Annotated in this window: 106 protein-coding genes (2 of these 106 only partly in view); 45 read left to right on the plus strand and 61 right to left on the minus strand. The window is 65.0% G+C overall.

Annotated features, from left to right (window positions below; all coding sequences use genetic code 11):
• The 16 genes from tilS to WJU17_RS08705 form a co-directional block, all read right to left on the minus strand.
• Positions 1-1,205 carry the 5' portion of a tRNA lysidine(34) synthetase TilS gene (tilS, locus tag WJU17_RS08630; RefSeq protein ID WP_346326915.1) on the minus strand. It extends 73 nt beyond the left edge of the window, so the window shows 1,205 of its 1,278 coding nt (coding positions 1-1,205); it begins with the start codon at positions 1,203-1,205; its stop codon lies off the left edge, out of view.
• Positions 1,206-1,275: 70 nt separating this feature from the next.
• Positions 1,276-2,043, minus strand: coding sequence for a tol-pal system protein YbgF (gene ybgF, locus WJU17_RS08635; protein ID WP_346326916.1), 768 nt, complete (start codon positions 2,041-2,043; stop codon positions 1,276-1,278).
• Positions 2,044-2,216: 173 nt separating this feature from the next.
• Positions 2,217-2,861 carry a peptidoglycan-associated lipoprotein Pal gene (gene pal / locus WJU17_RS08640; protein WP_346326917.1) on the minus strand — a complete coding sequence of 215 codons (645 nt, stop codon included), beginning with the start codon at positions 2,859-2,861 and terminating at the stop codon, positions 2,217-2,219.
• A 15-nt stretch (positions 2,862-2,876) separates the two neighbouring features.
• Positions 2,877-4,223, minus strand: a complete 1,347-nt coding sequence (gene tolB, locus WJU17_RS08645; protein WP_346327422.1) for a Tol-Pal system beta propeller repeat protein TolB — start codon at positions 4,221-4,223, stop codon at positions 2,877-2,879.
• Positions 4,224-4,269: 46 nt separating this feature from the next.
• On the minus strand, positions 4,270-5,142 hold the full coding sequence (locus WJU17_RS08650; RefSeq protein WP_346326918.1) for a hypothetical protein: 873 nt from the start codon (positions 5,140-5,142) through the stop codon (positions 4,270-4,272).
• Between the two features lie 4 nt (positions 5,143-5,146).
• On the minus strand, positions 5,147-5,590 hold the full coding sequence (tolR, locus tag WJU17_RS08655) for a protein TolR (RefSeq protein ID WP_346326919.1): 444 nt from the start codon (positions 5,588-5,590) through the stop codon (positions 5,147-5,149).
• Positions 5,590-6,321 (minus strand): protein TolQ, encoded by a 732-nt coding sequence (gene tolQ, locus WJU17_RS08660; RefSeq protein WP_346326920.1) that lies wholly within the window; start codon positions 6,319-6,321, stop codon positions 5,590-5,592. Before tolQ ends, tolR begins: the two co-directional genes overlap by 1 nt.
• 4 nt (positions 6,322-6,325) lie before the next feature.
• Positions 6,326-6,787, minus strand: coding sequence for a YbgC/FadM family acyl-CoA thioesterase (locus WJU17_RS08665; RefSeq protein WP_346326921.1), 462 nt, complete (start codon positions 6,785-6,787; stop codon positions 6,326-6,328).
• Positions 6,780-7,838, minus strand: a complete 1,059-nt coding sequence (gene ruvB / locus WJU17_RS08670) for a Holliday junction branch migration DNA helicase RuvB (protein ID WP_346326922.1) — start codon at positions 7,836-7,838, stop codon at positions 6,780-6,782. Before ruvB ends, WJU17_RS08665 begins: the two co-directional genes overlap by 8 nt.
• Positions 7,835-8,440, minus strand: a complete 606-nt coding sequence (gene ruvA, locus WJU17_RS08675; RefSeq protein ID WP_346326923.1) for a Holliday junction branch migration protein RuvA — start codon at positions 8,438-8,440, stop codon at positions 7,835-7,837. Before ruvA ends, ruvB begins: the two co-directional genes overlap by 4 nt.
• Positions 8,437-8,973, minus strand: a complete 537-nt coding sequence (gene ruvC / locus WJU17_RS08680) for a crossover junction endodeoxyribonuclease RuvC (RefSeq protein ID WP_346326924.1) — start codon at positions 8,971-8,973, stop codon at positions 8,437-8,439. Before ruvC ends, ruvA begins: the two co-directional genes overlap by 4 nt.
• Before the next feature lie 3 nt (positions 8,974-8,976).
• Positions 8,977-9,723: a YebC/PmpR family DNA-binding transcriptional regulator gene (locus WJU17_RS08685; protein WP_346326925.1), complete on the minus strand. Its 747-nt coding sequence runs from the start codon at positions 9,721-9,723 to the stop codon at positions 8,977-8,979.
• 141 nt (positions 9,724-9,864) lie between these two features.
• On the minus strand, positions 9,865-10,674 hold the full coding sequence (locus tag WJU17_RS08690; RefSeq protein ID WP_346326926.1) for a TIGR00282 family metallophosphoesterase: 810 nt from the start codon (positions 10,672-10,674) through the stop codon (positions 9,865-9,867).
• A complete protein-coding gene (locus WJU17_RS08695) occupies positions 10,671-11,255 on the minus strand; it encodes a 5-formyltetrahydrofolate cyclo-ligase (RefSeq protein WP_346326927.1) in 585 nt (194 codons plus the stop codon). Before WJU17_RS08695 ends, WJU17_RS08690 begins: the two co-directional genes overlap by 4 nt.
• 197 nt (positions 11,256-11,452) lie before the next feature.
• Positions 11,453-11,755: a cell division protein ZapA gene (locus WJU17_RS08700; RefSeq protein ID WP_346326928.1), complete on the minus strand. Its 303-nt coding sequence runs from the start codon at positions 11,753-11,755 to the stop codon at positions 11,453-11,455.
• A gap of 9 nt (positions 11,756-11,764) precedes the next feature.
• Positions 11,765-12,055: a DUF4164 family protein gene (locus WJU17_RS08705; protein ID WP_346326929.1), complete on the minus strand. Its 291-nt coding sequence runs from the start codon at positions 12,053-12,055 to the stop codon at positions 11,765-11,767.
• A 195-nt stretch (positions 12,056-12,250) separates the two neighbouring features.
• On the opposite strand from WJU17_RS08705, the gene tkt reads away from it, so the two are divergent.
• The 8 genes from tkt to WJU17_RS08745 all read left to right on the plus strand — a co-directional run bounded on the left by tkt (position 12,251) and on the right by WJU17_RS08745 (position 20,209).
• On the plus strand, positions 12,251-14,257 hold the full coding sequence (gene tkt, locus WJU17_RS08710) for a transketolase (protein WP_346326930.1): 2,007 nt from the start codon (positions 12,251-12,253) through the stop codon (positions 14,255-14,257).
• Between the two features lie 32 nt (positions 14,258-14,289).
• Positions 14,290-15,303: a type I glyceraldehyde-3-phosphate dehydrogenase gene (gene gap / locus WJU17_RS08715; RefSeq protein WP_346326931.1), complete on the plus strand. Its 1,014-nt coding sequence runs from the start codon at positions 14,290-14,292 to the stop codon at positions 15,301-15,303.
• Positions 15,304-15,307: 4 nt separating this feature from the next.
• Positions 15,308-16,516 carry a phosphoglycerate kinase gene (locus WJU17_RS08720; RefSeq protein WP_346326932.1) on the plus strand — a complete coding sequence of 403 codons (1,209 nt, stop codon included), beginning with the start codon at positions 15,308-15,310 and terminating at the stop codon, positions 16,514-16,516.
• Between the two features lie 45 nt (positions 16,517-16,561).
• Positions 16,562-17,482 (plus strand): class I fructose-bisphosphate aldolase, encoded by a 921-nt coding sequence (locus WJU17_RS08725; protein ID WP_346326933.1) that lies wholly within the window; start codon positions 16,562-16,564, stop codon positions 17,480-17,482.
• Positions 17,479-18,126: a thiamine phosphate synthase gene (thiE, locus tag WJU17_RS08730; RefSeq protein ID WP_346326934.1), complete on the plus strand. Its 648-nt coding sequence runs from the start codon at positions 17,479-17,481 to the stop codon at positions 18,124-18,126. The genes WJU17_RS08725 and thiE overlap by 4 nt, the downstream gene beginning before the upstream one ends.
• Before the next feature lie 116 nt (positions 18,127-18,242).
• Positions 18,243-18,803 carry an elongation factor P gene (gene efp, locus WJU17_RS08735; protein WP_346326935.1) on the plus strand — a complete coding sequence of 187 codons (561 nt, stop codon included), beginning with the start codon at positions 18,243-18,245 and terminating at the stop codon, positions 18,801-18,803.
• A gap of 6 nt (positions 18,804-18,809) precedes the next feature.
• A complete protein-coding gene (locus WJU17_RS08740) occupies positions 18,810-19,640 on the plus strand; it encodes an inositol monophosphatase family protein (protein WP_346326936.1) in 831 nt (276 codons plus the stop codon).
• A 26-nt stretch (positions 19,641-19,666) separates the two neighbouring features.
• On the plus strand, positions 19,667-20,209 hold the full coding sequence (locus WJU17_RS08745) for an OmpA family protein (protein WP_346326937.1): 543 nt from the start codon (positions 19,667-19,669) through the stop codon (positions 20,207-20,209).
• 3 nt (positions 20,210-20,212) lie between these two features.
• On the opposite strand, the gene WJU17_RS08750 is transcribed toward WJU17_RS08745, so the two are convergent.
• On the minus strand, positions 20,213-22,042 hold the full coding sequence (locus WJU17_RS08750; protein WP_346326938.1) for an ABC transporter transmembrane domain-containing protein: 1,830 nt from the start codon (positions 22,040-22,042) through the stop codon (positions 20,213-20,215).
• Between the two features lie 193 nt (positions 22,043-22,235).
• Here WJU17_RS08750 and WJU17_RS08755 point away from each other — a divergent pair, with 193 nt between their 5' ends.
• Both WJU17_RS08755 and WJU17_RS08760 read left to right on the plus strand, forming a co-directional pair.
• The gene (locus WJU17_RS08755) at positions 22,236-22,760 is read left to right on the plus strand and encodes a hypothetical protein (RefSeq protein WP_346326939.1); all 525 of its coding nucleotides are present in this window, start codon (positions 22,236-22,238) and stop codon (positions 22,758-22,760) included.
• Positions 22,761-22,783: 23 nt separating this feature from the next.
• A complete protein-coding gene (locus WJU17_RS08760; RefSeq protein WP_346326940.1) occupies positions 22,784-23,227 on the plus strand; it encodes a nuclear transport factor 2 family protein in 444 nt (147 codons plus the stop codon).
• On the opposite strand, the gene cofD is transcribed toward WJU17_RS08760, so the two are convergent.
• The 3 genes from cofD to npdG are packed head-to-tail and all read right to left on the minus strand — an operon-like array spanning position 23,224 to position 25,610.
• The gene (cofD, locus tag WJU17_RS08765; RefSeq protein ID WP_346326941.1) at positions 23,224-24,168 is read right to left on the minus strand and encodes a 2-phospho-L-lactate transferase; all 945 of its coding nucleotides are present in this window, start codon (positions 24,166-24,168) and stop codon (positions 23,224-23,226) included. The two genes, WJU17_RS08760 and cofD, sit on opposite strands and share 4 nt — an antisense overlap.
• On the minus strand, positions 24,165-24,929 hold the full coding sequence (gene cofE / locus WJU17_RS08770) for a coenzyme F420-0:L-glutamate ligase (RefSeq protein ID WP_346326942.1): 765 nt from the start codon (positions 24,927-24,929) through the stop codon (positions 24,165-24,167). Before cofE ends, cofD begins: the two co-directional genes overlap by 4 nt.
• A gap of 9 nt (positions 24,930-24,938) precedes the next feature.
• On the minus strand, positions 24,939-25,610 hold the full coding sequence (gene npdG / locus WJU17_RS08775) for an NADPH-dependent F420 reductase (protein ID WP_346326943.1): 672 nt from the start codon (positions 25,608-25,610) through the stop codon (positions 24,939-24,941).
• Between the two features lie 149 nt (positions 25,611-25,759).
• Between npdG and WJU17_RS08780 the strand changes: the two genes are divergently transcribed.
• From WJU17_RS08780 to cofH, 3 genes are all read left to right on the plus strand, one after another.
• Positions 25,760-26,740: a TIGR03619 family F420-dependent LLM class oxidoreductase gene (locus WJU17_RS08780; RefSeq protein WP_346326944.1), complete on the plus strand. Its 981-nt coding sequence runs from the start codon at positions 25,760-25,762 to the stop codon at positions 26,738-26,740.
• 100 nt (positions 26,741-26,840) lie between these two features.
• Positions 26,841-27,548 carry a 2-phospho-L-lactate guanylyltransferase gene (gene cofC / locus WJU17_RS08785; RefSeq protein WP_346326945.1) on the plus strand — a complete coding sequence of 236 codons (708 nt, stop codon included), beginning with the start codon at positions 26,841-26,843 and terminating at the stop codon, positions 27,546-27,548.
• Between the two features lie 68 nt (positions 27,549-27,616).
• The gene (gene cofH, locus WJU17_RS08790; RefSeq protein WP_346327423.1) at positions 27,617-29,971 is read left to right on the plus strand and encodes a 5-amino-6-(D-ribitylamino)uracil--L-tyrosine 4-hydroxyphenyl transferase CofH; all 2,355 of its coding nucleotides are present in this window, start codon (positions 27,617-27,619) and stop codon (positions 29,969-29,971) included.
• Between the two features lie 6 nt (positions 29,972-29,977).
• Here the strand turns inward: cofH and WJU17_RS08795 are convergent, their stop codons facing one another.
• Positions 29,978-30,673: a class I SAM-dependent methyltransferase gene (locus WJU17_RS08795; RefSeq protein ID WP_346326946.1), complete on the minus strand. Its 696-nt coding sequence runs from the start codon at positions 30,671-30,673 to the stop codon at positions 29,978-29,980.
• Positions 30,674-30,823: 150 nt separating this feature from the next.
• Positions 30,824-31,225, minus strand: a complete 402-nt coding sequence (locus WJU17_RS08800) for a DUF2177 family protein (RefSeq protein WP_346326947.1) — start codon at positions 31,223-31,225, stop codon at positions 30,824-30,826.
• Positions 31,226-31,429: 204 nt separating this feature from the next.
• Here WJU17_RS08800 and WJU17_RS08805 point away from each other — a divergent pair, with 204 nt between their 5' ends.
• From WJU17_RS08805 to WJU17_RS08825, 5 genes are read left to right on the plus strand one after another with little or no spacing between them, the layout of a single operon-like run.
• Complete coding sequence (locus tag WJU17_RS08805; protein ID WP_346326948.1) at positions 31,430-32,047, plus strand: PepSY-associated TM helix domain-containing protein; 618 nt, start codon at positions 31,430-31,432, stop codon at positions 32,045-32,047.
• A gap of 13 nt (positions 32,048-32,060) precedes the next feature.
• Complete coding sequence (locus WJU17_RS08810; RefSeq protein WP_346326949.1) at positions 32,061-32,570, plus strand: DUF2271 domain-containing protein; 510 nt, start codon at positions 32,061-32,063, stop codon at positions 32,568-32,570.
• A gap of 17 nt (positions 32,571-32,587) precedes the next feature.
• Positions 32,588-33,400, plus strand: a complete 813-nt coding sequence (locus WJU17_RS08815; protein WP_346326950.1) for a DUF4198 domain-containing protein — start codon at positions 32,588-32,590, stop codon at positions 33,398-33,400.
• Between the two features lie 17 nt (positions 33,401-33,417).
• Positions 33,418-34,410 carry an FAD:protein FMN transferase gene (locus WJU17_RS08820; RefSeq protein WP_346326951.1) on the plus strand — a complete coding sequence of 331 codons (993 nt, stop codon included), beginning with the start codon at positions 33,418-33,420 and terminating at the stop codon, positions 34,408-34,410.
• Positions 34,410-35,855: a sulfite reductase subunit alpha gene (locus WJU17_RS08825; protein WP_346326952.1), complete on the plus strand. Its 1,446-nt coding sequence runs from the start codon at positions 34,410-34,412 to the stop codon at positions 35,853-35,855. The genes WJU17_RS08820 and WJU17_RS08825 overlap by 1 nt, the downstream gene beginning before the upstream one ends.
• A gap of 53 nt (positions 35,856-35,908) precedes the next feature.
• Here the strand turns inward: WJU17_RS08825 and WJU17_RS08830 are convergent, their stop codons facing one another.
• Complete coding sequence (locus tag WJU17_RS08830) at positions 35,909-36,424, minus strand: VOC family protein (RefSeq protein WP_346326953.1); 516 nt, start codon at positions 36,422-36,424, stop codon at positions 35,909-35,911.
• A 238-nt stretch (positions 36,425-36,662) separates the two neighbouring features.
• Here WJU17_RS08830 and WJU17_RS08835 point away from each other — a divergent pair, with 238 nt between their 5' ends.
• From WJU17_RS08835 to WJU17_RS08860, 6 genes are read left to right on the plus strand one after another with little or no spacing between them, the layout of a single operon-like run.
• Positions 36,663-38,159: an amidohydrolase family protein gene (locus WJU17_RS08835; RefSeq protein ID WP_346326954.1), complete on the plus strand. Its 1,497-nt coding sequence runs from the start codon at positions 36,663-36,665 to the stop codon at positions 38,157-38,159.
• 41 nt (positions 38,160-38,200) lie between these two features.
• Positions 38,201-39,370: an efflux RND transporter periplasmic adaptor subunit gene (locus tag WJU17_RS08840; RefSeq protein WP_346326955.1), complete on the plus strand. Its 1,170-nt coding sequence runs from the start codon at positions 38,201-38,203 to the stop codon at positions 39,368-39,370.
• Entirely contained in the window at positions 39,367-42,480 is a 3,114-nt protein-coding gene (locus WJU17_RS08845; protein WP_346326956.1) for a multidrug efflux RND transporter permease subunit, read from the plus strand. The genes WJU17_RS08840 and WJU17_RS08845 overlap by 4 nt, the downstream gene beginning before the upstream one ends.
• Positions 42,477-43,913, plus strand: a complete 1,437-nt coding sequence (locus WJU17_RS08850; RefSeq protein WP_346326957.1) for an efflux transporter outer membrane subunit — start codon at positions 42,477-42,479, stop codon at positions 43,911-43,913. Before WJU17_RS08845 ends, WJU17_RS08850 begins: the two co-directional genes overlap by 4 nt.
• A gap of 5 nt (positions 43,914-43,918) precedes the next feature.
• Positions 43,919-44,599 carry a heavy metal response regulator transcription factor gene (locus WJU17_RS08855; protein WP_346326958.1) on the plus strand — a complete coding sequence of 227 codons (681 nt, stop codon included), beginning with the start codon at positions 43,919-43,921 and terminating at the stop codon, positions 44,597-44,599.
• The gene (locus WJU17_RS08860) at positions 44,596-45,966 is read left to right on the plus strand and encodes a heavy metal sensor histidine kinase (RefSeq protein ID WP_346326959.1); all 1,371 of its coding nucleotides are present in this window, start codon (positions 44,596-44,598) and stop codon (positions 45,964-45,966) included. The genes WJU17_RS08855 and WJU17_RS08860 overlap by 4 nt, the downstream gene beginning before the upstream one ends.
• A gap of 127 nt (positions 45,967-46,093) precedes the next feature.
• On the opposite strand, the gene WJU17_RS08865 is transcribed toward WJU17_RS08860, so the two are convergent.
• Positions 46,094-46,681 (minus strand): VOC family protein, encoded by a 588-nt coding sequence (locus WJU17_RS08865; RefSeq protein ID WP_346326960.1) that lies wholly within the window; start codon positions 46,679-46,681, stop codon positions 46,094-46,096.
• Positions 46,682-46,780: 99 nt separating this feature from the next.
• The gene (locus WJU17_RS08870) at positions 46,781-47,701 is read right to left on the minus strand and encodes a thioesterase family protein (protein WP_346326961.1); all 921 of its coding nucleotides are present in this window, start codon (positions 47,699-47,701) and stop codon (positions 46,781-46,783) included.
• 742 nt (positions 47,702-48,443) lie between these two features.
• Between WJU17_RS08870 and WJU17_RS08875 the strand changes: the two genes are divergently transcribed.
• The 4 genes from WJU17_RS08875 (at position 48,444) to WJU17_RS08890 (ending at position 52,796) form a co-directional block, all read left to right on the plus strand.
• Positions 48,444-49,547, plus strand: coding sequence for an MraY family glycosyltransferase (locus tag WJU17_RS08875; protein WP_346326962.1), 1,104 nt, complete (start codon positions 48,444-48,446; stop codon positions 49,545-49,547).
• A gap of 257 nt (positions 49,548-49,804) precedes the next feature.
• On the plus strand, positions 49,805-50,980 hold the full coding sequence (locus WJU17_RS08880) for an acyltransferase (RefSeq protein WP_346326963.1): 1,176 nt from the start codon (positions 49,805-49,807) through the stop codon (positions 50,978-50,980).
• Positions 50,981-51,000: 20 nt separating this feature from the next.
• The gene (locus WJU17_RS08885) at positions 51,001-51,165 is read left to right on the plus strand and encodes a hypothetical protein (protein WP_346326964.1); all 165 of its coding nucleotides are present in this window, start codon (positions 51,001-51,003) and stop codon (positions 51,163-51,165) included.
• A gap of 734 nt (positions 51,166-51,899) precedes the next feature.
• Entirely contained in the window at positions 51,900-52,796 is an 897-nt protein-coding gene (locus WJU17_RS08890) for a hypothetical protein (RefSeq protein WP_346326965.1), read from the plus strand.
• A 232-nt stretch (positions 52,797-53,028) separates the two neighbouring features.
• On the opposite strand, the gene WJU17_RS08895 is transcribed toward WJU17_RS08890, so the two are convergent.
• The 21 genes from WJU17_RS08895 to WJU17_RS08995 form a co-directional block, all read right to left on the minus strand.
• A complete protein-coding gene (locus WJU17_RS08895; protein WP_346326966.1) occupies positions 53,029-54,255 on the minus strand; it encodes a glycosyltransferase family 4 protein in 1,227 nt (408 codons plus the stop codon).
• Positions 54,252-54,803 carry a putative colanic acid biosynthesis acetyltransferase gene (locus WJU17_RS08900; protein ID WP_346326967.1) on the minus strand — a complete coding sequence of 184 codons (552 nt, stop codon included), beginning with the start codon at positions 54,801-54,803 and terminating at the stop codon, positions 54,252-54,254. Before WJU17_RS08900 ends, WJU17_RS08895 begins: the two co-directional genes overlap by 4 nt.
• A complete protein-coding gene (locus tag WJU17_RS08905; protein WP_346326968.1) occupies positions 54,803-55,492 on the minus strand; it encodes an acyltransferase in 690 nt (229 codons plus the stop codon). Before WJU17_RS08905 ends, WJU17_RS08900 begins: the two co-directional genes overlap by 1 nt.
• A 1-nt stretch (position 55,493) precedes the next feature.
• Positions 55,494-56,075 carry an acyltransferase gene (locus WJU17_RS08910; RefSeq protein WP_346326969.1) on the minus strand — a complete coding sequence of 194 codons (582 nt, stop codon included), beginning with the start codon at positions 56,073-56,075 and terminating at the stop codon, positions 55,494-55,496.
• Positions 56,072-57,286, minus strand: a complete 1,215-nt coding sequence (locus WJU17_RS08915; protein WP_346326970.1) for a glycosyltransferase — start codon at positions 57,284-57,286, stop codon at positions 56,072-56,074. The genes WJU17_RS08910 and WJU17_RS08915 overlap by 4 nt, the downstream gene beginning before the upstream one ends.
• Before the next feature lie 7 nt (positions 57,287-57,293).
• A complete protein-coding gene (locus WJU17_RS08920) occupies positions 57,294-58,649 on the minus strand; it encodes an O-antigen polymerase (protein WP_346326971.1) in 1,356 nt (451 codons plus the stop codon).
• 3 nt (positions 58,650-58,652) lie between these two features.
• Positions 58,653-59,708, minus strand: a complete 1,056-nt coding sequence (locus WJU17_RS08925) for a glycosyltransferase family 4 protein (RefSeq protein WP_346326972.1) — start codon at positions 59,706-59,708, stop codon at positions 58,653-58,655.
• Positions 59,709-59,773: 65 nt separating this feature from the next.
• Positions 59,774-61,003, minus strand: coding sequence for a glycosyltransferase (locus WJU17_RS08930; RefSeq protein ID WP_346326973.1), 1,230 nt, complete (start codon positions 61,001-61,003; stop codon positions 59,774-59,776).
• A complete protein-coding gene (locus WJU17_RS08935) occupies positions 60,990-61,955 on the minus strand; it encodes a phosphoribosyltransferase (RefSeq protein ID WP_346326974.1) in 966 nt (321 codons plus the stop codon). Before WJU17_RS08935 ends, WJU17_RS08930 begins: the two co-directional genes overlap by 14 nt.
• Positions 61,942-62,619 (minus strand): methyltransferase domain-containing protein, encoded by a 678-nt coding sequence (locus WJU17_RS08940; protein ID WP_346327424.1) that lies wholly within the window; start codon positions 62,617-62,619, stop codon positions 61,942-61,944. The genes WJU17_RS08935 and WJU17_RS08940 overlap by 14 nt, the downstream gene beginning before the upstream one ends.
• A gap of 5 nt (positions 62,620-62,624) precedes the next feature.
• Positions 62,625-64,175 carry a lipopolysaccharide biosynthesis protein gene (locus tag WJU17_RS08945; protein ID WP_346326975.1) on the minus strand — a complete coding sequence of 517 codons (1,551 nt, stop codon included), beginning with the start codon at positions 64,173-64,175 and terminating at the stop codon, positions 62,625-62,627.
• Positions 64,172-65,386, minus strand: coding sequence for a glycosyltransferase (locus tag WJU17_RS08950; RefSeq protein ID WP_346326976.1), 1,215 nt, complete (start codon positions 65,384-65,386; stop codon positions 64,172-64,174). Before WJU17_RS08950 ends, WJU17_RS08945 begins: the two co-directional genes overlap by 4 nt.
• An 8-nt stretch (positions 65,387-65,394) precedes the next feature.
• Positions 65,395-66,414 (minus strand): GDP-L-fucose synthase, encoded by a 1,020-nt coding sequence (locus WJU17_RS08955; protein WP_346326977.1) that lies wholly within the window; start codon positions 66,412-66,414, stop codon positions 65,395-65,397.
• Positions 66,411-67,514 (minus strand): GDP-mannose 4,6-dehydratase, encoded by a 1,104-nt coding sequence (gmd, locus tag WJU17_RS08960; protein ID WP_346326978.1) that lies wholly within the window; start codon positions 67,512-67,514, stop codon positions 66,411-66,413. The genes WJU17_RS08955 and gmd overlap by 4 nt, the downstream gene beginning before the upstream one ends.
• A gap of 259 nt (positions 67,515-67,773) precedes the next feature.
• Entirely contained in the window at positions 67,774-68,298 is a 525-nt protein-coding gene (locus WJU17_RS08965; RefSeq protein WP_346326979.1) for a transcriptional activator RfaH, read from the minus strand.
• Positions 68,295-68,993, minus strand: coding sequence for a hypothetical protein (locus WJU17_RS08970; RefSeq protein ID WP_346326980.1), 699 nt, complete (start codon positions 68,991-68,993; stop codon positions 68,295-68,297). The genes WJU17_RS08965 and WJU17_RS08970 overlap by 4 nt, the downstream gene beginning before the upstream one ends.
• The gene (locus WJU17_RS08975) at positions 68,974-71,229 is read right to left on the minus strand and encodes a polysaccharide biosynthesis tyrosine autokinase (RefSeq protein ID WP_346326981.1); all 2,256 of its coding nucleotides are present in this window, start codon (positions 71,227-71,229) and stop codon (positions 68,974-68,976) included. Before WJU17_RS08975 ends, WJU17_RS08970 begins: the two co-directional genes overlap by 20 nt.
• A gap of 88 nt (positions 71,230-71,317) precedes the next feature.
• Positions 71,318-71,800 (minus strand): polysaccharide biosynthesis/export family protein, encoded by a 483-nt coding sequence (locus WJU17_RS08980; protein ID WP_346326982.1) that lies wholly within the window; start codon positions 71,798-71,800, stop codon positions 71,318-71,320.
• 118 nt (positions 71,801-71,918) lie between these two features.
• A complete protein-coding gene (locus tag WJU17_RS08985; RefSeq protein WP_346326983.1) occupies positions 71,919-73,070 on the minus strand; it encodes an outer membrane beta-barrel protein in 1,152 nt (383 codons plus the stop codon).
• Between the two features lie 174 nt (positions 73,071-73,244).
• A complete protein-coding gene (locus tag WJU17_RS08990; protein WP_346326984.1) occupies positions 73,245-73,634 on the minus strand; it encodes a hypothetical protein in 390 nt (129 codons plus the stop codon).
• 178 nt (positions 73,635-73,812) lie between these two features.
• Entirely contained in the window at positions 73,813-75,180 is a 1,368-nt protein-coding gene (locus tag WJU17_RS08995; RefSeq protein WP_346326985.1) for an O-antigen ligase family protein, read from the minus strand.
• Positions 75,181-75,378: 198 nt separating this feature from the next.
• Here WJU17_RS08995 and WJU17_RS09000 point away from each other — a divergent pair, with 198 nt between their 5' ends.
• The gene (locus WJU17_RS09000) at positions 75,379-76,134 is read left to right on the plus strand and encodes a metallophosphoesterase (protein WP_346326986.1); all 756 of its coding nucleotides are present in this window, start codon (positions 75,379-75,381) and stop codon (positions 76,132-76,134) included.
• 3 nt (positions 76,135-76,137) lie between these two features.
• Here WJU17_RS09000 and WJU17_RS09005 read toward each other — a convergent pair whose 3' ends face one another.
• Positions 76,138-77,274 (minus strand): glycosyltransferase family 4 protein, encoded by a 1,137-nt coding sequence (locus WJU17_RS09005; RefSeq protein ID WP_346326987.1) that lies wholly within the window; start codon positions 77,272-77,274, stop codon positions 76,138-76,140.
• An 82-nt stretch (positions 77,275-77,356) separates the two neighbouring features.
• Complete coding sequence (locus WJU17_RS09010; protein ID WP_346326988.1) at positions 77,357-79,729, minus strand: TonB-dependent receptor; 2,373 nt, start codon at positions 79,727-79,729, stop codon at positions 77,357-77,359.
• Between the two features lie 204 nt (positions 79,730-79,933).
• Here WJU17_RS09010 and WJU17_RS09015 point away from each other — a divergent pair, with 204 nt between their 5' ends.
• Complete coding sequence (locus WJU17_RS09015) at positions 79,934-80,680, plus strand: TetR/AcrR family transcriptional regulator (RefSeq protein WP_346326989.1); 747 nt, start codon at positions 79,934-79,936, stop codon at positions 80,678-80,680.
• Between the two features lie 8 nt (positions 80,681-80,688).
• Here the strand turns inward: WJU17_RS09015 and WJU17_RS09020 are convergent, their stop codons facing one another.
• On the minus strand, positions 80,689-82,065 hold the full coding sequence (locus tag WJU17_RS09020) for an aromatic ring-hydroxylating dioxygenase subunit alpha (RefSeq protein WP_346326990.1): 1,377 nt from the start codon (positions 82,063-82,065) through the stop codon (positions 80,689-80,691).
• Between the two features lie 313 nt (positions 82,066-82,378).
• On the opposite strand from WJU17_RS09020, the gene WJU17_RS09025 reads away from it, so the two are divergent.
• Positions 82,379-83,164 carry a TetR/AcrR family transcriptional regulator gene (locus WJU17_RS09025; protein WP_346326991.1) on the plus strand — a complete coding sequence of 262 codons (786 nt, stop codon included), beginning with the start codon at positions 82,379-82,381 and terminating at the stop codon, positions 83,162-83,164.
• An 86-nt stretch (positions 83,165-83,250) separates the two neighbouring features.
• On the opposite strand, the gene WJU17_RS09030 is transcribed toward WJU17_RS09025, so the two are convergent.
• From WJU17_RS09030 to WJU17_RS09040, 3 genes are all read right to left on the minus strand, one after another.
• Positions 83,251-83,952, minus strand: a complete 702-nt coding sequence (locus tag WJU17_RS09030) for a hypothetical protein (protein WP_346326992.1) — start codon at positions 83,950-83,952, stop codon at positions 83,251-83,253.
• Between the two features lie 175 nt (positions 83,953-84,127).
• Positions 84,128-85,345, minus strand: coding sequence for an acyl-CoA dehydrogenase family protein (locus tag WJU17_RS09035; RefSeq protein ID WP_346326993.1), 1,218 nt, complete (start codon positions 85,343-85,345; stop codon positions 84,128-84,130).
• A gap of 147 nt (positions 85,346-85,492) precedes the next feature.
• Positions 85,493-86,287: a LuxR C-terminal-related transcriptional regulator gene (locus WJU17_RS09040; protein WP_346326994.1), complete on the minus strand. Its 795-nt coding sequence runs from the start codon at positions 86,285-86,287 to the stop codon at positions 85,493-85,495.
• Between the two features lie 209 nt (positions 86,288-86,496).
• Here WJU17_RS09040 and WJU17_RS09045 point away from each other — a divergent pair, with 209 nt between their 5' ends.
• The 3 genes from WJU17_RS09045 to WJU17_RS09055 all read left to right on the plus strand — a co-directional run bounded on the left by WJU17_RS09045 (position 86,497) and on the right by WJU17_RS09055 (position 90,931).
• Positions 86,497-87,870, plus strand: a complete 1,374-nt coding sequence (locus tag WJU17_RS09045) for an aromatic ring-hydroxylating dioxygenase subunit alpha (protein ID WP_346326995.1) — start codon at positions 86,497-86,499, stop codon at positions 87,868-87,870.
• A 158-nt stretch (positions 87,871-88,028) separates the two neighbouring features.
• The gene (locus WJU17_RS09050; protein ID WP_346326996.1) at positions 88,029-89,414 is read left to right on the plus strand and encodes an aromatic ring-hydroxylating dioxygenase subunit alpha; all 1,386 of its coding nucleotides are present in this window, start codon (positions 88,029-88,031) and stop codon (positions 89,412-89,414) included.
• Positions 89,415-89,560: 146 nt separating this feature from the next.
• Entirely contained in the window at positions 89,561-90,931 is a 1,371-nt protein-coding gene (locus WJU17_RS09055) for an aromatic ring-hydroxylating dioxygenase subunit alpha (RefSeq protein WP_346326997.1), read from the plus strand.
• 50 nt (positions 90,932-90,981) lie between these two features.
• Here the strand turns inward: WJU17_RS09055 and WJU17_RS09060 are convergent, their stop codons facing one another.
• The gene (locus WJU17_RS09060) at positions 90,982-91,500 is read right to left on the minus strand and encodes a VOC family protein (RefSeq protein WP_346326998.1); all 519 of its coding nucleotides are present in this window, start codon (positions 91,498-91,500) and stop codon (positions 90,982-90,984) included.
• Positions 91,501-91,642: 142 nt separating this feature from the next.
• Here WJU17_RS09060 and WJU17_RS09065 point away from each other — a divergent pair, with 142 nt between their 5' ends.
• The gene (locus WJU17_RS09065) at positions 91,643-92,893 is read left to right on the plus strand and encodes a cytochrome P450 (RefSeq protein WP_346326999.1); all 1,251 of its coding nucleotides are present in this window, start codon (positions 91,643-91,645) and stop codon (positions 92,891-92,893) included.
• 18 nt (positions 92,894-92,911) lie between these two features.
• Here the strand turns inward: WJU17_RS09065 and WJU17_RS09070 are convergent, their stop codons facing one another.
• Entirely contained in the window at positions 92,912-93,586 is a 675-nt protein-coding gene (locus WJU17_RS09070) for a TetR/AcrR family transcriptional regulator (protein WP_346327000.1), read from the minus strand.
• Positions 93,587-93,914: 328 nt separating this feature from the next.
• Here WJU17_RS09070 and WJU17_RS09075 point away from each other — a divergent pair, with 328 nt between their 5' ends.
• From WJU17_RS09075 to WJU17_RS09095, 5 genes are read left to right on the plus strand one after another with little or no spacing between them, the layout of a single operon-like run.
• On the plus strand, positions 93,915-95,108 hold the full coding sequence (locus WJU17_RS09075) for a cytochrome P450 (RefSeq protein WP_346327001.1): 1,194 nt from the start codon (positions 93,915-93,917) through the stop codon (positions 95,106-95,108).
• 5 nt (positions 95,109-95,113) lie between these two features.
• Entirely contained in the window at positions 95,114-96,001 is an 888-nt protein-coding gene (locus WJU17_RS09080; protein WP_346327002.1) for an LLM class flavin-dependent oxidoreductase, read from the plus strand.
• Positions 96,002-96,038: 37 nt separating this feature from the next.
• Complete coding sequence (locus tag WJU17_RS09085; protein ID WP_346327003.1) at positions 96,039-98,000, plus strand: FAD-dependent oxidoreductase; 1,962 nt, start codon at positions 96,039-96,041, stop codon at positions 97,998-98,000.
• 32 nt (positions 98,001-98,032) lie between these two features.
• The gene (locus WJU17_RS09090; protein WP_346327004.1) at positions 98,033-98,521 is read left to right on the plus strand and encodes a nuclear transport factor 2 family protein; all 489 of its coding nucleotides are present in this window, start codon (positions 98,033-98,035) and stop codon (positions 98,519-98,521) included.
• Positions 98,518-98,643, plus strand: a complete 126-nt coding sequence (locus tag WJU17_RS09095) for a hypothetical protein (protein ID WP_346327005.1) — start codon at positions 98,518-98,520, stop codon at positions 98,641-98,643. The genes WJU17_RS09090 and WJU17_RS09095 overlap by 4 nt, the downstream gene beginning before the upstream one ends.
• Positions 98,644-98,838: 195 nt before the next feature.
• Here the strand turns inward: WJU17_RS09095 and WJU17_RS09100 are convergent, their stop codons facing one another.
• The 3 genes from WJU17_RS09100 to WJU17_RS09110 all read right to left on the minus strand — a co-directional run bounded on the left by WJU17_RS09100 (position 98,839) and on the right by WJU17_RS09110 (position 102,785).
• The gene (locus tag WJU17_RS09100; protein ID WP_346327006.1) at positions 98,839-101,277 is read right to left on the minus strand and encodes a TonB-dependent receptor; all 2,439 of its coding nucleotides are present in this window, start codon (positions 101,275-101,277) and stop codon (positions 98,839-98,841) included.
• Between the two features lie 256 nt (positions 101,278-101,533).
• On the minus strand, positions 101,534-102,007 hold the full coding sequence (locus tag WJU17_RS09105) for a nuclear transport factor 2 family protein (RefSeq protein ID WP_346327007.1): 474 nt from the start codon (positions 102,005-102,007) through the stop codon (positions 101,534-101,536).
• A 76-nt stretch (positions 102,008-102,083) separates the two neighbouring features.
• Positions 102,084-102,785, minus strand: coding sequence for a TetR/AcrR family transcriptional regulator (locus WJU17_RS09110; protein ID WP_346327008.1), 702 nt, complete (start codon positions 102,783-102,785; stop codon positions 102,084-102,086).
• Positions 102,786-103,281: 496 nt separating this feature from the next.
• Between WJU17_RS09110 and WJU17_RS09115 the strand changes: the two genes are divergently transcribed.
• The gene (locus tag WJU17_RS09115) at positions 103,282-103,641 is read left to right on the plus strand and encodes a LysR family transcriptional regulator (RefSeq protein ID WP_346327009.1); all 360 of its coding nucleotides are present in this window, start codon (positions 103,282-103,284) and stop codon (positions 103,639-103,641) included.
• 3 nt (positions 103,642-103,644) lie between these two features.
• Here WJU17_RS09115 and WJU17_RS09120 read toward each other — a convergent pair whose 3' ends face one another.
• Entirely contained in the window at positions 103,645-107,094 is a 3,450-nt protein-coding gene (locus WJU17_RS09120) for a PAS domain S-box protein (protein WP_346327010.1), read from the minus strand.
• Between the two features lie 265 nt (positions 107,095-107,359).
• On the opposite strand from WJU17_RS09120, the gene ileS reads away from it, so the two are divergent.
• From ileS to WJU17_RS09140, 4 genes are all read left to right on the plus strand, one after another.
• The gene (ileS, locus tag WJU17_RS09125) at positions 107,360-110,521 is read left to right on the plus strand and encodes an isoleucine--tRNA ligase (RefSeq protein ID WP_346327011.1); all 3,162 of its coding nucleotides are present in this window, start codon (positions 107,360-107,362) and stop codon (positions 110,519-110,521) included.
• Positions 110,522-110,584: 63 nt separating this feature from the next.
• Positions 110,585-111,004, plus strand: a complete 420-nt coding sequence (locus WJU17_RS09130) for an MAPEG family protein (protein ID WP_346327012.1) — start codon at positions 110,585-110,587, stop codon at positions 111,002-111,004.
• Between the two features lie 93 nt (positions 111,005-111,097).
• The gene (locus WJU17_RS09135; RefSeq protein ID WP_346327013.1) at positions 111,098-112,366 is read left to right on the plus strand and encodes a cytochrome P450; all 1,269 of its coding nucleotides are present in this window, start codon (positions 111,098-111,100) and stop codon (positions 112,364-112,366) included.
• Between the two features lie 164 nt (positions 112,367-112,530).
• Positions 112,531-112,863, plus strand: coding sequence for an STAS domain-containing protein (locus WJU17_RS09140; protein WP_346327425.1), 333 nt, complete (start codon positions 112,531-112,533; stop codon positions 112,861-112,863).
• Between the two features lie 21 nt (positions 112,864-112,884).
• Here WJU17_RS09140 and WJU17_RS09145 read toward each other — a convergent pair whose 3' ends face one another.
• The 3 genes from WJU17_RS09145 to tagH form a co-directional block, all read right to left on the minus strand.
• A complete protein-coding gene (locus WJU17_RS09145) occupies positions 112,885-113,559 on the minus strand; it encodes a protein phosphatase 2C domain-containing protein (protein ID WP_346327014.1) in 675 nt (224 codons plus the stop codon).
• Between the two features lie 71 nt (positions 113,560-113,630).
• Entirely contained in the window at positions 113,631-114,959 is a 1,329-nt protein-coding gene (gene icmH, locus WJU17_RS09150) for a type IVB secretion system protein IcmH/DotU (RefSeq protein WP_346327015.1), read from the minus strand.
• A 73-nt stretch (positions 114,960-115,032) separates the two neighbouring features.
• Positions 115,033-115,343, minus strand: partial view of a type VI secretion system-associated FHA domain protein TagH gene (tagH, locus tag WJU17_RS09155; protein WP_346327426.1) — the 3' end only. The gene runs 781 nt beyond the window's last position; the window shows 311 of its 1,092 coding nt (coding positions 782-1,092); its start codon lies beyond the right edge, outside the window; the stop codon is at positions 115,033-115,035.

A 115,343-nucleotide genomic window follows, 5' to 3' on the forward strand; every position in this document is an offset into this window, starting at 1 on the left:
GGGGCGACCGAGACGCTGCCGGGGCGGCGGTATCCCAGAGACGGAACGGCGACAAGGCCTTGGTCATCGTAAAAGGCGGGTAAAACGCCTCGCGCCGCCGCCGGAACGGATCGGACGACCCTCTCCGGTAAGGCCGCGCGCAGGACAGCGAGACCACCCGGCCGCAGCCGGTCGATGGACAGTCCCTCGCCCGACGCGGCGAATCGGCCGTCCCACAGGACGGGGTTCGGCCCGATGCGGAGCGCGCCCTGCATGCCGCGCGTCTCGCGCACCACGAGCAGACCGTCACCGGAGGAGATCAACCGGCACCCGCCGAGGGTCGCGGCCCCGATGTCACCCCTCTTGATGCGCCCCCACAGACGCTCGAGCGCATCAAGGCGCGGTGCATAATCCGCGCCGCCCACGGCCATCAGAATGAAGGCAAGTGCCCGCAGCCCGGTCTCGTCCCGGGTCTCCTTCGGCACCGGATACGCCAGCACGGCATAGCCGCCGCTGTCGAACCGGCAGGTCCGCGCCAGCCAGTCATGAACCTGATCGTCCAGTACGGCACGGGCCCGGGCCATGGCGCGGGCGGTCGCGGCAAGCCGGGCGGGCGTGATCCCCAGCGCGGCCAGATGCGGCCACGCGCCCCGTGCTCGCACCCGGGCATAGCGCCGGTCCGCGTTGCTGGGGTCCTCGATCCAGGCCTGGCCACGCGCCCGCAACGTCGCCACCAGCCTTGCCCTCGGCACATCGAGAAGCGGTCGCAGCCGCGATGGCGCGCCGGGCCAGGGCGGAGCGGTTTCGGGCGCCATGCCCGCCAGGCCATGGACGCCGCTGCCGCGCCCCAGCCGCAGCAGCACCGTCTCGGCCTGATCCTCCAGATGATGGGCGATCAGCAGGATCGGCACGCCGCGCGCCGCGCACCACTCGTCGAGCAGGGCGTACCGGGCGCGTCGCGCGGCCGCCTGAACGTTGCCGCGCGGCGTCTCGCGCCAGGCGAGAGTTTCGTGGCCGATACAAGCAGCCGCCATCCAGTCGCCGACCTGGATCGCCTCGGCCGCCGCTTCGGGGCGCAGTCCGTGATCGACGGTCAGCGCCGTCAGGCTGATGCCGCGCGAAGCAGCCCAGTCGCGCGCCAGCAGCGCCAGCGCCATGCTGTCCGCGCCGCCCGAGACGGCAACGCAAAGGCTCGCCACACCGTCAAGGCGAGGCAAGCCGTTCATGCATCGTTCGAAATCCGCTGGGGACAGCGGCGCGGTCCCCTCGGATGCGCCGCTCATCGGTCGCGCTGCCTCAGGAGCAGCCGGCGGCCTGCTGGCCAGCCTTGGTCTTCTGCTTGATCGCCGGCGGTGCGTTGGGATAGCGGCGGGTCAACTCGTCGAACGCGGCGCAGGCCTGATCGTTCTGCCCCAGTTCCTTGAGGCTGAGCCCCAGGGTCACCATCATGTCCGGGCCCTTGTCGCTATCGGCGAACTTCTCGTAACCCTCGAGCAGGACGCGGGCCGCGTCCGTGTAGTTCCGCTGGGCGAAATAAGTCTTGCCCAGCCAGTACTTGGCATTCGGCGCCGCGCGATGATCCGGGTTCGCCGCCAGGAAGGCGCGGAACGCCAGCTCGGCGCCCTCGAAATCGTCACGGCGCAGCAAGGAAAAGGCATAATTGAACTGAGCGTCCGGCGTGTCGCCCTGCAGATACTGCTCCGGCGTTTCTTCCGGTTCGCCGCGCGGCGGCGCCGGGGTGCCGCCGGGAGAAACCAGCTGGTCGTTGAGCGTATCGGCGACTCGGCCCTGCGAGGGCGGCGGCTCGGAACCACCCATGCCAGGCAGCCGGGTCGGCCCGTCGGACGGCACTGGCGTATAACCATCGATGGCACCGGGATCCTGGCCATCGGATGCCGGAGCGGCGCCTTGGGCGCCCTCGGCAAGCTGACGCTCCAGGGTCTGGATGCGGTACTGCATGTCCTCCAGCTGCTTTTCAAGCTGCTGGTTCATCTGCGTGAGCCGATGCATGGCTTCTTCATACTGGCCGGTCAGCCGGCGCATGTCGTTCTCGATCCGCGTCATGCGCACCTCTGTCTGTGCCCTGTACGGGTCCACAGGCTGCTGTGCCGATGCAATGTGCGAGAAACCGAGAAGCGCGAATAGAGTTACAATGCCGAGAGACTGCCAGCGCACGCTTCAAATCCTGTTCTGTGGGCGCGCCGCGTTCTCACGCGGCGCGCGGCACAAAGTCCTGTTTACTGAACGACCGTCATACCACGGCGGTTCTGGGCCCAGGCGGCCTCGTTCGAACCAGTGGCTTCCGGACGCTCCTTACCATAGGAGATGGTATTGACGCGGCCGTCCTCAATGCCCAGGCCGGTCAGATAACGCTTGGCGGCGTCTGCACGGCGGGCACCCAGGGCCAGGTTGTACTCACGGGTACCGCGCTCGTCGGCGTGACCTTCGATGGTCACCGACTTGTTCGGATACTTGCGCAGCCACTCGGCCTGCTTGCTCAGAGTCGCCTGGGCACGGTCGTCGAGGCTGTATTCGTCGTAGCCGAAATAGATGCGGCTGCCGGCGTTGGCTTCCAGGTCTTCCTGGCTGCCCAGCTCGTACGGCAGGTTGCTGGTGGTCTCGGTCGTGCGCGACTGAGTCTGCGCGGCCGGAGCGGACGAAACCGGCGCCGGCTCTTCCTTCTTCGAGCAGGCGACCATCGTCAGCGAAGCGGCGGCCAGAATGATGAACTTGAATCGCAGCGCGTTGGCTAGCATGGGTGGCGTTTCCTTTTTTTCGACGAGGCTATCGTATTTTGATAACGGAGGCTGTTCTGCAACGCAAAAGTGTAACGCGCACAAATCGTCCGCGCCCCCCGATACCGAGTTTTCGGCATTCTTCATTGTAATCCTTTCGGATCACTGGATCAAGGGGGACCACGCGGGATCCGACGCATCTCCCGGCGTGGTCACGCGGCGCTCGTTACGGCCCGTCAGGTCGATGGAGCGCAGCTCCGCCTTGCCCGCATTACCACCCCGCGACGGGCTGCCGCGGAAGTACATCAGCACGCGGCCATTCGGCGCCCAGGTCGGCCCTTCGTCGAGGAAACTCTCGGTCAGCATGCGCTCGCCCGAGCCATCGGGACGCATGACGCCGATCTTGAACACGCCGCCCGATGTATGGGTGAAGGCGATCATGTCGCCGCGCGGCGACCAGACCGGCGTCTTGTAGCGGCCCTTGCCGAAGCTGATGCGCTTGGCGCCCGACCCATCGGCCCGCATCACGTAAATCTGCTGCCCGCCGCCGCGATCGGACTCGAAGGCGATGAACTGGCCGTCCGGCGAGAAGCTCGGCGCGGTGTCGATGTCCGGATTATCCGTCAGCTGGCGCAGCTTGCGGGTGCGCAGGTCCATCAGGTAGATGTCGGAATTGCCGTTCTTCTCCATGCTCATCACGACCTGGTTGCCGTCCGGCGAGAAGCGCGGCGCGAAGGTCATGCCGGAGAAATCGCCCAGCAGCTCCTGCTTGCCCGTCTCCAGATTGTAGATGTACACGCGCGGCTTGTTGTTGAAGTACGACAGATAGGTGATTTCCTGCGACGTCGGCGAGAAGCGCGGCGTCAGCGCCATGAAATCGCCCTTGGTCAGGAAGGAATGGTTGTAGCCGTCCTGGTCCATGATCGCGAGGCGCTTGACCCGCTTGGTCGCCGGGCCGGATTCCGCCACATAGACGATGCGTGTGTCGAAATACCCTTCTTCGCCGGTCAGCCGCTGATAGACCGCGTCGGCGATCCGGTGGGCAATCTGGCGCCAGTTGTCCGGCGTGGTCTGGTACTGCACGCCGGTCAGTTGCTGCTGACCGTACACGTCCCACAGTCGGAACGTCACCTCGACCCGGCCATCGGCCAGGAAGTTGACGCCGCCGACCACGAGGCCTTGCGTGCCGATGGACTTCCAGTCGGGAAAGCGCGGGCGGCGATCAGGCACCAGTCCCTGCTCGATATAGGCCTGTCGCGGGATCGGCCGGAACAGGCCGGAGCGCTCCAGATCGGCGGCGATCACGCCGGCCATGTCCTCGCCCATCTTGGTCATCTCGGTAAGGCGCGACGGCACCTGGCTCTGCGCCGAGAACGCGGGCAGCGCCATCGGAATCGGCTCGACCGTGGGATTGTTGATGTCCACCCGAAGCTGGGCGGAAGCCGGTTGCGGCTGTACCAGCGCCACGAACGCCAGCATGGTGCCGGCCACCAGGCCGGAAAGTCCCATTCTGCTCACAATCATCCCTTTCGCCATCAACACATTCCTCTGTCTGTCACATCAAACTGCTGGGATCGAAGTTCAACTCCACGTCCCGCCAGATGTCGTAGTACTCGGCCGGCAGCTTCAGCGGCGCCGCCCGCTTGACCGCGCGCACGGCCGCCTCGGCCGCCACGCGGTAGAGATTGTCGCTCATCATCCGGCCCCGATCCAACACGACCGGATCGCTGGCCAGTTCGCCATCCGCCCGCAACCGTATACGAAGCTTGATCACCAAAGTTTCGGCGCCGGTCGCCCCGACGGGCGCCGTCCAGTATTTGGCGACCTGCGACGCGATGGCCGACTGCAGATTGGCGACGGCCTGCGCCTGCTCGCGCGGGTTGCGTTCGGTCGGCTCCGACTGCGCCGGATTGGGGTTGGGATCGGTCTGCTTGGTCTTCTTCGGGTCCTTCGCCTGCGGCTTTGTCGAATCCCTCTTGTCGAGCAGCAGCGCGATCTTCTTGGGATCGAACTTGTTCTCGGGCTTCGGCTTGTCCTTCAGCGTGACGTTGGGCAGATCCTTGGTCACGGGTTCCGGCTTCTTCGGCGGCTCCGGCTTTTCGATCGGCTCCTCGACGGGCGCCGGCTCGGGCTCGGGCGCGGCGGCCGCTTCGTCCACGCGCGGCGGCGTCACCTCGGCCGGATCGGGCTGCTTCTCCGGCGCCTTTTCCGCCTCGGGCGTGACCTCGGGCGCGGGCGCCGGATCGGGCGCCTTTTCCGGCTTGGGCGTCGGAATGGCGTCCAGCTCGATCTTGGCGTCCTCCGGTGTCAACAGGACGACGACGCTCTCTTCGGGGATTTCCGGATCGCCCCACAGGTCGAAGCTCACGAACATCATCGCGATGATGACGGCGTGGAATATGCCGGAGAAAATAAGGGGCTTGCGCACGTCGCTATTTGCCTTTGCCGCCCTTCGCGGGCGTCGTGACCAGCGCCACCTTGTTGAAGCCGGCGGCGTTGATCGTCGACATCACCTCCATGACCTGGCCATAGGGCAGGCCCTGATCGGCGCGCACGAAGATGCGCGTCTCGGTGCTACCCTCGGCGATGGCGCGCAGCCGCTCGGTCAGCGAGTTGATCTCGACCTCGGTGTCGTTGATGAAGAGCTTGCCGTCGCCGGCCAGCGACACGGACAGCGGCTTGTCCTCCTCGGACAGCGGCTTGGACTTGGTCTGCGGCAGGTCGACCTTGACCCCGGTGGACAACAGCGGCGCGGCGACCATGAAGATGATCAGCAGCACCAGCATGACGTCGACGAAAGGCGTCACGTTGATCTGCGACATGGGTTCATAGCGGCCTTTGCGCCGCCCGCCCCGTCCCTTGAGTTCGGCGCCCATTACGCGGCCTCTTCGTCGATCTGGCGCGACAGGATCGTGTTGAACTCTTCGACGAACCCTTCCAGACGGTTGGCGAAGCGGGTCATGTCGGCGGCGAACTTGTTATAGGCGATGACCGCCGGGATGGCCGCGACAAGGCCGACCGCGGTGGCGAACAGCGCCTCGGCGATACCTGGCGCGACGACCGCGAGACTGGTGTCCGACGAGGCGGCGATGGACTGGAAGCTGTTCATGATGCCCCACACCGTGCCGAACAGGCCGATGAACGGCGCGGTCGAGCCCACGGTGGCGAGGAAGCCCAGATAGCGCTCCAGCCGCTCGACCTCGCGATTCAGCGTCAGGCGCATCACCTGCGAGATACGCTCCTGCAGGCGCGCGCCCGAGGTGACGACCTTGGCCTTGCCGATGGAGCGCTGCCATTCGCGCATGGCGACCAGGAACAGCATGGCCATGGGATGATTGGCGCGGCCCTGCAGCCGGTCGTAGAGCTCTTCCAGCGAGCGGCCAGACCAGAATTCGTCTTCGAAGGTGTCGGCCTCGGCCATCACCCGGCGATAGCGGCCGATCTTGTCGAAGATGATCGCCCAGGACCACAGCGACGCGGCCACGAGCAGCACCAGAACCGCCTGCACGATGATATCGGCATGCAGGATCAGGCCCCAGATCGACAGATCGTGCGCCGCCGCCGCGGTGCCGCCCAGATCCGTCTGTGTAATCGCGTTCTCTTCCATGTGCTCAGGCCTTTGCAGTGTCTCGTATGGGGAGCATGGTGTTGAGCCGGGTCACCAGGTCGATTGGCTGCCGGCGGGGTTTCCCCCTGCCGTCCAGACAGACGACGCGTACATGCGCCTCGGCGATAGGTGTGTCGTTACGCCAGATGTCCTGGCCGAAGTCGATATACGCCGCGCCGACTCCGTTGTTAACTGTTCTTACTTCCAGCAGGTCGTCGAGGCGCGCCGGCGTGCGAAAATTCACCCTGCAGCTCTTCACGGCGAAACCCATCGTATCCGGTCCCGGGCGCATGCTCGCCGACTGGCTGACGCCCACGAGGCGCAGCAGCTCGGTTCTCGCGCGCTCCATGAAGCGCAGATAATTGGCGTGATAGACCATGTGCGCCGTATCCGTGTCCTCGAAATAGACGCGCACCGGAAACCGGTGCACGCCATTCTCCACCCTGCCCGACAGGACCTCAGACATCCTCGTCTCCCGTCGGCAGCGACAGCTGCGCCGGAAAAGGCTGCGATGGTGCCGGCAGGCCCAGATGGATATAGGCGGCCGGCGTCAGGATACGCCCGCGCGGTGTCCGTTGAATGAACGCCTGCTGCAGCAAATAGGGCTCGATGATTTCCTCGATGGCGTCGCGCGGCTCCGACAGCGACGCCGCGATGGTCTCGATCCCGACGGGACCGCCGCCGAAATCGACGCCGATGCAGCGCATGTAGCGCCGGTCCATGGCGTCGAGGCCGCGCGCATCCACTTCCAGCCGGGTCAGCGCCCGGTCGGCGATGCCGGCATCGACGGCGGCGTGGCCCGCGACCTCCGAGAAATCGCGCACCCGGCGCAGCAGCCGTCCGGCGACGCGCGGCGTGCCGCGCGACCGGCGGGCGATCTCGATGGCGCCGTCCCGGGTCAGCGCCAGACCCATCACCCGGGCGCCGCGCTCGACGATGGAGCACAAATCGTCCACGTCGTAGAACATCAGCCGGACGGGAATGCCGAAGCGGTCGCGCAGCGGCGTGGTCAGCAGGCCGGACCGGGTCGTCGCGCCCACCAGCGTGAAGCGCGGCAGGTCGATCCGGACCGAGCGCGCCGCCGGGCCTTCGCCGATGATCAGGTCGAGCTGGAAATCCTCCATGGCGGGATAGAGGATTTCCTCCACCGCCGGCGCGAGCCGGTGGATTTCGTCGATGAACAGCAGGTCGTTTTCCTGCAGGTTGGTCAGCAGCGCCGCCAACTCGCCCGCCTTGGCGATCACCGGACCGGAGGTGGCGCGGAAGTTCACGCCCAGCTCGCGCGCGACGATCTGCGCCAGCGTCGTCTTGCCCAGGCCCGGCGGCCCGGCCAGCAGCACGTGATCGAGCGCCTCGGCGCGTGCTCGCGCCGCCTGGATGAACACGGACAGGTTCTCGACCGCCTGACGCTGGCCGATGAACTCGGCGAAGCGGCCCGGGCGGATCGACGCCTCGAAGGCATCCTCGTCGCGCTTCACGCCGCCCACGACACGGTCTCCCCCCGCTGGCGCGCTCATCCCGCCAGTTCCTTCAGCCCGCCACGGATCAAGGATTCGAGCGATGCCTCACCTCCCTGCGCGCGGTTGACCCGCGCGACGGCGCCCATGGCGTCCGCCGGCCGGTAGCCCAGATTGACCAGCGCCGAGACCGCGTCGGCCAGGCGCCCCTCGCCGGTCGGTGCGGCGGCGCCCGCGACGGGCGCGTCCATCCCCTCGAACGACGAGACCTTGTCCTTCAGCTCCGCCACGATGCGCGCCGCCAGCTTGGGGCCGACCCCCGAGGCGCGGCCGATCATGGTCCGGTCCTGCATGGCCACCGCCTGCGCCAGTTCGGACGGCGTCAGGATCGATAGCAGCGCCAGCGCCACCTTGGCGCCCACGCCCTGCACGCTCTGCAACCGCCTGAACCACTCTTTCTCGCCCCGGGTGGTGAAACCGTAGAGGTGGATGTGGTCCTCGCGGACATGCGTCTCAATATGCAGAACGACAGATTCTCCCGATTTTGGGAGTGCTTGGAGCGTTTTTCCGGGACAAAACACGAGGTAGCCCACCCCGCCCACGTCGATGATGGCCCAATCCTCGCCCGTCTCGGCGACAATGCCGTTCAACCGCGCGATCATGTCCGCGCCGTCCCGCCAAAGGCCGACACCACTCGCGAGGATATGTTCGAGCCCGTCTGGACCAGATGCGCGTGGCAGAGCGCGACCGCGAGCGCGTCGGCCGCGTCGGGTCCGGTCACCTCGACGCCGGGCAGCAGGACGCCGACCATCATATGAATCTGATCCTTTCCCGCATGGCCGACGCCCACCACGGATTTCTTCACCTGGTTCGGCGTGTATTCGGCGACGGGGATGCCACGCAGCGCCGGCGCGAGCATGGCGATGCCGCGCGCCTGACCCAGCTTCAGCGTCGATGTGGGGTTCTTGTTGACGAAGGTTTCCTCCACGGCCGCGCTATGGGGCCCCCAAGTGTCGAGCACGTCGTTGAGGCCCGCGAAAATCTGGGCCAGGCGCTGCGCCAGCGTGTCCTTCTCGTCCGACCGGACCGTACCGTTGGCCACGTGCCGCAGCCGGTTGCCCGAGGCGTCGATGATGCCCCATCCCGTATTCCGCAGCCCTGGATCGAGCCCGATCAGTCGGACGCTGTCTGCCATTCCCTACGCGCTGAGCCCTTCCATCACTTCGTCGGACATCTCGAAATTGGCGTAGACGTTCTGCACGTCGTCGTCGTCGTCCAGCGCCGAGAGCATCTTCATCAGCGTCGCCGCGTTGTCCGCGTCGACCTGCACGTTGGTCTGCGGCTTCCAGATCAGGCGCGCCTCCTCGGCCTCGCCCAGCGTGGTCTCGAGCGCATCGCGCACCGAAGCGAAATCCTCGACAGCGCAGGTGATCTCGTGGCTCTCCTCGTCCGACTGGCAGTCCTCGGCGCCCGCTTCCAGCGCCGCCTCGAACACCTTTTCGGCCGAGCCGACCTTGGCCGGATATTTCATCATGCCGACACGATCGAAGGCGTGGGACACGCTGCCGGACGCGCCAAGATTGCCGCCGTTCTTGGAGAACTTGGCCCGCACTTCCGACGCCGTGCGGTTCCGGTTGTCCGTCAGCGCCTCGACGATGACCGACACGCCGCCCGGACCGAAACCCTCGTACTGCACCTCTTCATAATTCTCGAGGTCGCCGGAGGTGGAGCGCTTGATGGCGCGGTCGATATTGTCCTTGGGCATGCTCTGCGCCTTGGCCGCGGCGATCGCCGAGCGCAGACGGGCATTGGAGGCCGCGTCCGGTCCACCCATCTTGGCGGCGACGGTGATTTCCTTCGCCAGCTTGCTGAAGAGCTTGGACCGTTTGGCGTCCTGCGCGCCCTTGCGGAACATGATATTCTTGAACTTGGAATGACCGGCCATCTTCTCTGCTCGTGCTGTCGTTTTTACTTGGTGGTTCGACCTGTTCAGCGCCCGCATGCGCCGCCGTCATACGCCTCGACTTATACCAGATATTGTGGCGCCGGGCAGTATATTCACATCAGTTTGCTTGTATCGCGGCTCTCATGGCCACGTCTCGGCAAGCCGTCCGCCGACCCGCAGCGGCGCCACGCGCACGGCCCGCCCGGTCCGGTCGTCGCTTTCCACATAGACGCCGCACAAGGTGGCCTCGCCATTGGCGGGCACGAAACGGCCACCGCTGATCTTGGTGGTGAAGCGCCGGATCGGTTCTTCCTTTTCCATGCCGATCACCGAATTGTAGTCGCCGCACATGCCGGCATCGGTCTGATAGGCCGTGCCGCCCGGCAGGATCTGCGCGTCCGCGGTCGGTACATGGCTGTGCGAGCCGACCACCAGCGTGGCGCGGCCATCGGCGAAATGGCCCATGGCCATCTTCTCCGAGGTCGCTTCGGCATGGATGTCCACAAGCACGAAATCGGCGCGCCGGCCGAGGGTGAATTCGCTGAGCGCCAGATCGACGGCGCGGAACGGATCGTCGAGCGGGTCCATGAAAATCCGGCCCATCACGTTGATGACCGCCACGGTCTGGCCGCCGCGCGCCATGAACATGGCCGCGCCCTGTCCGGGCGTCCCCTCGGGAAAGTTGGCGGGGCGCATCAGACGCGGTTCATGGTCCATGATGTCCATGATGTCGCGCTGGTCCCAGCTGTGATTGCCGCCGGTGATGACATCGACGCCGCTCTGCATCAGGCGGTTGGCGATTTCCTGGGTGATGCCGAAACCGCCGGCGGAATTCTCGCCATTGGCGACGACGAAATCCAGGTCGAGCCGTTCGCGGATCGACGGCAGCCTGTCGACGAGCGCGTCGCGGCCGGCCCGGCCGACGATATCGCCGAAATAGACAAATTTCACCGCGCCGCCTTTCTGAAGTCCGTCACGCCATCTTCGGTCAAGATCATGTCGAGGGGCTGGTCATGGTCCTCGGTTGGCACCGACGCCATTTCCTGTCCCGCATAGGCGACCCCCATGGCGACCACCGGACCGTCCCGGCGCAGCGCCGCCAGGGCCCGATCATAGTAGCCGGCGCCATAGCCCAGCCGCCCGCCGGCACCGTCATAGGCGAGAAGCGGCACGAGGACAAGTTGGGGTCTGACGATTTCCGCCGTCTCGGGGGGCACCGGGATGCCGTACCGGCCGGCGACCAGCGGCGCGCCCGGCGACCATGCCCTGAAGGCCAGCCCGTCGGCGCCGCCGACCGGCACGGGCAGCGCGCAGGTCCAGCCCGCGTCGGACAGGACTCGGAGCAGCGGTCCGGGATCGGCCTCGGACCGGAACGGCGCATAACCGGCGACGACGCCGGCCGGCCTCAGCAACCCGGCCGCGGCGAAGGAAGCGACAAGGCGCTCGCCGATATCCCGCTCGCCGCTGGCCAGCGCATCGCGCCGCCCGGCAGCGCGGCGGCGCAGCTCGGTTTTGGGTGATGGTTCGTTCATGGCCGGGATCGATGGTCGGAGCGCAGTGGGACCACCGCAACCGTAGATCTTCGAAATTCCTCTGTGGCCTGTGTGTACAGGTGGGCGCCGTATAGCGGAACCAGGGTTCCGTCAGGGACAGCTCCCGTCGAGGTTGGTATCGCCCCAGGGAATATAGACGCGTCTACGCGAAGGCCAGTACCCACTGCCCTTCGTATCTAGGCCGTTTCGAGCCGCGCGGCAATATGCTCGATTTCGCGGGCCAGCGTATCCATGTCGCCCAGGTGCCCCAGCAACTCGCCTTTCGACACCCGTGCGCTGGACGTGTCGTTCAGCTCATCGAGCAGGATGATGCTCGCCATCAGCAGCAGCTTGGCCTCGCCGACCTGCCCCAGGCCGGCGGCGAGCTGCGTCACCTTGGCATCGATCAGCCGGGACAGCTGATGCAGCCTCTCCTGCTCACCCTCGCTGCAGGTGAACTGGTAGGGCGTATGGTTGACCGTCAGGGTCACTTGCGGCATGGCCGTCTCCTATCGCGCCAAGGCGCGGCGCAGCGAACCGATCACCTCGTCCAGCCGTCCGGCGGCTTGGGTGCTGCGGTCCTCGAGCGAGCGGCATTGCGCCTCGGCCGAGGCGAGCCGCTGGCGCAGGGCATTGTTTTCCAGCCGCAGCGCGTCGCATTCCGCGCGCCACTGATCGGCCTGTGCCGAGGAAATCTGGGTATCGCGGGCCTCGACCGCCCGGTTGAGACGTTCCAGCGCCGCCTTCAGGCGGGCCGTCGCCTCCGTGAGTGCTTCCACCGATTCCGGGTTGGCCGCCATGGACCGCCCTTCTTCTTTGACTATCGATCAATGGCTTATAATACGATTCTCGCCTCAAATGATAGAGGCGAGGTTTTCGGGCGATTTACTGCCCCGGAAAGGCCCCGCTTCGCGGTTGACCTGCGTTTCTCGATGAGTATTGTGGCGCCACCTGCGGGACCGGCAGATTCCCGCGATCGGAGAACACGCCGCACAATGACTCAAGCGTCCGCCGTCTCGCGCACCGAGACCGTCAACCCCCGGGATATGGCCAACGCCATCCGCGCCCTTTCAATGGATGCCGTCCAGGCCGCCAATTCCGGGCATCCCGGCATGCCGATGGGCATGGCGGACGTGGCCACGGTCTTGTTCACCCGCTTCCTGAAATACGATCCGCGGCATCCGGACTGGGCCGATCGCGACCGGTTCGTCTTGTCGGCGGGCCACGGCTCCATGCTGCTCTATTCGGTGCTGCACCTGACCGGGTACGCCAGCATCTCCATGGACGACATCCGCAATTTCCGCCAGCTCGGCAGCCCGTGCGCCGGCCACCCGGAATTCGGCCACGCCGAAGGCATCGAGACGACCACCGGCCCGCTGGGCCAGGGTATCGCCACCGCCGTCGGCATGGCGCTGGCCGAGCGCCTGCAGGCCGCCCGCTTCGGCGACGACATCGTCGACCATCACACTTATGTGATCGCCGGCGATGGCTGCCTCATGGAAGGCATCAGCCAGGAAGCCATTTCCCTCGCCGGCCATCTGGGCCTGTCCAAGCTGATCGTGCTGTGGGACGACAACCGCATCACCATCGACGGGCCGGTCGATCTCAGCTCGTCCGAGGATCAGGCGGCCCGTTTCCGCGCCGCCGGTTGGAACACGCTCGCCGTCGACGGCCATGATTCCGAGGCGGTCGCCGGTGCGATCACCACCGCCCGCGCCAGCAACAAGCCGACCATGATCGCCTGCCGCACCATCATCGGCTATGGCGCGCCCAACGTGCAGGGCACCTCGGCCACCCACGGCGCCGCCCTGGGCGACAAGGAAATCGCGGCCGCCCGCGAGCACCTGGGATGGTCCGCCGCGCCGTTCGAGATTCCCGCCGACATCCTGTCCGCCTGGCGCGCCGCCGGCAGCCGGGGTGCATCCGAGTTTCAGGCATGGCAGGGCCGCGTCGCCGGCCTCGGCCAGGACGTCCAGGCCGATTTCGAGCGCCGCCAGCGCGGCGAGCTGCCCGCGAATTTCGGCGCCGCCATGGACGCCTATATCCGCGACCTGATCGCCAAGCCGTCTTCGGTCGCGACCCGCAAGGCGTCGGAAATGGCGCTGGAGGTCATCAACGCCGCCGTTCCGGAAACCATCGGCGGCTCGGCCGACCTGACCGGCTCCAACAACACCAAGAGCAAGGGCCAGGGCGTCGTGAAGCCGGGCGATTTCGCCGGCTCCTTCATCCATTACGGCATCCGCGAACACGGCATGGCCGCCGCCATGAATGGTCTCGCCCTGCATGGCGGCCTGATCCCGTACAGCGGCACCTTCATGGTGTTCACCGATTATTGCCGCCCGGCGATCCGCCTGTCGGCGCTGATGCACCAACGCGTCATCTACGTCATGACCCATGATTCCATCGGTCTGGGCGAGGATGGTCCGACCCATCAGCCGGTCGAGCATCTGGCCAGCCTGCGCGCCATGCCCAATCTCAACGTCATGCGTCCCGCCGACGTGGTCGAGACCGCCGAATGCTGGCGCATCGCCCTCGAATCGCCTCGGACGCCGAGCATCCTGGCGCTGAGCCGCCAGAATCTGGCGCAGGTCCGTCTGACGGAGGCCGGCGAAAACCTCTCGGCGCGCGGCGCCTACGAATTGCTGCCCGCCGATGGCGACGCGAAGGTGACGCTGTTCGCCACCGGCTCGGAAGTCGGCATCGCCGCCGAGGCGCGCACGAAGTTGCAGGAACAGGGCGTACCGACCCGCGTGGTGTCCGTGCCGTCCTTCGAGCTGTTCGAGGCGCAGCCCGCCGACTACCAGCGCAAAGTGCTGGGCGAAGGTACCGTGCGCATCGCCATCGAGGCGGGCGTGCGCCAGGGCTGGGAACGCTTCATCGGCGTGGACGGCGCCTTCATCGGCATGAACGGGTTCGGCGCGTCCGCCCCGATCAAGGCCCTTTATGAACATTTCGGCATCACTGCCGCACGGGTTGTCGCCGAAGCCAACGCGCGTCTTTAAAAAACCAAGAGTTCTAGAACGGAGAAAAGCTCATGACGGTTCGGGTTGCCATCAATGGTTTCGGCCGCATCGGCCGCCTTGTGCTGCGTGCGATCATCGAGAACAGCCGTGACGACATCCAGGTCGTCGGCATCAACGATCTCGGCTCGGTCGAGGACAATGCCTTCCTGCTGAAGTACGATTCGGTCCACGGCCCGTTCCGCGGTCCGGTGACGGTCGATGGTAACACCATGGATGTCGGCCAGGGCCCGATCCGCATCACCTCCGAGCGTGATCCGTCCAAGCTGCCGTGGAAGGAACTGAAGGTCGATATCGCCTTCGAGTGCACCGGCATATTCACCAGCGGCGACAAGGCCCGCGCCCATCTCGAGGCCGGCGCCAGGAAGGTGCTGATCTCGGCGCCCGGCACCGACATCGACCTGACCACCGTGTTCGGCGTCAACCACGACAAGATCGAGGCCGGCCACAAGATCATCTCCAACGCGTCCTGCACCACCAACTGCCTGGCGCCGGTCGCCAAGGTGCTGCACGAGGCCATCGGCATCGAAGCCGGCTTCATGACCACGGTCCACGCCTACACCGGCGACCAGAGCCTGGTCGACACCCTGCACAAGGACCCGCGCCGCGCCCGCGCCGCCGCCATGTCCATGATCCCGTCGACCACCGGCGCCGCCAAGGCCGTCGGCCTGGTGCTGCCGGAACTGAAGGGCAAGCTGGACGGCACATCGATCCGCGTGCCGACCCCGAACGTCTCCATGATCGACCTGAAGTTCATCGCCAAGCGCGACACCAGCGTCGAGGAAATCAACGAGGCGATCCGCAAGGCCGCCGGCGGCAACGATCCGCTCGGCCAGGTGCTGAACGCGGTCGACGAGCCCTGCGTCTCCATCGACTTCAACCACAACCCGGCCAGCTCCAGCTTCGACCTGACCCAGACCCAGGTCGTCTCGGGCAAGCTGGTGCGCGTGCTGAGCTGGTACGACAACGAATGGGGCTTCTCCAACCGCATGTCGGACACGGCCCGCATCATGGCGAGCTTCGGCTGATCCCATGAGCACCGACGCGCAGGGCGGTCTGAAGCGTTTCCGCACTCTCGACGACCTCGATGTCGCCGGCAAGACCGTCCTGGTCCGCGCGGACCTGAACGTGCCCATGCGGGACGGCGAGGTCAGTGACGACACCCGTATCCGTTCGGTCATTCCGACCCTCAAGGCGATCCTCGCCCGGGGCGGCAAGGTCGTGGTGCTGTCGCACTTCGGCCGGCCGAAAGGCAAGCGGGTGCCCGAGGCCTCGCTGCGTCCGGTCGCCGAGCCGCTGGCCCGCGCGCTCGGCCGTCCGGTCGCGTTCGCCGAAGATTGCGTCGGGGATGATGCCAGGAAGATCGTGAAGGGCCACGACGTGGTCCTGCTGGAGAACCTGCGCTATCACGCTGGCGAGGAAGCCAACGGCGAAGGCTTCGCGGCGAAACTCGCCGAGCTGGGCGACCTGTTCGTCAACGACGCCTTCTCGGTCTCGCACCGCGCGCATGCCAGCGTCGAGGCGATCACCCGCCACCTGCCCTCGGCCGCCGGCCTATCCATGCAGGCCGAACTGCAGGCGCTGGAGAAGGCGCTGCACAATCCCGACCGGCCCGTGGCGGCCATCGTCGGCGGCTCCAAGGTGTCCACCAAGCTCGACGTGCTCGGCGCGCTGGTGAACAAGATGGACTATTTGATCATCGGCGGCGGCATGGCCAACACCTTCCTCTACGCCAAGGGCGTCGATGTGGGTGCCTCGCTGTGCGAGAAGGACCTGAAAGACAAGGCGCTCGAGGTGCTGGCCCGCGCCCGCACCACCGCCTGCAAGATCCTGCTGCCGATCGACGCCGTCGTCGCCCAGGAACTGGCCGCGAACGTGCCGGTACGGGAAGTGCCGGTGCGCGAGGTGGAAAGCGACGACATGATCCTCGACGTCGGCTCCGACACCATCGAGGAACTCAAGCACACCCTGCGCCGCTGCAAGACGCTGCTGTGGAACGGCCCGCTGGGCGCGTTCGAGATCCGCGGCTTCGACGTCGGCACGGTCGCCCTGGCCCGCGAGGCCGCCCGCCTCACCCGCGACGGCAATCTGTTGTCGGTGGCCGGCGGCGGCGATACCGTATCCGCGCTCAACAATGCCGGTGTGTCGCACGACTTCACCTACGTGTCCACCGCGGGCGGCGCCTTCCTCGAATGGGTCGAGGGCAAGGAGCTGCCGGGCGTCAAGGCGCTGCAAGTCTAGAATTTCAAGCTCGTGACCATCTGGATCTAGGGAACAGAAATCATCATGAAGACCACCCGCACCGTCAAACAGATCCTCAGCTACTACGAGTCGGACAATGCCGGCACGAAGGGCAACCTGAACCGCATTCTGATGACCGGCAAGCTGGGCGGCACCGGCAAGATGGTGATCCTGCCCGTCGACCAGGGCTTCGAGCACGGCCCCGCGCGCAGCTTCGCGCCGAACCCGGCCGCCTACGACCCGCACTACCACTTCCAGCTGGCCATCGACGCCGGCCTGAACGCCTTCGCCACGCCGCTGGGCATGATGGAAGCGGGCGCCGACACCTTCGCCGGCCAGATCCCCACCATCCTGAAGGTCAACTCGTCGAACTCGCTGGACGATTCCAAGAACCAGGCGATCACCGGCACCGTCGGCGACGCGCTGCGCCTGGGCTGCTCGGCCATCGGCTTCACCATCTATCCCGGCTCCGACCACTGCTTCGACATGATGGAAGAGATCCGCGAAATGGCCGAGGAAGCCAAGTCGGTCGGCCTCGCCGTCGTGATCTGGTCCTATCCGCGCGGCGGCGCCATCAGCAAGGACGGCGAGACGGCCATGGACATCTGCGCCTATGCCGCGCACATGGCCGCCCTGCTCGGCGCCCACATCATCAAGGTGAAGCTGCCCAGCGACTTCCTCGAGCAGAAGGAAGCCAAGGCGGTCTACGAGAAGCAGAAGATCGACCTGTCCAGCATGGCCACCCGCGTGAAGCACATCATGCAGTCCTCGTTCAACGGCCGCCGCATCGTCGTCTTCTCGGGCGGCGCGACCAAGGGCGCCGACTCGGTCTATGACGATGCCCGCGCCATCCGCGACGGCGGCGGTAACGGCTCGATCATCGGCCGCAACACCTTCCAGCGCCCGCGCGACGAAGCGCTCGCCATGCTCAACACCATCATCCGCATCTATCAGGGCAAGGAATGACCCCGGAGGGGCGCGAACCGACTCGGCTCTACCTGATCACGCCGCCGCGGATCGATCTGGATCCCTTCTCGCGTACCCTGACCGAAGCGCTCGACAGCGGCGATGTCGCCTGCCTGCAGCTCCGCCTCAAGGAGGTGCCGGAAGATGACATCCGCCGCGCGGTCGATGTGCTGCTGCCGATCACCCAGGCCTATGACGTCGCCCTGCTGCTGAACGACGACGCCCGGCTCGCCGCCGAACTGGGCGTCGATGGCGTTCATGTCGGCCAGGAAGACACGCCCTATGACGAGGCGCGCAGGCTTCTGGGGCCGGACGCCATCATCGGCGTGACCTGTCACGATTCCCGCCATCTCGCCATGGAAGCCGGCGAAGCGGGCGCGGATTACGTGGCCTTCGGCGCGTTTTTTCCGACGACCACCAAGACGCCCAAATTCACCGCGGGCCTCGATCTGCTGAGCTGGTGGCAGGAACTGATGGAAATCCCGTGCGTCGCCATCGGCGGTATCACGGTCGAGAACTGCCGCCCGCTGGTCGAGGCCGGGGCCGACTTCCTCGCCGTCTCCGCTGGCGTCTGGGGTCACGACAAGGGACCGGGCGACGCGGTAAGGCAGTTCAACGCCATCTTCGACAGCACCTCCTCCTAACCTCCAGTCCTCGCCGCCCCGCATCGGTGCGCCGGAAACCCGGCGTTGCCTGTGGCGGGGCTTGCCCCTATAGTCCGCGCCGCTCCCGGACAGCCCAGAAAGCAAAGCGTCAGACCATGAAAGTCAACGGCAACGCCATCAAGCCCGGCTACATCATCGAGCACAATGGCGGCCTGTGGCGCGCGGTGCGCACCGAGCACACCCAGCCCGGCAAGGGCGGCGCCTATCTGCAGGTGGAACTGAAGAACATCCGCGACGGCTCCAAGCTGAACGAGCGTTTCCGCGCCGCCGAGGCCGTCGAGCGCGTGCAGCTGGAGTTGCGCCCGTTCCAGTACCTGTATGGCGACGACGACAACCTGACCTTCATGAACACCGAGAATTACGAACAGATCGAGATCAAGCGCGAGCTGGCCGGGGAACAGAGCGTGTTCCTGCAGGACGGCATGATGGTCGAGATCGCCGTCTATGAGGACGAGCCGCTGTCGGTACAGATGCCGCAGAAGGTCATCCTCGAAGTCGCCGAGACCGAGCCGGTGATGAAGGGCCAGACCGCCGCCAACTCCTACAAGCCCGCCATCCTCGCGAACGGGGTCCGCGTCTCGGTGCCGCCCTTCGTCGGCACAGGCGACAAGGTCGTGGTGAACACTGAAACTTTTGAATACATGGAACGAGCGTAAACACGCATGGCCGTCAAATCCGCGATCATCAATGTCATGGCCAACGCCGCGCTGAAAACGGCGCCGCAACTGGTCCGCGACTTCGGCGAAGTCGAACAGCTTCAGGTGTCCAAGAAGGGGCCGTCCGATTTCGTGTCCATGGCCGATCTGAAGGCCGAAAAGACCCTGCACCGCGAACTGAGCAAGGCACGGCCCGATTTCGGCTTCATGATGGAAGAACAGGGCACCATCGAAGGCGCCGACAAGTCACAGCGCTGGATCATCGATCCGCTCGACGGCACCACCAACTTCCTCCACGGTATTCCCCATTTCGCCATCTCCATCGGCTACGAAAAGGATGGCGAGATCCTGGCCGGCGTCGTCTACGACCCGGTGAAGGACGAGATGTTCTGGGCCGAACGTGGCCGCGGCGCCTGGATGAATGATCGCCGCCTGCGCGTTTCCGGGCGCTCGGACCTGTCGCAGTCGGTGCTGGCGACCGGCATCCCCCATTTCGGCCGCGGCAACCACCGCGAGTTCCTTGTTCTCGCCGAACTCTTCATGGCCCGCACCGCCGGCATCCGGCGCATGGGCGCGGCGTCGCTGGATCTGGCCTATGTGGCGGCCGGCCGCTACGAGGCGTTCTGGGAAGCCGGACTGAGCGCGTGGGACGTGGCCGCGGGCCAGATCATCGTCCGGGAAGCCGGCGGCTACGTCACCGACTATGCCGGCCGCGACAAGGCGGTCCAGAGCGGCGAAGTGCTCGCGGCCAACGACCAGCTTCATGCCAGCCTCTCGAAGCTGATTTCGGAAACGCGACGCGAGATCGCGGCGCGGGCCAAGACAGCCTCGAATTAGCCCGACCCAAACCCTATGTCTCAGCGATGACGATCAAACCGACACCGGCCCGATCGGCCATCGCGGCCTTCGTGGTGGCCTTTGCACTGCTCCAACCCGCGCTGGCGCAGGAAGGAGACGGCATCGATATCAACATGGATGCGCTGCGGAACCGGCCCAAACAAGCCGCGCCAGAGCCGCCGCCGCCACCGCCACCGCCGGTCGTGAAGCCGGCGCCTCCAGCGGGCGAAAAGCAGGCCAAAACGCCGCGTCGCTGGGCCGGCAAGAGCATCACCATTCTGTTCCAGGGAACCGAGCTGGCCCTTTCCGCCTCGGCCAGTCAGCGGCTGGACAGTATCGCGGCCCAGGCCGCGAGCACCACCCAGCGGCTCGAGCTGATGTCCTATGCGGGTACGGCCGACCAGCGCGCCAGCGATACGAGGCGCCTCGCCCTGCAACGCGCCATCACGGTTCGTAATTACCTCATCGGCAAGGGAATGGATGGATCGCGAATCGCGCTGCGCCCTCAGGGACCGGCGGCGGCGGGCGAACAGCCCGAGCGGGTCGACGTCCGCTTCCAGGACGAGTAACGACTAACCGCCGATCACGCTGAGGCGGCGCTCGGGACCGGCGCCGAACTGCAGCTCGGCCAGGCTGGCGTAGAGCCCGCCCTTGGCCTGCAGCTCCTGATGCGTCCCCTCGTCGACCAGCCGTCCGCCGTCGATCACCAGAATCCGGTCGGCCTTCAGTACGGTCGCAAGACGGTGGGCGATGACGATAGTGGTGCGGTTCTGCATCAGGCGCTCGAGCGCCGTTTGCACCACCTGTTCGCTCTGGGCGTCGAGCGCGCTGGTGGCCTCGTCGAGCAGCAGGATGGGCGGATCGCGCAGGATCGCCCGCGCGATGGCGATCCGCTGCCGCTGACCGCCCGACAGCTTGACGCCGCGTTCGCCCAGTTGGGTATCCAGCCCCTGCGGCAGGGCGCCGAGAAACTCGTCGGCCGCCGCCGCCTGGATGGCCGCCCGCACCTCGGCGTCGGTGGCGCCCGGCCGCCCGTAGCGGATATTCTCCAGCGCCGAGGCGGCGAAGATCATGGTGTCCTGCGGAACGATGCCCATGCGGCCACGGACCGCGCCCGGATCGGCCTGGCGCAGGTCGACGCCATCGACCCGGACGCTGCCCTGTTCCGGATCGTAAAACCGCAGGAGCAACTGGAAGACGGTCGACTTGCCGGCGCCCGACGGCCCGACCAGCGCGACGGTCTCGCCCGCCCTCACCGCGAAGGACAAGCCTTCCAGCGCCGGCGCGTTCGGCCGTGACGGATAGTGGAAAGTGACGTTCTCGAACGCGACCTCGCCGCGCGGCGGCTGAGGCAACGCCACCGGATCGGCCGGCGCCTTGATACCGGGCTCGACCTGCAGCAATTCCATCATTCGTCCCGCGGCGCCCGCCGCGCGCAGCATCTCGCCATAACTCTCGCTGACGCCGATCACCGAGCCCGCGACCATGACCGAGAAGAAGACGAACTGGGCCAGTTCGCCATTGGTCATGCGTCCGGCCATCACGTCGTGCGCCCCGATCCACAGGACCAGGTCGATGACGCCCACGGCGAGCAGGATGACGAGGAAGGTCAGCCAGGCGCGCGCCTTGATCCGGCGCACCGCCGTGGCGAAGGCACCCTCGCCGACCCTGTTGAAGGCGTCGCGATCGGCCGCCTCGTGGGTGAACGCCTGAATCGTCTGGGTCGCGCCGAAGCCTTCCGTGACCATGGCGCCGATATCCGCGATACGGTCCTGGCTGGCGCGTGACAGGTTCCGTACTTTCTTGCCGATCAGCATGATGGGCGCCAGCACCAGCGGCACCGCCAGCAGGACCAGCAGGGTCAGTTTCAGATTGGTCAGGCCGAGCGCGATCAGGCCGCCGACGACCGTCAACATGCCGCGCAGCGCCACGGAAAGACTGGAGCCGACAACCGACTGGATCAGCGTCGTGTCGGCGGTCAGCCGCGACGCGATTTCGCCGGAGCGGTTCTCGGTGAAAAATGTCGGACTGAGCGAGATGACGTGGCCATAGACCGCCGCCCGCATGTCGGCGACGACCCGTTCGCCCAGCCACGAGACCAGCGCGAAACGCACCGCCGTCGCCGCCGCCAGCACCACGACCACGCCGAACACACCCAGGAAGTACCAGTTCACGTTGGGCTGATTGGCCATGTCGAAGCCCATGTCGACCATGCGGCGCATGGCCGGACCGAAGGCCATCACGGCGGCCACGCCGATCACCAGGGCAACGACGGCGCTGGCGACCAGCGCGCGATAGGGCTGGACGAAACGCAGCAGAAAACGCAGCTGTCCCAGATCCCGCTTGCCGGCGCGGGCGAAGACCGGACTGAGGATTTCGGCCTGCGGATCTTTTTCGGTCACGCGCTTTCTTCCCATTGCGCGCACCGTATAGCAGCACCGGGGCCGAAACGCCAACAGGGGGCCATCGACTGACGCGGTATCAGCGTGACGCTTTTTGCGTGCCGCCGACATGGCTTGCGGTCGCAAAGCCAACCGCCTAACCTCCGAAACCGAATCGTCAACGCTAACTTTTCCGGGAAGAGAGACTGGTGAAATGACCAAATACGCCGAAGATTACGAAGACGTCACCCAATATCCGCTGGACCCCGATCGTGAAGCGCAGCTGCGCCGCATGCAGAAGGAATGCACCTTCATCTGGACCAACAAGTCGGGCGAACCTGTCGGCGTGATCATGTCCTACCTGGACACGGAAGATGGTCGCCTCTGGCTGACCGGTGCCGAACAGCGCGCCCGCTTCCCGGCGGTCAAGCGCGATCCGCGCACCTGTGTCGTCATCACCAGCGCCGGCACCGAATGGGGCGCGGGCAAGACGGTGACCTACAAGGGCATCTCGGTCATTCACGACAAGGCCAACCGACAGATCAAGGATTGGTTCTATCCGACCTTCGCCCGCAAGCTCTATGGTCACGTCAGCGAAGCGCGCGTGCAGCAGTTCGTCCAGTTCCTGGACTCGCCGGCCCGCGTGGTGATGGAATTCATTCCCACCAAGAAGATCGTCTATGACGGCGACAAGATGGCCAAGGCCACGCCGGCCGTCGACGGCGTCTCGAACCGCTAACTCAACAGAAAACGGGGAACATTATGGCGAGCGATATCGAGGACAAGCTGGCGATCCAGCACGTGGCGCAGGTCTATGCCGACGGCGTCATGCAGCGTAACGCCGAACTGTGGGGCTCCACCTGGGCCGAACAGGGCGAATGGAGCCTGCCGGGCATGGAAAAGCCGATCACCGGCCGCGAAACCCTGAAGGGCTTCTGGTCGCAGGTCATGCAGGGCTATCCCTACGTGCTGCATTGGGTGCAGCCGGGCCTCATCACCGTCAACGGCGACAAGGCGACGGCCCGCTTCTACGTCCAGGAAAACATCAAGGACGCCAAGGGCGACCAGGTGCGCGTGGCCGGTGTCTATGACGACCAGCTGGTGCGCGAGAATGGCGAATGGAAGTTCGCCCGCCGCGACTTCACCGTGCTCTACCGGGGTCCGACCGACCTCAGCGGCAACTGGTCGGCCTATTCGGGCCGTTAAGCCCGGCCTTTCAGGCGAATGGCGAAATCGAGGACCGCACGGGCCAGCCCCGTGCGGTCCTCGATCGTTTTCATCACCGTGTTGGTGACATAGGTCGAGACACTCAGCCTGCCGGCCAGATCCGAATCCTCGCTGTCGAGGACGAAGCCGTCCAGCAGCCCGCGATAATGGTGGACAATGGAAGCGGCGGTGACGTCGAGGCCCAGCTCGCCCATCAGCTTGGCCGTCGGTCCCTTGATCGCCTTGCCGCCGACGATGGGCGAGACCGCGATCACCGGGGCCTCGTGGCCAGCCAGTGCTTCCCGGATACCCGGTAGCGCGAGCAGCGGATCGACGCTCAGGAACGGATTGGACGGACAGATCACGATGGCATCGAGCGGACCCTTGAGGGCCGCGATCAGGCCCGGACTGGGCATGGCGTCCTCGGCGCCCTCGAAGCGAATGCCCCGCACTTCGGGCTGACATCTGTCCCGCACGAAATAATGCTGGAACGCCAGGTCGCCATCATCGGTCTCGATGATGGTGGCGACCTCGTCGTCGGTCATCGGCACCAGCGCGGGACCGATGCCGTGCTTGGCGGCGAAATCCGCCGTGATCGCGCTCAGCGGCTCGCCTGCCATCAGCCGGCGGGTCCGCTCCACATGGGTCGCCAGATCCTTGTCGCCCAGATTGAACCAGTCGGGTCCGCCGAGCGTCCGCAGGTTCTCCATGAACTCCCAGCTCTCGCCCGAGCGGCCCCAGCCCAGCTCCGTGTTGGACAGCCCGCCCAGCGTATAGGTGACCGTGTCGATATCCGGACAGATGCGCAAACCGAGATGGGTGAAATCATCGCCCGTGTTGATCACGACGGTGAGCCGCTCCGGCGGCAGGATCAGCGACAGGCCTAGCGCCAGCTTGGCGCCGCCGACTCCGCCGCACAGGGCAAGGACATGGCCGCTCACCGGAACATGTCCTCTTTCCTGGCGCGCACCAGCGCCGTGGCGGGCCGCTCGCGCCGCGGCGTATCGAGGCCGCGCACGATGGCCGCCGGCGTGCGTTCGCGCGCCTCGCCCATGGCCAGATTGGCGGCCGACGCCACCTGGTCGGCCACGGCCACTTCGGTCACCTCCAGCACCTTGCCGAACATGTCCGTATCGCCGCGCTGGTCCCACAGCGGCTCGAGCCCGGCGCAGCCGATCGCCATGCCCGTCGTGCCATACCTCCAGGCACGCCCCACGCTGTCGGCGATCACCACCGCCACGTCCGCGCCGGATCGCTCGATCAGGGTCTCGCGGAGCGCGCGGGCGCTGGCGTCAGGGTCGACGGGCAGCAGCAGCGCCATGTCTTCGCTGCCGCCTTCCACGTTGGAGCGGTCGATACCCGCATTGGCGATCACCAGGCCGAGGTTCTGTTCGACAATCAGCACGTTGGTCTTGGCCCGGAGAACCTCGCGGGATTCCTGCAGCACCAGTTCGACGACGCGCGGATCCTTGCCGGTCACCCCGGCCAGTTCCTCGGCGCGGGCGGACGGCATCACGGTACCGAGCGAGACGAGGCGCCCCTCGGCCTTGGAGATGATCTTCTGCGCCACCACGACGATGTCGCCGGCCGCGAGGCTCTCGCCCATGGCGGCGAGGCCGTCGAGGATGAAGGACGCAAGATCGTCGCCCGGCTGAACCAGCGGAATGCCGGGAATGGCAAAGATGCTCAGCCGGGTCGACATGGCGGCGGCCTAGGCCGCTTCGCCCGGCGTACCGGTGATCTTGATACCCGAGCCGATGATCTTGTAACGGCGGTTGATGGTGATCAGCACCGAGGTCAGCGCCTCGGCCGCCGAGGAATTCGCCAGCGGACCGGCATGCCACCCCTTCAGGCCCGCATCTTCCACCAGCCCCACCACTACGTCGCGGGCATCGATATCGTCACCCGACACCAGCACGTCGCATTCGATGTGATGGTCGCTGTTCAGATGCTCGGCGCCGATGTTCTGGAACGCCGCGACGACCTTCACGCCTTCGCCCACGAAGGCCTGGGCGCGAACGGCGGCGGAATCCTCTTCCGGCAGCTGCACGCGGCCGACTTTCGGCGGCACCAGCGGCACGGTGGCATCGATCAGGATCTTGCCTTGCACGCCGTCCTTGATCACTTCAAGCATGGGACGCTGGTTCGAGAACGGCACGGTGAGCGCGACGATCTCGGCTGCCGCCGCCGCCGCGCCATTGTCCATGCCGACGATGTCGCCGCCGATTTCGCCCTTCAGCGCCTCGGCCGCTTCCTGTGCCTTGCCCGCCTCGCGCGAGCCGATGATGACCTTGTGGCCGGCCTTGGCCCAGCGCCGCGCAAGGCCCCCGCCCAGGGCGCCGGTTCCGCCAATCACCGCGATGGTCCGCTTGGTCTCAGCCATGTCTTTCCCTTTCGGTTCTGTCTGTTTTTTCGGTTGTGTAGCACGGTTGGCAATACTGGAAGCACCAAAAAAGATGTGCCAAGGTATCCGCCACTTCGGGAAACCGGCGGCCAATGACCGCCGGCCTGTCCATAAAAGGGGAGATACGGATGAAGATCGGCTTCAACATGCCGCAGCTGACGAATTTCGCCAGCCAGAAGGCGGTGCACGAGTTCGCCACCATTGCTGACAAGATGGGATACGACTCGCTCTGGGTGCAGGATCACTTCCTGTATCCGGAAAATCCGGTGCAGAGCCACCCCGTTCATCAGCACAAGCTGGGCAAGGACAAGATCGTCCAGTGGCCCGATGCCTATTCCAGCATGCTGGCCCCACTGGAAGCGCTTGCTTATGTGGCGGGCATCACCAAGAACATCCGTCTCGGCACCTCGATTCTGGTGTTCGGTTACCATCGCCCCGTAACCCTGGCCAAGCAGGTCGCGACCATCGACGTATTGTCGAACGGGCGCTTCGATCTGGGTCTGGGACTGGGCTGGGCGACGGAGGAATTCGCCCACATGGACACGCCGTTCGGCAAGCGCGGCGAACGCTGCTCCGACTTCATCCGCGCCCTGCGCGCCGCCTGGGACGAAAACCCCACGGCCTATGACGGCCCGTTCTACAATTTCCCAAAGGGTCAGACCTCGCCCAAGCCGGTGCAGCGCGACTGGAACGGCAAGTCCGCCGTGCCCGTGCTCGGCGCGTTCCTCAACGACCAGGGCTTCGACCGCGTCGCCGAGCTGTGCGACAAATGGCACCCGGCCGGCCATCCGCCGGAACTGGCCGCCATGCGGCTGGCCCAGATCAACAAGATCGCCGAGGAAAAGTACAAGCGCGAGCCGCTGAAGTGCGTGATGCGCGTGTTTGCCGCCCCCATGCTGCCCGGCATCAAGCAGATCGGCGAACAGCTCATGCAGCCCAACTGGGTCGGCACCGCCGACGACATGATGCCGCACCTCAAGGCCGCCAAGGCCGCCGGCATGGACGAGATCGTCATCGACTGCAGCTTCTTCCATGAAATGCGGGGCGACGAGGACTGGATCTCCCAGCCCGAGTTCTTCCGTCCGCTCCTGGAAGAAGCCAAGAGCTGACACGCACGGAGGGTTTGCCTTGTGACGGGCCATTACCGCCCGCCACGAGGCACCATCCGGACAGACGGCGGGCGCTTTGCTGCGCCGACACGGGGAACGGATGGAGGGGGCCGCTATCCGCGAGAAACCGAATATTTGGGCGCTGCTGCCTGTCAAACGCCTGAAAGGCGCCAAGCAGCGGCTGTCGCCCGTGTTGAGCGAGATGGAACGCACCGAACTGGCGCGCGCCATGCTGCTCGATGTGCTGCTCGCCCTGCGCCATGCGTGGGGCCTGGCGGGCGTGGCCGTGGTCACCGCCGATACCGAGGCCCGAAACCTGGCGCGCCAGCATGGCGCCACGCTGATCGGCGAGACCGACGGCGGCCTGAACGAGGCGCTGGACAATGCGCGCCTGACGCTGCACGCCCAAGGCGCGACCAGCGCGCTCATCGTCCATGGCGACCTCCCCCTCGCCACGGCCGAAGAGATCACCACCCTGATCGACGCCCATCCGCCGGGTCCCGCCGCCACTTTCGTGCCCGCGCGCGATGGCGGCACCAACGCCATGCTGACCACGCCCGTCGACCCGTTTCCCCTGTCCTATGGCGAGGGCAGTTTCGCCCGCCACAAGGCCGCCGCCGAAGCGGCCGGTCTGGCCACGGCCTCGCTCGTGTTGCCGGGGCTGCAGCTGGACATAGATACACCCGAGGATCTGGCCGAGTTGCTGCGCCGGGGCGCTGGCGGCCATACCATGGATTATTTACTGGCGAGCCATGTTGCCACCCGGTTACAACAGGCGGCAGGCAATTCATCGGGAAGTGAACAGTGAACCGCGAGGTCGTGTCCTATCTGGAGAAGGTCGAGGCGGGCCATCGTCCGACGCGCGCCGAAGCCCTGTTGCTGGCGGCGGAAACGGATGTGCCGCGCCTGATGGCCACGGCCGCCTATCTGCGCGACCAGGGCCACCGCAACATCATCACCTTTTCCAAGAAGGTGTTCATCCCGCTCACCCATCTGTGTCGCGACGTCTGCCATTACTGCACCTTCGCCCAGCCGCCGAAGAAGGGCGAGCAGGTGTTCATGACGCCCGAACAGGTTCTGGAAATCGCCCGGCAAGGCGCGGCCATGGGCTGTAAGGAAGCGCTGTTTACTCTCGGCGACAAACCGGAGCTGCGCTACAAGGCGGCCCGCGACGCGCTCGCCGCGCTGGGGCACGAAACCACCCTCTCCTATCTGGCCGCCATGGCCCGGCTCGTGCACGAGGAAACCGGGCTGTTCCCGCACCTCAACCCGGGCCTGATGACGGACGAGGACCTTGCCATGCTGCGGCCGCTGGCGCCGTCCATGGGCATCATGCTAGAGAGCACCGCCACCAGCCTGCTGGAAAAGGGCAAGCCGCATCACGGCAGCCCCGACAAGGAGCCGGAAGTGCGGCTCGAAGGACTGCGCCGCGCCGGACGCGCGCAGGTGCCATTCACCTCGGGCATCCTGATCGGCATTGGCGAGACCCGCGCGGAGCGGATCGAGAGCCTGCTCGCCCTGCGCGACATTCATGACGAGTTCGGCAATTTGCAGGAAGTCATCATTCAGAACTTCCGCGCCAAGCCGGGCACCCGCATGTCGGACGCGCCCGAGCCGGATCTGGACGAGCTCCTGTGGACCCTGGCGATCACCCGCATCGTCTTCGGCCCGGAGATGAACATCCAGGTGCCGCCGAACCTCAGCCCCGGTCAGCTTCAGCCACTCGTCGCGGCCGGCATCAACGATTGGGGTGGCGTCTCGCCGCTGACGCCGGATTTCGTCAATCCGGAAGCGCCTTGGCCACACCTCGACAAGCTGGCCGCCGAAACCGCCGCGACCGGCAAGCTGCTGGTCGAGCGCCTCACCATCTATCCCGAATACGCCCTGCGGCCCGAGCGCTGGCTCGACAAGGCCATGCGCACGCCGGTCATCCAGGCCATCGATTCGGAAGGCTATCCGCGCACCGAGGAATGGTCGCCCGGCGAGGACACGCCGCCGCCGGCGAGCGACATCGCCCTGCTGAACGCGCCCATGCCGGCGCGGATCGATCCGTGGCTGAAGTCCATCCTGGACCGGGCAAGCGCGGGCGAGCGCCTCAACGAGGCCGAGATCTCCCGGCTGTTCCTGGCGCGCGGCGACGAATTCACCGCCGTCTGCCGTACCGCCGACACGCTGCGCCGTGCGGTGAAGGGCGACACGGTGACCTATGTGGTCAACCGCAACATCAACTACACCAATGTCTGCTACTTCAAGTGCCAGTTCTGCGCCTTCTCCAAGGGCAAGCTGACCGAGAACCTGCGCGGCAAGCCCTATGTCCTCGGCATGGACGAGATCCAGCGCCGCACCCGGGAAGCCTGGTCGCGCGGCGCCACGGAAGTGTGCATGCAGGGCGGCATCCATCCGTCCTATACGGGCCAGACCTATATCGACATCACCCGTGCGGTGAAGGAAGCGGTGCCCGGCATGCACGTGCACGCCTTCTCGCCGCTGGAAGTCTGGCAGGGCGCGGAAACCCTCGGCATTTCGCTGAAGGAATTCCTGATCCGCCTGAAGGACGCCGGCCTCGGCACCTTGCCCGGCACCGCCGGTGAAGTGCTGGACGACGAGGTCCGGAACATCCTGTGCCCGGACAAGATCAATACCGCCCAGTGGTTCGAGGTGATGGAGACCGCGCACGGCCTGGGCATCCGCACGACCTCGACCATCATGTACGGCCATGTGGATGCCCCGATCAACTGGGCGCGCCATCTGCTCGGCCTGCGCGACCTGCAGGCCAGGACCGGCGGCTTCACCGAATTCGTGCCGCTGCCCTTCGTCCACATGGAAGCCCCCATCTACCTGAAGGGCCGCGCCCGCAAGGGACCGACCTTCCGCGAGGCCGTGCTGATGCACGCCGTCGCCCGCCTCGCGCTGCACCCGCTCATCCCCAACATCCAGACCAGCTGGGTCAAGATGGGGCCGGAAGGCGTCAAGGCCTGCCTGAACGCGGGCGTCAACGACATGGGCGGCACGCTGATGAACGAGACCATCACACGCTCCGCCGGCGCGAACCACGGTCAGGAGATGGAGCCCTACCGGATGGAAGACATCATCCGCGGCAATGGCCGGGCGCCCGAGCAGCGTTCGACCGCCTATGGCGACGTCGCCGACGAACGCATCCGCGTGTCGTTCCAGGCGGCGCCGCTCGAGGATTTGCGCTTCACCGCCGCCAAGGAATACGAGCGCGGCTGAGCCGTCTCAGCGATAGACCTTGAAGCTCATCGCTAGCAGTACCGGCATGTCGCCGTAATCGGCCAGTGCCGGGCTGGCCGCGGCCTCGTGCGGCGGCAGCCGGATTTCACGGAACTCAACCAGTGTCAGGCCGGCATCATCGGCGGCCTGCAGGTAGTCCGACGCCAGATGCGGATAGGTCGGATCGGCGTCTTCCCGGCTGCGGCCGAGCACGCTGTCGCGCAGCGCGACGAAGGGATGGATTTCCACGGCATGCACCACCCCGCCCGGCTGCGTCAGCCGCTTCGCCTCGGCGAGCGGTGCCCGGGGATCGGCGCAATACTCCAGCACCAGATCGACCAGCGTCACGTCGGCGCTGGCGCGCAGCAGCGGAATCGGCCGGCGGATATCGTGATGAATGAGATCGACCGGCGCATCCTCGAACCGCCGCGCCGCGGCCGCGAGCAGGCGCTGCGAGGGATCGACCCCCGTGACCGCCTCGGCCCCCGCCGCGACGAATGACGCGATGTTCTCGCCGGCGCCGCACCCCATTTCCAGAACCCGCTTGCCCATCACATCGCACAGATGCGCGCGAACGAAGTCGGCGGCAAATCGCACCAGCGGATTGTCGTAGCGGTCATTGGCGGGCGACCACGCGACGCGCGCGTCATGGCCGCTGAAGATAGTGGTGCGTAGGGTTGCGTGGCCGGTGTCGTTCCGCATTCGCTCTTTCCAGCGCCTTCCGCTCCCCTCCCGAGGGAGGTGGCGACAAGACAAATCAGAAGAGCGACGTGGCCCGGCGTCGCTTGCGAATGAGACTAGATAGAATTTGAAGGAATTGGAAGCGCTGTTTCAGAATTCCCGACCTGACGCTCAGGACGATGCGACCCGAGCCGCGGCCACGCCCGCGACCGAGCAGACGCTGGTCAGTACGCCGCCCCAGATCATGTCGACGATGGACAGGCCCAGGGGCCAGTTCTTCAGCGTCGCCAGGTTGGTCAGGTCGTACGTGCCATAGGCGAGCAGCCCGAGCAGGAAGCCGTAGAGAGCCGCCGTCTTGAGCGACTGCGCCGCGATGGCCGGCACCATGGCGAAGAACAGCACGCCGCCGAGATACATCAGATAGAACACGACCGCCGCGGGCATGTTGAACGGTTGCCGCAACAGACCGCCCAGTTCGGCATGATAATACCCCTTGGCGATGACGCCGAGCCAGAGCAGGTCCAGCACGATGAAGACGATGGCGGCGGCCCCATAGGCCCAGACATAGGTCATGACGATGATTCTCCCCGCATGCTGACGGAATGCCGCATGGTGTCATCATGCGACCCTCATACGGTCCAACGCCACCATCGGATTTATGCTCCCGTCTCATTCCCGCCGGAATCTGTTGCGATTGATTATCAATCGTGATTTAAGGTTCGCGAGGCGTCCGTTCGGCCGTTCTCCGGCATCACCGAGCAGGCAGTTCCATCATCCATGCGAGAGACTCCCCCGCAGCGCAGGGCCTTCTGGCTGAAGCATCTGCACCGCTGGCACTGGATCAGCGCGGCATTGAGCCTGATCGGCATGCTGCTGTTCGCGGCGACGGGAATCACGCTCAATAACGCGGCCCATATCGAGGCCAGCCCCAGTGTCGTCACCCGGGAAGGCGTGTTGCCCGAGCCGCTTCGCGCGGAACTGGCCGCCGCGGGAGAGGCGCCGACCCTGCCGCTCTCCATCGAGCGCTGGCTGGCGGCGGAGCTGGGCGTGACAATCTCCGGACACGAGGCCGAGCGGTCTTCCGGCGAAGTCTACATCGCCTTGCCGCGGCCGGGCGGCGACGCCTGGCTGACCATCGATACCCAGAGCGGCGACGTGGCCTATGAACTGACCCGGCGCGGCTGGATCTCGTACCTGAACGACCTGCACAAGGGCCGCAACACTGGCATCGTCTGGAGCTGGTTCCTCGATGTCTTCGCCGGGGCCTGCGTCGTGTTCTGTCTCACGGGACTTTTCCTGCTGCAGCTTCATGCCGGCAACCGACCGGCCACATGGCCGGTGGTCGGCGCGGGTCTCGCGATCCCGCTGCTGCTGGCCCTTCTGTTCATTCACTGAGGAGGTAAAACGCGTGCGCATCCTGCTTCCCGCCGCCCTGACCGGCCTGATCGCCAGCCCGGCACTGGCCGCGGACATGACCGTCAAGGTCGAGATCCCCAAACTCAGCGTGGCCGAATACCACAAGCCCTATGTCGCCATCTGGATCGAGGGCGCCGACAAGTCCGTGACCAATCTGGCCGTCTGGTACGACGTGAAGATGAAGGACAATGAAGGCACCAAATGGCTCAAGGACATGCGCCAGTGGTGGCGCAAGAGTGGCCGCGAACTGGCCATGCCGGTCGATGGCCTCAGCGGCGCGACCCAGGCGCCGGGCGAGCATACCATCGACTTCAGCGGCGCCGCCGGGCCGCTCGCCGCGCTCAAGCCGGGCGACTACACCCTCTACGTGGAAGCCGCCCGCGAAGTCGGTGGCCGTGAACTGCTGAAACTGCCCTTCACCTGGCCCGCCAAGGCCGCAAGCACCGAAAGCGTCACGGGCTCGTCCGAGCTCGGCGCCATCACCCTCGACCTGAAACCATGAAAAACGGGAGGCACATCATGAGGACGTCCTACAAGGCGGCGGCGATCGCCCTGGCCCTGAGCCTGGCCACGCCCATGGCCGCGCACGCCCACCGGTCCTGGCTGCTGCCGTCGGCCACGGTGCTGTCCGGCGCCGACCCCTGGGTCACCGTCGACGCGGCCGTCTCGAACGACCTGTTTTATTTCGAGCACAACGCCATGCGGCTGGACGGCCTGAAGATCATCGGGCCGGACGGCGCCGAAGTGGCCGCCGAAAACAGCGCCACCGGCAAGTACCGCAGCGTCTTCGACGTGCATCTGACCAAGCCCGGCACGTACAAGATCGTCGTGGCGAGCGACGGGCTGATGGGCCGGTACAAGCTGAATGGCGAGGACAAGCGCTGGCGCGGCAGCGTCGACAAACTGTCGGAAATCCCCGCGGGCGCGACCGATCTGGAACTGATCCAGAACCAGCGCCGGCTCGAGACCTTCGTCACCAGCGGCGCGCCGACCGAAGACGCCCTGAAACCGACCGGCACGGGGCTCGAACTCGTCCCCGTCAGCCATCCGAACGATCTGGTCGCAGGCGAGGAAGCCAGCTTCACCTTCATGCTCGACGGCCAGCCCGCCGCCGACCTTGAGGTCACCATCATTCCCGGCGGCATCCGCTATCGCGACGATCTGAAGGAGATGAAGGTCAGGACCGACGCCGAGGGCACGTTCAAGGTCACCTGGGACGCGCCCGGCTTCTACTGGATCAGCGCCGGCTCGCGCGGCGGGAAGGCCAGCATTCCCCAGGCGAAGAGCCGCAGCGTCAATTACGCCGCGACCGTCGAAGTCCTGGCCCCCTAACCCTCGCCCCACGATCCATGACCCGACAGGTTCTCGTTCCCCTGGAGCTCTCGCCCGTCCAGCCGCCCCAAGGCGCGGTGCGGACGTTGCGTGGCCTGACCATGGGCACGAGCTGGACGGTCAGGATCGTCGCCTCGGATGCCGCGCCGATCGACCGGCTCGGCGCGGGCATCCAGCGGCAGCTTGACCGGGTCGTCGACCAGATGAGCACGTGGGAGCCGGGCTCGGCTCTCAGCCGCTTTAACGCCACCGTCGGCGAGTGGCGCACGCTGCCCTTCGAGCTGTTCACCGTGCTCGATCACGCGCTTGCGCTCGCGGAAGAGAGCGGCGGCGCCTACGATCCGACAACGGGACCGCTGGTCAATCTGTGGGGTTTCGGCCCGGAAGGCAGCCGCCGCGACCCACCGGACCGGCAGGCGATTTTGACGACGCGCGCCCGCATCGGCTGGAACCGGATCGAACTCGACCGGGCCACCGGCCGTGCCCGTCAGCCGGGCGGCTGCTATGTGGACCTCTCCGGCATCGCCAAGGGCTATGCCGTCGATCTGGTCGGCGACTGGCTGCGCGAGCAGGGCATCAGCGATTTCCTCGTCGAGGTCGGCGGCGAACTCCTCGGCGCGGGCGTCAAGCCAAACGGCCAACCCTGGTGGGTGGCGCTGGAGGCACCGCCCGGCGCCGGGGCCATCCCGGAAAGCTTGGTCGCGCTCCACGGCCTGTCGGCTGCCACGTCGGGCGACTACCGCAAATTCTTTGAAAGCGATGGCCTGCGCTTCTCGCACACCCTCGACCCCCGGACCGGCCATCCGGTGGCGAACGGTCTGGCCAGCGTGACCGTGCTCCACCCGCGCTGCATGCTGGCCGACGCCATGGCGACGGCTCTGACCGTCATGGGTCCGCGGGAAGGTTTCGACTTCGCCCGGGCCCGCGGCATCGCGGCCCGCTTCCTCGTCCGTACCGCCGACAACTTTCACCAGCGGATGACACCCGCGCTGGCGGCCATGCTCGATTGATGATGAGCCGTATCGCGCTTCCCGCCAGTACCCTGCTTCTGGCCGCCTCTCTTGCGATCCTCGTCTGGATGGCATGTCTGCAGGCATCGCCCGACAATGTCCATGCGGCCCTGCTCGTCGCCGTCGCCTATGCCGCGTTCTGCGCCGTGACGTTGCTGCGGCATCGGCGGCGGATCGCCGGCCGGGCCTTCATCGCCGCGCCGGCGGACAGCGCCGGCTCCCTGCTGATCGCCCATGCCAGCCAGACGGGACAAGCCGAGGAGTTGGCCCGCCGCACCGCCGAGGCGCTGCGGGACGAGGGCATGCCCGTGCGCGTCGACCCTCTCGGCCGCGTCGAGGCCGCCGGGCTCGAAATCGCGAAGAGGGTCCTGTTCGTCGTCAGCACCACCGGCGAGGGTGATGCCCCCGACAGCGCCGCGCGGTTCACCCGCCAAGTCCTGGGCCGCGAGGCGGACCTGCGGGAGCTGCGCTATGGCCTGCTGTCCCTGGGCGACCGGAGCTACAACCATTTCTGCGGCTTCGGCAGGAGCCTTGAGGCGTGGCTGCGCCAGCAGGGCGCGACGCCGCTGTTCGACACGGTGGAAGTGGACAACGGAGATGCCGGCGCGCTGCGACACTGGCAGTATCACATGGGTCTGCTCAGCGGCAGCAGTCGCATGAAGGACTGGCAACCGGCGCATTATGGACGCTGGCGCCTCGCGGAACGCCGCCTGCTCAACCCGGGAAGCCTGGGCGGCGAGGTCTTTCACGTCGCGCTGGAGCCGCTTGATGGTCAACCCTCATGGGCGGCGGGCGACATCGCCGAAATCGGCCCGCGCGATCCTCTCGACCCCGAAGCACCGCAACCCCACAGGGAATATTCCATCGCCTCGCTGCCTACCGATGGCCGCGTCGAACTGCTGGTCCGGCGCATGGACCATCCGGACGGTAGGCCCGGCCTCGGCTCCGGCTGGCTGACCCGCCATGCCCCGCTTGGCAGCGCCATAGACATGCGCATCCGGACAAACCGGTCTTTCCATGCGCCGCCGGAGGATGTCCCGCTGATCCTGATCGGCAATGGCACCGGTCTTGCCGGTCTTCGTTCGCACCTCAAGGCGCGGCTCGCTGCGGGACGGCGGCGGAACTGGCTCATCTTCGGCGAACGCTCGCGCGCCCATGATTTCTTTTATGAACACGAAATCGAGTCCTGGCGGTCGCGAGGCTGGCTCGACCGGCTGGATCTCGCTTTCTCCCGCGATCAACCGGAGCGTCTTTACGTCCAGCATCGCCTGGCCGAGGCGGCGGACCAGTTGCGGCGCTGGGTGGACGAAGGCGCCGCGATTTATGTGTGCGGCAGCCTGATCGGGATGGCCTCGGGCGTCGCCGCCGTTCTGGAAGAAACGCTTGGCCAGGACGTTCTCGACACCCTCGCCGCCGATGGGCGCTACCGGCGCGACGTCTACTGAAACGATAACGGCCCGCCGAAGCGGGCCGTCCGGAGCATGATTCCGTCGCCGGACTAAAGCACGAGGATGGGATTGTCTCCCGGGCGGAACAGCTCGTGCGCCCGCTTCCACTGGGCGAAGATGCCCAGGATGTTCTTGGGATCGCCGTGCAGTTCGGTGAAACCGCCATTCAGCGACCGGGTGTCGAAATAGCAGGCGTCCACTTCGTCCGCGTACAGACGGCAGGCGTCGACGAAACCGGCGTCCTGCAGGCGCTTGTACTCGGCCTCGAAGTCATGAACCAGCAGGCCGAGATGGTGGTAGCCTTCCTCGCCCGCCTTGTACATGTCGCGATAGATCGACGGCTTGTCGTCATGCTGCTGGATGAACTGGATCATCATGTCGCCCAGATAGCCGAAGGCATAGGAGACGTCCGCTTCGGTATCCGTGCCGCGATAATGGAACTTGTCCGTCTTGTGATGCGGCACCATCACGAAGGGGCCCGCATAGTAGAGCTTCGCCCATTTGTTGATCGATTCTTCCAGGTCGTTCACATAGTACGCGTACTGAAAGATCGGATATGTCGACATTAACGCCATCTTTTGTCTCCCCTGATGATCGTCTTCCGGCCCGAACTGTTGCACCAAAATCCGGCCGGTGAAAGCCCCTTTTGAAATTTACATTCACGCACGCATGTGTTTGTGAGAGCCTGTGCAGGCAGCGCGACGGCTGACTTGCTGACAAAAATGTCATGAGCCGGTCAGCATTGCGTGGGCGCTCTGGCGCTAAGGTTGAGTCAGGCGGGCTGCCATAGAGGGAACCATCCATATGCGTCTGCTCAGTGACCGGGAAAAAGCCGAACTGGCCCTCGCTGAATCGCACGGCTTCCCGGGCCCGATTCCCACGCAGATCGTATCCAGCGACGAATTCGCGCCGATCCCCCAGACGCCGGCGCAGCGCGAGGTCGAGGTCAGGCTGCGCGAGATGAGCGACGCCCTCGCACGCAAGCACGGCATGTCCCGGCGCCAGTTCTTCGCGACGGCCAGCGGCATGGCGGCGGCGTTCCTGGCCATGAACCAGGTCTTCGGCCCCCTGTTCGGTGTCTCCGCCGCCGAGGCCGCGACGCCCGAGATGGCCGACGATCGCGCGAAGACCTTGTCGGGCCAGTTCATTCTCGACGGTCACACCCATTTCCTGCGCGACGATACGCGTCTCGATACCTTCGTGCGCATGCGCGAGGCGGTCGGCAAATCCGGCTGGAACCCGGCGCTGGCTGGCAAGCCCCAGACCATCGCCGATCTGAAGTTCGACAACTACATGCGCGAAATCTTTCTCGACAGCGACACCAAGGTGGCCCTGATCAGCAGCGCGCCCTCCGAGGTTCCCGAGGACTGGTTCCTCACCAATCCCATGACGGCGGCGGCCCGGGCCCGTGTCAACGCCGACGCCGGATCCCGCCGCATGCTGTCGCACGCCATCTTTACCCCGGGCATGCCAGGCTGGCTCGAAGAAGTCGACCGGGCCATCGCCGAGGACAAGCCGGATTCCTTCAAGGGCTATACCATCGGCGACAACACCCACAAGGATCTGAGCCGCCATCCCTGGCGCATGGACGACGAGACATTGGCCTACGCCGCCTATGAGCGTTTCGCCAAGGCGGGACTGACCAATGTCTGCGTGCACAAGGGCTTGTTCCCGCCCTCGGTCGAGAAGCAGTTTCCTAAATTGCGCCGCCATGCCGACGTGAGCGACGTGGCGAAGGCGGCGAAGGACTGGCCTCAGCTCAACTTCATCATCTATCACGCCGGCTACCGGTTCCCTGGCGGCGGCACGCCCGAGGACGCCATGGCCGAGTTCGACCGGACCGGACGGATCGACTGGGTCAGCGATCTCGCCGAAATTCCGGCCCGCCACGGTGTCGGGAACGTCTATGCTGACCTGGGGCAAGTGTTCGCCATGACCGCCGTCAGCCAGCCGCGTCTCGCCGCCGCTATCCTGGGGCAACTGATCAAGGGTCTGGGCGCGGACAAGGTGGTCTGGGGCACGGACGCGGTTTGGACAGGATCGCCGCAATGGCAGATCGAAGGGTTGAGGCGGCTTGAGATTCCCGAGGACATGCGCGAAAAGTATGGCTTCGCGCCGTTGGGGACGGCGCAGGGGTCTGTCAAATCCGCGATACTGGGAGGAAACTCGGCACGGCTCTACCGGTATGACCCTACCGAAGCGGCGTGGGAGACTGACAGGCTTGCCCAGAGGAAAGAACTCCACCTTGCCCAAGGCGAAAACCGGTCCAACTTGCGCTACGGCTATATTGCCCGTGCCTGACCGCGTCCGCCCATGACTTTTCTCTTTTTCAAGCAGTATCCATGAACAAGTCCGTCGTCCAATCGTCCCGGGGGAAACTGATCGCGGCCATCCTGGCCGTGCTCGCCATCATCGCCATCGCATGGTGGCTGCTGAGCGGAGGCGAGGAAGCCCCGCCCCCGCCGCCGCCTGTCCCGGTCAGCGTGATGAAGGCCGAGAACCGGGATGTCCCGCATCTGGCGAGCGGCATCGGCACCGTCGAGTCCCTGGCGAACGTGACTCTGCGTCCGCAGGTGGAAGGCGTCCTCGCCGAGGTGCTGTTCCAGGAAGGTCAGCAGGTCAAGAAGGGCCAGCTTCTGGCGCGGATCGACGACCGCCCCCTCGCGGCCGCCCTTGCCCAGGCGCAGGCGGAGAAGGCGCGCAACGAAGCGCAATTACGCTCCGCCGAACAGGATTTGACCCGGTACACCAACCTGCTCAAGGAAGAAGCGATCTCTCGCCAGACGGTGGAGCAGCAGGAAGCCCTTGTTGGGCAATTGCGCGCCGCGGTCCGCGCCAATGACGCGGCGATCGCCGCCGCGCAGGTGCAGATGTCGTTCACCCGGATCACGTCGCCGGTAAGCGGCCGTATCGGCCTGCGCCGGGTCGATGCCGGCAATCTGGTACGCACCTCCGATACCGAGGGTATCGTCACGGTCACGCAGATGGCGCCGATTTCGGTTGTATTCTCGCTGCCGCAGACGCTGGTGCCGCAGATCCAGCCGCTGATGAACGCCGAGGGCGGAGCGCCGGTCATCGCCTTCAACCGCGAAAACGGCACGCGCCTCGCCGAGGGGCGCATGACCATGCTGGACAATCAGATCGATCCGACGACCGGGACGATCAAACTGCGCGCCGAATTCGACAATGCGGATGGCGCCCTCTGGCCCGGCCAGTTCGTCACCATCCAGCTGCGCGTCGGTCTGACGACCGGCGCGGTCACCGTATCGCCGAAAGCGGTGAAACAGGGTCTGGACGGCTCGTTCGTGTTCCGTGTCACCGATGGCAAGGCGCAGGTCGTTCCCGTGACGACCGGATACGCCAGCAACGACGCGATCGTGATCACCAAGGGTCTCGCCGCTGGCGACACTGTCGTGTCGGACGGCCAGTCCCGGCTCCGCGACGGCGCACCCGTCAGGGTCGCCGGCGCGCCGAAGGACGGCGCTGCCGCCGTGTCGGAGAAGACGCCATGACATCCAAGACCGGACTGTCGATCTGGTTCATTCGCCATCCGATCGCGACGTTCTTGCTGTCGCTGGCCGTCGTGGCGCTGGGCCTGGTCGCCTTTCCGCAATTGCCCATCGCGCCACTGCCGCAGGCCGAATTTCCGACCTTGAGCATCAGCGCGCGGCTTCCCGGCGCAAGCCCCGAGACCATGGCCTCGGCCGTGGCGACGCCGCTTGAATCCGAACTCAGCTCGGTGCCCGGCATCACCGAGATGACCTCCACCAGCGCGCTGGGCAGCACCAGCATCACCCTTCAGTTCGCGCTGACCAAGGACATCGACACCGCCGCGCAGGAAGTCCAGGCCGCCATCAATTCGGTGTCCGGCCGCCTGCCCGCCGACATGCCCAGCCTGCCCACATGGCGCAAGGTCAACCCGGCCGATGCGCCCGTGCTGATCCTCAGCGTCCAGTCCAAGCTGATGCCGCTGACAGAGCTGAGCGATCTGGCCGACACGCTGATCAACCGCCAGATCAGCCAGATCGACGGCGTCGGCGAGATTTTCTTCACCGGCCAGAAAAAGCCGGCCATGCGCATTCAGGCCTCGCCCGAAAAGCTCGCTGGCTACGGCCTGACCATGGCCGACCTGCGCGGCGTCATCCAGCGTGCCAGCGTCAATCAGGCCAAAGGCGCCATCTACGGCGCCGACCGGGTCTCGACCATCGAGACCAACGACCAGATTTTCGATCCCGAGGAATATGAACGCCTGCCTGTCGCCTACCGCGACGGCAGACCGATCCTGCTCGGGAGCGTCGCCAAGGTGACGTTCGGCGCCGAAAACGACTACGTTCAGGCGTGGCAGTATGGCGAGCCGGGCGTCAACTTCATCATCCGCCGCCAGCCGGACGCCAACATCGTGGCCACCGTCGATCGCATCATGGCGGCCCTGCCGGCGATCCGCGCCAGTCTGCCGGCCAGCGTCGAGGTGGAAGTCCTCAATGACCGAACCCGCACGATCCGTTCGACCCTGCACGAGGTCGAAATCACCTTGGGCGTCACAGCCGTGCTGGTCGTGCTGGTCATGGGCCTGTTCCTGCGGCAACTATCGGCCACCCTCATCGTCGGCGCGGTTCTGGGCGTCGCGCTGGTATCCACCTGCGCCGCCATGTTCATGCTGGGATTCAGTCTGAACAATCTGACCTTGGTCGCGCTCGTCATTGCCGTGGGATTCATCGTCGACGACGCCATCGTCGTCATAGAAAACATCCACCGACATCTGGAAGCCGGCGAATCCATGCTCCAGGCCGCCATCAAGGGATCGGCCGAGATCGGCTTCACCGTCATCTCCATCAGCTTCTCGCTGATCGCCGCCTTCATTCCGCTGCTGTTCATGGGCGGCATCGTCGGCCGGCTGTTCAGCGAGTTCGCGCTCACCGTCACCGCGGCGATCCTGTTGTCGGTGGTCGCGTCGCTGACGCTGGCGCCCATGCTGGCCTCGCGTTTCATGAAAGCCCTGCCGCATCAGGAGACACGCAAGGACGGCTTCTCGGAGAAGCTGCTGAAGAAGTACGAGCGCGGCATCACCTGGGTGCTCGCCCACCAGCGGACCATGCTGGTCGTCTTCGGCATCACCGTCAGCATGGCCATCGCGAGCTACGTGTTCGTGCCCAAGGGCTTCTTTCCCTTGCAGGACACCGGTTTCGTCTTCGGCACGACACAGGCCGCCGATGACGTGTCCTATGACGACATGGTGGAAAAGCACAAGCAGCTGGCCGAGATCGTCGGCAAGGATCCGGCGATCCTGAGGTTCGGCATGGCGGTCGGACCGACCGCCGGCAGCACCAATCTGGCCAATGGCCGTTTCTTCATCGTCCTCAAGGACCCCGGCGACCGCGACGTGGACGCCGAGGAATTCATCGCGCGCCTGCGCCCCCAGGTGTCGCAGATCCCGGGTATTCAGCTGATCCTGCGCTCGGCCCAGGACATCAACATCGGCGCCGGCTTCGGCAAGGCGCAGTATCTCTATGTGCTGCGCGGCAACGACAGCGACGAGCTTGGCCTGTGGGCGAACCGCCTCACCGAACGATTGTCGCAGATCCCGGGACTGACCGATGTGTCCAACGATCTGCAGATGGGCGCCGCCGTCACCCGCCTCACCATCGACCGCACCGCCGCCGCGCGCTTCGGCATCACCGCCGAGGATATCGATCAGGTCCTTTACGACGCCTATGGCCAGCGCCAGATCAGCGAGTTCCAGACCGAGATCAACCAGTACAAGGTCATCCTGGAGATCAGTCCGGAGCAGCGCGCCTCCGCCCAGAGCCTGGACTATTTCTACCTGCGCTCGCCGCTCACCGGCCAGATGGTGCCGCTTTCGTCCATCGCCACCGTCGAGCCGCCCGAGGCGGGACCGGTGCAGATCACCCATGACGGCATGTTCCCCTCGGTCAACGTGTCATTCAACCTGGCCAAGGGCACCGCGCTGGGCGACGCGGTGAAACTGGTCGAGGAAGCCCAGATCGAAATGGGCATGCCAACCACCATCACCGGCTCGTTCCGCGGCAGCGCGGAAGCGTTCCAGAGCTCGCTGGCCAGCCAGCCCTTCCTGATCCTCGCGGCATTGCTTGCCGTCTACATCATCCTGGGCGTGCTCTATGAAAGCTTCGTCCACCCGCTCACCATCCTGTCGACGCTGCCCTCCGCCGGTATCGGCGCCATCCTGTTCCTGTGGGTGATGGGCTTCGACTTCTCGATCATGGCCATGATCGGCCTCGTGCTGCTGATCGGCATCGTCAAGAAGAACGGCATCCTGATGATCGACTTCGCGCTCGATGCCCAGCGCACGCGCGGGCTGCCGCCGGAAGAGGCGATCAAGGAAGCCTGCCTCGTCCGCTTCCGTCCCATCATGATGACCTCCATCGCCGCCGCCATCGGCGCCGTGCCGCTGATGCTCGGTCTCGGCACCGGATCGGAACTGCGCCAGCCGCTCGGCATCGCGGTGATCGGCGGCCTGCTGGTCAGCCAGGCGCTGACCCTGTTCTCGACGCCGGTGATCTATCTCACCCTGGACCGGCTGTTCCATGGCGCCGACAAGCGCACGGACCCGACCATCGGCACACCGCAGAGTCTCACCCCATGATGCACCGTCTCACCCGCATCCTGCTGATCGGCGCGTCCAGCGCGGCTCTTGCCGCCTGCGGCGCCGCCGCGACCCGGCCGCTGCCGACCGCCGAGTTGCAGCAATCCTGGGAAGGAACGCCCGATGGCGCCGCCATTTCAGAGGCGCCGCCCATCGCCTGGTGGCGGGAGTTCGACGATCCGGTTCTCGACCGCCTCATCGAAACGGCCGAGAGCCGCAATCTCGACCTGAGGCTCGCACAATCCCGCGTGGCCGAGGCGCGCGCACTGCGCAAAGGCGCGAGGGCCGAGCTGTTTCCCGAACTGACCGGCGGCGGCGATGCCGAACGCAGCCGCACCCGTCCCCGCAATCAGGCCGCCAATCCTGGCCCGACACGCACCGAAAACACCTTCGGCCTGTCGCTGGGCGCCAGCTGGGAAGCCGACCTCTTCGGCCGCCTCCAGAGCGAGGCGCGCGCGGCCAGCGCCGATCTCGAGGCGACCGAGGCGGACCGCGACGCGGTGCGCCTGACCCTGCTGGCGGAAGTGGCGCGGACCTACCTGGAATACCGCCTCTATCAGGCCCAGGCCGGCCTCGCCCAGAAGAACGCCGACGCCCAGGGCGGCACGGTGCGCATCACCCGCGCCCGCTTCGACCAGGGCATGTCGAGCCGCTTCGACCTGGAACGCATCATCGCCCAGCAATCGACCACCCGCGCGGCGGTACCGCAGGCGCGCGAGCAGGCCGAATCGGCGCGCCACCGGCTGGTCCTGCTGCTGGCGACCACGCCGGAACAGTTGAACGGCATGATGCCGCCGGACAGCCCCATGCCCGACGCCGATCCCGTCGCCGTGCTCGCCACGCCAACCCAGGTCGTCGCCCTGCGTCCCGATGTTCGGGCCGCCGAGCGCCGTCTGCTGGCGGCCTCGGAACGGGTTCGCGCGGCCCAGGCGCTGCGCTATCCGCAGATCACGCTGTCCGGCCTTCTGGGCGTCGAAAGCGCCCGCGTCGGCGACCTGTTCTCGCCCGGCACCCGCGTCTGGTCGGCCGGCGCGTCGCTCCTCCAGCCCCTGTTCGACTTCGGCCGCATCCGTGCCGCCATCGACGCCGCCGACGCGCGTCAGGAACAGGCCTATCTCGACTACGAGCTCACCGTGCGCACCGCGCTTCAGGAAGCGCAGACCGCGATCGTGCTCTACACCGAAGGCGTCATCCGGCAGCGCGAGCTGGGCAACGCCGTCACGGCGGCCGCCAAGGCCGCGGAACTGGCCAACCGTCAGTACAAGGAAGGGACCCTGTCGCTGCTCGAGGTCCTGGACGCCGAGCGGGCGCTTTACGAGGCGGAAACCCAATGGACGTCGGCCACCGCGGACGTGGCGCTGCGCCTGGTATCGCTCTATCAGACCATGGGCATCGTGCCGCCGGCGACACCGACACTAGCAGCGGGAGGCTGATCATCATGCGCATCCTGATCGTCGAGGACGAGGTCAAGACGGCCGAATACCTGCACCGCGGCCTGGTGGAACAGGGCTACACCGTCGATGTGGCCCATACTGGCATCGACGGCCGGCATCTGGCGCTGACGAGCGATTACGACGTCCTGGTGCTCGATGTCATGCTGCCCGGAATCGATGGTTTCGAGGTGCTGCGCGCCGTGCGGGCCGAAAAGCAGACCCCCGTCATCATGCTGACGGCGCGCGATCTGGTCGATGATCGGGTGCGCGGCCTGCGCGAGGGCGCCGACGATTACCTCGTCAAACCGTTCTCCTTTCTCGAACTGGTCGCCCGACTGCAGGCGCTGACCCGGCGCGGCCGGGCGCAGGACCCCGTCCAATTGCGCATCGGCGATCTTTATGTGGACTTGCTCAGCCGCAAGGCCTTCCGCGACAGCAAGCGGCTCGACCTCACCGCCAAGGAATTCTCGCTGCTCGCCGTCCTCGGACGCCGTCAGGGCGAGATCCTGTCCAAGACGGCGATCGCCGAACTGGTCTGGGACATCAATTTCGACACCAACACCAATGTGGTCGAGGTCGCCGTGAAGCGGCTGCGCGACAAGCTCGACGGACCTTTCGAGCAGAAGCTGCTGCATACCATCCGGGGCATGGGCTATGTGCTCGAGGTGCGAGAGGAAACCGCGTGAATCCATCCATCGCCGTCCGCCTCTCGCTGATGTTCGCGCTGGCGGCGGTGATCGTGTTTTCGCTCGTCGGCCTCGCCCTGCAGCGCGTGCTGTCGCGCGACCTGGAACACCATCAGGTGGACGAGTTGCGCACGCGGATGGAGGTCATGGATCACATGATCAGCCGCACCGCCACCCTGGAGAAATGGCTGCGCGTCCACGACAAGCTCGACGCGCTGACGCCGGGCGACAACAGCGCCCGCTTCTGGGCGCTGAGCCAGGATCCCCGCTTCGAATATGGCGACACGCCGGGCGCCCTGCGCGACGATCTGGACCGGCGCGATGGTCTCGGCGAATTGCAGCTGAATGAAGACGGCTACCCGCTGAAGACGCTGACCCGCACCATGCCGGCCTTGGGCGAGCGGCCCGACGTGCGGATCGTCGTCGGCATCGACTCGACGCGGTTTCACGAGACCCAGCGGGCGTTTCTCGTCGCGCTGCTCGTGTTGTCCGGGCTCGGTGTCGTCATCGTGGCCGGGCTCGGCTACTGGATCGCCAAGATGGGTCTCGGCCCGCTGAGCCGGCTGTCCGAGGAAGCCCGCCAGATCAGCCCGCGCAACCTGTCGCAGCGGCTGGTGCCGGCGAGCTGCCCGGACGAGCTGACCAATCTGGTCGCCGGCTTCAACGGTGCGCTGGACCGGCTGGAAGCGGCCTACAAACAACTGGAGGCGTTCAACGCCGACGTGGCGCACGAGCTGCGCACGCCGCTGACCAACATGATCGGCCAGACGCAGGTGGCGCTATCCAAGGAGCGCAGCGCCGAACAGCATCGCGACGTGCTCCAGTCCAACCTGGAAGAGCTGGACAGGCTGCGCACCATCGTCAACGACATGCTGTTCCTGGCCCGCGCCGATCAGGGCGTGACCGCGAGCGACCCCGTGCCCACGTCACTGGCCGCCGAGGTCGACAAAGCCGCCGACTTCCTCGAATTCGTGCTCGACGACGCGGGCGTGACCCTGCGCGTCGAGGGCGATGCGCGGGCCGCCATCGACCCGTCGCTGTTCGGCCGGGCGATCACCAACCTGCTGCAGAACGCCGTTCAGCACTCGGAGCCAGGCGCCGGCCTCGTCGTGCGCATCGATCAGGACGGCGCGGGCGCGCGGGTCGCCGTGGCCAATCCGGGCGCCCCCATCGAGCCGGAGCATCTGGAGCGCCTGTTCGACCGCTTCTACCGGGTCGAGGCCTGCCGGGGAAACAGCGGCGAGAATCACGGATTGGGGCTGTCCATCGTCAAGGCCGTGGCCACCATGCACAACGGCACCGTCTTCGCTTCGAGCGAGGGCGGCATCAACACGGTCGGATTTACGGTGAACGTGCCGGCGGCCTGAACGGCCCGCGGCGGGAAGGACTGGGGAACCAGCCTGAACCGGTCCCCCGCAACCTTCGCATGACGGATCATGCTCGGCATCGCTGGGGCGAAGCGTTTCCGCCTCGCCCGGGTTTACTGGCCCCGTATTACTGGCGGCCTTCGCGGTTGTTCTTGTTCTCGCGGATCAGGTCGGTCACGCCGTCCCACTCCTCGTGCTGGGTCTGCCAGCCGTCGAACAGCTGGCAGATGACCGGCGCGTCGCCGTGCAGTTCGACGAAGCAGCCCAGATCCTTGCGGCAATCCATGTAGGCGACGTAGTCGCCGCCCCACAGCTCGCAGGCCACTTCGTAACCGGCGGCCTGGAAACGACGGACTTCTTCCTGCACGTTCGGCACGAGCACGCCCACATGGTGGAAGCCGTTCTCGCCCTTCTTGTACATGTCGCGGTAGATCGACGGCGTGTCGTCATGCTGCGCGACGAACTGGATGTGGGCGGGGCCGGCCTGACCGAAGGCATAGGAGACATCGGCCTCGATCTTCTGGCCACGATAGGTGAAGCCTTCACCGATATGATGGCGCACCACATGGAACGGACCGGCGCCAAAGAACTTGTTCCACTTGTAGCAGGCCTCGTCGATATCATCGACGAACCACGCATACTGGCGGATCGGGTGGCGGATCAGTCCGCGTGAATTGATACGGTTCGTCGGAATCTGGAAGCTCAGGTCGTTCATTTTGGCATCTCCCCAGGGACATTCACGCGTGCATGATAATCGCCGGGCCGGCAAAGGCAAACCCTTAGAGGCCACCCGGAGAGGCCGCGGGCGAAAATTTTACCGGTCGTCGGCGAGGTCAGGCCGTCCATTCCCCGCCAGCGAGGCCCGCATCGCCTCGGGAAATTCGGCCGTACGGCGCGCTTCCAGATCGAAGCCGAGGCCCAGTTGCTTGAGCACGCTGATCGGCGCGCCGGTCGTCTCGTTGAAGCTCCAGTGCTCGAACGTCACGCTCTTGCGGCCCACATCCACGTGTTTCGTGCGGGTGATGACCGGATCGCCCAGGCGCGGCACCGAGAACATCACCTGACGGCTCTCGATGGTGGCGATGGCGATCCGCCGGCCATCTTCGGGCTGATAGCCCCGGTGCTGCGCCTTGAACTTGATCGGCAGGCGCGCCAGCGCGATGGACTTGGCGTCCGAGATATCCATGTAGCCGTGGCTGTCCGCTTCCTCTGGCGACACGGTATAGCCGTCGAACCGCACGAACGAGGTATTGTCCTCCATGCCGGCCAGGGTCGGCGGCGTGACGTCGTCCAGCGGCAGGCTGCGCGGCTGGCCCCGCTCCGGCCAGTCGACGATCAGGCTCCGCGCCGCGTCCAGCGCCTCCTGCGGCAGCCGCTTCGGGCTCCGGCTTTCCGCATCGAACAGGCCGAACGCGTTGTTGAACGTCGCCGCGACATCGCCGCTGTCGGCATTGAGCATCTCGAGATAAATGCCGATCCGCTCGTCGCCGATCCAGCGCACGCCGCCCCGGATCTGCAACGGCGCGCCCTCGAGCTGCTCCCGATAGAAGCGGATGTGCCCGTCCATGATCTGGACGACGGCGCCCTCGGCCGAAACCCGCCCGGGCGTCAGGCCGACCGCGGCGGCCAGGTTGAAGGTGGCCTGCGCGGCCTTGCGCGCATAGACCCTGACATTCATATGGCCAAGATTATCGATCTCGGCCTCGACGACGGGGCCTTCATAATAGGTCTTCATGGCGTCTCGGTCCCTTCGGCGCCCTCGGCCCATGGCCGAAGGCATGCGTGACTTTTGTCCCGCCTTTTCAGCACGGCGAGGCCGCTCGATCAAGCGCGTCGAGCAAAAAGCGGCTCACGCGGCCCGCGCCCCCTCCACCCCGAGGGAACATGGCGGCAAAGCGGCGGGATACGCGCATGCCGCCGGCCGATAGACGTGGAAGCACACACCCTCAGGTTGTATCGCCCATGCGGCCTCCGGGATCGCGCGCTGCTTCCGCGCCCGCATTATGGCTCCCCCAACGCGACAGGACATGCCGGCACGGCCTGATTGACACAACATCGCTCATGAAAAGATTCCCTGACAAGTAACGGGCGCGACTCTTCACTCTCCGGAGACTCATAATCTCAAAATTAATATCAATTTTAATTAAACTGCTCACAGGGCGATCTGGTCCAGTCTTCACACCGGACGAGGTCCAATTGTGTCAATTCCGTGGCTACTGTCATGCGAAAAACCATGACTATTTCGCAAATGCAAAAAGAACATTGACCTATGGTTGTATAATCCAGCATCTTGATACAACCGCTGGGTCGGCCTCTTCGGAGGCGGGGCCATGACGGAAACAGCGTTGGGCCGCTTTTTCCGTTCATGCGACCGGGCGTATTTGAGGACGAGAGGCCAACAAGTTGTCCGACCCGTTTATTCGCGGAGGCGAAACTTGTTGTGGAATTGGGCCGAATCCGGCGCCGTAACCGGTGCCATGGATGTTACGACACTGGGAGTCCTTGCCGGCACCCTGGTGGCGACAGCAACCGCGCTCTGGGCGAGACCGCTCGGCGTGCGCCTTGGCGTGATCGACAAGCCGGATGGCGGGCGCAAGCTGCACGCCAATCCGACCCCGCTCGTGGGCGGCGTCGGGCTTTATCTGGCGCTGCTCGCCGGGCTCGCCCTGACCATGGCCGCCTTTGGCGAGGTGAGCCCCGCCGCTGGCGGCGTCTTCGTCGTGGCGACCGTCTTCTTCCTGCTCGGCTTCATGGATGACCGCCAGCACATCAATCCCTGGGCGCGCCTCGCCGTCGGGATCATGGGCGCGGCCTTCGCGGCGTCCTGGGTGCCCGAGCTGCGCGTTCATCATCTGTGGTTTCCCGATCTCGGCTTCACCCTGCCGCTCAGCTTCGCCGCCGTCCCCTTCACCGTCTTCTGCCTGCTGTGCCTGAAGCACGGCTCCAACCTGTCGGACGGGCTGAACGGCCTGTTCCTCGGCATGTGCGCCATCTGGCTGGTGCTGCTGGCGCCGTTCCTGACGCCGCGAACCGCCGTCATGCTGCTGCCGGTCGCCGGCGCGCTCGCCGTGCTCCTCTTCGCCAATCTAAAGGGCCGCCTCTTCACCGGCGATTCCGGCGCCTACATGATGTCGTCCCTGGTCGGCTTCGCCGCCATTGAGGCCTACAACCAGCATCAGGGCGGCATGCCCGCGCTCTATCTCGCCGCCTGCTTCCTCATTCCCGTGCTCGATATGGGCCGGGTCATGGCCGTTCGGATCGCCCGCGGCACCGGCGCCTTCACCCCCGGCCGCGATCATCTTCACCACTACCTGAAGGACTGGACCGGCGGCTCGAACCGCGCCGTGGCCGTCTATCTCTCGCTGTGCGCCCTGCCCGCCCTGCACATCTATCTCGGCGCGCCGCTGGTCGTCGTCATGGCGCTGCAGATGCTGGCCTATCTGGCCGTGCTCGGCGGCAATCGCGGCCGCGTGCCGGTGGCGAAGGCGCCGCGCATCGAGCCCGTGCGCATCGAGAAGCAGCCCTCCTATTCCGGCGGCAGCTTCAAGCACGCGCCAAAGCCCTACCAGAACCGGGAATAGTTTTTCGCGACGGCCGGCCCCAGGGGACCGGCCTATCTTCCTTGGGGAACGAAAAAGGGAGGCGGACCCATCCGCCTCCCTTTCCGATTCCGGACGGGGTGAACCGCCTCCAGAGAGATGTTGCTTTACCATCTTTCCAGCCGGTATTGTCGTCGCTGGCCCCAACCGAGAAGCACTGTCTTTTCAGGGGACGACGTTTATCGGCGCCTCAGGCGGGGTCGCCCCTTTTATTAATGATCAAAGAAATGATCAGATAATTGACCGTAACTCATATCGGCAAGCTGGTTCCCCTTGAGGGGTACAGGGGGATCGCGTCCCTTATCGTACTGCTTCATCATTATTTTCTGGCGTTCTCACCCATGACGACCGGCTATCTGGAAGGGCTTCGGACACCCGGGAGCCTGTCTGGCGCCTATTATTTCTTCATGTTCAACGGGAATGCTGCCGTATCGTTCTTTTTCGTGCTTTCAGGCTTCGTCTTGTGCTGGTCCTATTTCAACGATGGCGACCAGCACCGGTTGGTGAAGTCGTTCGTCAAAAGATTTCCGCGCCTGGTCTTCATCGTGACGGTCACCACGGTGCTGAGTTATTTTCTGTTCCATTTCGGACTCTATCATTTCGCGGATGCCGGTCTGCGAAGCGGTAGTCCCTGGCTGGCGTCATTTGGGGGCGCGGGCTGGACACCCGGTTTCGAACCCGGTTTCCCGGCAGCCTTCGCGCAGGGCGTCACCACCTTCTTCACCGGTCTGTCCAGCTACAATGCCAATCTGTGGACCATGAAGCCCGAGTTCTTCGGCAGCATGATCGTCTATATGCTGGCCGGATTCATTTCCATCGTCCTCGGGCGCAGATATCTCCTTTATTCCTTCGTGGTCCTGTCCATATCGTCGCTGGGATACAATCCGCTCATATTCCCCTTCGTCCTGGGCGTGTTCCTGTCCGTCCGCGTGGCACAGGGTGTAAGGCCGCTGCCGCTCCCGGTCTGCCTGATCCTGATCGTGTTCGGGCTTTACCTGCTGGGGTATGTGATTCCCGAAGAGCACTATGCGTGGGCGTCTCCGGTGCCTGGGTCCGTCGCCGGAACCTTCAGGACGGCCCTTCATGCCCTCGGGTCAGGCCTGATCATCTATGCGACCCTGTCCAATGAACGCCTGTTCCGATCCATGACCGGCCGGGTTTTCGTCATGCTCGGAAAGATCAGCTTTCCCTTGTATCTGGTGCACACGCTCGTCATCTGCTCGCTGTCCAGCGCCACCTATGTCGCCCTGTCCGACGAGGGATGGACCGCGCCCGCCGTGCTGATACTCGTATTCGTCGTTACGTTGGCGGCCTCGGTCGCCGCATCCTGGCCGCTATCCCGACTGGATGATTGGTGGGTCGCTAAGGTCAACAAGGCTTCGCGCAAGCTCCTGACCCGGCCCGAAGCGGCATAGAGGCATTGCTGGTCGTCGTCATGACACCGCAGATGCTGGCCTATCTGGCCGTGCTCGGCGGCAACAGGAGCCGCGTGCCGGCGGCGAGGGCGCCGCGCGCCGAGCCCGTGCGGATCCAAAAGCAGCCCACCTACTCCGGCGGCAGCTTCAAGCACGCGCCCAAACCCCACCAGAACCGGGAATAGTTTTTCGCGACGGCCGGCTCGCAGGGGACCGGCCTATCTTCCTTGGGGAACGAAAAAGGGAGGCGGAACCATCCGCCTCCCTTTCCGATTCCAGACCGTTGTCCAGCCCGTCAGGCCAGCGCTTTGCTCAACAGACCGTCCCGAATAACGGCGATAGTTTGCTAAACTCTCCCGCTCGCATTCTCACCCGATCCTACAAGGACGGGCATCGATGGCGAGGTTGGCTCCGCTGGTGGTGGCGCCCGGATTGCCGCATCGCCTGACGCAGCGCAACAACCGGCGCGCCCGGGTGTTCTTCGGTAATGACGTTTCCCGCTTCTACCTTGACCTCGTTAGCGCAGCGGCGAAGTCAGCGGAGGGCGGTCGGGCCAATTGCCCTCATACCGACCATGCCCACTTGATCGCGCCATCCTCGCACCCGGATAGCCTGTTTAGTAAAGTTTCGCCAAAGCCCCCATTTAATTCCATACATATGGAATTTATGAGAAAATCTATCCGATGATATCTAATCTATATCTCACACCTTCTCACCTAATCGTCATGTTGACTCTTATATGAAAAGGGTTCATGAATTATTTATCTGATGGGGCGATAGATTTTAGGGGTCTATAATGTATATATCCGGGAGACGGTTAGCCATTAGCATCGTGATATTATGTGGGGCCTCAGGCTGTAGTACAATTGAGGGGCCATCTCCGACTGTCAATAGGTTCGGCCCTGTAGCGCCTGAAGGGATGTCAGAGGATCCGATCACTCACGGTCCTCTCTATAAGCAATTTGTTGCCGCACACACGGCCTCTCTTAATAATACTGATAAATATAAAGATGATCTACTGGCTAGACAAATGCTCCTTGCCGGATCTCATGTTGTTTCTGAAAACTGCGACATATATTTTTCATCTAATGGCAGAATTGAGCGTCGCCTCTTGTTCTATAGAGATATCACCTCTGGATCTGCAGCCGTAGCTATAACAAGCGCGGCACTAGCCGGAGCGTCTGCGACTGCCACTAGTGGCATTGCATTGGCTTTTACAACACTATTGGGCGCGAATGATACATACCGAAAGCAACTGACATTTGGCGCCGAGTTCTCCAGCTCCGCTCAAACAATGGTACAAACGCAAATTTTTACGCTGCGTACTGCTATGATGAGTGATACGGAAGAAAAATATACATACGCACAGGCAATTGAGAATCTGCGATTAATTCAGAACGTATGTCGGCCAGCGGTTATCCAAGCGAACATGGCCGCCGCTATCGCGACTAAGAGGTTTGATCCAATAAAGATCGAAGCGCCGGCTACCAAGATCGGTGGTGATGACAGTGACACTCCCACGCCAAACACTGGAAGCCCCCCACCCGCCCAAGCCGTCAAGCCAGACTCGCAGACTTCGAGTGGATCGAGCACCGTACCAACAACTGAGGAAAAAAATAACGCAAAATCTCTAATAGAAGATTTAAAAGAGATTAAGCCTTACAAAAATACCACATTAGATAAAAATATTGACAAAACAATTTTTTCTTTACAAGAAATGGCATCAGGAAAGTCTTCTGGAGAAAAACCGGATAATCCTGCAATATCTTCTCCGAAACAGGCAAGCAGATACATACTAGTTCCGTCTCGAGATTAGAGGCTTTTTACTCTATCAATTTTATGAAATTCCAACGACGTGACGGATTGGAGGCACGGCTATCCCACGGATTTCAATGACAGCTTACGAAATCCTGTTTGCAGGGATACCATCCGTGGCGAGAGAGGGCGACGTTGGTCTTGGGCGGGATGCTGTAATACGTACCGCCGCGCGGCAACCTTCGCAAGCCGATGTTCTTCGGCAACGACGACCACCGCTTCTACCCGCCGCCTCAACCCGGCACCTTCCGCAATAAGTCATCCCAGCGGCCGATCGAGGTCCGCCGCGTGTAGTGGGCGACCAGCATCGCCCGCGCATTCTCGCCCATCTCCCGGCACCGCTCGGGCGCGGCGGCGAGCGTGGTGATGGCCTGCGCCAGTCCCGCATCATCCCCCGGCGCGACCACCGCGCCGCACTCATGATGCCGCACCAGGCGCGCGATCTCGCCATCCGGATCGGTCACGGACAGAACCGGTCGGCCGGCGGCGGCGATGCCATAGAACTTGCTGGGCACGATCAGCCCCTCCAGCTCCGGCCGCAGCGAGAGCCAGTGCACGTCGGGCACCGCCAGCGACTGGGCCAGCATGGACTTGGGCTGGTACGGCCGGAACAGGAAATTGTCGAGCCCTTCGGCGGCGACCCGCCCCGCCAGGCCGTCGCTATGGTGCCCGCCGCCGATGAACAGGAATTTGATCCTGGGATCGCCCTTCAGCAGCCGGGCCGCGCCCAGCAGGGTTTCCACCTCGTGCGCCCGTCCCAGATTACCGGAATAGCCGACAACGAACATGTCGTCGTCCAGGCCCCATTCGCGGCGCAGCACGCACTGCGCCCGCGCGACCGGGGCGATCACCTCGTCGTCGCTCCAGTTCGGGATGACGACGATCCCCGCCGCCGCGACGCCCTCGCCGGCCAGCCGCTCGGCCATCCGGTGCCCGATGGCCACATTGGCGCGGGCGCCGCGCAGCGACACGTTCCGGACGCCGCGCAGGCCCTTGCCCAGCGGGCCGCGCAGCGCGCCGATGCCCAGTTCGGCGGCCACCTCGGGATAGAGGTCCTGCAGCCAGTTGACATGACGGGCGCCCCGCAACCGGGCCGCCAGGGACACAATCACGGAGATCAGCGGCGGATCGGTCTTCGCCACGACGATGTCGCCCCGGCGCAAGGTCCGCAGCAGCGCCCAGAAGGCCGAGGGATAGAAGGACAGATAGTCCATGGCCCTGCCCGCCAGCCCCTTGCGCCCGAAGCGCGTCGCCCACACCCGCCGGATGTCGACGCCCTCGACGGTCTCGCGCCGGTCCAGCTCGACCGCCGTATCGTCATAGACCGCGCGGCTGGTCACCACCGCCACGTCCCATCCGTCCCGCGCCAGGGCGAATGTCAGATCGGCGAGGATCTGCGCCGTCGCCGAATGGTCGGGATGGAAGAAGCGGTTCACGAACACGACGCGCGGCGTGGTCATCTTGCCGCCTCCTTCCAGTGACGCTGGCGCAGCGGAACGGCCGGGTTGCCGCCGACCACGGTCCAGGCCGCGACGTCCCGATTGGCGACGGCCCGCGCGCCGACGACCGCGCCTTCCTCGACCGTCACGCCCGGTCCGACGAATGCCTCCGCCGCCACCCACGCATTTGCGCCGATCCGGATCGGCGCTGTGACCAGCGGAAAGCCGGGATCGTTGTAGTCATGGCTGGCCGAGCACAAATACGCGCGCTGGCTGACCACGGCGCCCTCGCCCAGCTCGATGCTTGCGACGCTGTAGCAGTCCACCCCGTCCCCCATCACGCTGCGGGCGCCCATGACCAGATTCCACGGCGCCCAGACGATCACCCCGCGATAGGGCATGGCGCCCTCGCCGATACGGGCGCCGAAACACCGTAGGAGAAAGCGCCGCCAGCCATGGAACGGGCGCGGCGACGGCCGGTAGAACAGGCAGTACACCGTGCCCCATAGCACGCGCCCCACTTTGTTGCGAAATCCCGGCGCCGGCTGGACCGTGAGCGGCCTCCGCATCAGGACACGGGTCCCTCGGTGCGCTGGAAATAGCCGTCGCCCGGGTCCATGGACCGGATGGCGGTGGCGGGTACCCCTGACATCAGCTGATACTCCGCATTGGGCGCGCCGCGGAACACCGAACCGGCGGCGAGCACCGTGCCATTGGGCATGCGCGCGCCCTTGAGCACGATGCAGCCGCTGCCGAGCATGCAGTAATCGCCGATCGTCACCGGCCGCGAACTTTGCCGGTTGGCCTGGATGTCGATGGAATGGGTCAGGATCTGCGACCGGAAACCGGCGATGGTGGTGAACGCGCCGATGGAGATCCGGTCGGTGCAGTCGAGGATATGGCGCGACGTCAGCGAGCTTTCCGGGCCGATCACCAGCGCCGAATCCCGGTCCGTGTTGTGGGTGAAATGGCGCGTGTTGCCCGTCGGCATGCCGAAGATCCAGTTGAACGTGCCGATCTTCGAGCCGGCGGCGATCTCCAGCCGGTCCATGTTGCGGATCAGCGTGAAGTGACCGATCCGGCTGCGCTCGCCCATGGCGCACGCCCCGACGCTGACCAGCGCGATGCCGATCCGCGCGCTGGGATGCAGCCGGTAGCCCAGCAGCCGCGTGTAGAGCACCCGCCTGAGCCCCCAGGGCAACACGGGCGCGGTCACGAACAGGCCCAGTTCCACCAGCCGTTTCGCAAGCCGCTTCATGTCAGCCTGCCTTCCTGTCGCGCGAGGCCTCGATGAATTTCTTCACCTTGGCCGGCGCGCCGACGATCAGGGCGTTCGGCGGGAAGACGCCGTGCACCACCGCATTGGCGCCGACGATGGAATTCGGCCCGATCACCGTGCCCGGCCCGATGAAGACGCCGCGCCCGATCCAGACGTTGTCGCCGATCTCCACCGGGGCGGACGTGAAGCCTTGCCCGCGCACGCCGCTGCCCGGCTCGAACCGGTGCGCCTGGTCGCGGATCGAGACGTACTCGGCGATCGAGGTGTTGCTGCCGATGCTGATCCGCTCCACCGCGACCAGCACGCAGCCCAGATTGATGTTCACGTCATCGCCGATCACGATGTCGGACGTATGCGAGGTCGCCAGATAGACGTGGTCGCCCAGCCGGCAGCGCTTGCCCAGGGTGATCCGTACCGGCAGGTGCAGGCGGCGGATCTTGCCATAGATCGTCGTCGACCATGGCACGGGCCTGTGCCAGAGAAACAGGGTCAGGGTGTAGTAGAGCCAGCGCAGCTTGTAGCCGGCGATATCCAGAACCCGGGAGACGACCCGGACGATCATGACATCACCGCCGCCAGCAGCCGCGCGCCATACTGCTCGGCGGACACCTGCCGCGCCGTCGCCTCGGCGTTGCGGGAAATCGGATCGAGACTCTCCGGATCATCGAGAATACCCCTGAACACCGCCGCGAGGCCGTCCTGATCGCCGGCCTCGAAAAGGAAGCCGTCATGCCCATGGGTGATCACCGACCCGGTCTCGCGCGTGACGATGCAGGGCAGGCCGAAGCTCATCGCCTCGTAGACGACCATCGCCGAGCCCTCGAGATAGGATGGCAGCACCAGGAAATCCGCATCGAGATAGGCCTGCTGCACGGCACTGAACGGCTGCGGGCCCTTGAGCGAAACGGTCCTGCCCCACTCGGCGGCGACCTTGTCCTCCACCATGACCTTGCCGAAAACATCGATCTGGGCGCGCCCGGCGAAGCGGCCCGCGACGGCGGCCAGATCATGCACGCCCTTGCGATAATCGACGCCGCCGACAAACAGGCCGCGCAGCGGTTCCGTCCGGTGACGGGCGACGCGCGGCGGCGCGTCCTTGCGCGGCGAATAGCCGTACGGCACCAGCCTGATCTTGCTCTCCGGACACCCGGCCGCGACCAGTTCCTCCGACACATAGGACGACGGCGCGAGGACCAGATCGGCGAGACGCCACTCCTCCTCCTCGCGCACCTTGAGCCGCTCGATGTTGGCCTTGCGGTGGCGAACGAGATCCGCCGGCATGAAGGCGGCGAGCCTGTCGACCATGAGGAGCTGGCTGGCGCGCGGCGCCACGCACTGCTCCAGAACCAGCTTGGGACGCGGCGAAATTGTGGCGAACTGACGGAAAAGCTCGAGCGCTCCGGTGTCGAGACCATAGACGACATCCGGCGCCGAGGCGGCGAGGCGCCGTGCGGCCATCTCGGCCACGCGCCTGGCGGCCCAGATATGCGGCCAGGCCGTGAACGGCCGCGTCATCCGCATGGCCGCGCGATACGCCAGCCCGCTGACCGGCGCGCCGATCACTTTTTCCCTCGGCAAACCAACGAGATAGCGCTGCAGCGCCCCCCTCGCCGCCGGCCGCGCCCAGTGCGGCACGATCAGATCCGTCGCCATCGCCGCGAGCGCCCCCTGCTCGTGAAACGCCTTGGCCACGGCGTAATCCCGGCGGGCCGTGGTCTGCATCACGGCGACACGTGGCAACGGCGTAAGTGTTTCATTGGCAAGGCGATTCATCGGACTTCTATCCTTGGGCAGGCATCGGCGGGCCGTAGGCACGCCGCCGCGCGGGATGCCAGGCGATGCTGGAGAGGACGCGCATCTGGCCGGCCCCCCAGATCATCGCGAAGACAACGGCGTAGGTCGCGAACTTGACGATGGGCAGTTGCAAATCGTTCGACACGGCAAGCACGATGGGCGCGAGCATCAGCACATACATCATCTCGCCGGGGAACGAATGCCGCCGCCAGCGCTCTAGGGCGCCCATCAGCGCGCCGAGCGCGGAAAAGAGCAGGAAACCGAAATAGCCAAACTGCTCAAAGGCTTGCGAGAAACCAATGGGCGCGAGATAGAAATGCTGGGCGCGGCTCCAGCCGCTGACGTTGAACTCGCCGACGGTCTGGTTGATGTACAGGGCGCTCTTGACGTCGCGGCCGACGAGACCCGCCGGGACGAACTGGCTGACCAGGGCGTTCCAGAAGATGGCCCCGTGTTCGAAATTGCCGGTTTCCTTGGCCCGCTGCACCAGGAAGGCCGCCATGGCGATCTCGTTGTTGGGCTCGAACCTGACGAAACGATCGAGACGTTCCTCGATGAAACCCTGCTGGAGGTCCTGTCCGCGATACTGGCTGCCCCGGATTTCGGGAAACAGCGCGACGACCGCCACCATGGCGCAGACCGCCGCCATCACCGTGACGCGGCGTGGCCGGAACCGGTAGTAGAGAATGGCGACGAAGGCGATGATCGAGCCGGTCTGGAGCACCTCGCTGCGGCGGAACAGCACGAGCACGTTGAGCGTCGGATAGATCAGCGCGATCACAATCAGGAGCAGGGTCAGCCGTCCGGGCCTGGCCTTGTGCAGCATCAGCAGCAGGAAGATCGGAATATAGATCAGCCGCGCGATGAAGATGTAATAGACCTCGGCGCCGCGCCAATCGAGCGAGTAGCTCTCCATCTGGAAGAAGAACTGGGTGAAGCCGCCGGCCGTGAGCGCCAGCCCGGTAATGCCGGCATACGCAACGGCCAGGAAGACCATGGCGATGATCAGGACCCGGCTGTACTGTGCACGGCTCACCTCGAGCGGCCGAGGCGCGAATGCCGTACGTGGACGGGCCATGTAATAGCCCGCCAGTCCCCCGAAATAGCAGAGCGCGGCCGAAACGACGAGCGTGTTTGCCGCGCCGGATTGCCTGTAGACTTCCGCCAGATTGGCGTCGGAAGACAACAAGCCGAACAGCTTGGGAAAGATGTAGGCGAGATAAACGCCCGACACGAGGAACGGAAACCGCAGCAAATCGACGCCGCTGGCATGCCTGAAGAATACCCAGAGACAGATCAGAGTCGTCAGCGCCAGCAAGGGAAGGCTCAACAGGTCCAGCATGCGTCAGCCCGATCTGGAGGAATGTTTGCCGTCCGGCGGTAGACGACGGACGACTCTGGAATGCGGTTCGCCGCCGGAGCGGCGCCCGCGCACGGCGCGACCAAGTACCTCGATGTAGTCCCGTGCAACGTCCCGGGGCGCATGCAGCGCCGCGAACCCGGCGCCGGCGTGGCGGTACCGACGGCAGAGATCGTCATCGGCGAGCAACGCCCGCACGGCGTCGGCGATGGCCTTCGGGTTTGCCGGCGGCACGACGACGCCGCCCGGACCGATCGCCTCGGGAAGTCCGCCCAGTTCGGTGCCGATGACGACACAGCCGCTGGCCATTCCTTCAAGCGCGACGATACCGAACGGCTCGGGCCACCGGGACGGCACGACCATGAGCCGGTGCCGCGACAACATCCGCGCCAGATCGGCACCGGTCATCTGTCCCGCGAAACGGATCATGCCATCCAGGCCACGCTCGTAGACCTTACGCTCCAGCAGGGCCCGTTCCGTGCCCTCGCCGATCAGGGTCACGGAAACCTGCATGCCCGCCGTGTCGAGCAAGGAAACGGCGTCGATCAGATCGATGCAGCCCTTTTCCGGGATCATCCGACCCACGAACACGATGTCGCGGTCCTTGTCTTTGGCCTCGTCTTGGGCCGCGTCGCGGAACCGGTCGATATCGAACGGATTGCGAATGATCTCGCCGCTTCCCCCGGCGGCATCGCGGAAGCCATGGCTCGTATAGAGGTTCGGCCCCAAGGTGCAGGCAAGCCGCTTCAGCCCTTGTTTCGTTCTGGCCACAAGGCCCGGCGCCGAACCGGCGGGGCTCCATTTCTGCAGATAGATGTGGTGGGATACGACGACCGGACACTGAGCCAGAAGTAACGCAGGCGCGGCCCGCAGACTGGCGCCGATCATGAGGCAGACATCAGCATCGAGAGCCAACTTGATGAGCTTGGCGACGCCTGGTTGGCGTTCGATGGCATAGGCTTCCTGGCCTTCCGGAGTCGCCGCCGGCGTTTCCGTCACGACGGTGACCTGATGTCCCAGAGAAGCGAACTCCTGAACCAACAGACGAACTACCTCCTCCGTCCCTCCGACACTCGGCCAGAAAACATGAGTGTAGACGAGGATTTTCATCTGCTTGCGGCTTCCCGACGCGCGCCCAGCAGTTCCTTGATGTAGGCAATCCACTGCGCCGCATAGGCATCATCGGTAAAGGCCGCCGCAAAGCGTCGGGCGGCATTGGACGCCTCGTTCCAGATCTCGCGATCAGACAGGAACCGGTCGACGGCCATCGCGGCGTCTGCCGTGTCGCCGCAGGCCACCAGTCGGCCCGCCGGGGTCTTGCACCATTCCGATACGCCGCCCACATCATAGGCAACGACCGGCGTGCCAAGCGCGAAGCTCTCGGGTCCAATCCGGCCAAAGGCCTCGTCCCATTTGCTGCACATGATAGTAACGCCGCAGCGGAGGATCAGAGCGTCCCGCTGTTCGGCGCCCATCCAGCCGTGGAAGATCACGCGCTGCTGAATGCCGGCTTTGGCGGCGGCGGCCTCCATGGCCGGGCGGGCCGGTCCGTCGCCGACTACATGCAGAGTCCCGGCGCGAGTGGCGCGAGCCAGAATATCGATGGTATCAACCCCGCCTTTACTCTCCGCCAGACGCCCGACAAAAATGAGGTCTGCGCTTCCGTACTCTCGCACAAGGCTGACCGGTTTGGGGCAGGGCGGATGGAAGACGCGGGCAGGACGCCGGTGGCGAGAAGCGCATGCGTGACTGTTGGCCGCGAAATTCCTGAACCCTCGGAGCAGGAGCATGTCGGAAACGCGCGCAGCGATCCGGGCCAGCTGACGGGTTCGCGAGAGGCCGCCCAGACACCCTTCGCTGTCGTGAACAGCAAGGCACGACAAGCCGACATTTCGGCCACAGACGGCCGACGAGCGTGGCAGATAGCGCGTGCCCGCAGGACAGGTCAGGATCGTATCCAGCCTGAGGAAAACGACCGGTCGAAGCCATTGGAGCGCTAGGAAGGCCAATCTGGGCTTCTCGCCGACAATGATGAGCATGTCTTGCCGCAAACTCTCGCGCACCAAGGCCGAGAGCGATCCGCGGCCTTGCGAGACAGCGACATACCGCATGCCGTCATGCCGCGCGGAAGGCTCGACATCGCTCTCCGTCAGCAAGAAGGTGATCTCGGCGCCGGACGCGGCAAGATGGCCAGCGAGAATGCCAAGGCTGATATTACCGCCGAACTGTGGGCTCCATTCGCGCACGACGATGCCAATCCGGACGCCGTGCAGCGCGTCATTCCGCAACGGCGCCATGGCTGCCGGCAACAGGGAATGAATGTCAGGCTCCCGCATGGCGGCCGATCCTGACGCGCCGGACGAGCGCGCGGCGGATACGCTGCAGCAGCTGCGATGATTTTGTGTATTGATACCCCGGGGTGATCTTGTCCGGGGAGGCGAGGACCATGTTCCGGTAGTCCAGCACCGGCTTGCCCGAGCGGCGCGTGATCTCGCGGGCCTGCGCGGGTTCGCTTTCCACGAACAGCAGCGCGTCGGGATCACCCCGGTAGACATCCGCCTTGAATTTGGCGTGTGCCCCGAGCCGGCGGCGTTCGGCGGCACTCGGCAGATCGAGCATATGGAGATGCCGGTACTTGACGCCGTGATCCGCTAGCCAGGCCTCGGTCTCTGGACGATAGCGCTCCAGCCGACTGGTCACGATCCCCCGCACGGCCCCCCCGGGCAGTGCGAAATGCTGCGTCTCGCGCAGGAACTGACGGTAACGGTCGCCATCGTCATTTTCGCTGTCATCTGGATCCCGGCAAAATACGCCATCGAGATCGAATAAAGCCTTCTCGAGCACCCATGAATGCAACATGTTCCATTCGAAGATACGAGGGAATGGGCAGGTCTCGAGGACGTCATCCACGTGATGCGCCCAGTCTTTGGAGCCATAGACGGCAAGCACGATCACCTTCAGCTCAGGGAACGCGGCTTGCAGCTTCTTCCGGGCAGCACTGGCGGCCGCACCTGAATGCACGCTGTCGTCGACCACCAACGCCGTCCTGTAATCGCCGGCCGACGCCGACCAGCCCGGCAGCGCCCGGGTCTTTCCATGGCTCATGACGTGGCCCGCAATGAAGCCATCCAGATCGGCGACCGGCTTGTTGAGGAGCGAGGACATCACCAGCGCCGGATACATACCGCTGCGCGGAATGCCCAGCACGATGTCCGCGCCCATTCGATTGATGCGATGGGCTTGCCGATTGATCAGCGTCGCCAGGTCGCGGAAGCTACGATACTGCATCGGCCTTGGTGCCGCAGACGCCCAGATTGATCCAGCCGTGGTCGTAGCCGCGCGCGCTGCCCGGCGGCAAAGGCTTGCAGTCGCTAAAGCCCGCCCGGCCCAGCAGATCGCTCAGATACCGTTCGGAGAAGAGGGCGAGATGCCAGTTGGGATGTCCCGGCGTGCCCTTGCCGTCGCCATAGGAGAACAGGCGGCCCGCCGCCCATTTTGCGGCATCCTTCTCGTCGTTGAAGCGGTACCAGCCGTCGCGGTCGATGTCGTTCGCCCGGCCTTCCTCGGCCTCGACGAAAGCGCGGCAGATTTCCAGCCCGTTCGGCACCCACAGCTCCAGGCGTCCGCCGGGCTTGAGCACCCGCCGCCATTCGCGCAGCACGGTCTCGGTCTGGTACCAGGGAATGTGCTCGAGCACATGGCTGGCGTAGACCAGATCGAAGGTCGCTTCCCTGAACGGCAAACGCTTGGCCGCGTCAGCGACGTAGTCCACGTTCGGCCACCACAGCACGTTGAGCGTCTCGAATCCCGGCATGCGGGCGGGACCCGGTCCGATCTCCAGTTGCCGGGATGGCCGGCCGCTATACCGCAGCTTGCTGACCCTGTTCAGGCCCGCGCGGTAGAGGAGCCCTACGGCGCGCGTGCCCCAATGTTTGATGACTTCCTTACCCATCGTACTCAACCGGCCGCCTCACTTGTCTGCCTGTTCATGCCGAAAAAGACCCTGACAGACGCCACCAGGCGCCGCCTCTGCTGCCCGTACAGCGTCCCGATGATCGCGGCGGCCACCAGATAGGCCACGCCATAGACGATGGTCTTGGCGGCCAGCATGGCGATGCTGTCGGGCGCGAAGGGCAGGTGAATGTTGATGCAGACGCCGAGCGCCGCGAGCGAGGCCAGAAGCGGCCACGAAATCGCCGTGTAGATTTCGGCCACGCTGATCGGCAGCTGCCGCGCCGCGAAGATCGTGCAGACCGGCGTCAGTACGGTGAATGTCACGGAATAGGCGATCGCCACGCCGATGGCGCCATAGGCAAGGCCCGCGACCATCGACAGCACCAGAACCGGCACCGCCATCAGCGCCCACTTGAACATGCGACGCGTCTTGCCGGTGGAGATCCACAGCCAGCCGGTCGAGCTCATGATCGGCTGGGCGAAGATGCCGATCGCCAGCGCCCGGAAGATGTCGGTCGATTCCGCGAAATTGGGCCCGAGCAGCAGCCGAATGATTTCCGAGGCCGCATAGATCAGCAGGCCGGCCACCGGCGCCGACGCGAAGGTCAGCACCACCAGCGAATCCACGTACATGCGCGCCCATTCCACCGGTCGCGACTGAAGCCGGCTGAGAGCGCCGATCACCGCCGTGCCCGCCGGTCCGTTCACCACCTGAAGCGGCAGCGACATGATGGTGTAGGCCCGCGAGTAGAAGCCCAGCTCGACCGCGCCGAGCCGCCAGCCGATGAGGATATTGTCGGCATAGCGGTGCATGTAGTTCACGACGCTGAACGCCGTCAGATACAGGCCGAATTGCAAGGCCGGGCGCGCGGCGGCCCAGTCCCCGACCAGCGAGGGCCGCCATGACGACGCGATCCACAGCATGAGCGTCTGCCCCGCGGCAGCCGACAGCGCCTGCGCGGCCAGGGCCCAGTACCCGATGTCGGTGAAGATGACGAGGCCGATGCCGATGGCCGCCCCCAGCAGCTGGCCGGCCACGCCGATCCCCTGCAGCGCGCCCCAGTGCATGCCGCGCTGCAACAGCGCGCGATGCTGGGCGCCGAGCGCCGTCAGCGGAATGGTCAGCGCCATGACCAGCGTCAACAGCTGCACGCGCGGGTCGTCGAACAGCAGGGCGACCAGCGGCGACGCGCCGGCGGTGAGCACGAACAGGCCCAGTCCGACCGCGTTGTTGATGAAGAAGAGGGCGCTCACCGTATTCTGGTCGATAGTCTCGGGCTGCACGGTGGCGGCCGACAGGCCGAGATCCTGAAACAGCATGGCGAAGGCCGTGACCGTCGCCGCCATGGCGACCAGACCGAAATCGGCCGGAGCGAGAAGACGCGCCATCACGGCGATGCTGACCAGCGAGATGCCGATGCGGGCGACCTGGGCTCCCAGCGCCAGCAGTCCGCCCCGCGCCGTCCGGCGCCCGAGATTGTCCATCAGATGCCCGGTGCCGAGCGCGGCCTCGTTGAGCCGGTCGCGGCGGGACTGTGTCGAGGGATCGGTCATGGACGGACGCAATCGGGGCGCGGCCCGCCGCCGGTCAGCCACGCGTTGAGCGCCGCATGTTCGCCCGCGATCGCCGACCATGAAAACCGGGAGGCCGCCAGATCGCGCCCCGCCACCGCCATGATGCCGGTGGCGCCGCCGTCGAGATGTTCGGCGAGGCGCGCGGCGATGTCGGCGGGCTCGGGTTCGATGCGCACCGCGGCACCCGCGGCAAAGCCTTCGGGCAGATTGCATGCGTCGGTCATGAAGACCGGAAGCCTGTATGCCCACGCCTCCAGCACCGACATGGGCAGCCCCTCGGAATGGGAGGCGAGGATAAAGCCGTCCGAGTGACGCAGCGCCGCGGCCTTGTCCGCGCCGAACAGCGGGCCGGGAAACACCACATCCTCGGAGATGCCCAGATCTTCGGCCTGTTGCCGCAGGCCCGTCAGGTGCCCGCCATCATCCCATCCGGCGATGGCCAAGCGCCAGCGGCGGAACAGCCACGGTGCCCGGGCCTCCAGCAGCGCCCAGGCCGCCAGCGTCTCCGACAGGCCCTTTTTCGGGTGAATGCGGCCGAGGAACAATAGGGTGCGACGTCCATCCATCCAGTCGGGTCGCGGCGGCATCTGCGTCAGGTCGGGAAGGTGGATGCCGTTGGGAATGATCGCGATGGGGTTGGTCAGGCCGATCGCGCGCATGGCGTCCGCCTCGGCCTGTGCCAGGGCATGCAGGCAGGCGGCGCCGCGCAGATTGCGATCCTCGAACACCAGCCGCGCGATCCGCTTGCGCCGGGCGCTGTTGCGCAAGGCCCATGGATCGAGCATGCCTCGCGGCGAGATCACCACCGGCCGGGCGGTTCTGGCCCGCCAGCGGGACACGGCGACGGATGGGAACATCCACAGCCCGTGCAGATGCAGCAGGTCATGCCGGCTGTCGTCCAGCGCACGGCCGAGCGAGCGGGAGTACCCGAATGCGGCGGGGCCCGAATGGCGGAACCGGCGCACCGAGATAGGCGCCCAGGCCGGCGCATCCTCGTCGGCATGGACGTCCTCGATGCCGTAGACGCTCACGGCGTGACCCAGCTTGTGCAACCCGATCGCGCCGGCCCGGACGGATTCGAAGAGACCGCCCGCATTGCGCGAGATGCTGGAGGTCACCACGCCGATATCCAGCCTCGGGCCGGTGTCAGCGTCGGGAAGAACGGTCTTGTGGAGGAGTCCATGCGCCATGGCTTCGCTCAAGCGTTTCCGCCGGCCAGCACCCGTTCGTTCAGATGCCCCTCGTGCTCGCAGTACCAGCGATAGGTACGCTCCAGCCCGGCAGCGAGATCCGTCGAGGCGCGCCAGCCGAGCCGGGCCAGTTTCTCGCTGCTGACAAGCTTGCGCGGCGTGCCGTCGGGCTTGGAGCGGTCGAACTCCAGCGCGCCGGTGAACCCGACCGTGGCACAGACCTGCTCGGCCAGTTGCCGGATCGACACTTCCTCGCCCGTGCCGACATTGACGATCTCGTCGCCCGAATAGTTCTTGGCGAGAAACACCACGGCATCGGCCAGATCGTCCACATGCAGGAATTCCCGCAGGGGCGTGCCCGACCCCCACACGGTCAGCCGGGATGCGCCCGAGCGCCTGGCGTCGTGGGCCTTGCGCAACAAGGCGGGCAGGACGTGACTGCTGTCGAGGTCGAAATTGTCGCCCGGGCCGTAGAGGTTGGTGGGCTGGGCGCAGATGAAATCGCTGCCGTACTGGCGGCGATAGGCCTGGCAGAGCTTGATGCCCGCGATCTTGGCGACGGCGTACCATTCATTGGTGGGCTCGAGCGGGCCCGAGAGCAGGGCCTCTTCGGGGATCGGCTGCGGCGCCATCTTGGGATAGATGCAGGACGAGCCCAGGAACACCAGCTTGCGCACGCCGGCCCGGCGCGAGGCTTCGATCACATTGGCCTCGATCATGAGATTGTCGTAGAGGAAATCGGCCGGATAGGTGCTGTTGGCGAGAATGCCGCCCACCTTGGCCGCCGCGACGAAAACGGCGTCGGGCCGCGCGTCCTCGACCCATTCCTCAACATCGCGCTGGCGGCGCAGATCGATGGCCGCCCTGTCGGCCGCCACGATCTCGCAGCCTTCCGAGGCCAGCCGGCGCACCAGGGCCTGGCCGACCATGCCGCGATGTCCGGCGACCCAGACCCGTTTGCCTTCCAGCTCATAGCGGCGGGCGGGAACCACACCCTCGCCGAGGATCCCGTCTTCCATCTGTTTCATGCGCCGACCGCCCACATTTTCGGACGGCCGCGATCTTCGTCCAGCCGCCGGCGGTGGGCTTCGTCGGCCACCGTCTTCAGATCCTCGGCCACCATCTCGCGCACCAGGGTCTCGAAGCTGGTTGTCGCCGACCAGCCCAGCTCACGCTTGGCCTTGGCGGGATCACCGATCAGGATTTCCACTTCCGTCGGACGAAAATATTTGGGATCGACCTGCACCAGGGTACGGCCCGACTTGCGGTCGACGCCGATCTCCTCCACGCCCTCGCCGCGCCAGACCATCTCGATGCCGACCTCGGCGAAGGCCCGCTCGACGAATTCCTTGACCGTTCGGGTTTCGCCCGTCGCGAGCACGAAATCGTCCGGCGTCTCGTGCTGGACGATGCGCCACATGCCTTCCACATAGTCGCGGGCATGCCCCCAGTCGCGCTTGGCGGAGAGATTACCGAGATAGAGCCGCTCCTGCAGGCCATGATGGATGGCGGCCACCGCGCGGGTGATCTTGCGGGTGACGAAGGTTTCGCCCCGGATAGGGCTTTCATGATTGAACAGAATGCCGTTGGAGGCATGGATGCCATAGGCCTCGCGGTAGTTCACCGTGATCCAGTAGGCATACAGCTTGGCGGCGGCGTAGGGCGAGCGGGGATAGAACGGCGTCTTCTCGGATTGCGGGATTTCCTGCACCTTGCCATACAGTTCCGAGGTCGAGGCCTGGTAGAAGCGGGTCCGTCCGGTCATGCCGAGCAGCCGGATCGCCTCCAGCAGCCGCAGGGTGCCGATGGCATCGGCGTTAGCCGTGTACTCGGCCGTTTCGAAACTCACCTGCACATGGCTCTGCGCCGCCAGATTATAGATTTCGTCCGGCTGGGTTTCCTGAACGATGCGGATAAGGTTGGTCGCATCGGTCATGTCGCCATAGTGCAGGAAAAGCTTCGGATTCTCTTCATGAGGATCCTCGTACAGATGGTCGATGCGGCCGGTGTTGAACGACGACGAACGCCGCTTCACGCCATGAACCTGATACCCCTTCGAGAGCAGCAGTTCGGTCAGATAGGCGCCGTCCTGGCCCGTGACGCCCGTGATGAGTGCTTTCTTTGTCATATCCCTACGTACTTTGAGTTGCGATCACAGTTGACTGTCCCCGCGTTTCGCCGTTTGCGGTCCGTGGACCGCCGCCTTTCAACTCTTTCGATCATCCAGCCCGCCTTCCACACAGAAGGCCTTCAAACATTCCGACAGAATTCACTAAACAACAGGCGCCCTTCAGGCACGCTACCGCACTTTCGGTGACTGAGGTCGACCGAGACGATCAGCGTTTTATTGGCACCATGACTTAAAAAATCAGGTCGCCGGCGCCCGCTCAGGCGGCCAGGCCCATCAAGTCCAGATCGGCCGGGTTCATCCCCAGCACGACGTCACGGTTCATCAGGCGCAGCAGGACATTCACCCGCTGGCCGGCGGTCAGGCCGATGACACGGCCGACGAAGTCGGCGAACGGCCCCGTCCGAAGGCGGACATCCTGCCCGACCAGATCCTCGGCGGGCCTCGCGCCCTCTGTGGTGTGAATGAGATGTTCGACGAGACCAGCCTGCATGGCGACGGGACCCGCGGTATCGGTCAGTATCCGGGTGACGCCGAGCGTGCCGTTGATGCTCCGCCAGGGCTGGTCCGCCAGGTCGATGGCAACGAAGACATAGCCCGGAAACAGCGGCTCGCGGACCGTGGTGAACTTGCGGGCATGGCGCTTGGTACGGGCAACGCGGGGGCAATAGGCGAGGAAGCCCTGGTTGTGCAGGTTGGCCAGCGCGACCGCCTCCTTGCGCGGCGACGTCTGCGCCACGAACCATCTATTGCCAGATACAGACCGGTCTGATTGAAGGCTCATCGTGACATCCTCGCCAGCAACGGGCGGAATCCCGGCTCATCGTGCAGCACCAGCGCCAGCAGCGGCAGGTACCCCACGTCTCGCGCCTGCTGGATCAGGAACTTCCGCTGCCGCCCATCCCGCCACTCGTGACGCATCGCGGTCATGACCTGTCGTTTGACATCGGCCGAGAGGGCGGGCCAGAGATGGTAGCCGAGGCCGATGACCCCGATCCGCAGACGCGGCATGTCGGCGCCGGTCAGCAGCGCCGTCGACAAATGCGCCGCCGCCGCCTTCCTTTCGCCGAGACGCGCCTCCAGCAGACCCAGCCGCAACCAGTCCTGCGCGCTGGCCGGGGTGTGCGCCAGCACCTTCCTGGTCTGGTCCGCCGCGCGGACAAGGGCTTCCCGGGAGGCAGGCGCACCGCCGCGCGGCATCGCCGAGGCGGTCGCCAGTTCGCGCCGCCATTCGTCCGCGCCGTAGTGACGCAGGGCGCTGGACCGGCTCTCGATCACCGTCAGCAGGTCGTCGTCGGTGACCGGCGCCCGGTGGCGCAGGGCCAGCGCCGCGCCGTCACCGGGGAGCGCGGCGATCGCCCCGGTCGCCAGCGGACCGGACAACGCGATCAACACGAAGCCCGCGACCAGGCCGGCGGACGCCGCCGCGACGCGCCGGACGTCGAAGGATCTGCGGGCGTCAGTCTTGATAGTACTCACCATACTTACCGTAGTACGGGCTGTAGGAATCGTAGCCGTAGATCAGCGCGCCACGTTCACCGACCTGTGACAGCACGGCACCGGCGAAATGCGCGCCGGCTTCCGTCAGCTGACGGACGGCGGCCGTGACCATGCTGCGCGGCGTCCGGTTCCAATGGGTGATCATGACGACACGGTCGCCCGCGGCGGCCAGCAGGCGCGCCTCGCTGACGATGCTGGACGGCGGTGTATCGACGATGACGTAGTCATAGAGGGTGCTGGCGTGTTCGAGAAACTCCCGCATGGATTTGGAGCCCAGCAGGTCCTGTGGACTGCGCACGGCGCCGCCGCCGACAATGACGTCGAGGCCGCTGGCCTCATGCCGCTGGGCGATCTCGCTGATGGCGCGATGCTCCAGCAGCAGTGTGACGAGACCCGGCTCCGGCAACAGGCCGAGCCGCTCGTGGCTGCGGCCGCGGCGCAGATCGGTATCGACCAGAAGCACCCGGTGACCTGACTTCGCCAGCATGGCCGCAAGGCTGGTCGACACCGCCGTCTTGCCTTCGCCAGGCACCGCCGAGACCATGAGGATGATCTTCGGGTCTTCGTCCACGCTGGACAGCTTGATGCCGGTGTGAAGATTGCGCAGCGCTTCGGCGAAGCTCGAGTTGGGCTTGTCCAGCACCGTCTTGATCAGGTCGCCGTCCTTGACCATGGGGATCGAGCTCAGCGCGTGCAGTCCCGTCGCCTGCTCCAGCTGGTCCATGCGGCGGAAGCCGCGGTCCAGGATGCGATCGACGAAGAGAGCGGCGCCGACGCCGCCGCCGAGCGACAGGAGGGCGAAGATCAGGAGATATTGCTGCGTCGGCGGGAAGCTGGCTATGCGCGGCACTTCGGCGCGCGAGATGATGTCCGCGTCGGCCTGCTGCAGGTCCTCGGACGCCGAGGTTTCCTGGAAACGCTTCAGGAAGGTATCGAACAGCGCCCGCTTGGCTTCGGCCTCGCGCTCCAGCATGCGCAGCTGCGCCGCTTCACTGCTGTTGTCGCCGGCCTGGCTCTGCAGCGACTGCAGGCTGCCGGCGAGCGTGCTGTAACGGGTCTGGGCGACCGCCGCGTCATTGCGCAGATTGGCCATGATCTTGTCGACCTCGGCCTTGATCTGCTCGCGCGTGTCGGCGACCTGGGCGCGCAGCGACACCATCTTGGGATGCCGCTCGCCGAATTCCTGCGACAGGTCCGCCGCCTGGCGGGCCAGATCGGATTCCTGGGCCCGCAGCCGCGCGATCGCCTCGGAATCCAGGATCTTGGCGACCGCCTCGAGGCCGCCGGTCTTGTACATCTGTTCCATGCGCGACAGCCGGGCCTGCGCCGTCGCCGCGTCGGTCTTGGCCATGATCATCTGGGCATTGACTTCCGACGCCTGCTGCGAGAGCAGCGAGGTCTCGTTGCCGCTGGACATCAGGCCCGACTTGGCGCGATAGCCCTCGAGCGCGCGCTCGGCCGCCTCGACCTCGGTCCGCAGACTGCCGAGCCGTTCGTTCAGCCACGCGCTGGCGCGCTCGGCGGCGTTGAACTTCGCTTCGAACTGGCTGACGAGATACTGATCGGCGATGGCGTTGGCGAGGCGCGCCGAGGTCGCCGGCTTGGGCGATTCGACCCTGATCTGGATGATGGAGGAAAAGCCCTGCTGGCTGACCTTCATCATGCCGATGATCTGATCGACCGCGTTGCTGCGCAGCCGCGCCCGCTTCTCCTCCTCCGTCATCCCCTCGCCCACGGTGGTCGAGGGCGGGAACGCCAGTTCCCAGACGAGGCCGAGGTAATAGAGCGGGTTGATGAAGCGCCACGCGCTCGGCTCCTTCGGCGGCAGCAGAGTGGGATTGAAGTCCGGATCGTCCAGCAGGTTCAGCTTGTCCACGACCCGGCCGATCAGGTCGCGTGAATAGATGACGCCGACTTCGGTCTCGACGAAGCCCTGCCCTTGCCCCGGTCCTTGGAGCACCGCCTCGATATCGACCACGTTGGAGGTCGGGCCGCCGACCCGCATGGTCGCCATGGCTTCATAGCGCGGGGTCAACTGGAAGGTGTAGATCAGGCCGAGGACGAACAGCAGCGCCGCCACCGCCAGAACGATGGCCTTGCGCCGCCATAGCGAGGCGACGAATCCCATGACGTCGATGCCGTCCTTTTGCTCGTCCGTGGCTTTCGGCTCGAAGCTCCAGTCGCGGGTCAGGGCGTGCGGCGTGCGTTGATCCATGGTCTTACGATCCGACTGTTAGTGTTCTTGCCGCCCGGACGCCTGCCCGTGCGAGGACTGCGTGTCCATGGACCGATCGTTCCGCCAATCAGAAGAACCGTTCGGGTACATGGACAATGTCGCCAGGCAGCACCGCGCTTTGCGGATCGGCCGGAATTTTCTTCTGGCCGCCGCGCTCGATGAAGATCTTTCCCTGGCTGGCGCGCACCGTGTAGCCACCCGACAAGGCCACGGCGTTGACCACGCGCATGCCCGCCACATAGGGATAACTGCCCGGTTTGTTGACTTCGCCCAGGATGTAGAACGGCCGGTAGTTGAGCACGTCCACATTAACGGATGCGTTCTTGAGATATTCGGGTTCGAGCGCTTCCTTGATGCCGACCTCCACCTCGTCGGGCGTCATGCCGCCCGCCTTGATGTCGCCCACCAGGGGAAGCGAGATCATGCCCTCGCCATTAACGGTGAATTGTCCCGACAAATCGGCATGGTTGAAGACAGTAACCTTCACCTCATCGCCCGATCCGAGACGATATCCCGCGACCTGAGCGTCGGCAAGCGCTGGAACTGACAAGAATATCAACAGAATAGCCGCCAATATCCTCATGGAATCACGCCCCCAGTCTCTCATTCAAACCTCCGAAGTAGAGGGATTCCAACCCATGGAAACCCCAATACTTCTGATATAAGGATCAGTAGCGGGCTTTCAGGCCTACAGCGAAAAGATTTCGGCTGAAATCATCGATTCCAACGAAATCCGTGTCCCGCCCCTGATAGGTGTAGGCGAACGTCGCGGCGAGATGCCGGTTGAGCGCCCACTCGACGGACGCCCCCGCCGCATAGCGGAAATCATTCCGCACGATGCCGCGGTAATCGTCCTGGCCGATCTCGCCGAATACGCTGACCGTGAGATTGTCGCGCAGCTGGTGATCGACCGTCAGACGCCCCCGGTCCGCGAAGAAGCCGGACGCGTTGATGAACTGACTATCCTCGACCGTCCGCTGCCCGCGCAGACCGATGGTGGTGAGCGGGGTGACGTTCCAGTCGATGTTGGCGCCGAAGGACGGCCCCTTGATCTTGGCGAGGCTCGGATCGTCGGGCTTCTGCTGCAGGTAACCGCCCCAGATTTCGCCCTGGATCAGGTTGGTGATCTCCATCTGGAGACCGCCGGTGATCTCGTAGCCTTCCGAATCGCGATCGATGCCCACATCATCGACCGCCTCATCGAAATCGCGCCAGTTGTAGGCGAATTCGCCATACACGCTGTAACCCGGCGAGAATTCGAAGGCGGCTTTGGCGTTGGCGACAAACATGTCGCGGTCACGGTCATCATTGTTGATGAAGCCACCGCCGACCGCCGCCACATCCTTGAAGTCCAGACGCCGGTAACTGGCGCCGCCGGACAGCTGCATGCGGCCCAGCGACTGATTGACCTGCACCTTGGCGTCGGTCCGGTCGAACTTCGTCGGATCGAGGCCCTCGACTTCCTCGGGATCACCGCGTTGCTGGTGATCGCGCGCGCGCCCCGCCTCGAAGAGGATGTTGGTGGCGCGGCTGATGTCGAGACGGAACTTACCCTGGACCTGATAGTCCTGGTAATCTTCGTCGGTATAATCCTCGTAGAGACCGAACTCACCACCGGCAAAGAGCTGCAATTCGTGACGCGACCAGTCGGTCTGCACCTGCAGCTCGGGACGGATGATGAGGATTTCGTCGCCGCGCTTGTTGGCATCTTCCGCATAGATGTTGTCGTTGTACTGGCCCAGCACAGAGACAGAAGGGAAGAAATAGATGGGACCCGACCGGAAACCCACTGGATCGTAGGGTCCGGGACGGGTCAGCACGGTATTCCCGTTTTGATTGTCCGCGAGTTGAGCCCACGCACCCGTGGCGCCCATGGTCAGGATGGTGCACGCCGACGCGCCCACCAAACACTTACGTGTCCGACGCAACATTCTTTATTCAGGCAAAGACTTGCCTGCTCCCTTCAGGTTTGGCGGATGGATCGGTAACCGGACCTACGGCGCAATGGGCGACGTGGTGTCCTGCGTATTCGACAGCGTGTTGATGTCGCCGCCGACCAATCCCTGATTGAACGACGCGATCGCCGCGCCGTATCCGCCCGCAACATCCTTCTGGGAACATGCCTGAACGGCGGTGCTCACAGCCTGCTGTTGCTGAGGGTCCGAGACTCCTTGCAGAATCTGCTCCTGGATGAGATCCGGTTGCCCGAAGAACTGCACCGAGATGCAGGCGATCTCATCCGAATAGGCCGGGTTCTGCGACGCCAGCGCGAAGATGCCGGGGTCGATACTGCCGTCCAAAGAGCTCTGAATCAGAGCACTCAGTTGTTGCGCCAGTGGATCCGGCAACACGTTTTCTTCCGCGTGCGCCACACCCGCCGTCAAGATAGCCCCAAAGCCCATAACATGGATTAGCCTCGTAAAGGATGTTGCCATAACGAGCCTCACAGTTTTTGAAGGTGCCCAATAATGCCTATGGTTGTATCACGCTTTTCGCAGTGCGAAAAGCCTCAAAGCGGAAAAAGTCAGACAAAGAATAAATTTCTATTTTTATTTAAATAGGTTAGCGAGACTTAGAACTCGTTGATTGTGCAACGCCGAGCCCCATGATGAAACTGAACGCAGTTGCGAGCGCAGGAATCTGCAGTGGGAAATCAACCATAGAGTGTATTATGACGGCGACGGACATGGCGGCGGCGATGGCCGGCAGATGCTGGTCCCGCCGTCGCCGCACGACACCCCGCCAGCAGAGCCCAACGGGAATCAGCATGGCGGTGAACAGGACCAGCGCGGCCGGAATCCCGAGTTCCGCGACCGTCTCGAGCACGGTGCTGTGCGCGGCCTCGACCACCTGGGTCACGTCATCCTCGTCATACATCCGATAGAGCGATGGAAATCCGCCATGGCCATAGCCGAGCCAAGGCGACGCGGCGACGGCGTCGATGGTGTTCCGGTAGATGGTCAGCCGCTGGTCCATGCCCATTTCGGTCCCGGCGACCCGGTCGGCCATGCGCCCGGCGCTAGGGGCGAAGACGACCGCTCCGACGCCAAGGACAGCGACCGTCGCGACCATGGCGGCGCTGATCGTGGGACGCTGGCGCCATAGCACCGCGACGACGAGGCACGCCACGCCCAGCAGCGCCGCGAGCAGGCCGCCGCGCGAGCGGCTGAGCAGCAGCACGGCGACGTAGACCAGCACCGCGGCAATCAGATACCAGCGGGTCACCACCACGTTCTCGATGAACCGGCGCAACTTTTCGCGCGATTCGGTCTCAGGCCGCCACAGGCCACGGGTTTCGCCGATCAGCAGGCCGACGGCGCAGATCAGACCGATCCCCGCGAAGCTGGCCAGATGATTGGGATTGACGAAGGGAATCGCCAGCCGCGCGCCGCGCTGCGTCTGCGCCTCGATGAAGTCGCGGTCGAACCAGAGAAAGGCTTCCAGCCCGACTCCCCAGATCAACAGCGCGAGGCCCGAGGCCGCGGCGCCGGAGACGGCGAAGATGGTGAGCCCCCGCGTCGCCCGCCCGGCATCACGGCCATACTGCACCGCCAGCCAGAAGATCGCCGCATAGGCGAGCAGGCGCGTCAGCCCGAGAATGCCGGCTTGCGGGTCCAGGGAGATGCGGCCCGCGAGAGGCACGCCCAGCCCGTCGGCGCCCATGGTCCACACCGGGTGATGCCACGCCGCGGGCGTCCAGGACGCTGTCTGGATCACGATCCACGCCATGGCGAGCACGAAGGCCACCGCCGCCCAGCGCAGGGGCCGCGTCCCGGTGATCGCCGGCGCCTTGCCGAGCGCCACCATGCCGCCCCACACTGCGAGCAGAAAGCCGGCGGAGAGCACCAGCAGGCTCCACGCGCCGACCTGCACGGCGCCAAAGGGCAGCGGCGCGGCGCAGACGATGAAGAGGAGCAGATAGAAGGGCAAAAGCGATTCCCGAAGACGTAAACGAGGGGCCGCGGCGACAGATCACTGTCGCTGTTCGGCATCCCGCTACCCAAAAAGCGGCCAAAAATGGCGTTTTTTGGGCGGCACCGCACTTTCGCCCTTCTCGTCGCGATGCTTTGCACGCGTCTTTCGCCGTCGGCGCTGGATATCATGGGTCGCCGATCAAATTACACAGCCATGCTGAACCGCCTATTCCGTCACAAAACCAAACCCGTCGCCGGCGCGCCCACAGGGGGACGCGTCTATGCCATCGGCGATGTCCATGGGCGCCTCGACCTGTTGCGGGCGCTTTACCGGCTGATCGAGCAGGATGCCGCCGGCACCGAAGCGCCGTGCCGCATCGTCCTGCTGGGCGATTACGTGGATCGCGGACCGGAAAGCGCGGGCGTGATCGACTTCGTGCTGGAGGGCATCGACAGCCGCTTCGATCCGGTCTTCCTCAAGGGCAACCACGAACAGTTGATGCTGGACTTTCTGGAGGATCCGGCTGTCGGGCCCGCCTGGTTCGCCACGGGCGGCGCCGATACGGTGTTGAGCTACGGCGTGCGCGTTGGAAGCGACAGGATCGATCATGCGGAAATTTCGGCGCGCCTCGCCGAGGCGCTGCCACCGGCACATCGCGCGTTCCTCGATGCGCTGGCGGTGAGCCATCGCTGGGGCAACTATGTCTTTGCCCATGCCGGCATCCGGCCCCGCATCCCGCTGGAGCGCCAGGACACTCAGGATCTGCTGTGGATCCGTCGCGAATTTCTCTCGGCCGACGGCTTCGGGGGGTTGTGCGTCGTCCATGGTCATTCGCAGGTTACCGATCCTGTCGACCTGCCCCACCGGGTGGCGGTCGATACCGGCGCCTACCATTCCGGACGGCTGACCGCGGCGGTTCTGGACGCGGGCGGCCGCAGGTTTCTGTCCACCGGCGACCGCGCGGGCTGACGGTCAGCGCGAGAGCGCCTCGCCGAGGATTCCTTCCCACCGCGTCACGTGCCGGTCGAAATCGAACCGCTTCGCCGCGACCTCGAACGCCCGGTCCGAGGGTTTGTCCGTCATTGCGGGATGAGCGACCAGCCGGTGCAGCATGGCGATGAACTGTTCGTCCGACCGCGGCAGCCACCCGGTTTCTCCGTCATCGACGATTTCGTTGGTCGCGGTCTGGATGCCGGGCGTGCGGCTGTCCAGCGCCAGCACCGGCAGGCCATTGACCATCGCCTCCATCAGAACGAGCGCGGCATGCTCCAGCCGGGACGGGAACAGCAGCACGTCGGCGGCACGGTAGAACGGAGTCAGATCGGGCTGGGCGCCGTGGAAACGGATGGGAAGCGGCCGTCCGGCGCTCGCCGCCAGCGCCTCGAGCGCCTCCCGCTCGTCGCCGTCGCCGACGATGTCGCATTCCCAGCGGGCATCGGCGGGCAGCGCCAGAAGGGCGTGCAGCACCAGCGACACGCGCTTGCTCTCATGCAGCGCCCCGGCCACCAGGAAGCGGAGCGGCGCATCGGCCGCGCGGAAACGGCGCGATCCGGTGGCCCACGTGGCCGGCGGCATGATGGTGAAACGGGCCGGATCGGTGATGCCGGTGCGATCCATGATACCCTCGGCGCTGCTGCGGCTCAGCCGGACCGTCGTGTCCGCATGGGCAACCGCCCAGCGCTGCAATCCCAAGGCCGACCGCACGGAAAGCCGGCGGTGCAGGCCAGGCGTGCTGAAGCGGGCGATCTCGTCCGGATAGGTGTAGGAATGTGGGAAATAGACCCAGGGCCGGCCGGGAAACTTCCGCGCATGTCCGCGCAGAAACGTGTGCTCGCTGCCGATGGTGACATCCGGCGCCCGACAATCGAGGCGCTGGACCTGACGCGCGCCGCGCCGCAGGGAAAGAGGCAGGTTCATCCGCCACATCAATCCGTTGCCGTAATCAGCCGGCGGCAGATGATGCAGGGTGACGCCGTCCAGCGCCGCCCTCTGGCGCGCGATCACGCTGACCTGATGGCCACGCGCCGCGAACGCCTCGATCAGGCGTTTGTTATAGGCACCGCTGCCCGACGTGCCGTCGAGCATTCCCACGAGAAAGCGAACATGCATGGAGTATCGATATACGGCATGAACGCGGACCGCGCCAGCATGGCCGGGACAGGAGCCGCACCTGTCCCGCCCCGCCTCTGCCTCAGAAGTTGTAGGTAAGCTCGATGCCGTAGGTGCGCGGCGCGTTGAGCATGGCGAAATTCCACACACCCGAAATGGTCGAGGTGCGCAGGATATAGATCTCGTTGGTCAGGTTCTTGCCGAACACCGCGACCCGGTAGCGGTCATCGGCATCGTACCAGGTGATGCTGGCGTTGACGATGTTGGACGGTCCGCGCAGCGGCGAGACCACGACGCCATTGTAGTTGGTGATGCCGTTCACCGTGCCCGTGGGGAAACCGGCCTGGGTCGTGAGCTGGCTCGATTCATAGATCCATTCGGCGTTCAGGCTGAGCGTGCCGGCGTCGCCCACCGGAAAGTCGTAGGTGCCGGCAAGCCGCGCATTCCACTTGGGCGCGCGGTTGAGCGGCAGCCCCGTGAGGTCGACGGGTTGGGTGAGGCCGACCGCGGGGCCACAGGGCAGCAACGACGGATCGTTCGGCGTCGCGCCGTTCAGATCCTCGCAATAGTCGGTGTACTTGGCGTCCAGATATCCGACCGAACCGGACAGGGAGAAGCCCCGGAACGGCAACGCCGTCACTTCCAGTTCCAGGCCGCGCAGCCGGGCGCTCGCCGCGTTGTCGGTGATGACGTCGACCGAGCCCGAGGGAGACTGCTTCGAGATGCTGCGCTGCAGGCCCTTCGCTTCCATCCAGAACGCCGCGCCGTTGACGCGCAGCATGTTGTCGAAGCCGTCCCACTTGAAGCCGACCTCGTAGGTATCGACCCGCTCGGGATCGTACGGACCCGCCAGCGCCGCCGACGACGCGTTGCCGTTGAAGCCGCCCGCCCGAAAGCCGCGCGCCCAGTAGCCATAGGCGAACAGCGTATCCGCGAGCTGGTAATTGAGGCCGATCCGGGGACTGACATTGGTCCAGGACTCATCCAGCGTCTCGATCCGGCCGGCGCAGTCGCCCGGCGCGGCGGCGCAGATGTCCATGCGCTTCTTGTCCGCCGAATAGCGTGCGCCGGTGACCAGCGTCAGCCGGTCGGTCAGATGCCAGTTGGCCTGGGCGAACAGGCCCCATTGTTCGTTGCGCTGGGCCGAGCCCATGTTGAACTCGATCTGGGCCGGCGGCGCGACGAAGCCGAGAAACTGGGTGCGGTCGAGATCATAGGCCTGCCGCAGGTAGAGCACGCCGGCGACAAAATCCACGAAGTCGGAGAATTCCGAGGCGAACCGGAGTTCGTGCGACGTCTGGTAATGGCTGGTGAAGTCGTTGGACGAGAAAAGGCTGCCGACGGTCCCGTCGGGATCGAGGGTCGAGTGCTCATCGGTATGACGGTAATTGCCGATATAAGTGATCGTGCCGATATCGGGCAGCGTGTAGTTCATCTCGCCGGTGATGCCCCAGACGTCGAGATCGTTGAACTCGCCCTGCGGGCGGTTCTGGTTGATGGCGTACGATTCCTTGTCGGGCTCGCGCGCGCAGCTGGCCGCGGCGACGTCACCGCCGAATTGCTGCGCCAGGATGTCCACCATGGCATCGTTGGCGCCGCCCGACGATGCCATCAGGGTCGGATCGACCCGGCAGGTGTTGTAGGCCAGCAGGGTCGAGGAATCACCGCGTACGCGCACGAACTCGCCGCGCAGCACCATATCGAAATTGTCGGTGACATATTTGAAGCTGGGCAGCAGCGTGATCCGGTCCTGACCGCCGACCTTCTCGTTGCTGAAGCGGTTTTCGTAGAAGCCGTCCGACGTGGACGACTTGACGGCCAGCCGGAACGCCGCGACACCATCTACCAGCGGCACGTTCACCATGCCCTTGGCTTCCAACCGTCCGTAGTTTCCCGCCAGCATGCCGCCCATGGCCTGGAATTCGCTGACGTCCGGCGCGGCGCGGCGTACCAGAATGGCGCCCGCCGTGGCGTTCCGGCCCTGGAGCGTCCCCTGCGGCCCGCGCAGGACCTCGACCGATTCGATATCGAGCAGGTCGGTCAGCGCGACGCTGGCCCGCGCTTCCGTCACCCCGTCGACGACCACGGCCACGGACGGATCGCTGAACGATTCGCGCTCGTCCGTCCCCAGCCCGCGCATGAAGAAGGAGGATGCAAAGGGCGAGATGCCCTCGGGCGCCAGCTGGACATTCGGCGTCGAGCCGCTGAAATCGGCGATGTCCTTGGCGAATTTCCGTTCCAGCTCGTCGCCGCTGAACGCCGTCATGGCGATGGGCACCGTCTGTACCGTTTCGGACCGCTTCTGCGCCTGAACGATCACGTTTTCGATCACGCGCCGCGGGCCCGGCCCATCCGCCGCCACCGCAGCGTCCTGGGCGAAAGCACCGCTGGTGCCGGGCAAAATCACACTCAATGCGGCGAGCGATGCTCGCGCCAACAATGTCTTCGTGGTCATGACTGTCTCCCCCATTATCCGGCGCTGACCGGTCGAGGCCCCACACCTCGCCCGCAGGCGATGCGGACGGTAACAGTCTTCCTGAACTTTTTAAAATAATATTCTTAGTAGTATATTTTTAATAACCCCATGCAGGCCCGGCGACATAGCGCATGTTACGGGTCTATAATCCGTCCAAGGCAGCCGGTCGGGGGACCATCCTTCGTGAACAGAAAGACAAGCTACGGCGCTGCGTTCGTGTCTCAGTCGGATGGCAACGCGGCCAAGGCGCGGCAGAAGCGCATGGCGGCGCTGGAAAAGGCCAAGGGCACGACCGATCCCGACAAATGGCAAACCACCAAGAGCGGCTTCACCCGCGAGAGCATCCTGCGCGCGGTGGTCGAATGTCTGGCGGAGGATGGCTATTCGCGACTGACCATGACCCAGGTGGCCAAGAAGGCCGGCCTGACCAAAGGCGCGCTGCAGCACTATTTCGATTCCAAGTCGGCCGCCATCGAAGCGGCGCTGACCCGGATATTCGAGGACCAGCTGGCGCTTCAGCGGGAATCGGCACGGCGCCCCACGGAAGCGGCCGACGATCAGCTACACGACAGGCGCATCGAGGCGCTGTGGCACTATGTGCGCGATTCTTCTTATGTCGCGTTCATGGAAATCGCCATGGCCGGGCGGAAGGAGCCGCATCTGCACAAGCTCGTCCAGGCGCATTATCAGGAATATTTCCGGCTCTCGCGCGAAGCCGCCGCCGAGCTGCTTCCCGAATGGCAGGCCGACGTGGAGAAGTTCAACTTCGTCGCCCACCTCGTCTCCACCGTGATCGAGGGCATGGCCGTCCGTCAGGAGTTCGGGATTTCCGATGAGCATTACGACGAGGCCGTTCGCGCCTTTCTCAAGCGCACGGTCGGCGACATCTTCACCGGCAAGCTTTCCCCCTTTGCCCCGGGCGCCGCGTAGCGCGTCGATCAGGCGTTCAGATAGGCGTCCAGCGTCCGGTGAATGCGGCGAATCCGCACCTCCTGATAATTGCCCAGGGTCTGCCCGGCCTTGCGGGATGCCTTGAACCCCTTTTGCTGCATGTCGAGATTCATGGTGTCCTGATCATAGACCGCGCCGAGGAGCGGGTTGAGGCCCGGCACCTCCGTGTAGGACTGTTTGATGCCGATCTTCACCGGCGCTGGCGCCTCGGGGGCGGTTTCGCCGTCGGCGAGAGGCCTGAGCAACAAGAGATCGAAAACGGCGCTGTCCACATCCATGCCGTTCGGCCGGAACCGATACAGCATGGGAAGCGACACGCCGGGGAAAAAGAACATGTTGGGAAACAGGTGGTACTCGATCGAGTCCAGCATTTCGCTGTCGCTATACCCGGACAGATCCACCTTGAACTCCTCGCTCATGGTCTCGCGCAGGAACTGGGCGGCGGTCGCCCGGGCGGTTTCGCCTTCCTTCAGGGTCACGCCCCGGGGCGCGAAGCGCATCTTCTCGATGATTTCCTGCTGGCTCTGCTCCACGGGATAGTGCGGACTCTGGATGCCGACCGTGTGCACGAATCGGGTCACCTTGTCGCTGAATGTGTCGTACTGGCAGTTGGCGTCGCTGGTGATCGCCAGGGACTGCTGGTGGGTTTCGACGACATGATAAGCCTCGAGAAACGCTTCCTGCGCCGCCTTCCAGTTGGCCGGCAGGATTTTCTGGATATGCATGGCGACGTAGCGCCGCGACAGATCCCACCGGTCCTTGAGATGGTCGGCCAGCGGCCCGAGATAGTCTTCGAGCGGCCCGGCATTCTCATCCATGTTGATGAAGATGAAGCCGCCCCAGCGCGCCACCTTCACCTGGGGCAGCCTGAATTCGTCGTCGGTGACCTTGGGGAAGTCCCAGCGGCAGGGAATCTCCTTGAGGCTGCCGTCCAGATTCCAGGTCCAGCCGTGAAAGGGGCAGCGGAACTGCATGACGTTGCCGACGCTGTCCGACGGACGCAGCTGGGTGCCGCGGTGCAGGCACGAATTCCAGTACGCCCTCACCTCGTCGGGCGCCACGCGCGCGACGAGAATTGAGTATGGCCCGACGTCATGGACATAGTGGTCACCCACTTCCGGAATGTGCTCTTCCCGGCAGGCCCACTGCCAGACCTTGTTCCACATCCGGTCGAACTCGGCCTGAAAGAACGCCGGCGAGGTGTAGCGGTCGTACGGCATGTCCTCGTCGCCAAGAAAGGTGTAGTCCTCGGCGATCAGCGCCGCTGGCACCTCCCAGCCATCCCGCAGGATCAGGTCACGGGTGCTGGGGCCGGGGCAACGCGCCTCGCCGGGCTTCAGGGACTCTGGAGCCTGCACATTCATGGGACCTCTCCTTTTCCATCATCAAGCGCCACTACCGTAACGCGCTTTCACTGACATCGATAAGTCATATCCGCATAATTTCGGATGTAACAGTCCAAGTATAATTTTTTATGATTACAAAAAGACAAATTTGATTGTTTTTTGTGTAACGCCAATTACACCTCAACCCTAGGGTTTCCAACTGATACAGGGTCGCAAGAGAGCGGCGAAAAAACGTCCGTAATAAATTTTCACCTGTCAAAATGGACATCTTTGTGGACGACGTACGCAATCGGGCATAGCATCCTTGTCAAAATCAGGGGGGATAACACCAATGGTGTTGGGTAGTCCGGGGAACGAAATTCATACCGCCAGCAAGTTGAAACTCGCCGGGCAGTCGGACATGGACCTTGCCGCCGATCTGAACGGCCTGGATTCGCGCCAGCGCCGGAAACTGGCGCTGCAACGGGCCAAGGAAACATCCGACCCTGAGCACTGGCAGACGACCAAGAGCGAGTTCACGCGCGAGAGCATCCTGCGCGCCATCGTCGACTGTCTTGCCGAATACGGCTATTCCAATCTGACGCTCGGACAGGTCGCCAAAAAGGCCGGTCTGTCCAAGGGCGCCATGCAGCATCATTTCGAATCCAAGTCCGCCGCGATCGAGGCGGCGCTGCAGTTCATCTTCTCGCAGCAGCTTGCCTTGCAGAGGACCTATGCCCGCCGGCCTTCGGAACCGGCGGACCAGGAACTCCATGGCCGCCGCGTGGAGGCGCTGTGGGAATTCGTCCAGGATCCGTCCTATGTCGCCTTTGCCGAGATCGCCATGGCATCGCGCACGGACGAGCATCTGCGCAAGCTGGTGCAGGAGCACTATGCCGAGTACCACAAGCAGGCGCGCCAGGCCGCTGCCGAACTGATGCCCGAATGGCAGAACGATCTGGACAAGTTCCGCGTCATGTCGCGGCTGGTGCTGACTTGTCTCGAGGGCATGGCGCTGCGCCAGACCTTCGGCCTCTCCGACGACCGGGAGGACAGTGCCCTGCGCGAGTATCTCGTCACGCTGGTGGCGTCGGTATTCCGGGAGACCCAGCAGATGATGGCCAACCGCAACAGCTGATCCCAGGCACGGACTCCGCCGTCACGGAGGTCACGTCAAAAAAAGGGCCGGCATGCCGGCCCTTTTTGCTGCGGCGCCCCGCTGGATCAGGCGGCGATGGCTGCCGCGCCCTGCGCGCGCCGGCGGATCGCGGCGAGACCGAGCATGCCCAGCCCCAGGAAACCGAATGTGACCGGTTCGGAGACCGGGGTCGCGACCCCGGCGATGGACGCCTTCATGAATTCCTGTGTGTTCTCCCACATGCCGGTCAACTGCGTCAGATCGGCCCTCAGGCCCAGCTTCACATACAGCGTGTTGGTGCTGGCGACCGTCAGCGGCACCTCGAAGGTCTGCCAGCCCTCATACGGGGCGCTGATCACCCAGGGATCGTTGACATTGTCGATCAACGCCAGGCTCGTGCCGTCCTGGGTGAATATCTGGACGCTCTCGAAGAAGTTGTTGGGATCGTTGGCGCCGACGATATCCAGATCGTTGAACGCCAGCGACAGGATGTTCGGGCCGACCGAGACACCGGTGAACTTGAGGAACATGTTCATGGAACCGGACGTCGGCGCCTGGCCGGTGGAGGCGCTCATGCCGACGCCGTTCACACCGTAGACGCCGTTGTAGCCTCCCGTAAGCGGGATATACATACCGATCTGACCAGTGGCGCTATTATAGTTGCCGACCGTGGTGGTCGCGCCGAAACCCGATACAGGGACGCCCCAGTTGACCGGGGTCGCGACGGCGGCGTGACCGCTGAAGGCCATACTCATCAGAAGGACGAAACAGGCGAGCGCGTTTTTCATCGGATGCTTCCGGCAGCAGGGATCGGCCCCGTTCCGATCAGACTTGTCTCTTTCCCGCCATATTTGCAACAAATTTTATCTAAATTCGGACTTTGGTGCCATCAGGGTGACATTCGGCACGAAAAAGGGGCGCGGTACCGGTTCCGCGCCCCTTCCCCAACGGCACAACCGGGCGTCAGCCCCGGTTGGTGTACTTCTTCAGTTCCAGGCTGGCGATGGTGCGGTTGTGCACCTCGTCCGGGCCATCGACGATTCGCAGGGTGCGGGCGTTGGCATAGGCCGCCGCCAGGCCGAAATCGGTGGTCACGCCGCCGCCGCCATGGGCCTGGATCGCCATGTCGACGACCTTGCAGGCCATGCGCGCGCACGCGACCTTGATCTGGGCGATGTCGCTGCGGGCGACCTTGTTGCCGACCGTGTCCATCATCCACGCCGCGTGCATGACCAGCAGGCGGCACATGTTGATTTCGGTGCGGGCATCGGCGATGCGGTCCTGCCACAGCGACTGCTCGGACAGTTTCTTGCCGAACGGCGTGCGCGAGACGAGGCGCTTGCAGGTCTTCTCGAGCGCCCGCTCGGCGACGCCGATGGCGCGCATGCAGTGATGGATGCGGCCCGGACCGAGGCGGCCCTGGGCGATCTCGAAACCGCGGCCTTCACCGAGCAGCAGGTTCTCGGCCGGAACGCGCACGTTCTCCAGCAGCACCTGGCCGTGGCCCTTCGGCGCGTGATCGAAGCCGAACACCGGCAGGTGACGCTCGATGGTGATGCCGGGAGCATCGGCGGGCACCAGGATCATGGACTGCTGCGCGTGCGCCGGCGCGTCCGGGTTGGACTTGCCCATCAGGATGTAGACCTTGCAGCGCGGGTCCATGACGCCCGAGCTCCACCACTTGCGGCCGTTGATGACGTACTCGTCGCCATCGCGCACGATGCTGGTGGAGATGTTGGTGGCGTCGGACGAGGCGACGTCCGGTTCGGTCATCAGGAAGGCGGAGCGGATGTCGCCGTTCAGCAGCGGCTTCAGCCACTTTTCCTTGTGGCCCGGCGTGCCGTAACGCTCCAGCACTTCCATGTTGCCGGTGTCGGGCGCCAGCGAGTTGAACACTTCCGACGACCAGCTGACGCGGCCCATGATCTCGCACAGCGGCGCATAATCCAGGTTGCTCAGCCCTTCGACCGTCTCGCTGTGCGGCAGGAACAGGTTCCACAGGCCCGCTTCCTTGGCCTTCAGCTTAAGATCCTCGATGATCTGCGGGATCTGCCAGCGGTCAGAACCAAAGGCGGCCATCTGCCGGTCATAGGTCTCTTCGTTCGGATAGATGTGGTCGTCGAAGAACGCCTGCAGCTTGCGCGACAGTTCCTTCGCCTTGGGACTGAGTTCGAAATCCATTGTTGTCTCCCTTCGGATCGTGACGGCGGCCTGAGGATGGCGGCGCGCGGCATCGCGCGGCCAGACCTTGCGGGCCGTATTCATCGGCGGTTTCCGCCGGGGACACAAGGATAAGTTACGGGTGCAGATCTCTCGCCAGCGGGCGCGTCACTGCACCATCGGGCCCAGAATGCCAGCCTGCGCCGCGAGCGCCGCGGCCTGGGTGCGGTTGTGCACGTTCAGCTTCTTCATGGCGTTTTCCAGATGGAAGCGCACCGTCGGCACCGACCGTTCGATGATGGTCGCGATCTCCGAATCCGTCTTGCCCAGCGCCACCCAGGACAGGCATTCCACCTCGCGCTCCGAAAGGCCGGTGTCGCCCGCGGTCATCGCCGGCGCGGGCACGTTCACCTCGGACCGCTGATCGAACACGCTCTCGAGGAACAGCAGCGCGACCAGCCGCAATTCGATGGAGTACCGCGCCAGCACCTCCTCGAATGGACGGACCTCCTCGCGCGCGACCCAGCCCATGGAACTGACACGCCCCAGCGGCATGTGGACCGGGATGGTGATGCCGCCGGCGATGTGACGCTCGGGCGTCAGGTGCCACTGACGCTGCTTGGCGCCGCTCGCGGCCGGCATCATGGAGACCACGTCCTTGGAGCGCCAGATGAAGGGCTTGGTGGAGTAGCGGCACACGTTGGCGATCGGGCTGATGAGATTGAGCCGGTTGCGCTCCCAATCCTCGCGGAAGTCCACACTCCAGCCGAACAATTCGGCATAGGTCTTGCCGTCACGGGTGCGCGTCAGCAGCGGGTCGGAATAATCGGCGATACAGGATGGATACGGCAATCCGATGATCGCCCCTACCCGTTTGGCGATATCGACCGCCTCTGCCGTGTCGCGGACATGCTCGAGCGCCTTGAGTAATGGCCCCAGATCGCCGGACTCCCCGTCCGCCATGCCAAAACGTCTCCCCGCGTGCCTATTGATGTACGCGGTCATGATAGCCGAGCCCATACGCCGCGTCACTTATCCTGGCATGCCTATCGTGGGCCGCCCCTGTCAAAACAGCCGGGGAAAATGAATCTGGCAAAAGAGTCAGACTCGCCGTTTTGCGTCGGAGTGTGGCATATTGGCACGCACCTACAGGATTGAACGGGGAGATCGAGATGACCGCTCACAGCGCCAGCTGGTACGCACAACCGGCCGAGAAATGGCCGGAGCCCAAACTCAAGGGCCACACCATTCCGGGCTACCGGTACCATTCGAAGGAATTTTTCCATGACGAATGGGAGAACATGTGGACGAAGGTCTGGCTGCTGCTCGGCCGCGAGGACGAAATTCCGGAAGTCGGCGACTACCAGATGGAAGAGGTGGGTCCCGAGTCCATCCTGATGGTCCGCCAGGAGGACATGTCCATCAAGGCGTTCTACAATGTCTGCCAGCATCGCGGCGCGCGCCTGATCTTCAACGATCTGGGCACCGTCGACGCGTTCACCTGCCCCTATCATGGCTGGCGCTGGGAGATCGACGGCAGCCTGACCTTCGCGCTGGACCCCGAGGATTTCCCCGAGGGCGATCCCTGCGGCAAGCTGAAGCTGGAGCCGATCCGCTGCGAGACCTTCGCCGGCTTCATCTGGGTCAACATGGATCCCAACTGCGTGTCGCTGCAGGAATATCTCGGGCCGATCTGGGACGACTGGGCGCCCTATGAAATCCACAGCTGGAAGCGCTACCTGGCGCTGACCGCCACCATTCCCTGCAACTGGAAGGTGATCCTGGACAATTTCAACGAGTCCTATCACCTGCCCACCGTCCACCCGCAGGCCGACGCGACGGTGGAGGAAAATTACAAGTGGACCCAGTTCGACATGGCCGAGGAAGGCCATGCGCGCATGTGGATGCAGTCGGGCATTCCGTCGCGCTCGCTGATCGAGCGTGGCGAGGAATTGCTGAAGCCGGGCCTGGCGTGGATGCTGGAGCAATGGGACCTCAACCCCGACGACTTCCGCGGCGGCCGCGAGTACGAAACCCGCGAGGCGCTGCAGAAGGCCATGCGCGAGAAGGGTCCGAAGATGGGCTACACCCACTTCGACAATCTGAAGGACCACCAGCTCACCGACACCTATCACTACTTCCTGTTCCCGAACTTCGCCGTGTCGCTGTGGGCCGACGGTTTCCACTTCCTGCGCGCCCGCCCGCATCCGACCGACCCGGGCCAGACCCTGTTCGACAACTGGTGGTACGCGCCGGCGCCGGAAGGTCTGACCACGCCGGTGATGACCATCAACGGCCCGGTCGAGCGCGACGCCGAGGTCGAGCATGAAGTGTTCCAGTATCTGGAGCGCAGCCTGAGCGGCCTGATCGATCAGGACATGGGCATCACCACCGGCCAGCAGCTCGGCTTCCGCAGCCGCGCCTACAAGGGCGTCTATCTGGCGAAGCAGGAGCACCGCATCCGCCGCTATCACGAGCTGATCGACGAATATATCGAGGGCATTCGCCCGGCGCCCAAGCGCAGCAGCGCCATCGCGGCGGAATAGGCCTGAACGGCAAGACCGGAAAGGGGCGCTTCGGCGCCCCTTTCTTCGTCTGCCGCCCCGCTCCGTTGGTTGGGTTCAGGGCCTATCAGAGTCAACAGGTGACGCACCCTGCCCCGTGCCGGATAATGCGGCCACCTTATTCAACGGGGAGTTGACCGATGACCACACCGAATCCCGCCTGGGCCAAGGAGCCCGCGCCCCGCTATCCCGAGCCCAGCTTCAAGGGCAGCAAGATCGAGGGTTTCCGCTATCACTCGAAGGAATTCTTCGAGAAGGAATGGGAATATATGTGGACCAAGGTGTGGCTGCTGCTCGGCCGCGCCGATGAAATCCCCGAGACCGGCGACTATCAGCAGGAAGAGGTCGGCCCGGAATCCATCCTCATGGTGCGCCAGGAAGACGGCGGCATCCGTGCCTTCTACAATGTCTGCCAGCATCGCGGCGCGCGGCTGATCTTCAACGATGTCGGCACGGTCGATGCCTTCACCTGCCCCTATCATGGCTGGCGCTGGGAAATCGACGGCCAGCTCACCTTCGCGCTGGACCCCGAGGATTTCCCCGAGGGCGATCCCTGCGGCAAGCTGACGCTGAACGAGATCCGCTGCGAGGTGTTCGCCGGCTTCATCTGGGTCAACATGGACCCGGACTGCGTGACGCTGAAGGAATATCTCGGCCCGCTGTGGGACGAGTGGGCCGCCTACGAGATGGACCACTGGAAGCGCTATCTGGCGCAGACCTGCACGGCGCCGATCAACTGGAAGGTGATCCTGGACAATTTCAACGAGTCCTATCACCTGCCGACCGTTCACCCGCAGGCCGCCGGCAAGACAGAGGAAAGCTATCTCTCGACCCAGTACGACATGGCGCCGGAAGGCCACGCCCGCATGTGGATGCAGTCGGGCAAGCCGTCCAAGCAGATGGAATGGAATGGCGGCCAGGTGAAGATCGAGCCGGTGCTCGAGCGCCAGCTGCGCCTGTGGGAGCTGGATCCGGACGAGTTCCGCGGCGGCCGTGAATACGAAACCCGCGAGGCCATCCAGCAGGCCATGCGCAAGCTGGGCAAGTCGCGCGGCTACAACCATTTCGACAACCTCCGCGACCATCAGCTCACGGACGTCTACCACTACTTCCTGTTCCCCAATTTCGCGGTGTCGCTGTGGGCCACGGGCTTCCACTTCCTGCGCGCGCGGCCGCATCCGACCGACCCGACCCAGAGCGTGTTCGACCACTGGTGGTATTCGCCCGTGCCGTTCGATCTGGAGACGCCGATCCACACGCCGAACGGCACCTTCAAGGCCGGCGACGAAGCCGAGCATGAAGTGTTCAACTATGGCGAACAGAGCCTGGGCCTGCTGATCGACCAGGACATGGGCGTGACCACCGGCCAGCAGCTGGGCTTCCGCAGCCGCGCCTTCAAGGGCGTGTACCTGTCGGGCCAGGAGGCACGTATCCGCCGCTATCACGAAGTCATCGACGAGTACATCGAAGGCAAGGGCAAGCGGAAGGTGGACAGCACGCCGCACACGGCCATCGCCGCCGAATAGAGACAGTCCTACAGACGGACAAAAGGGGCGCTTCGGCGCCCCTTTTTATTGGGCACGCCTGTCAGAATCGATAGGTGACAAGAGCCCCGGCCGTTCTGAATAGTATGTCCGGGAAGCGACGTCAGGCGTGAGCGGGAGATCACGCAATGACATTACATACATCGGCCTGGTACGCGACCGGCCCGGCGAAATGGCCGCAGCAGACGCTGCGCGGGCACACGATTCCAGGCTATCGCTACACGTCCAAGGCCTTCGCCGCTCAGGAATGGGAAAAGGTCTGGACCAAGGTCTGGCTGCTGCTCGGCCGCGAGGATGAAATCCCCGAAGCCGGTGACTACCAGATGGAGGAGGTCGGCCCTGAATCCTTCATCATGGTCCGCCAGCACGACGGCGCCATCAAGGCCTACTACAATGTCTGCCTGCACCGGGGCGCACGGCTGATCTTCAACGAAGTGGGCACGGCGGACGCCTTCACCTGTCCCTATCATGGCTGGCGCTGGGAAATCGACGGCAGCCTGACCCATGCCCAGGACGCCGAGGATTTCCCGGAGGGCGATCCCTGCGGCAAGCTGACGCTGACCGAAATCCGCTGCGAGACCTTCGCCGGTTTCGTGTGGGTGAACATGGACCCCGACTGCGTGTCGCTGCGCGAGTATCTCGGTCCGGTCTGGGGCGACTGGCAGCCCTACCAGATCCATACATGGAAGCGCTATCTGGCGCTGACGGCGAACGTGCCGGTGAACTGGAAGGTGATCCTGGACAATTTCAACGAGTCCTACCACCTGCCCGCCGTCCATCCCCAGGCCGACGCCACCGTCGAGGAAAACTATCGCTGGACCCAGTTCGACATGGCCGATGAAGGCCATAACCGTATGTGGATGCAGTCCGGCTCGCCCTCGCACCGGCTGATCGGCAGCGGCCAGCCGCTGATCAAGCCGGCGCTCGAGGGCGCGCTGAGAGCATGGGAGCTCGACCCCGCCGATTTCGAGGGCCGCGAGTTCGAGACGCGCGAGGCGCTGCAGCAGGCCAAACGCAGACTGGGACCCGCGCGCGGCTATACTTATTTCAACGACCTGCGCGATCACCAGTTGACCGACACCTATCACTACTTCCTGTTCCCGAACTTCGCCGTGTCGATCTGGGCCGAAGGTTTCCACTTCCTGCGCGCCCGGCCGCACCCGACCGACCCGGAACAGTGCGTGTTCGACAACTGGTGGTACGCGCCGGCGCCGGAGGGCGTCACCACGCCGGTGATGACCGCGGCCGGCCCGGTCGAGCGCGATGCCGAGGTGGAGCACGTCGTGTTCAATTTCGGCGAGCAGTCGCTGGGCGAGCCGATCGACCAGGACATGGCCGTCACGCCCGGCCAGCAGCTGGGCTTCCGCTCCCGCGCCTACAAGGGCGTCTACCTGGCGAAGCAGGAACACCGGATCCGGCGCTTCCACGAGGTGATCGACGACTATATCGAGGGACGTCGTCCGGCACCGAGACGCAGCGAAGCCATCGCCGCGGAATAGTCCCGCCCGTTGCGGGGAAGGGCCACCGCCCTTCTCCGTCGAGGCTTGCGTCAGGGCCGGACGATGACGCTCTTCCCGTCCCAGGTCCGGGCGCGGTCCGAGACCATGCGATAGAGGTCGCGGATGCCCTTGTAGTCGGTATAGAGCTCGACCATGCCGTTGCTCATGTGGCGGGCGTCCATGTAGCAGGTGCGGGTTTCCCTGGTGCCGAAGATCATCGCGGTCGGGCAGCCCATGGCTTCGTAACGTGCCCGCTCGGCCTCGAAATCCTCGCAGAGCACGGCGACATGGTGGAAGCCTTCCTGCCCCTTCGGCCAGGTGTCGCGGTAGCAGGACGGGCCGTCATAATGCTGCTGGATCAGCTCGATCTGGATCGGCCCGGCCTGGCACAGCGCCGCCGACAGTTCCATTTCGGCCGGCTGGCCGCGGTACAGCACCTCCGGCAGCTTGATGTGCTCCAGCAGCACGAACGGGCCGATGCCGAACGTCTTGCTGAAGCGCGCGGCGGCGGCTTCGATATCGTTGACCACATAGGCCTGTTGCACGATCGCGCCGTACGGCATGTCCATGCCCGTTTCTCCCCATTGTTCCCAGCCTCCTAGATAACCGCTCCCCGGCGACCTGTCAGCCCTGACAGGTGTGGAACACGAGCCCTTGATCCAAGCTGGAGACCGGATCACTCTCCGGCGGCAGCAAGAGGGAAGAATTGTCGTGACGAAACTCGACCAAATGAACTTCTTCGACCCGCAGACCGTGGAATGCCCCTTCGGGTTTTATCAGGCGGCGCGGGCGGAAGCGCCGGTCTACAAGCTGCCCAACAGCCCGATCCCGGGCCGGGACGTCTGGCTGGTCACGCCCTACAAGCTGGTGCATGACGTGCTGCGCGACTGGCGGACCTATTCCAACCGCTTCGCCAGCCTGATGAGCGCGCGGGGCCAACGCGACCCGGACGTGGAGGCGATCATGTCCGAGGGCTTTCCGCCGGTCGAGACCATGCTGACCCAGGACCCGCCCGAGCAGAAGAACTACCGCAACCTGGTGAACAAGGCGTTCAGCGCCGCCCGCGTGAATTCCATGGAGGCCTACATCACCCGGATCTGCGACGAGCGGATCGACGAGATGCTGAAGACCACGGAATGCGATTTCTTCGAGAGCTTCGCCATTCCGCTGCCTGTGTTCGTCATCGCCGACCAGCTCGGCGTGCCGCGCGCCGACCTGCCCGCGTTCAAGCGCTGGTCCGACGACGTCATCGCCAGCCTGAGCCAGATGGGCGGCAAGGAACAGCAGCTGCAGGGCGCGCGCTCGGTCGTCGAGATGCACAAATACTTCGCCAGGGTCCTCGAAAACCGCCGCGCCGAGCCGCAGGACGACATCATCAGCGATCTGGCCAACGCCACGCTGGACGACGGCCGCCTGCTGAACATGTCCGAGGCGCTGTCGATCCTGCAACAGCTACTCGTCGCCGGCAACGAGACCACCACCAACGCGCTGGCCGGCGGCCTGGCCTACATTCTCGAGACGCCCGGCCTCGCCGACCGGCTGGCGGCCGATCCGTCGCTGATCCCCAACGTGGTCGAGGAAATCCTGCGCCTGGAAGCGCCGACCAAGCACATGTGGCGCATCGTCAAGCATGACACCGAACTGGGCGGCGTCGCGCTGCCGGAGGGCGCGATCCTGCTGCTGAGCTACGATGCCGCGAACCGTGACGAGGCCAAGTTCGACGATGGCGAGGCGTTCGATCCCTGCCGCAAGAACGCCGGCGCCCACCTTTCCTTCGGCCTCGGCACCCATTTCTGCGTCGGCGCGCTGCTGGCGCGCAAGGAGATGGCCATTGCCTACGAGCGCCTGTTCACGCGTTTGACCGATCTGCGGCTGACGCCGGGCAGGAACGAGCTGCGCCACATCGTCAGTATCCTGCACCGCGGCCTGACCGGCCTGCACGTCAGCTACCGCGCGCGCTGAACCGACGGGGCCCGATCTCTAGAGAAGATTGCTCTGGCACGCCTGGAGATGCTTGCGGACCGCGTCGGCGGTCGCGCCCTGGGTGATGCTCCCCAGGGTCAGGAGCATGACGTATTTCTGCCGCTCCGCCAGCTGTTCGGACGGCAGCTGACCGACCGCCCAGTCATGCACCACGGCATACTCATGATTGGCGAGTTCGGACGCCACGAGCTCCACATTGACCCACGGCAGCAGGTCGCCGTCCCGCTTCAGGGCATCGAGCATGCGCGCGTAGTTGGTGGACGTGATGCGGCGCAGCAGGTCGCGCACGATGTTGTCGGCGCTGCCGGAGAAATAAACCGTCACCATCGCGCGGGCATATTCCGGCATGCGCATGATCTCGTCGGCGATCCACTGGATCCGCGTGATCTCGCCCTCGAGGCCGCCGCCGCTCTGTTGCCGCCCGCGCTCGATCTGCTCCTCGAGCAATTCGGACACGGCCGAGGCGATCAGCGTCTCCTTGTTGCCGTAGATGTTGTACAGGGTCGCCGAAGCAACCTGCGAGCGTTCAGCCAGCAAGCGCATGGTGACGCCGTCATAACCGGCTTCGGCGATCAGTTTGCGGGTTTCCTCGAGCACACGGACGCGGCGGCGCGCCATGGACTCGCTCGCGTAGGAAGACCGCTTCTGCACTGCCGCGCTCACTCGACTCATCTTCTGTTCCGCACCCATCGATTGTTGAGACCGGAAGGCTGGAGCAAATTCCAACCTTCACTGACGCTTGTATCGCCGCAGCCAGAATCTGGCAAGACCGCAGCCCCTTAGTCCTTGACCGCCGGCACCGGGATCAATAAAACTGAACCTTGTTCCATTTTATGCATCGCCCTTGTGGGCAACAGGCAGGATGGAGCTTGGGGAGGACCTTGGTGGAAAGACGCGAGCGATTCAAGATCGCTGCCGCCGCAAAAATGCGCGGCAGCTATTTCCACCGCCGCGCCTCCATGGAAAAGCGTATCATAGTACCGGATGGCGGGGAGATTTCATGACGGACTTCTTCGATATCAAGGATAGGGAATTCCAGGAGAACCCTCATCCCACCTACAAGCGACTGATCACCGAATGCCCAGTCCATCATTCGGACAAATATGGTTTCTTCAGTGTCAGCCGTTATCAGGACGTCAAGGAAATCCTGCGCAACACGGCATTGTGGTCCAGCAAGTTTGGCCCCGGTACCGCCTATGCGGATCCCAATGCGCCGAATGCCCTGGTCAACGTCGATCCGCCCGAGCACGACTTCCAGCTGCGGCTGGTGAACAAGGCCTTCACCAAGCAGACCATCGCGGCGCTGGAGCCGGATATCGCGGGTTTCGTCACGAAGCTGGTCGACGATCTGAAGCCACGCGGACGCGGCGATCTGATGCGCGATTTCGCCATGCATATCCCGCTTTTCGTGATCGCCCGCATGCTCGGCGTGAACCCCGATGACGGGCTGATGTTTCGCGGCTGGGTCGAAGAACTGACCCTGGGTGTGTTCGGCGATGCCGATCCCGCCGTGATCCAGCGCGTCCAGGGCGAATTCGGCGCCTACTTCATCAACGAAGTCCAGAAGCGCCAGACGGTGCTGGATGCCGGCGGCACGCTGGAAGACGATCTGATCACCCGGCTGCTGACCGCCGAAGTGGACGGCAAGCGGCTGGAGCCGGCGCGCGTGCTCGGCTTCATCTCGTTCCTGCTGATCGCGGGCAGCGGCACGACCACCATGCTGGTGTGCAACACCATTCACCATCTGCTGGAGAATCCCGACCAGATGGCGAAGGTCCTCGCCAATCCGGACCTGATCCCGGCGGCGGCCGAGGAATCCATGCGCTTTACCGCGCCCGTCCACGGCCTGTTCCGCACGAACAACGAGGATGTGACCCTGCACGGCGTGCACATTCCCAAGGATTCCAAGGTGATGTGCATGTTCGCCGCGGCCAATCTGGACGAAAGCCAGTTCAGCGAGCCGGACCGCTTCAACGTGGAACGCGATCCGTCCGAACTTCGCAAGCAGCTAGGCTTCGGCTGGGGCACGCATATCTGCACCGGCGCGCCGCTGGCCCGCATGGAGGCGCGCATCGCCCTGCACGAGATTCTCACCCGTCTGCCCAATCTGCGCGCCGATGGACCTGCCGTGCAGACGGCGCCGTCGGTGCTGTACGGCTTCGACCATCTGCCTGTTGCCTGGGACGTGGAGTGAGATCGATGGAATATTTTGCCAACTACAATACGGGCATCGATCTGGATCCGGCGGACTGGGCGAGCGCTCGCGAAGCCGAGGGCTTCGACGGCGTCGTCGTCAGCGACCATTTCTGGGTCGGCGACAAGCCCTACCCGCATGTATGGGTCACCCTGACCCGGATCGCCTGCGCCACCACCGGCCTGCGCTTCGGCTCGTCGTTCTGCAACAACCTGTTCCGGTCGCCGGTCGAATTCGCCCAGGCCAGCCTGACCCTGCATCAGGCCGCCAAGGGCCGCTTCGAAGCCGGGCTGGGCGCCGGATGGTCCGAGAGCGAGGTCTCGGGCGGGCTGGGCCAGTACTATCCCGGCCCCGGCGAGCGCGCGAGCCGCTATCGCGAGGCGATGACCGTTGTCCGCGAGATTTTCGACACCGGCAAATGCACCTTCCAGGGCGAGCACTATAAGATCAACGTTCCCGTCATCGGCCCCTATAACGGCACCGCGCCGCTGCTGGTCGGCTCGGCCGGCGGCCCGCGCACACGGCGCGAGATCACGCCCATCGTCGACCGCGTCGAGGTGTTCGCCGGGGACTTCATCCGGGGCGGCTCGCTCGATTTCGCCGCGCTGGCGCGCGTCACCGACGATGACGTGAAGGAAATGGTCGCCAAGGTCCGCGAGATCGACGCCGACATTCCCATCGGATACTTCACCCTGATGGCCGCGGGAGAGAGCGAGCCGGTCAAGGGTCTCGAGGCCATGCTGGGCGACGGTTTCGCCAGCGGCCTTGTCGGCCATCCCGAAAAGGTCGCCGCCAAGATCGACCAGATGGCCTCGTGGGGATTCGGCCGCGTCCAGCTCACGGAACTGGTGCCGGGCAGCTACACCAATCTGGCGCCCTACATCAGGCGCTGACACCGCCACATCGAACGCCTAGCTGAAGGGGAGTCACATGGCGCTCACGCACGTTCTGCAACCAATCCGCATCGCGGGGGTGACGATCAAGAACCGGGTCGTCCGCACGGCCCATGCCACCGGGATCGGCGGCGGCACCCTGTCCGACGACCTGATCGCCTATCACGCCGCGCGGGCGGCGGGCGGTGTCGGCCTGTCGGTGCTGGAGATCCTGTCGGTCCATCCGACCAGTCCGGCGCCGCTGAACATGTTCGACCCGACGCTGGACGAGGGATACGGCAAGCTGATGGAGGCCGTGCGTCCGCATGGGATGGCCGTGTTCCAGCAGATCTGGCATGGCGGCCATAACGCCAATCCGGTCGATGGCAGCCCGCCCTGGTCGGCGTCCGACATCCCCAATCCGCTGGGCGGCGCCGTGCCGATCCCCATGACCAAGACCATGATCGACGAGATCGTCGGCGCCTACGCGGCGACGGCGGCGCGATGCGAAAAGGCCGGAATCGACGGCGTCGAGTTGCACTGCGCCCATGGCTATCTGGTGCAGCAGTTCCTGTCGCCCAACCTCAACAAGCGCACCGACGAGTATGGCGGCCCGTTCGAGAACCGGGTCCGCTTCATGCTCGAGGTGCTGCGGGCCATGAAGGCGGCGGTGTCGCCGGGGTTCGCCGTCGGCATCCGCGTCGCGCCGGACATGGTCGCGGCGGGCGTCGGCGTCGAGATGAACCGTATGGCGGTGGAACGGGTCCAGCAGGAAAAGCTGGTGGATTTCGTCAACGTCTCCATGGGCAATTACAACAGCTTCCCCAAGATGATCGGTGGCATGCACGAGCCCATGGGCTATGAGCTGCCCACCAGCGTGCCGATCGCCAAGGCCGCGACCGTGCCGACCATCGTCATCGGCCGCGTGCGCACGCTGGAGGAAGCGGACCAGATCATCCGCCAGGGCGAGGCCGACATGGTCGGCATGACCCGCGCCAACATCGCCGATCCGGACCTGGTGCGTAAAACCATGGAAGGCCGGGTCGAGGAAGTGCGGCCCTGCATCGCCTGCAACCAGGGCTGCGTCGGCAATTTGCTGGGGCCGGCGCATCGCATGGGCTGCGCCGTCAATCCGGGCGTGGGCTTCGAGCGCGCCATCGGCGACGACAGGATCGGCACGGCCGACAAGCCGAAGAAGGTCCTGGTCATCGGCGGCGGGCCGTCTGGCCTGGAAGCGGCCCGCGTGGCCGCGCTGCGCGGCCACAAGGTCGTGCTGGCCGAAGCGACCGGCGAGCTGGGCGGCATGATGAACTTCGCCGCCAAGCTGCCCAAGCGCCACGGCATCGCCGACATCACCAAATGGCAGGAGGCGGAAATCTTCCGCCTGGGCGTCGCCGTTCGTCTCGGTACCTACATGGAACTGGAGGATGTGATCGCCGAGGCCCCGGACGCCGTCATCGTCGCCACCGGATCCATGCCGCGCATGGACGGCATCCAGTCCACCAATCCGGGCGAGCCCATCGGCCATTTCGAGCGCCCCAACGTGCTGTCCAGCATCGATCTGCTGACCCACGGCCGCAACCGCATCGGCAAGAGCGCCGTGGTGATCGACGATGTCGGCCACTACGAGGCCATTGGCGTCGCGGAATACCTCATGGAACATGGCGCGTCGGTCAGCTTCGTCACGACCCAGGCCATGTTCGGCCCCAAGGTGGAAACCGCGCTGATGACCGAGCCGGCGCTGGAACGGCTGGGCAAGGGCGACTTCCGGATCTACACACGTCACCGCGTCACCGACGTCGGCGACGAGGAAGCAACCATCACGCCGACCTATGAAGGGGCGGCGAGCGCCATTCCCGCCGAGACCGTTGTCTTCGTCTCGGCCAACCGGCCCAACCGCGACCTTTACAACGAACTGCGCGGCAAGATCGGCGAGGTGCATGTGGTCGGCGATGCAAATTCACCGCGCTTCCTGCAAACTGCGATCCGCGAAGGCCATCTGGCCGCCAAGGCCATTTGACACTGACGACCTGAAAACGGGGACATGCGACCATGAGCGACGATCTGAAATATCTGCGCGACCGCGCCGACCTGACCGACCTGATCAACAAATACGCCACCGGCATCGATACGCGCGACTGGGCGCTCTATCGCTCGATCTTCGCCGACGAGGTCGAGATGGATTTCTCGTCCTACAGCGGCCAGCCCGGATCACGCATGACCGGCGACGCGTGGGCGGCGGGCGTGCAGATGATGCTGCCCGGCTTCGACGCCACCCAGCATCTGTTCGCCAACATGGTGTTCGACATCAAGGGCGACGAGGCGACGGTGACGGTCTACATGCAGGCCGAACACTTCCTGCCCAACTCTCTGGGCGACGCCAGTCATACGCTGGGCGGCTACTACACCCACCGCGTCAAGCGCGGCGCGGACGGCTGGAAGATCCACGCCACGACACTCAACGTGACCTGGAGCCGCGGCAACCGCCATGTCTACGAGCTGGCCCGGCAGCGGGTAGCCGAGCGCGCGGCGGCGAAATGACACCGGACCGCCTGCGGCTCGTCCTGCTCATCGTCGCGGCCGCCGTCATCGCCTTCAACGTCTACATGTACCTGACCTGGCCGGAAGCACCCATCGAGACCGTGCCGCCCGCCGCCGGTTGAAGCCTCGGCGATGCGTCCCGAACAGCCCGTCCACGTGACGGGCTGTTTCATTTTGATGCTCGAGCGGATGCGCGCTACCGACAAGAAGAGAGGTTCGGCCGCGGTCCGGAAAACCGGACTCTGGCCGAACCTCCTTGTTCCGGACCGGGGTCCGGCGGGGAGTCGGGCGCTGTCATGGCACAGCGCCCTCGGGGATCAGTCGAAGCGATAGGTGAGCTGCAGCATCATGCTGCGGCCACGCTGGGTGGTGCCGGCCAGATCGGCCCACTTGCCATTCGGCGTTCCAGTGCCGGAACCGGTCAGGGGCGAATCCACGGCGCTGAGGATGACCGCTTCGTTGGTCAGGTTGCGACCGATGAAGGACAGGGCCCAGCGATCGTCGTCGGTGCGCAACGTCAGACCCGCGTCGACGGTGAAGTATCCGTCCTGGAACGCGTCGGGGCGCTGCTGCGGGTAGAGGGGATAGGAGCTGGAATAGCGGCCGTCCAGATTGACGTCGAGGCCGAAGCCGTTGGACAGCGGGACGCTATAGGTGAAGCCGGCGTTGATCTCCCATTCCGGCGCCAGTTGGAGCTGCGTGCCCGACAGATCCTGGGTCTGGAAGACGCCGCCGCCATTGGGCTGCAGGTTGCAGCCTTGAGCCGGAGTCTGGCCCGCCCAGCAGCCGCCAATATAGTTGGTATACTTGGCGTCGTTGTAGGCCACGGCGCCGCGGACCATCAGGTCGTCGCTCGCCGCCCAGTTCACGTCCAGCTCGACGCCGGTGGTGCGGGCCGCCGCCGCATTCGCGACGCGGAAGGCCGCGATGGAGCTATCGAAGATGTTGACCTGCAGATCGCTGTATTCGTAGCGGTAGAACACCAGGTTCGCGCGCAGGGTGTCCGACAGGAGCGAGGCCTTCGCCCCCAGCTCGAACCCCTTCACCTTCTCCGGACCGAACTCGAGCAGCGCGACCTGTTCGGCCAGCGGCAGCACGCTTCGGCGCGGCGCCGTGCTGTGCGAGAAGCCGCCCGACTTGAAGCCCTGCTTATAGGCGCCGTAGACCATCAGTTCGTCGGTCGCGTGCCAGCTCAGGGTGACCTGCGGCGACAGATTGTCGTTACTGATGGCGCTGTCGAACGGATCGCGCGAGAACACGCCGTTCAGCAGGGCATGGACATAGCTGTTCTGCAGGTGCGAGACCTTGCGCTCCTTGGTGTAGCGGACGCCGCTCGACAGCTCGAGCGTGTCGATGATCTCCCAGATGGCCTCGCCGACCACCGACCAGGTTCGCCCGTCCTGGGTCGATGTGCGGTCCCAGCTGAAATAGCGGCCGGTCAAGGCATCCGGCGGCAGCGCCGCGATGCGCGAGGTGTTGCGGAAGGTGAGGTCGGCATCCTGGTAGTAGGCACCGATCATGAAGTTGATCGGCATGTCGAACCGGGTCAGCGCACGGACCTCTTGGCTGAACGCCTTGAATTCCGTGTCTTCGAATGCGAACACCTGCGACGCGTTCGAGAAGTCGTAATTGTCGAACAGCTTGCTGCGCAGGGTGTGATAGCCGGTCACCGAGGTCAGGTTCACCGTGTCGAGGTCGTATTCGACCTTGAAGGACAGCGCCAGACTCTTGTAGTCGCCATAGGAGGACCCGTCTTTCAGTTCCGGGAAGTTGGCGCCCAGTTCCTCGGGTGCCATGCCGCGAGACTGGCGGAAGTCCACATTGCACTCGCCGTCCAGGTCCGGCACGCCAAAGATCGGTTGCGGCGTGTTGCCCGGACCCTGACACCCGAATTTCTGCAACGCGCCCGAATAGCCATCATGCTGCAAGGACGCTCCCTGCGCCTTCAGGGTCACGGTCAGGTCGTCATTGGGCGTCCACTTGGCGGTCACGCGGCCGAGATATTCCTCTTTGCCCGCGACACGGTAGTCATCCGCGCCCGGCAGCACGAAGCCGAGCGGATCAATGCCGGCGTGGGACTGGGCGATATTGCGCATCCAGCCGCTGGAGTCGGAGCCGCGAAACGCGAAACGCAGGCCGAACTCATCGGACACCGGCACCGAGACGGCAAACTCGGCCATCTTCTCGCGGGCTTCGATTTCATAGCCGAGGCGGGCATAGCCCTCGAACTCGTCGGTGGGATCCGCGGTCTTGATGCTGACCAGGCCGGCGGGTGTGTTCTTGCCGAAATACAGCGTCTGCGGGCCCTTCATCACCTCGACCTGCTGCATGTCCATGAAGCCCTGGGCGACCCATTGGCCACGATTGTAGAACACGTCGTCGATGACGAGGCCAACCGACTGATCGAAGCCCGCATCCACCGAGGAGGTCCCGACACCGCGAATGTACAGGATGGCGCCGGCGCCGCTCGACGTCGGGCTGATGGTCAGATTGGGCGTGATGGTGGAGATCTGGTTCAGGTCGGCGATCGCGTACCGCTCCAGCGCCTGCTTATCGATCGCCGTGATGGCCACGGGAACGTCCTGCACGCTTTCGTCGCGCTTACGGGCCGACACGACGACCGAGTCAACGCGCCGGGGTTCGGCAGCCGGGGCCTTGGCGTTGGCGGGCGCCTCCTGCGCGACCGCCGCCGTGACCGACAGCGCCAGTAAGCCCCAGATCGATGTGGACAATCCGAGCCGATAAACTCGTTTCATAGATAGCCTCCCCAAAAGACGCCGTTCTGGCGCTGCTTCCTTGTTTGCCGCAGGCAAAGCTTCGCCATGCGCTGCCCGACCCATTTCTGGCCCGGCAGCCTGATCGACGACGACGGATGTCTGCGCTCCCCTGCCCCAATTCTGGGACTTGTATCAAATTAGATGCACCTTATGAAAAAATGGACCGTCATTCAATATTAAACTTGTTAAAAAAAAGCGCCGCGGTTGACGGCGCTTTTCCTGGAGAAGGAGGGCTTCAGACGAATTTGCTATCCTCGGTGGAATAGGGACCGCTTTCCTCGACCGTCACGTGCAGACCCTCGAACAGCCAGCGGCCGTCCACCCGCACATACTCTTCCTCGTAGAAGCCGATGATCCGGTGGTACTGCAGCGAACCGTCGTTGATCTTGCCGGTGAACAGCATGATGAAGCGCCATTCGCCCGTGGCCCGGTCGCCGGTGACCTGGATGATGGGGTTGGTGACCATATGGGCGGAATTACGCATGCGCCCGCTGGCCCGAACGCCGCCGATATAGGCTTTGATGGCGTCGTGACTCTTGGCGTACACGCCGATATTCTTGCCTTCCCACAAGCCATCGGGCACGAAACAGGCGGCCACCTTGTCGGGATTGTGATCGTCGTCGCACGCCTGGCAGTAGCGCGCCTTGAGCTGCCTGATCGCCTCGATATCCTCGAGCCGCCGGATGCGGTCTTCCAGTGTTTCCGTCATGAACCTGTGTCTCCCCTGTTGGTGGGGCACGGTAACACAATCGGACCAGGGGAAAAGCGTGGGACTGTTCGGGAGCCTATTCTCCCGGTACGCCGCGCTTCACGTCATGACGGGCGATCGCCTCGTCCACTTCCCGGGGCACGCCGTCACGCAGCAGCGAGCGGATGTGGACCTTCAGGTCCTCGATCAAACGGCGGCGGCGATAATCCGCGTCGGTCCACATGAAGCTGACGGCCATGCCGATCATCAGGTACTGGGCGAGATCGGCGGTCAGCGCGAAGCGATCGTCCTGATCCGATGAGGCGTGCGAGTGAGCGCGGCCGATCCGGTCCCACTCCCGCTCATACTCCTCCTGTGCCGGACGCAGGATCGCCTCCAGTTCCGGATCCGTACGGGCGGCGACGGTCAGTTCGTTATAGGCGGTGAACAGGGGATCGGAAATCTGTTGCCAGAGCGTCTCCAGCGCGTGATCGACGAAATCCTCGCGCCCCTCGATCGTCTCCAGCGTATCGCGGTAGATCGCCAAGCGCTTTTGCTGCAAATGCGAGACCGCCGCCTGTGTGACTTCGACCATGGACGGGAAATGATAGATGATCGCGCCGCGCGACAGACCCGTCCGGTCGGCGATCTGCTGGAGGGTGGTCCGGCTGTATCCGACCTCGATATAGGAGCGAATGGTAGCATCCAGGATTTCGCTTCGGGTCTCGGCGCTTTTGCGCGCCTGCCAGGTATCCCGGCCGGGCTGTCCCCGGCTTTTCTTGCCAACCAATTGAGACATCTCACCTTCCACTAGAATTCGATCCGTTTTTACCGCGCCCCGGAGCCCGGAGCATAGAGGATCAACCGCTTTTTGACATAACAGTCGGATTTGATTGGTCTTGACGGTTCGCCTGCCTCCGGTACACTCCTCCCCCAGATAAACAAGGCCGCGCCAGACGGCCATGGGGAGACTTCCGGTGACGGCTCTGCCTGATTTGCATGGCACCACCTATACACTGAAAGCGTCACCGCCCGGTAACATATGTGACCGCGTGGCGCACGGCTATTTCGGGCCGCGACAACGGGGAATTCCGAGCGACCCCGTCATGTGAGCTTCTGGATGCGGCAACCATGCCGCGTCGGAGGGGGACACGAGGCACGGCATCCGCCGAGTGTCCCTTACCCTCCTCCCTGAGGGAACTGGGCACCACTGGTCCCCACCGGTGGTGCCCATTTTTTGCATGGGCGGGCGCGATCCCCTAACCTGCCGTCACAGCATCCGGAACGAGGACATCATGAGCATGGCCGAAACGCCGCGTCTTTGGGTAAAGATCGATCTGGGCAGCGCCGGCCAGGTCGGCCCGGGCAAGATCGCGCTGCTGCGCGGGATCGCCGAGAAGCGGTCGATCGCCGCCGCGGCGCGCGACATGAAGATGTCCTATCGCCGGGCATGGCTGCTGATCGATGAACTCAACGGCATCTTCGGACAGCCGGTGCTGGTCACCCATATCGGCGGCAAGGGTCACGGCGGCGCCGAACTCACCTCCTTCGGCCAACGCCTCATCGACGCCTTCGGCCTGATTCAGCAACGGGCCGATCACGCCGCGCGCGAGGAACTGGCCGCCCTGGCCGCCGAGATCCAGCCCCGCCCCTAACGGTCAGGCATCCAGCAATTCGCGCACCTTGCTGGCCAGCAGCTCGCGCGGAAACGGCTTGGACAACAGCACCACGCCTTCATCCAGCCGGCCGTGATGCATCACGGCGTCTTCCGTGTAACCGGACATGAACAAAATCCGGCACTTGGGCGCTCGCTCGGCGACGGCGATCGACACGTCGCGCCCGCTCATGCCCTTTGGCAACACCACGTCGGCCAGCAGCAGGTCAGGACGCAGCCCCTCGTCGACGAGCGCCAGCGCCGACGGCCCGTCCGCCGCGGCGATCACCGTATAGCCCAGCGATTTGAGCAGCCTCTCCACGGTCAGGCGGACATCGCCGTCATCCTCGACCAGCAGGATCGTCTCGGACCCTGGCCGGATCACCACCGGCGCCGGACGCGGCGCGGTTGCCGTCGGCGTGGCGTAGCTGCGCGGGAAGAACAGCTTCACGGTCGTGCCATGCCCCTGTTCGCTGTAGATGCGAACATGCCCGCCAGACTGCTTGGCGAAGCCGTACACCATGCTGAGCCCGAGCCCGCTGCCCTTGCCGACTTCCTTCGTGGTGAAGAACGGATCGAACGCGCGCGCCTGGACCTCGGGCGGCATGCCGATGCCGGTGTCGCTCACCGCGACCACCGCGTAGTGGCCCGGAACCATGTCCTCGAACTGGCTGGCGAGAAACCCGTCGATCTCCAGATTGGCGGTTTCAATGGTCAACCTGCCGCCATCGGGCATGGCGTCGCGCGCATTGACCACCAGATTGACCAGCGCCGCTTCCAGCTGGGCGGGATCGACCTCGACGGGGTAGACGTTGGCATCGAGCACCGTATGCGTGTCGATCGCCTCCTCGAGCAGGCGGTGGAGCAGCCGCATCATGTTGCGCACCAGTTCGTTCACCCGGATGACCTTGGGATCAAGCGGTTGCTGCCGCGAGAAGGCCAGCAGGCGGCGGGTCAGTTCCGCGCCCCTGTCGACCGCGTTCAGCGCGACGGTGATCGACTCCGCCACGTCGGGACGGTCCGCCGCCAGCATGTTGGCCAGCTCCAGGTTGAGCTGCATGGCCATGAGCAGATTGTTGAAGTCATGGGCCACGCCGCCGACGAGCTGGCCCACCGTCTCCATCTTCTGGGCCTGATTAAGCCGTGCCTCGGCCTTCTTGCGTTCGGTCAGGTCCCGAAGACTGCCGATGAATATCTTGCGGTCCCCCATGCGCATCTCGCTGACGGCCAGATCGACCGGAAAGACCTCGCCGTTCTTGCGCACGGCGGTCAGCTCGCGCGGCGCGGCAAGGCCGGCGCGTCCAGCGGCCTCGTCGCGCAGCCTGGCCATGAACCCATCGGAATCCTCGGCATACCCTGCCGGCATGAGCAGCGACAGATTGCGTCCGGTCGCCTCGCCGGCCAGATAACCGAACAGCCGCTCAGCCTCGGGATTGAAGGACTCGATCACGCCGTACTCGTCCGTGGTGATGATCGCCACCGAGGCTGATTCCATGATCGCGCGGTTGCGCGCCTCGCTTTCCTGCAGGCGTTCGACGACCCGCTGTTCCTCGGTGATATCGGCGATATAGCCTTCGATCGCCACGACGGCATCGTTCTGGTCACGGATCGCGCTGCCCTGCTCCAGAACCCATCTCAGGTCACCATCCTTCCGGATGATCCGATAGGACAGCTGGAAAGCCCGGCGATTGCCGACGGCATCCTGAATGCCTTGCCAGACGCGCTGCCGGTCGCGAGGGTCGATCACGTCATTGTATGAAACGACCGAATTGCCGATCAGTTCGTGCGGCTCGTATCCCATCAACCGCTGGCAGGCGTCACTGACGAACCGCATGGTCCAGCGTTCGTCGTTGTCGCAGCGGTAGACCACGCCGGACAGGTTGCGCATCAGCGCCGACATGGCCCGTTCGGTTTCCCTGTGCGCCGCTTCCAGTTCCTTCGAGGGTGTCACGTCCTGGATCAGGCCGGTCAGCGCCGTCGCGCGACCGGAGTCATCCCGCTCGGCGGACATGATGACCCGCACATGGGTCACCTCGCGCCCGGGGCTCAGATAGCGGTACTGCACCTCGGCCATGTCGAGCGTGCCGTCGATGAGCTGCCTGGCCACGGCCTCGACGCGGGCAAGGTCGTCGGGGTGGACCGCCCGGGTCGCATGGTCCATGCCATAGGTGGCGTAGTCGTCGGGCAGCCCGAGAACCTGCCGTGTCTCGGGCGGCGCATGATAGAGCCGGGTCGAAAGATCGAACCGCCACGGGCCGAGCCGCGCCAACTCCTGTGCCTGACGCAGCTGTCTCTCGCGCCGGGCCAGGGCCTGCATGACCTTGTTGCGGTCGGTGATGTCGGAATAGGACACGACGATCCTGTGCGGCGCGCCGTCATCGTCGCGCACCATGGCCGCGTAGACGCTCACATCCACCTCGCCACCATCGGCGCGGCGGAACACCAGTTCACCCGTCCACCGCCCGGTCTCCATCAGCGACGCGATGGACCCGCTCACCATTCCACGATCCACGACGAAATCGATGGCGCCGAGGCCGAGCACCTGCTCGGTGGACTCCAGGCCCAGCAATTCAACGAACGCCTGGTTCGCGTAGGTGTATTGCCCCTTAAGTGTCGCGATGGTCAGCGGACTCGCCGCCGTGTCGATGGCCCGGTCACGGAAGGCCAGCTCCCTCTGGGCAAGCTTCTGCTCGGTGACCTCCTGGATCACGCCGTGCACCATGAGCGCCCTGCCGGCCTCGCGCTGGCTGGTGCGGATGACCATGCGCACCCAGATCAACGCGCCAGCGGCGGTCAGCGCGCGGGTCTCCAGCTCCGGGTCCGGCATTTCGCCCGCCCGCACCATGTTCACCCGCCCCAGCACGAACTCCCTGTCGAGCGGGTGAACGAACGCCAGCAAATCATCCATCCTGAAGGACCGCCGCACCGGGTCGAGGCCCAGCACCATGCACATCTCCGCCGAGCAGGAGATTTCGTCCGTCGCGATGTCCCAGTCCCAGCTGCCGACATGGGCAACCTGCTGGGCGATCTCCGCCTCCTTGCGCGCCTTCTCCGCCTCGATGTGCTTGGTCACGACCTCCGTGAGCATGATCATGCCTTCGATGGCCCCGCTCTCGCCGATGACGGGCACGATTTCCCAGCGGATCCAGACGGAACGCCCGTCGTCGCGGACGAATTCGTCCTGCTCGCACACCATGTGCTCACCGGCCAGACAGCGGCGATGCTCCTCGCGCCAGCGTTCCGGAACATCGGGAAACACGTCGTAATGGGACCTGCCGAGAAGGTCAGCGTCGCCCAGCTCGTAGTCCTTGTACCAGCGGTCGCTGACCGCCAGATACCGCATGTCCCGATCGACGATGGCCATGGCGGCGGGCGCACGTTCGAAGATCAGGCGGACGAGGGAACTGGACGCGTCCTCCGAAAAGAGGCTTTTCAGAGCGGCCCGATCGAGCACTACGTGATCCGTCCGCCCCATGAACGGCATGACCCTTCATATACAGGCGACCGTTGGCCCGTCGCATGCATGCGAGCATAGCCGATCCGGGGCGAGGCGCATAACACGTCTTTCACGCATATCGCGCGGCGCGGTGACCGCCGCGCCGAGGCGCCGCCTGCTGTCGGCTCTGGACGGATAGCCATCAAAGCTTTATCTCCTGTGCCCGGCCGGCGGCCCTTGGCTCCGGCCCCTTTAGGTGTAGCCAGACGAGAATGTGACGCGCATGGGCCAGGACGACAACGGACGCCCCTATCCGGACGTGGACTCCAATCCGAGTTTCCCCGCCATCGAGAAGGACATTCTCGCATTCTGGCAGCGTGAAGGCATTTTCGAGGCGTCGGTCGAGAATCGTCCCGCGACCGCCGATGGCGCCAGCAACGAATATGTCTTCTACGACGGTCCGCCCTTCGCCAACGGTCTGCCGCACTACGGGCATTTGGCGACCGGCTTCGTCAAGGACATCGTGCCGCGCTATCAGACCATGAAAGGCAAGCGCGTCGAGCGCCGCTTCGGCTGGGATTGCCACGGCCTGCCCGCCGAGCTGACCTCGGAGAAGGAGCTGGGCATCTCGGGACGTCAGGAGATCCTGAAGTTCGGCGTCGCCAAGTTCAACGAGCACTGCCAGACCTCGGTGATGCGCTTCACCCAGGAATGGGAGGACTACGTCACCCGCCAAGGCCGCTGGGTCGACTTCCAGAACGATTACAAGACCATGAACCTGCCCTTCATGGAGAGCGTGATCTGGGCGTTCAAACAGCTGTTCGACAAGGGCCTGGTCTATGAGGGCCACCGGGTCGTTCCCTATTCCTGGGCGGTGCAGACGCCGCTGTCCAATTTCGAGACCCGGCTCGACAACTCCTATCGCGAGCGCCAGGACCCGGCGCTGACCGTGGGCTTCCTGCTGGACCCGGCGGAAGGCGAGACCGTCCCGATCCGCCTGCTGGCGTGGACGACGACGCCCTGGACCTTGCCGTCCAACCTGGCGCTGGCCGTGAACCGGGACCTCGAATACGCGATCCTGGAACATGAGGGCCAGCGGGTGATCCTGGCGACCACGGCGCTGGAGCGCTATGAGCGGGAACTGAGCGGCTGGGAGCGCGTCGGCACGGTCACCGGCCAGCAGCTCGCCGGGCGTCGCTACACGCCGCTGTTCGACTATTTCCGGCATCTCGACAACGCTTTCGTCGTCCTGACCGGCGACTTCGTCTCCGACACCGACGGCACCGGCACCGTGCACATCGCCCCCGGCTTCGGCGAGGACGACATGGACGTGGCGCTGGCCAATGGCGTGCCGGTCGTGGTGCCCGTCGACGAGGCCGGCCGCTTCACCGCCGAAGTGCCCGACTATCAGGGCGAGAACGTGCTGGAGGCCAACAAGTCGATCATCCGCGACCTGAAGGCCCAGCCCGGCGTCATCGTGCGGCACGAGACCTATCTGCACAATTACCCGCATTGCTGGCGCACGGACACGCCGCTGATCTACAAGGCCATCACCGCCTGGTACGTGAAGGTCACCGCGATCCGCGAGCGGATGGTGGAGCTGAACAAGGACATCGTCTGGAATCCGGAGCACATCCGCGACGGCCTGTTCGGCAACTGGCTGGAGAACGCCCGCGACTGGAACGTCAGCCGCAACCGCTTCTGGGGCTGCCCGATCCCGGTGTGGCAGAGCGACGACCCGGCCTATCCGCGCATCGACGTCTATGGCAGCCTGGATGAGCTGGAGCGCGACTTCGGCGTGCGTCCGACCGATCTGCACAAGCCCGCCATCGACGAGCTGGTGCGCCCCAACCCGGACGATCCCACCGGCCAATCCATGATGCGCCGCGTGCCGGAAGTGCTCGACGTGTGGTTCGACAGCGGCTCCATGCCGTTCGCCCAGCTGCACTATCCGTTCGAGAACAAGGAGCGCTTCGAGGCCAACTTCCCGGCCGACTTCATCGTCGAGTACGTGGCCCAGACCCGCGGCTGGTTCTACACGCTGATGGTGCTGTCGACCGCCCTGTTCGACCGCGCGCCGTTCCGGTCGGCCGTGTGCCACGGCGTGGTGCTGGACGAGAACAAGCAGAAGCTGTCCAAGCGCCTGCGCAACTATCCCGACCCCATGGAAGTGTTCGACGACTACGGGGCCGATGCGCTGCGCTGGTACATGATCTCGTCGCCGCTGCTCTCGGGCGGCGACCTGTCGATCCCGCGCGAGGGATCGGGCATCGGCCAGGCCCTGCGCCAGGCGATCCTGCCCATGTGGAACGCCTACTACTTCTTCACCCTCTACGCCAATATCGACGGTCACAAGGCGCGGGCGCGCGCCGATCAGAAGGGCGTGCTGGACCGCTACGTGCTGGCCAAGACACGCGAGCTGATCGAAAGGATCGAGGCGCGTCTCGACGCCAACGACCTGCCCGGTGCATACGCGGTGGTGCCCGGCTATATCGATGCGCTGAACAACTGGTACATCCGCCGCAGCCGCGCCCGCTTCTGGCGCGAGGCCGAGGATGGCGACAAGCGCGACGCCTACGATACGCTTTACACGGTGCTGACCAACGTCATGCGCGCCCTGGCGCCGCTCATGCCGTTCATCGCCGAGCGCATCTACAAGAACCTGACCGGCGAGCGCTCGGTGCATCTGGCCGACTGGCCCGACGCCGCCGCCTTGCCCGCCGAGCGTGATCTGGTGCGCCGCATGGACCAGGTGCGCGAGATCTGCGCCGCCGTGATGTCGCTGCGCGAGACCAGGAGCCTGCGCACGCGCCTGCCGCTGCGGACACTCACCATCGCCCATCCCGATGCCGCAGCGCTGGAGGAATACCGCGCGCTGATCGCCGACGAGGTGAACGTGAAGGAGGTGGTGCTGTCCACCGATCCCGCGTCCATGGGCGAGCAGCAGCTGAAGGTGAACCCGCAGATCGGCAAGCGGATCGGCGGCAAGATGAAGGACGTCATGAACGCCCAGCGCTCCGGCGACTGGACGAAGACGCCGGACGGCAAGGTAGCCATCGCCGGCATCGAGCTGGAGCCCGAGGATTTCAGCCTGCGCGTCGTGACCGGCGAGGGTCTGGATTCCGAGCCCTACGATCAGGGCCGGGGCGTCGTGGTGCTCGATACCCGCGTCTACGAGGACCTGGAACGGGAAGGCTGGGCGCGCGATTTCGTCCGCCTGGTGCAGCAGACCCGCAAGGACGCGGGCCTCGACGTGACCGACCGCATCCAGCTCGCGGCGCGGGTGCCCGACAACGTGGCCAGCGCCCTGGCGGAACATCGCGAGCACATCTGCCGCGAAACGCTCGCCGTCGATCTTCGCTTCGACGAGGACGTGCCCGGTGGCTTCAAGGCCGAGCACAAGCTGTCGGGCGCGGCGGTCACCGTCGAACTGGCGCGGGCATAGTACAAAAGCGCTGAGGTCATCGCCGTCCTCCGTTAAGGTTCATCGAGCCTTACGGAGGAATCGATGCAAACCGACCTGCTTGCTCCCATGATCACGCTGGTGCTGTGGACCTTCGTGATGTGTGCCTGGCTGTACGCCACCCGCATTCCGGCGATCCGCCGCCTGAACGTTCCGCTGGACGGCAGCCGTCCGCGCGAGGAATTCAACGCCCGATTGCCGCCGGAAGTCCGGTGGAAGGCCGACAATTACAATCACCTGCTGGAGCAGCCGGTGTTGTTCTATGCGGTGGTGACCGCGCTTTGCCTGGTCGGCGCGTGGGGCGACCTCAACGTGATCCTCGCCTGGATCTATGTCGTGCTGCGCATCGTCCACAGCCTGGTGCAGGCGCTGGTCAACATCATCATGCTGCGGTTCGCCATCTTCATCACCGCGACGATCGTGCTGCTGATTCTGGCGATCCGGGCGGCGCTGGCGATCTTCTGAAAAATATCTCGCCCTATTAAACATGCACCCGTGACTGTGACGGGTCTCGCTGCTAGGGTCGCGCCCACTATTCAACCAGGGGAAGCAGACGACATGGGAAGCGAGAAGCCCGAGGATTTCAACCTGACGGATCCGGCGGTCCAGGAATGCCCGTATCACGCCTATAACGTGCTTCGGTCGCAGGCGCCGGTTCACAAGGACCCGCATACGGGCTTCTACGTCATCACCCGCTACGACGACCTGAAGCGGGTGCTGCGCGACTATGAGTTCTTCTCGCGCGACCTTTCGGGCGCCTGGGACAAGACGATCGACACCGGGCGCAAGGGTTACTGGCGCAACCCGGTCGAGGTATCGAAGGTGTTCGCCGATGGCGGCTGGCTGATGGCCGATTGCCTGAGCGCCGAGCCGCCGATCCACAACATCTTCCGCAGCCTGGCCGACCCGGCCTTCACCGCCGGCAAGGTAAAAGCCGGCCAGCCCTATATCGAGGCGCTGATCCAGGAACTGGTCGATGGGTTCATCGACGACGGCAAGGTGGAATTCGTCAGCCAGTTCTGCGTGCCGCTGCCCATGCATGTCATCGCCGACCGTATGGGGCTGCCCAAGGAAGATCTGCCCCGCCTGAAGGCATGGTCGCAGGACCAGGTCGATTCCATGAGCCAGCGCCTCTCGGTGGAGGAAGAGATCGCCAACGCCAAGCGCCAGGTGGAATTCCAGCACTATCTGGTCGACTGGTTCGGCCGCAAGCGGCAGGACCCGCAGGACGACATCCTGTCGATCCTGGCCAATGCCCGCAACGAGCAGGGCGAGTACTTCAAGGACGCCGAGCTGCTGTCCATCGCCTTCGCGCTGAACATCGGCGGCAACGAGACCACCACCAATTCCATCGCCGCCGGCATGCTGCTGCTGATGGAACAACCGGAAAAGATGGCCGAGCTGCGCGGCAACCGCGCCCTGATCAAGAACTTCATCGAGGAGATCATCCGCCTCGAAACGCCGGTGCAGAGCCTGTTCCGTACCGTCCGCAAGGACGTCGAACTGGGCGGGGTCGCCATTCCCAAGGGCGCGACCATCGACATGCGCTTTGGCGCGGCGAACCGTGATCCGGCCGAGTTCCCCAACCCGGAGGAAATGGACCTGCACCGCAAGAGCCCGGGCAAGCACATGGCCTATGGCACGGCGCACCATCACTGCATCGGCGCGCCGCTGGCCCGGCAGGAAATGACGCTGGCCTTCAACATCCTGCTCGACCGGCTGGACAACATCCGGATCGCGCCGGAGCAGACCGATTTCAGCCATCACCCGCATTTCGCGCTGCGCGGCCTGAAGGCGCTGAACCTGACCTTCGACAAGATCGCCTGAGTTGAACGGCCGGAAGGGACGAAAACGCGGCTTCCTTCCGGCCGCCCCAGCATCGGTCACATTCCCGTAACCTTCCCCGCATAGACTTGCGCGCCTCGACGGCGGCGGGCGTGCCGTTCTTGTGTGTCGACGGCCAACCGCGTGAAGGGATTTCAATCGTGGACATGGATGTAAGCGATCTGGGCGGCAACATTCTGAAGGTAGCGCTTCACGGCCGGCTCGATACGGCGGGCGTCGACCAGATCGAGACCCGTTTCTCGGCCACGCTCGTACCCGGCGCTCACAATGCGGTCGTCGATCTGTCGGACGTGTCCTTCGTCGCGTCGATGGGGGTGCGCATGTTCATCAGCGTCGCACGTGCCCTGAGCCAAAAGGGCTGCAGGATGGTGCTCCTGTCACCGCAGGTCGGCGTCAATGACATGTTCGGCGCAGCCGCGATTCCGAAAATCATTCCCGTCGTCTTCGACGAACGGGAAGCGGTCGGTCTGATGCCCTGACCCGTAACCGGACGCCGGGCGTCAGGTGGCTTCGATGATCACGAAGGACAGATTATCCGGCGCGCCGCGGTCGAGACAGGTGACCTCGATGCGTTCGGCGGCCTCGGCCATGTTGACGATGCTCGCCATCGCCGCGATTTCCGCATCGGAACACACGCCGGTGACGCCATCCGTCGCCAGCACCAGCCGGTCACCCGGCTCCAGCGGACCGTGACAGGTATCCGGCTCCAGTTCCGCATGGGCGCCCAAGGCGCGGGTGATGACATTGCGCATGGGATGGGCGTTGGCGTCGGCCTGGCTGATCTGCCCCGCATCCACCAGTTGCTGCACATAGGAATGGTCTCGCGTCAGGCGCGTCAGCACACCGCCGCGCAAGCGGTAGAGACGGCTGTCCCCGACCCAGACACAGGCATAGAAGTCCTGAAAGATCATCACCACCACGACCGTGCTGCCCATGGTCCGGCTTTGTGACTGTCCGGTCCCCTGCGCATACAGTTCCTGGTTCAGGCGATGGAGGTCCTGCCGGACCTCGCGCAGAAAGGTGCGGCCATCGACGGGCGGCTCGACCCGGGCGAGCGCGTCGATGATCATGGCGCTGGCGACATCGCCGGCGCGGTGCCCGCCCATGCCGTCGGCCACGACCCACAGGCCGATATCGGTCCGCTCGAGGAACGCGTCCTCGTTGTGCGGACGCACCTTCCCCGTGTGCGTCCTTCCGATCGACCGGAAATTCAGCTTGCCTCCGTACACGGTCCCTCTACACGCTGCTAATACCAGGTAGGCACGAGGTAGCCGTCATCGGCAAGGGACGGCGGTCTGACGCCCTTGCCGAGAACGACGCGAATCTCTTGCGCGGCGGCGCCCTCGTCGCCCTCCGCCGGCGCGGTCACGAAGCTGATGATCGGCTCGCCGCGGTCCTTGACCCAGGGCGCGAGCTGACGGCCGATGGCATCGGCTCTGGCTCGGGCCAGTTCGCCAACGGCGGGATCGCGCACCGCGACGATGTAGACCGGACCGCTGGTCAGGCCGATCGCCGCGCCGACGCGGCGCAGCACCCCATCTCCGGCCGGATCGAGCGTGGCGGTGCCGGGCTCGAAATAGGCATCGCCGGGCAGGCGGACGACAAGGGACGCGCCGGCATCCTCGATGGAGAGCATCTTTGTCGCCACATCGCCCTGCAGCACCGAGCGCACCTTGCCCGGCACCAGATCGGGAACCGGCTGCAATTCGGCCCTGAGTGCCGCGACCAGGTCTTCCTCCGGCTCCGAGGCGACCGTGCCGGGCGCGCCCTCGCCGAAGATCAGCAGCGCGATGGCCAGTGATACCGCGATGAACAGCACGCCGCCGAGCAGCATGGTGAACGGGTTCAGATAGGCCAGCACCTTGTGGGCATTGCCTTGCAGGGCCGATCCGACCGATGCGTTCTCCCGGCCCGGTCCTTCCTTGCGGATCGCCGCGAGCAGCCGTTCCCGATACTGCACCAGCAGCAGCGGCCCGCGCGGATCCGCCCGGAGCGGCCCCTCGAAGCCCAGCGCCAGCGCCACATAGATCAGCTCGAGCAGTTCGTAGTCGCGATCGGGCGCCACGAGCACTTCATCCAGAAGATCGAATACCCGCTGTCCGTGACCGCGCGGGTCGCGGACCGGTCCGGCCAGCGGTTGCTGCCGCCATTCGGCCTTGCCCGGCCAAGGCCCATTCAGGGCGATATCGTCGACCAGGGCGCACAGAACATGATCGGCGGAATGTTCGGTCGGATCGTCCACATCACTGCGGGCGATGGCGGCCCTGAACTTCTGGATGGCACGCTGGGCGTCGCCGCGGATGTCCCGCAGCGAATGCAACTGGTCGGGCGTCTCGCGCATGCGCTGCACGAAGGCAAGGACCGGCACCGCCGCGACAAGCAGGGGATTGCCCTGCTTGAGATTGACCGCGATCCGGCCGAAGACGAGTGTCTCCAGCGCCGGTTCCTCGACCGCCGGCTCCGCCATGCCGCCGATCACGAACGGATTGGGGCCACTCGGTTCCGGACGAGCGGCACGGCGAACGCCGGGGGCGCCCTGCTCGTCGTCTTGGCCGAATGGCTCGTTGGACTTCATGGCCCCTCAGTATTTCGTCCGGCGACAGGTATGGCCGGAACCGATGTAAACACGCGATGCTGTTCTGCGCCGCTCACAAATCCGCGTTCTGAAGCTGGCGCAGACGGTCTTCGTATCCGCGCCGGAAATCCGACATGAATGAACTCCGATCGAGATCGGCGATGTCCCGTTCGAGCTGCTCGAAATAAGCGCGGTAGGTGTCCCAGGCGGCCGCCTTCTTGCCGCCCGCCGTCACGATCGACATGGTGCTGCGTTTGCCCAGCAGTTCCTCGATCTCGTCGGGATTGAGCCGCCCCACGAGACCGGCCAGGGCGCGGTGCATTCCCGACAGCACAGCCATCTGATGCCGCTTCACGTCGCGGAAGGTCGCCTCGACAGCTTCCT

It is taken from the genome of Iodidimonas sp. SYSU 1G8 (assembly GCF_039655775.1).
GTDB lineage: Bacteria > Pseudomonadota > Alphaproteobacteria > SMXS01 > SMXS01 > RI-34.

Coding starts and splice junctions, on each gene's coding strand:
- WJU17_RS09080 (WP_346327002.1), top strand. CDS start 95,114: ATGGAATATTTTGCCAACTACAATACGGGCATCGATCTGGATCCGGCG.
- WJU17_RS08830 (WP_346326953.1), bottom strand. CDS start 36,424: ATGTCGACATATCCGATCTTTCAGTACGCGTACTATGTGAACGACCTG.
- WJU17_RS09055 (WP_346326997.1), top strand. CDS start 89,561: ATGACATTACATACATCGGCCTGGTACGCGACCGGCCCGGCGAAATGG.
- WJU17_RS08845 (WP_346326956.1), top strand. CDS start 39,367: ATGACATCCAAGACCGGACTGTCGATCTGGTTCATTCGCCATCCGATC.
- WJU17_RS09005 (WP_346326987.1), bottom strand. CDS start 77,274: ATGCATGTTCGCTTTCTCGTGGGAATGCTCGACGGCACGTCGGGCAGC.
- WJU17_RS08930 (WP_346326973.1), bottom strand. CDS start 61,003: ATGCGGGAGCCTGACATTCATTCCCTGTTGCCGGCAGCCATGGCGCCG.
- ruvC (WP_346326924.1), bottom strand. CDS start 8,973: ATGGCAGACAGCGTCCGACTGATCGGGCTCGATCCAGGGCTGCGGAAT.
- WJU17_RS08840 (WP_346326955.1), top strand. CDS start 38,201: ATGAACAAGTCCGTCGTCCAATCGTCCCGGGGGAAACTGATCGCGGCC.
- ruvA (WP_346326923.1), bottom strand. CDS start 8,440: ATGATCGCGCGGTTGAACGGCATTGTCGCCGAGACGGGCGAGGATTGG.
- WJU17_RS09030 (WP_346326992.1), bottom strand. CDS start 83,952: ATGAAAAACGCGCTCGCCTGTTTCGTCCTTCTGATGAGTATGGCCTTC.
- WJU17_RS08780 (WP_346326944.1), top strand. CDS start 25,760: ATGAAGATCGGCTTCAACATGCCGCAGCTGACGAATTTCGCCAGCCAG.
- WJU17_RS08725 (WP_346326933.1), top strand. CDS start 16,562: ATGAAGACCACCCGCACCGTCAAACAGATCCTCAGCTACTACGAGTCG.
- WJU17_RS08935 (WP_346326974.1), bottom strand. CDS start 61,955: ATGCAGTATCGTAGCTTCCGCGACCTGGCGACGCTGATCAATCGGCAA.
- WJU17_RS08875 (WP_346326962.1), top strand. CDS start 48,444: ATGGATGTTACGACACTGGGAGTCCTTGCCGGCACCCTGGTGGCGACA.
- ileS (WP_346327011.1), top strand. CDS start 107,360: ATGGGCCAGGACGACAACGGACGCCCCTATCCGGACGTGGACTCCAAT.
- WJU17_RS09060 (WP_346326998.1), bottom strand. CDS start 91,500: ATGGACATGCCGTACGGCGCGATCGTGCAACAGGCCTATGTGGTCAAC.
- gmd (WP_346326978.1), bottom strand. CDS start 67,514: ATGACAAAGAAAGCACTCATCACGGGCGTCACGGGCCAGGACGGCGCC.
- WJU17_RS09045 (WP_346326995.1), top strand. CDS start 86,497: ATGACCGCTCACAGCGCCAGCTGGTACGCACAACCGGCCGAGAAATGG.
- WJU17_RS09090 (WP_346327004.1), top strand. CDS start 98,033: ATGAGCGACGATCTGAAATATCTGCGCGACCGCGCCGACCTGACCGAC.
- WJU17_RS08940 (WP_346327424.1), bottom strand. CDS start 62,619: ATGGGTAAGGAAGTCATCAAACATTGGGGCACGCGCGCCGTAGGGCTC.
- WJU17_RS08965 (WP_346326979.1), bottom strand. CDS start 68,298: ATGAGCCTTCAATCAGACCGGTCTGTATCTGGCAATAGATGGTTCGTG.
- WJU17_RS09000 (WP_346326986.1), top strand. CDS start 75,379: ATGCTGAACCGCCTATTCCGTCACAAAACCAAACCCGTCGCCGGCGCG.
- WJU17_RS08950 (WP_346326976.1), bottom strand. CDS start 65,386: ATGGCGCATGGACTCCTCCACAAGACCGTTCTTCCCGACGCTGACACC.
- WJU17_RS08685 (WP_346326925.1), bottom strand. CDS start 9,723: ATGGCCGGTCATTCCAAGTTCAAGAATATCATGTTCCGCAAGGGCGCG.
- WJU17_RS08805 (WP_346326948.1), top strand. CDS start 31,430: ATGCGAGAGACTCCCCCGCAGCGCAGGGCCTTCTGGCTGAAGCATCTG.
- WJU17_RS09115 (WP_346327009.1), top strand. CDS start 103,282: ATGAGCATGGCCGAAACGCCGCGTCTTTGGGTAAAGATCGATCTGGGC.
- WJU17_RS09130 (WP_346327012.1), top strand. CDS start 110,585: ATGCAAACCGACCTGCTTGCTCCCATGATCACGCTGGTGCTGTGGACC.
- WJU17_RS08865 (WP_346326960.1), bottom strand. CDS start 46,681: ATGAACGACCTGAGCTTCCAGATTCCGACGAACCGTATCAATTCACGC.
- WJU17_RS08695 (WP_346326927.1), bottom strand. CDS start 11,255: ATGAACGAACCATCACCCAAAACCGAGCTGCGCCGCCGCGCTGCCGGG.
- cofE (WP_346326942.1), bottom strand. CDS start 24,929: ATGTCGACCCGGCTGAGCATCTTTGCCATTCCCGGCATTCCGCTGGTT.
- WJU17_RS09135 (WP_346327013.1), top strand. CDS start 111,098: ATGGGAAGCGAGAAGCCCGAGGATTTCAACCTGACGGATCCGGCGGTC.
- WJU17_RS08870 (WP_346326961.1), bottom strand. CDS start 47,701: ATGAAGACCTATTATGAAGGCCCCGTCGTCGAGGCCGAGATCGATAAT.
- ybgF (WP_346326916.1), bottom strand. CDS start 2,043: ATGACGCGGATCGAGAACGACATGCGCCGGCTGACCGGCCAGTATGAA.
- WJU17_RS09110 (WP_346327008.1), bottom strand. CDS start 102,785: ATGTCTCAATTGGTTGGCAAGAAAAGCCGGGGACAGCCCGGCCGGGAT.
- WJU17_RS08745 (WP_346326937.1), top strand. CDS start 19,667: ATGACGATCAAACCGACACCGGCCCGATCGGCCATCGCGGCCTTCGTG.
- WJU17_RS08920 (WP_346326971.1), bottom strand. CDS start 58,649: ATGCTGGACCTGTTGAGCCTTCCCTTGCTGGCGCTGACGACTCTGATC.
- npdG (WP_346326943.1), bottom strand. CDS start 25,610: ATGGCTGAGACCAAGCGGACCATCGCGGTGATTGGCGGAACCGGCGCC.
- gap (WP_346326931.1), top strand. CDS start 14,290: ATGACGGTTCGGGTTGCCATCAATGGTTTCGGCCGCATCGGCCGCCTT.
- WJU17_RS08945 (WP_346326975.1), bottom strand. CDS start 64,175: ATGACCGATCCCTCGACACAGTCCCGCCGCGACCGGCTCAACGAGGCC.
- WJU17_RS08895 (WP_346326966.1), bottom strand. CDS start 54,255: ATGACCACGCCGCGCGTCGTGTTCGTGAACCGCTTCTTCCATCCCGAC.
- WJU17_RS09105 (WP_346327007.1), bottom strand. CDS start 102,007: ATGACGGAAACACTGGAAGACCGCATCCGGCGGCTCGAGGATATCGAG.
- WJU17_RS09085 (WP_346327003.1), top strand. CDS start 96,039: ATGGCGCTCACGCACGTTCTGCAACCAATCCGCATCGCGGGGGTGACG.
- WJU17_RS08955 (WP_346326977.1), bottom strand. CDS start 66,414: ATGAAACAGATGGAAGACGGGATCCTCGGCGAGGGTGTGGTTCCCGCC.
- WJU17_RS09025 (WP_346326991.1), top strand. CDS start 82,379: ATGGTGTTGGGTAGTCCGGGGAACGAAATTCATACCGCCAGCAAGTTG.
- tolB (WP_346327422.1), bottom strand. CDS start 4,223: ATGGGACTTTCCGGCCTGGTGGCCGGCACCATGCTGGCGTTCGTGGCG.
- WJU17_RS08835 (WP_346326954.1), top strand. CDS start 36,663: ATGCGTCTGCTCAGTGACCGGGAAAAAGCCGAACTGGCCCTCGCTGAA.
- WJU17_RS08885 (WP_346326964.1), top strand. CDS start 51,001: ATGACACCGCAGATGCTGGCCTATCTGGCCGTGCTCGGCGGCAACAGG.
- WJU17_RS09035 (WP_346326993.1), bottom strand. CDS start 85,345: ATGGATTTCGAACTCAGTCCCAAGGCGAAGGAACTGTCGCGCAAGCTG.
- WJU17_RS08915 (WP_346326970.1), bottom strand. CDS start 57,286: ATGAATCGCCTTGCCAATGAAACACTTACGCCGTTGCCACGTGTCGCC.
- WJU17_RS09100 (WP_346327006.1), bottom strand. CDS start 101,277: ATGAAACGAGTTTATCGGCTCGGATTGTCCACATCGATCTGGGGCTTA.
- WJU17_RS08905 (WP_346326968.1), bottom strand. CDS start 55,492: ATGAAGCGGCTTGCGAAACGGCTGGTGGAACTGGGCCTGTTCGTGACC.
- tolQ (WP_346326920.1), bottom strand. CDS start 6,321: ATGGAAGAGAACGCGATTACACAGACGGATCTGGGCGGCACCGCGGCG.
- WJU17_RS08890 (WP_346326965.1), top strand. CDS start 51,900: ATGTCAGAGGATCCGATCACTCACGGTCCTCTCTATAAGCAATTTGTT.
- WJU17_RS08820 (WP_346326951.1), top strand. CDS start 33,418: ATGACCCGACAGGTTCTCGTTCCCCTGGAGCTCTCGCCCGTCCAGCCG.
- WJU17_RS09075 (WP_346327001.1), top strand. CDS start 93,915: ATGACGGACTTCTTCGATATCAAGGATAGGGAATTCCAGGAGAACCCT.
- WJU17_RS08825 (WP_346326952.1), top strand. CDS start 34,410: ATGATGAGCCGTATCGCGCTTCCCGCCAGTACCCTGCTTCTGGCCGCC.
- WJU17_RS09040 (WP_346326994.1), bottom strand. CDS start 86,287: ATGGCGGACGGGGAGTCCGGCGATCTGGGGCCATTACTCAAGGCGCTC.
- WJU17_RS08800 (WP_346326947.1), bottom strand. CDS start 31,225: ATGACCTATGTCTGGGCCTATGGGGCCGCCGCCATCGTCTTCATCGTG.
- tolR (WP_346326919.1), bottom strand. CDS start 5,590: ATGGGCGCCGAACTCAAGGGACGGGGCGGGCGGCGCAAAGGCCGCTAT.
- WJU17_RS09070 (WP_346327000.1), bottom strand. CDS start 93,586: ATGAGTCGAGTGAGCGCGGCAGTGCAGAAGCGGTCTTCCTACGCGAGC.
- WJU17_RS08900 (WP_346326967.1), bottom strand. CDS start 54,803: ATGCGGAGGCCGCTCACGGTCCAGCCGGCGCCGGGATTTCGCAACAAA.
- pal (WP_346326917.1), bottom strand. CDS start 2,861: ATGAAGAATGCCGAAAACTCGGTATCGGGGGGCGCGGACGATTTGTGC.
- WJU17_RS08850 (WP_346326957.1), top strand. CDS start 42,477: ATGATGCACCGTCTCACCCGCATCCTGCTGATCGGCGCGTCCAGCGCG.
- WJU17_RS09010 (WP_346326988.1), bottom strand. CDS start 79,729: ATGACCACGAAGACATTGTTGGCGCGAGCATCGCTCGCCGCATTGAGT.
- thiE (WP_346326934.1), top strand. CDS start 17,479: ATGACCCCGGAGGGGCGCGAACCGACTCGGCTCTACCTGATCACGCCG.
- WJU17_RS08975 (WP_346326981.1), bottom strand. CDS start 71,229: ATGGATCAACGCACGCCGCACGCCCTGACCCGCGACTGGAGCTTCGAG.
- WJU17_RS09020 (WP_346326990.1), bottom strand. CDS start 82,065: ATGAATGTGCAGGCTCCAGAGTCCCTGAAGCCCGGCGAGGCGCGTTGC.
- WJU17_RS08705 (WP_346326929.1), bottom strand. CDS start 12,055: ATGGCGGCCAACCCGGAATCGGTGGAAGCACTCACGGAGGCGACGGCC.
- WJU17_RS08855 (WP_346326958.1), top strand. CDS start 43,919: ATGCGCATCCTGATCGTCGAGGACGAGGTCAAGACGGCCGAATACCTG.
- WJU17_RS08815 (WP_346326950.1), top strand. CDS start 32,588: ATGAGGACGTCCTACAAGGCGGCGGCGATCGCCCTGGCCCTGAGCCTG.
- WJU17_RS08910 (WP_346326969.1), bottom strand. CDS start 56,075: ATGATCGTCCGGGTCGTCTCCCGGGTTCTGGATATCGCCGGCTACAAG.
- WJU17_RS09140 (WP_346327425.1), top strand. CDS start 112,531: ATGGATGTAAGCGATCTGGGCGGCAACATTCTGAAGGTAGCGCTTCAC.
- efp (WP_346326935.1), top strand. CDS start 18,243: ATGAAAGTCAACGGCAACGCCATCAAGCCCGGCTACATCATCGAGCAC.
- WJU17_RS08720 (WP_346326932.1), top strand. CDS start 15,308: ATGAGCACCGACGCGCAGGGCGGTCTGAAGCGTTTCCGCACTCTCGAC.
- WJU17_RS09095 (WP_346327005.1), top strand. CDS start 98,518: ATGACACCGGACCGCCTGCGGCTCGTCCTGCTCATCGTCGCGGCCGCC.
- WJU17_RS08665 (WP_346326921.1), bottom strand. CDS start 6,787: ATGTCTGAGGTCCTGTCGGGCAGGGTGGAGAATGGCGTGCACCGGTTT.
- tkt (WP_346326930.1), top strand. CDS start 12,251: ATGACTCAAGCGTCCGCCGTCTCGCGCACCGAGACCGTCAACCCCCGG.
- WJU17_RS08740 (WP_346326936.1), top strand. CDS start 18,810: ATGGCCGTCAAATCCGCGATCATCAATGTCATGGCCAACGCCGCGCTG.
- WJU17_RS08755 (WP_346326939.1), top strand. CDS start 22,236: ATGACCAAATACGCCGAAGATTACGAAGACGTCACCCAATATCCGCTG.
- WJU17_RS09050 (WP_346326996.1), top strand. CDS start 88,029: ATGACCACACCGAATCCCGCCTGGGCCAAGGAGCCCGCGCCCCGCTAT.
- ruvB (WP_346326922.1), bottom strand. CDS start 7,838: ATGAGCGCGCCAGCGGGGGGAGACCGTGTCGTGGGCGGCGTGAAGCGC.
- icmH (WP_346327015.1), bottom strand. CDS start 114,959: ATGAAGTCCAACGAGCCATTCGGCCAAGACGACGAGCAGGGCGCCCCC.
- WJU17_RS08795 (WP_346326946.1), bottom strand. CDS start 30,673: ATGCGGAACGACACCGGCCACGCAACCCTACGCACCACTATCTTCAGC.
- WJU17_RS08760 (WP_346326940.1), top strand. CDS start 22,784: ATGGCGAGCGATATCGAGGACAAGCTGGCGATCCAGCACGTGGCGCAG.
- cofC (WP_346326945.1), top strand. CDS start 26,841: ATGGAGGGGGCCGCTATCCGCGAGAAACCGAATATTTGGGCGCTGCTG.
- WJU17_RS08700 (WP_346326928.1), bottom strand. CDS start 11,755: ATGCCGCAAGTGACCCTGACGGTCAACCATACGCCCTACCAGTTCACC.